The organism is Pseudomonas parakoreensis (genome assembly GCF_021602155.1).
In the GTDB taxonomy this organism is placed as follows: domain Bacteria; phylum Pseudomonadota; class Gammaproteobacteria; order Pseudomonadales; family Pseudomonadaceae; genus Aquipseudomonas; species Aquipseudomonas parakoreensis.
Genome location: NZ_BQHY01000010.1, coordinates 171482 through 283613 on the forward strand (window position 1 = coordinate 171482; position 112132 = coordinate 283613).

At 59.7% G+C, this 112132-nt stretch carries 117 protein-coding genes and 3 pseudogenes (2 of these 120 cut by a window edge); 70 read left to right on the forward strand and 50 right to left on the reverse strand.

What is annotated here, in order from left to right; translation table 11 throughout:
- The 6 genes in view from L6D63_RS17465 to L6D63_RS17490 are tightly spaced (each overlapping or abutting the next) and all read left to right on the forward strand, a layout consistent with a single transcriptional unit that may run on beyond the window.
- Positions 1-616 carry the 3' portion of a monovalent cation/H+ antiporter subunit A gene (locus L6D63_RS17465; protein ID WP_047294961.1) on the forward strand. The gene continues 2303 nt to the left of window position 1, outside the view, so 616 of the gene's 2919 nt are visible here — the last part of the coding sequence; the start codon falls outside the window, past its left edge; the stop codon is at positions 614-616.
- Positions 616-960 carry a Na+/H+ antiporter subunit C gene (locus tag L6D63_RS17470; RefSeq protein WP_003225953.1) on the forward strand — a complete coding sequence of 115 codons (345 nt, stop codon included), beginning with the start codon at positions 616-618 and terminating at the stop codon, positions 958-960. The genes L6D63_RS17465 and L6D63_RS17470 overlap by 1 nt, the downstream gene beginning before the upstream one ends.
- A complete protein-coding gene (locus L6D63_RS17475; protein WP_131670198.1) occupies positions 957-2636 on the forward strand; it encodes a monovalent cation/H+ antiporter subunit D in 1680 nt (559 codons plus the stop codon). Before L6D63_RS17470 ends, L6D63_RS17475 begins: the two co-directional genes overlap by 4 nt.
- Positions 2633-3121: a Na+/H+ antiporter subunit E gene (locus tag L6D63_RS17480; protein ID WP_047294965.1), complete on the forward strand. Its 489-nt coding sequence runs from the start codon at positions 2633-2635 to the stop codon at positions 3119-3121. The genes L6D63_RS17475 and L6D63_RS17480 overlap by 4 nt, the downstream gene beginning before the upstream one ends.
- Complete coding sequence (locus L6D63_RS17485; protein WP_003225959.1) at positions 3118-3396, forward strand: K+/H+ antiporter subunit F; 279 nt, start codon at positions 3118-3120, stop codon at positions 3394-3396. Before L6D63_RS17480 ends, L6D63_RS17485 begins: the two co-directional genes overlap by 4 nt.
- A complete protein-coding gene (locus tag L6D63_RS17490) occupies positions 3393-3755 on the forward strand; it encodes a Na+/H+ antiporter subunit G (protein WP_047294967.1) in 363 nt (120 codons plus the stop codon). The genes L6D63_RS17485 and L6D63_RS17490 overlap by 4 nt, the downstream gene beginning before the upstream one ends.
- A 146-nt stretch (positions 3756-3901) precedes the next feature.
- Here L6D63_RS17490 and L6D63_RS17495 read toward each other — a convergent pair whose 3' ends face one another.
- A complete protein-coding gene (locus tag L6D63_RS17495; RefSeq protein WP_047294968.1) occupies positions 3902-4342 on the reverse strand; it encodes a DUF3995 domain-containing protein in 441 nt (146 codons plus the stop codon).
- Positions 4343-4436: 94 nt separating this feature from the next.
- Between L6D63_RS17495 and L6D63_RS17500 the strand changes: the two genes are divergently transcribed.
- Both L6D63_RS17500 and L6D63_RS17505 read left to right on the forward strand, forming a co-directional pair.
- Positions 4437-4826, forward strand: coding sequence for a DUF2946 domain-containing protein (locus tag L6D63_RS17500; protein ID WP_131670197.1), 390 nt, complete (start codon positions 4437-4439; stop codon positions 4824-4826).
- A gap of 92 nt (positions 4827-4918) precedes the next feature.
- Positions 4919-7051 (forward strand): TonB-dependent receptor, encoded by a 2133-nt coding sequence (locus L6D63_RS17505; RefSeq protein ID WP_131670196.1) that lies wholly within the window; start codon positions 4919-4921, stop codon positions 7049-7051.
- Between the two features lie 110 nt (positions 7052-7161).
- Here L6D63_RS17505 and L6D63_RS17510 read toward each other — a convergent pair whose 3' ends face one another.
- The 3 genes from L6D63_RS17510 to L6D63_RS17520 form a co-directional block, all read right to left on the reverse strand.
- The gene (locus L6D63_RS17510; protein ID WP_131670195.1) at positions 7162-8175 is read right to left on the reverse strand and encodes an ABC transporter substrate-binding protein; all 1014 of its coding nucleotides are present in this window, start codon (positions 8173-8175) and stop codon (positions 7162-7164) included.
- A 128-nt stretch (positions 8176-8303) separates the two neighbouring features.
- Positions 8304-8501, reverse strand: coding sequence for a hypothetical protein (locus L6D63_RS17515; RefSeq protein WP_041063058.1), 198 nt, complete (start codon positions 8499-8501; stop codon positions 8304-8306).
- A gap of 8 nt (positions 8502-8509) precedes the next feature.
- On the reverse strand, positions 8510-8980 hold the full coding sequence (locus L6D63_RS17520) for a hypothetical protein (protein WP_131670194.1): 471 nt from the start codon (positions 8978-8980) through the stop codon (positions 8510-8512).
- A 399-nt stretch (positions 8981-9379) separates the two neighbouring features.
- Here L6D63_RS17520 and L6D63_RS17525 point away from each other — a divergent pair, with 399 nt between their 5' ends.
- Both L6D63_RS17525 and L6D63_RS17530 read left to right on the forward strand, forming a co-directional pair.
- The gene (locus L6D63_RS17525; protein ID WP_121184898.1) at positions 9380-9655 is read left to right on the forward strand and encodes a hypothetical protein; all 276 of its coding nucleotides are present in this window, start codon (positions 9380-9382) and stop codon (positions 9653-9655) included.
- 46 nt (positions 9656-9701) lie between these two features.
- Positions 9702-9938 carry a DUF2789 family protein gene (locus L6D63_RS17530; RefSeq protein ID WP_121184896.1) on the forward strand — a complete coding sequence of 79 codons (237 nt, stop codon included), beginning with the start codon at positions 9702-9704 and terminating at the stop codon, positions 9936-9938.
- A 6-nt stretch (positions 9939-9944) separates the two neighbouring features.
- On the opposite strand, the gene L6D63_RS17535 is transcribed toward L6D63_RS17530, so the two are convergent.
- From L6D63_RS17535 to L6D63_RS17545, 3 genes are all read right to left on the reverse strand, one after another.
- Entirely contained in the window at positions 9945-10145 is a 201-nt protein-coding gene (locus L6D63_RS17535; protein WP_007966907.1) for a hypothetical protein, read from the reverse strand.
- A 112-nt stretch (positions 10146-10257) separates the two neighbouring features.
- Positions 10258-11862: a methyl-accepting chemotaxis protein gene (locus L6D63_RS17540; protein WP_131670193.1), complete on the reverse strand. Its 1605-nt coding sequence runs from the start codon at positions 11860-11862 to the stop codon at positions 10258-10260.
- Between the two features lie 225 nt (positions 11863-12087).
- A complete protein-coding gene (locus tag L6D63_RS17545) occupies positions 12088-12492 on the reverse strand; it encodes a TraR/DksA family transcriptional regulator (protein ID WP_003225981.1) in 405 nt (134 codons plus the stop codon).
- Positions 12493-13031: 539 nt separating this feature from the next.
- Between L6D63_RS17545 and L6D63_RS17550 the strand changes: the two genes are divergently transcribed.
- From L6D63_RS17550 to L6D63_RS17560, 3 genes are all read left to right on the forward strand, one after another.
- Positions 13032-13940: a MurR/RpiR family transcriptional regulator gene (locus L6D63_RS17550; protein ID WP_047294982.1), complete on the forward strand. Its 909-nt coding sequence runs from the start codon at positions 13032-13034 to the stop codon at positions 13938-13940.
- A gap of 61 nt (positions 13941-14001) precedes the next feature.
- A complete protein-coding gene (locus tag L6D63_RS17555) occupies positions 14002-14607 on the forward strand; it encodes a glutathione S-transferase (protein WP_131670192.1) in 606 nt (201 codons plus the stop codon).
- A 2-nt stretch (positions 14608-14609) separates the two neighbouring features.
- Positions 14610-15716, forward strand: a complete 1107-nt coding sequence (locus L6D63_RS17560) for a DNA alkylation repair protein (protein ID WP_236170363.1) — start codon at positions 14610-14612, stop codon at positions 15714-15716.
- Between the two features lie 686 nt (positions 15717-16402).
- Here L6D63_RS17560 and L6D63_RS28630 read toward each other — a convergent pair.
- Positions 16403-16531 carry a hypothetical protein gene (locus L6D63_RS28630; RefSeq protein ID WP_256214295.1) on the reverse strand — a complete coding sequence of 43 codons (129 nt, stop codon included), beginning with the start codon at positions 16529-16531 and terminating at the stop codon, positions 16403-16405.
- Between the two features lie 103 nt (positions 16532-16634).
- Positions 16635-17387, reverse strand: a complete 753-nt coding sequence (locus L6D63_RS17565; protein ID WP_236170364.1) for an ImmA/IrrE family metallo-endopeptidase — start codon at positions 17385-17387, stop codon at positions 16635-16637.
- A 377-nt stretch (positions 17388-17764) separates the two neighbouring features.
- On the opposite strand from L6D63_RS17565, the gene L6D63_RS17570 reads away from it, so the two are divergent.
- Positions 17765-20059, forward strand: a complete 2295-nt coding sequence (locus L6D63_RS17570) for an AAA family ATPase (protein ID WP_131670190.1) — start codon at positions 17765-17767, stop codon at positions 20057-20059.
- Complete coding sequence (locus tag L6D63_RS17575; RefSeq protein WP_027612953.1) at positions 20056-21900, forward strand: UvrD-helicase domain-containing protein; 1845 nt, start codon at positions 20056-20058, stop codon at positions 21898-21900. Before L6D63_RS17570 ends, L6D63_RS17575 begins: the two co-directional genes overlap by 4 nt.
- 189 nt (positions 21901-22089) lie before the next feature.
- Here L6D63_RS17575 and L6D63_RS17580 read toward each other — a convergent pair whose 3' ends face one another.
- The 4 genes from L6D63_RS17580 to L6D63_RS17595 all read right to left on the reverse strand — a co-directional run bounded on the left by L6D63_RS17580 (position 22090) and on the right by L6D63_RS17595 (position 25456).
- Complete coding sequence (locus L6D63_RS17580) at positions 22090-22746, reverse strand: DUF2931 family protein (RefSeq protein WP_131670189.1); 657 nt, start codon at positions 22744-22746, stop codon at positions 22090-22092.
- Positions 22747-22756: 10 nt separating this feature from the next.
- Positions 22757-23413, reverse strand: coding sequence for a DUF2931 family protein (locus tag L6D63_RS17585; RefSeq protein ID WP_131670188.1), 657 nt, complete (start codon positions 23411-23413; stop codon positions 22757-22759).
- Positions 23413-24954, reverse strand: a complete 1542-nt coding sequence (locus L6D63_RS17590) for a phospholipase effector Tle1 domain-containing protein (protein WP_131670187.1) — start codon at positions 24952-24954, stop codon at positions 23413-23415. The genes L6D63_RS17585 and L6D63_RS17590 overlap by 1 nt, the downstream gene beginning before the upstream one ends.
- A gap of 139 nt (positions 24955-25093) precedes the next feature.
- Entirely contained in the window at positions 25094-25456 is a 363-nt protein-coding gene (locus L6D63_RS17595; RefSeq protein ID WP_131670186.1) for a DUF6124 family protein, read from the reverse strand.
- 507 nt (positions 25457-25963) lie between these two features.
- Between L6D63_RS17595 and L6D63_RS17600 the strand changes: the two genes are divergently transcribed.
- On the forward strand, positions 25964-26503 hold the full coding sequence (locus L6D63_RS17600; RefSeq protein ID WP_095666895.1) for a thioesterase family protein: 540 nt from the start codon (positions 25964-25966) through the stop codon (positions 26501-26503).
- Positions 26504-26742: 239 nt separating this feature from the next.
- On the opposite strand, the gene L6D63_RS17605 is transcribed toward L6D63_RS17600, so the two are convergent.
- Both L6D63_RS17605 and L6D63_RS17615 read right to left on the reverse strand, forming a co-directional pair.
- Positions 26743-27222 (reverse strand): GNAT family N-acetyltransferase, encoded by a 480-nt coding sequence (locus L6D63_RS17605; RefSeq protein ID WP_131670185.1) that lies wholly within the window; start codon positions 27220-27222, stop codon positions 26743-26745.
- Positions 27223-27464: 242 nt separating this feature from the next.
- Complete coding sequence (locus L6D63_RS17615; protein WP_095666897.1) at positions 27465-28013, reverse strand: cytochrome b; 549 nt, start codon at positions 28011-28013, stop codon at positions 27465-27467.
- 207 nt (positions 28014-28220) lie between these two features.
- Here L6D63_RS17615 and L6D63_RS17620 point away from each other — a divergent pair, with 207 nt between their 5' ends.
- From L6D63_RS17620 to L6D63_RS17650, 7 genes are read left to right on the forward strand one after another with little or no spacing between them, the layout of a single operon-like run.
- The gene (locus L6D63_RS17620; RefSeq protein ID WP_131670184.1) at positions 28221-28898 is read left to right on the forward strand and encodes a thermostable hemolysin; all 678 of its coding nucleotides are present in this window, start codon (positions 28221-28223) and stop codon (positions 28896-28898) included.
- Positions 28888-30369, forward strand: coding sequence for an AMP-binding protein (locus tag L6D63_RS17625; protein ID WP_131670183.1), 1482 nt, complete (start codon positions 28888-28890; stop codon positions 30367-30369). The genes L6D63_RS17620 and L6D63_RS17625 overlap by 11 nt, the downstream gene beginning before the upstream one ends.
- Positions 30366-31040, forward strand: a complete 675-nt coding sequence (locus L6D63_RS17630) for an iron-containing redox enzyme family protein (protein WP_047295011.1) — start codon at positions 30366-30368, stop codon at positions 31038-31040. The genes L6D63_RS17625 and L6D63_RS17630 overlap by 4 nt, the downstream gene beginning before the upstream one ends.
- On the forward strand, positions 31027-31836 hold the full coding sequence (locus tag L6D63_RS17635) for an SDR family oxidoreductase (RefSeq protein WP_131670182.1): 810 nt from the start codon (positions 31027-31029) through the stop codon (positions 31834-31836). The genes L6D63_RS17630 and L6D63_RS17635 overlap by 14 nt, the downstream gene beginning before the upstream one ends.
- Positions 31833-32477, forward strand: a complete 645-nt coding sequence (locus tag L6D63_RS17640; protein WP_131670181.1) for a tetratricopeptide repeat protein — start codon at positions 31833-31835, stop codon at positions 32475-32477. The genes L6D63_RS17635 and L6D63_RS17640 overlap by 4 nt, the downstream gene beginning before the upstream one ends.
- An 11-nt stretch (positions 32478-32488) precedes the next feature.
- On the forward strand, positions 32489-33151 hold the full coding sequence (locus L6D63_RS17645) for a response regulator (protein WP_047295015.1): 663 nt from the start codon (positions 32489-32491) through the stop codon (positions 33149-33151).
- Positions 33148-34524: an ATP-binding protein gene (locus L6D63_RS17650; protein ID WP_131670180.1), complete on the forward strand. Its 1377-nt coding sequence runs from the start codon at positions 33148-33150 to the stop codon at positions 34522-34524. The genes L6D63_RS17645 and L6D63_RS17650 overlap by 4 nt, the downstream gene beginning before the upstream one ends.
- Here the strand turns inward: L6D63_RS17650 and L6D63_RS17655 are convergent.
- The 6 genes from L6D63_RS17655 to L6D63_RS17680 all read right to left on the reverse strand — a co-directional run bounded on the left by L6D63_RS17655 (position 34513) and on the right by L6D63_RS17680 (position 38864).
- Positions 34513-35091: a LysE family translocator gene (locus L6D63_RS17655; RefSeq protein ID WP_047295018.1), complete on the reverse strand. Its 579-nt coding sequence runs from the start codon at positions 35089-35091 to the stop codon at positions 34513-34515. The genes L6D63_RS17650 and L6D63_RS17655 overlap by 12 nt on opposite strands.
- A 68-nt stretch (positions 35092-35159) precedes the next feature.
- Positions 35160-35999, reverse strand: coding sequence for a helix-turn-helix domain-containing protein (locus L6D63_RS17660; RefSeq protein ID WP_095666904.1), 840 nt, complete (start codon positions 35997-35999; stop codon positions 35160-35162).
- A 102-nt stretch (positions 36000-36101) separates the two neighbouring features.
- The gene (arsH, locus tag L6D63_RS17665; RefSeq protein ID WP_131670179.1) at positions 36102-36800 is read right to left on the reverse strand and encodes an arsenical resistance protein ArsH; all 699 of its coding nucleotides are present in this window, start codon (positions 36798-36800) and stop codon (positions 36102-36104) included.
- A gap of 12 nt (positions 36801-36812) precedes the next feature.
- On the reverse strand, positions 36813-37283 hold the full coding sequence (locus L6D63_RS17670) for an arsenate reductase ArsC (RefSeq protein WP_131670178.1): 471 nt from the start codon (positions 37281-37283) through the stop codon (positions 36813-36815).
- Positions 37284-37309: 26 nt separating this feature from the next.
- Positions 37310-37657 (reverse strand): metalloregulator ArsR/SmtB family transcription factor, encoded by a 348-nt coding sequence (locus L6D63_RS17675; protein ID WP_041062977.1) that lies wholly within the window; start codon positions 37655-37657, stop codon positions 37310-37312.
- A gap of 265 nt (positions 37658-37922) precedes the next feature.
- The gene (locus L6D63_RS17680) at positions 37923-38864 is read right to left on the reverse strand and encodes a hypothetical protein (protein ID WP_131670177.1); all 942 of its coding nucleotides are present in this window, start codon (positions 38862-38864) and stop codon (positions 37923-37925) included.
- Between the two features lie 306 nt (positions 38865-39170).
- On the opposite strand from L6D63_RS17680, the gene L6D63_RS17685 reads away from it, so the two are divergent.
- Positions 39171-39854, forward strand: coding sequence for a response regulator transcription factor (locus tag L6D63_RS17685; RefSeq protein WP_003223938.1), 684 nt, complete (start codon positions 39171-39173; stop codon positions 39852-39854).
- Positions 39832-41226 carry a sensor histidine kinase gene (locus tag L6D63_RS17690; protein ID WP_047295030.1) on the forward strand — a complete coding sequence of 465 codons (1395 nt, stop codon included), beginning with the start codon at positions 39832-39834 and terminating at the stop codon, positions 41224-41226. Before L6D63_RS17685 ends, L6D63_RS17690 begins: the two co-directional genes overlap by 23 nt.
- Before the next feature lie 198 nt (positions 41227-41424).
- Here the strand turns inward: L6D63_RS17690 and L6D63_RS17695 are convergent, their stop codons facing one another.
- Positions 41425-42222, reverse strand: a complete 798-nt coding sequence (locus L6D63_RS17695; RefSeq protein WP_047295032.1) for an SDR family NAD(P)-dependent oxidoreductase — start codon at positions 42220-42222, stop codon at positions 41425-41427.
- Positions 42223-42398: 176 nt separating this feature from the next.
- Between L6D63_RS17695 and L6D63_RS17700 the strand changes: the two genes are divergently transcribed.
- Positions 42399-43058, forward strand: coding sequence for a methyltransferase family protein (locus L6D63_RS17700; RefSeq protein WP_131670176.1), 660 nt, complete (start codon positions 42399-42401; stop codon positions 43056-43058).
- A 102-nt stretch (positions 43059-43160) separates the two neighbouring features.
- On the opposite strand, the gene L6D63_RS17705 is transcribed toward L6D63_RS17700, so the two are convergent.
- Both L6D63_RS17705 and L6D63_RS17710 read right to left on the reverse strand, forming a co-directional pair.
- Positions 43161-43829 carry an HAD-IA family hydrolase gene (locus tag L6D63_RS17705; RefSeq protein ID WP_131670175.1) on the reverse strand — a complete coding sequence of 223 codons (669 nt, stop codon included), beginning with the start codon at positions 43827-43829 and terminating at the stop codon, positions 43161-43163.
- Positions 43830-43907: 78 nt separating this feature from the next.
- Entirely contained in the window at positions 43908-44321 is a 414-nt protein-coding gene (locus L6D63_RS17710; RefSeq protein WP_041062997.1) for a response regulator, read from the reverse strand.
- 199 nt (positions 44322-44520) lie between these two features.
- On the opposite strand from L6D63_RS17710, the gene L6D63_RS17715 reads away from it, so the two are divergent.
- Positions 44521-45462, forward strand: coding sequence for a class I SAM-dependent methyltransferase (locus L6D63_RS17715; RefSeq protein ID WP_131670174.1), 942 nt, complete (start codon positions 44521-44523; stop codon positions 45460-45462).
- 132 nt (positions 45463-45594) lie between these two features.
- Here L6D63_RS17715 and L6D63_RS17720 read toward each other — a convergent pair whose 3' ends face one another.
- A complete protein-coding gene (locus L6D63_RS17720) occupies positions 45595-46374 on the reverse strand; it encodes a helix-turn-helix transcriptional regulator (RefSeq protein ID WP_095666912.1) in 780 nt (259 codons plus the stop codon).
- 111 nt (positions 46375-46485) lie between these two features.
- On the opposite strand from L6D63_RS17720, the gene L6D63_RS17725 reads away from it, so the two are divergent.
- Together L6D63_RS17725 and L6D63_RS17730 are read left to right on the forward strand one after the other, a co-directional pair.
- Positions 46486-47601: a polyamine ABC transporter substrate-binding protein gene (locus tag L6D63_RS17725; protein ID WP_131670173.1), complete on the forward strand. Its 1116-nt coding sequence runs from the start codon at positions 46486-46488 to the stop codon at positions 47599-47601.
- A gap of 163 nt (positions 47602-47764) precedes the next feature.
- Positions 47765-48883, forward strand: coding sequence for a DmpA family aminopeptidase (locus L6D63_RS17730; RefSeq protein ID WP_131670171.1), 1119 nt, complete (start codon positions 47765-47767; stop codon positions 48881-48883).
- A 362-nt stretch (positions 48884-49245) separates the two neighbouring features.
- On the opposite strand, the gene L6D63_RS17735 is transcribed toward L6D63_RS17730, so the two are convergent.
- Entirely contained in the window at positions 49246-49932 is a 687-nt protein-coding gene (locus L6D63_RS17735) for a GNAT family N-acetyltransferase (protein ID WP_131670170.1), read from the reverse strand.
- A 256-nt stretch (positions 49933-50188) separates the two neighbouring features.
- On the opposite strand from L6D63_RS17735, the gene L6D63_RS17740 reads away from it, so the two are divergent.
- Positions 50189-50512 carry a YXWGXW repeat-containing protein gene (locus tag L6D63_RS17740; protein WP_041074788.1) on the forward strand — a complete coding sequence of 108 codons (324 nt, stop codon included), beginning with the start codon at positions 50189-50191 and terminating at the stop codon, positions 50510-50512.
- 41 nt (positions 50513-50553) lie between these two features.
- Positions 50554-50766, forward strand: coding sequence for a YXWGXW repeat-containing protein (locus tag L6D63_RS17745; protein WP_047295049.1), 213 nt, complete (start codon positions 50554-50556; stop codon positions 50764-50766).
- 15 nt (positions 50767-50781) lie between these two features.
- On the opposite strand, the gene L6D63_RS17750 is transcribed toward L6D63_RS17745, so the two are convergent.
- Positions 50782-51342: a YceI family protein gene (locus L6D63_RS17750; RefSeq protein WP_131670169.1), complete on the reverse strand. Its 561-nt coding sequence runs from the start codon at positions 51340-51342 to the stop codon at positions 50782-50784.
- Between the two features lie 98 nt (positions 51343-51440).
- A complete protein-coding gene (locus L6D63_RS17755; protein WP_095666918.1) occupies positions 51441-52799 on the reverse strand; it encodes an MATE family efflux transporter in 1359 nt (452 codons plus the stop codon).
- Positions 52800-52924: 125 nt separating this feature from the next.
- On the opposite strand from L6D63_RS17755, the gene L6D63_RS17760 reads away from it, so the two are divergent.
- Together L6D63_RS17760 and L6D63_RS17765 are read left to right on the forward strand one after the other, a co-directional pair.
- Positions 52925-53494: a chorismate mutase gene (locus tag L6D63_RS17760; RefSeq protein ID WP_131670168.1), complete on the forward strand. Its 570-nt coding sequence runs from the start codon at positions 52925-52927 to the stop codon at positions 53492-53494.
- 124 nt (positions 53495-53618) lie between these two features.
- Entirely contained in the window at positions 53619-54098 is a 480-nt protein-coding gene (locus L6D63_RS17765; protein WP_131670167.1) for a phage infection protein, read from the forward strand.
- 71 nt (positions 54099-54169) lie between these two features.
- Here the strand turns inward: L6D63_RS17765 and L6D63_RS17770 are convergent.
- Positions 54170-54514: pseudogene (locus tag L6D63_RS17770) on the reverse strand (hypothetical protein).
- A gap of 181 nt (positions 54515-54695) precedes the next feature.
- On the opposite strand from L6D63_RS17770, the gene L6D63_RS17775 reads away from it, so the two are divergent.
- Positions 54696-57641 (forward strand): hypothetical protein, encoded by a 2946-nt coding sequence (locus L6D63_RS17775; protein WP_131670166.1) that lies wholly within the window; start codon positions 54696-54698, stop codon positions 57639-57641.
- A 312-nt stretch (positions 57642-57953) separates the two neighbouring features.
- On the opposite strand, the gene L6D63_RS17780 is transcribed toward L6D63_RS17775, so the two are convergent.
- Positions 57954-58349 carry a c-type cytochrome gene (locus tag L6D63_RS17780; protein ID WP_131670165.1) on the reverse strand — a complete coding sequence of 132 codons (396 nt, stop codon included), beginning with the start codon at positions 58347-58349 and terminating at the stop codon, positions 57954-57956.
- A gap of 161 nt (positions 58350-58510) precedes the next feature.
- Entirely contained in the window at positions 58511-59842 is a 1332-nt protein-coding gene (locus L6D63_RS17785; protein ID WP_095666923.1) for an aminotransferase-like domain-containing protein, read from the reverse strand.
- A 90-nt stretch (positions 59843-59932) separates the two neighbouring features.
- Here L6D63_RS17785 and L6D63_RS17790 point away from each other — a divergent pair, with 90 nt between their 5' ends.
- On the forward strand, positions 59933-60826 hold the full coding sequence (locus L6D63_RS17790; protein ID WP_131670164.1) for a DMT family transporter: 894 nt from the start codon (positions 59933-59935) through the stop codon (positions 60824-60826).
- Between the two features lie 3 nt (positions 60827-60829).
- Here L6D63_RS17790 and L6D63_RS17795 read toward each other — a convergent pair whose 3' ends face one another.
- On the reverse strand, positions 60830-61645 hold the full coding sequence (locus tag L6D63_RS17795) for an AraC family transcriptional regulator (RefSeq protein ID WP_047295062.1): 816 nt from the start codon (positions 61643-61645) through the stop codon (positions 60830-60832).
- A 131-nt stretch (positions 61646-61776) separates the two neighbouring features.
- On the opposite strand from L6D63_RS17795, the gene L6D63_RS17800 reads away from it, so the two are divergent.
- A complete protein-coding gene (locus tag L6D63_RS17800; RefSeq protein WP_131670163.1) occupies positions 61777-62292 on the forward strand; it encodes a carboxymuconolactone decarboxylase family protein in 516 nt (171 codons plus the stop codon).
- Between the two features lie 105 nt (positions 62293-62397).
- Here L6D63_RS17800 and L6D63_RS17805 read toward each other — a convergent pair whose 3' ends face one another.
- Entirely contained in the window at positions 62398-63843 is a 1446-nt protein-coding gene (locus tag L6D63_RS17805) for a SulP family inorganic anion transporter (RefSeq protein ID WP_131670162.1), read from the reverse strand.
- Positions 63844-64000: 157 nt separating this feature from the next.
- Between L6D63_RS17805 and L6D63_RS17810 the strand changes: the two genes are divergently transcribed.
- From L6D63_RS17810 to L6D63_RS17825, 4 genes are all read left to right on the forward strand, one after another.
- Positions 64001-64306, forward strand: a complete 306-nt coding sequence (locus L6D63_RS17810) for a DUF7693 family protein (RefSeq protein WP_047295068.1) — start codon at positions 64001-64003, stop codon at positions 64304-64306.
- 105 nt (positions 64307-64411) lie between these two features.
- Complete coding sequence (locus tag L6D63_RS17815; protein ID WP_047295070.1) at positions 64412-65128, forward strand: hypothetical protein; 717 nt, start codon at positions 64412-64414, stop codon at positions 65126-65128.
- Positions 65129-65208: 80 nt separating this feature from the next.
- Positions 65209-65544, forward strand: a complete 336-nt coding sequence (locus L6D63_RS17820; RefSeq protein WP_131670161.1) for a hypothetical protein — start codon at positions 65209-65211, stop codon at positions 65542-65544.
- A 92-nt stretch (positions 65545-65636) separates the two neighbouring features.
- Positions 65637-66182: a hypothetical protein gene (locus tag L6D63_RS17825; RefSeq protein ID WP_131670160.1), complete on the forward strand. Its 546-nt coding sequence runs from the start codon at positions 65637-65639 to the stop codon at positions 66180-66182.
- Between the two features lie 41 nt (positions 66183-66223).
- Here L6D63_RS17825 and L6D63_RS17830 read toward each other — a convergent pair whose 3' ends face one another.
- Positions 66224-66859, reverse strand: a complete 636-nt coding sequence (locus L6D63_RS17830) for a hypothetical protein (RefSeq protein ID WP_047295074.1) — start codon at positions 66857-66859, stop codon at positions 66224-66226.
- Positions 66860-67100: 241 nt separating this feature from the next.
- Here L6D63_RS17830 and L6D63_RS17835 point away from each other — a divergent pair, with 241 nt between their 5' ends.
- Entirely contained in the window at positions 67101-67742 is a 642-nt protein-coding gene (locus L6D63_RS17835; protein WP_131670159.1) for a TetR/AcrR family transcriptional regulator, read from the forward strand.
- Positions 67743-68028: 286 nt separating this feature from the next.
- Here L6D63_RS17835 and L6D63_RS17840 read toward each other — a convergent pair whose 3' ends face one another.
- Both L6D63_RS17840 and ggt read right to left on the reverse strand, forming a co-directional pair.
- Positions 68029-68562, reverse strand: coding sequence for a cysteine hydrolase family protein (locus tag L6D63_RS17840; protein WP_047295077.1), 534 nt, complete (start codon positions 68560-68562; stop codon positions 68029-68031).
- A gap of 66 nt (positions 68563-68628) precedes the next feature.
- Positions 68629-70356, reverse strand: a complete 1728-nt coding sequence (ggt, locus tag L6D63_RS17845; protein WP_121184813.1) for a gamma-glutamyltransferase — start codon at positions 70354-70356, stop codon at positions 68629-68631.
- 150 nt (positions 70357-70506) lie between these two features.
- On the opposite strand from ggt, the gene L6D63_RS17850 reads away from it, so the two are divergent.
- Positions 70507-71022, forward strand: a complete 516-nt coding sequence (locus L6D63_RS17850) for a methylated-DNA--[protein]-cysteine S-methyltransferase (RefSeq protein ID WP_131670158.1) — start codon at positions 70507-70509, stop codon at positions 71020-71022.
- A gap of 83 nt (positions 71023-71105) precedes the next feature.
- On the opposite strand, the gene L6D63_RS17855 is transcribed toward L6D63_RS17850, so the two are convergent.
- The 4 genes and pseudogenes from L6D63_RS17855 to L6D63_RS17870 all read right to left on the reverse strand — a co-directional run bounded on the left by L6D63_RS17855 (position 71106) and on the right by L6D63_RS17870 (position 74183).
- Complete coding sequence (locus L6D63_RS17855; protein WP_131670157.1) at positions 71106-71693, reverse strand: NUDIX domain-containing protein; 588 nt, start codon at positions 71691-71693, stop codon at positions 71106-71108.
- 131 nt (positions 71694-71824) lie between these two features.
- Positions 71825-72847, reverse strand: a pseudogene (locus L6D63_RS17860) (chitinase); the annotation flags it as partial.
- 40 nt (positions 72848-72887) lie between these two features.
- Positions 72888-73523: a lytic polysaccharide monooxygenase auxiliary activity family 9 protein gene (locus L6D63_RS17865; RefSeq protein ID WP_047295087.1), complete on the reverse strand. Its 636-nt coding sequence runs from the start codon at positions 73521-73523 to the stop codon at positions 72888-72890.
- A 222-nt stretch (positions 73524-73745) separates the two neighbouring features.
- Positions 73746-74183 (reverse strand): hemerythrin domain-containing protein, encoded by a 438-nt coding sequence (locus tag L6D63_RS17870; protein ID WP_041074240.1) that lies wholly within the window; start codon positions 74181-74183, stop codon positions 73746-73748.
- A 147-nt stretch (positions 74184-74330) separates the two neighbouring features.
- Between L6D63_RS17870 and L6D63_RS17875 the strand changes: the two genes are divergently transcribed.
- Positions 74331-74756 carry a GNAT family N-acetyltransferase gene (locus L6D63_RS17875; protein WP_131670155.1) on the forward strand — a complete coding sequence of 142 codons (426 nt, stop codon included), beginning with the start codon at positions 74331-74333 and terminating at the stop codon, positions 74754-74756.
- Positions 74757-74849: 93 nt separating this feature from the next.
- On the opposite strand, the gene L6D63_RS17880 is transcribed toward L6D63_RS17875, so the two are convergent.
- Positions 74850-75200 carry a hypothetical protein gene (locus L6D63_RS17880; RefSeq protein ID WP_131670154.1) on the reverse strand — a complete coding sequence of 117 codons (351 nt, stop codon included), beginning with the start codon at positions 75198-75200 and terminating at the stop codon, positions 74850-74852.
- 134 nt (positions 75201-75334) lie between these two features.
- Between L6D63_RS17880 and L6D63_RS17885 the strand changes: the two genes are divergently transcribed.
- From L6D63_RS17885 to L6D63_RS17920, 8 genes are all read left to right on the forward strand, one after another.
- On the forward strand, positions 75335-75664 hold the full coding sequence (locus L6D63_RS17885) for a DUF6388 family protein (protein ID WP_121184805.1): 330 nt from the start codon (positions 75335-75337) through the stop codon (positions 75662-75664).
- A 25-nt stretch (positions 75665-75689) separates the two neighbouring features.
- A complete protein-coding gene (locus L6D63_RS17890) occupies positions 75690-76394 on the forward strand; it encodes a YoaK family protein (RefSeq protein ID WP_041074232.1) in 705 nt (234 codons plus the stop codon).
- 235 nt (positions 76395-76629) lie between these two features.
- A complete protein-coding gene (gene tusD / locus L6D63_RS17895; RefSeq protein ID WP_041074269.1) occupies positions 76630-77022 on the forward strand; it encodes a sulfurtransferase complex subunit TusD in 393 nt (130 codons plus the stop codon).
- 1 nt (position 77023) lies between these two features.
- Positions 77024-77380, forward strand: a complete 357-nt coding sequence (gene tusC, locus L6D63_RS17900; RefSeq protein WP_047295096.1) for a sulfurtransferase complex subunit TusC — start codon at positions 77024-77026, stop codon at positions 77378-77380.
- On the forward strand, positions 77380-77673 hold the full coding sequence (gene tusB, locus L6D63_RS17905; RefSeq protein ID WP_047295098.1) for a sulfurtransferase complex subunit TusB: 294 nt from the start codon (positions 77380-77382) through the stop codon (positions 77671-77673). Before tusC ends, tusB begins: the two co-directional genes overlap by 1 nt.
- Positions 77670-78005: a TusE/DsrC/DsvC family sulfur relay protein gene (locus tag L6D63_RS17910; protein WP_131670153.1), complete on the forward strand. Its 336-nt coding sequence runs from the start codon at positions 77670-77672 to the stop codon at positions 78003-78005. The genes tusB and L6D63_RS17910 overlap by 4 nt, the downstream gene beginning before the upstream one ends.
- Positions 78002-79003: a glycosyl transferase family protein gene (locus L6D63_RS17915; RefSeq protein ID WP_131670152.1), complete on the forward strand. Its 1002-nt coding sequence runs from the start codon at positions 78002-78004 to the stop codon at positions 79001-79003. Before L6D63_RS17910 ends, L6D63_RS17915 begins: the two co-directional genes overlap by 4 nt.
- Positions 79004-79094: 91 nt before the next feature.
- A complete protein-coding gene (locus tag L6D63_RS17920; protein ID WP_131670151.1) occupies positions 79095-80096 on the forward strand; it encodes a glutathione S-transferase family protein in 1002 nt (333 codons plus the stop codon).
- A gap of 94 nt (positions 80097-80190) precedes the next feature.
- Here L6D63_RS17920 and cysG read toward each other — a convergent pair whose 3' ends face one another.
- The 6 genes from cysG to L6D63_RS17950 form a co-directional block, all read right to left on the reverse strand.
- Positions 80191-81585: a siroheme synthase CysG gene (gene cysG, locus L6D63_RS17925; RefSeq protein ID WP_121184795.1), complete on the reverse strand. Its 1395-nt coding sequence runs from the start codon at positions 81583-81585 to the stop codon at positions 80191-80193.
- Positions 81586-82866 carry a serine--tRNA ligase gene (serS, locus tag L6D63_RS17930; protein ID WP_003223852.1) on the reverse strand — a complete coding sequence of 427 codons (1281 nt, stop codon included), beginning with the start codon at positions 82864-82866 and terminating at the stop codon, positions 81586-81588.
- Between the two features lie 15 nt (positions 82867-82881).
- On the reverse strand, positions 82882-83256 hold the full coding sequence (crcB, locus tag L6D63_RS17935; RefSeq protein ID WP_041074221.1) for a fluoride efflux transporter CrcB: 375 nt from the start codon (positions 83254-83256) through the stop codon (positions 82882-82884).
- On the reverse strand, positions 83256-84578 hold the full coding sequence (locus tag L6D63_RS17940) for a replication-associated recombination protein A (RefSeq protein WP_003223849.1): 1323 nt from the start codon (positions 84576-84578) through the stop codon (positions 83256-83258). Before L6D63_RS17940 ends, crcB begins: the two co-directional genes overlap by 1 nt.
- Positions 84579-84779: 201 nt before the next feature.
- Complete coding sequence (gene lolA / locus L6D63_RS17945; RefSeq protein WP_041074219.1) at positions 84780-85400, reverse strand: outer membrane lipoprotein periplasmic chaperone LolA; 621 nt, start codon at positions 85398-85400, stop codon at positions 84780-84782.
- A gap of 66 nt (positions 85401-85466) precedes the next feature.
- Positions 85467-87875, reverse strand: a complete 2409-nt coding sequence (locus L6D63_RS17950; protein ID WP_095666941.1) for a DNA translocase FtsK — start codon at positions 87873-87875, stop codon at positions 85467-85469.
- A gap of 309 nt (positions 87876-88184) precedes the next feature.
- Here L6D63_RS17950 and L6D63_RS17955 point away from each other — a divergent pair.
- From L6D63_RS17955 to infA, 4 genes and pseudogenes are all read left to right on the forward strand, one after another.
- A pseudogene (locus tag L6D63_RS17955) lies at positions 88185-88691 on the forward strand (FAD-dependent oxidoreductase); the annotation flags it as partial.
- Between the two features lie 89 nt (positions 88692-88780).
- The gene (gene aat / locus L6D63_RS17960) at positions 88781-89461 is read left to right on the forward strand and encodes a leucyl/phenylalanyl-tRNA--protein transferase (RefSeq protein WP_047295111.1); all 681 of its coding nucleotides are present in this window, start codon (positions 88781-88783) and stop codon (positions 89459-89461) included.
- 57 nt (positions 89462-89518) lie between these two features.
- Complete coding sequence (locus tag L6D63_RS17965) at positions 89519-90226, forward strand: arginyltransferase (protein WP_041074211.1); 708 nt, start codon at positions 89519-89521, stop codon at positions 90224-90226.
- Between the two features lie 112 nt (positions 90227-90338).
- Positions 90339-90557, forward strand: a complete 219-nt coding sequence (infA, locus tag L6D63_RS17970; RefSeq protein ID WP_002553999.1) for a translation initiation factor IF-1 — start codon at positions 90339-90341, stop codon at positions 90555-90557.
- Between the two features lie 950 nt (positions 90558-91507).
- On the opposite strand, the gene clpA is transcribed toward infA, so the two are convergent.
- Complete coding sequence (gene clpA / locus L6D63_RS17975) at positions 91508-93778, reverse strand: ATP-dependent Clp protease ATP-binding subunit ClpA (RefSeq protein ID WP_095666943.1); 2271 nt, start codon at positions 93776-93778, stop codon at positions 91508-91510.
- A 30-nt stretch (positions 93779-93808) separates the two neighbouring features.
- Positions 93809-94192 carry an ATP-dependent Clp protease adapter ClpS gene (gene clpS, locus L6D63_RS17980; protein WP_011334948.1) on the reverse strand — a complete coding sequence of 128 codons (384 nt, stop codon included), beginning with the start codon at positions 94190-94192 and terminating at the stop codon, positions 93809-93811.
- Between the two features lie 224 nt (positions 94193-94416).
- Here clpS and L6D63_RS17985 point away from each other — a divergent pair, with 224 nt between their 5' ends.
- Complete coding sequence (locus L6D63_RS17985) at positions 94417-94698, forward strand: cold shock domain-containing protein (RefSeq protein WP_047292037.1); 282 nt, start codon at positions 94417-94419, stop codon at positions 94696-94698.
- Between the two features lie 79 nt (positions 94699-94777).
- On the opposite strand, the gene icd is transcribed toward L6D63_RS17985, so the two are convergent.
- Positions 94778-96034, reverse strand: a complete 1257-nt coding sequence (gene icd / locus L6D63_RS17990) for an NADP-dependent isocitrate dehydrogenase (RefSeq protein WP_131670149.1) — start codon at positions 96032-96034, stop codon at positions 94778-94780.
- Between the two features lie 480 nt (positions 96035-96514).
- Between icd and L6D63_RS17995 the strand changes: the two genes are divergently transcribed.
- From L6D63_RS17995 to nuoF, 14 genes are all read left to right on the forward strand, one after another.
- Positions 96515-98740, forward strand: coding sequence for an NADP-dependent isocitrate dehydrogenase (locus L6D63_RS17995; RefSeq protein ID WP_131670148.1), 2226 nt, complete (start codon positions 96515-96517; stop codon positions 98738-98740).
- A gap of 196 nt (positions 98741-98936) precedes the next feature.
- On the forward strand, positions 98937-99383 hold the full coding sequence (locus L6D63_RS18000; RefSeq protein WP_041073236.1) for an NUDIX hydrolase: 447 nt from the start codon (positions 98937-98939) through the stop codon (positions 99381-99383).
- A gap of 59 nt (positions 99384-99442) precedes the next feature.
- Positions 99443-100567, forward strand: coding sequence for a tRNA 2-thiouridine(34) synthase MnmA (gene mnmA, locus L6D63_RS18005; protein WP_003223826.1), 1125 nt, complete (start codon positions 99443-99445; stop codon positions 100565-100567).
- Entirely contained in the window at positions 100564-101187 is a 624-nt protein-coding gene (hflD, locus tag L6D63_RS18010; RefSeq protein WP_003223824.1) for a high frequency lysogenization protein HflD, read from the forward strand. The genes mnmA and hflD overlap by 4 nt, the downstream gene beginning before the upstream one ends.
- 127 nt (positions 101188-101314) lie before the next feature.
- Positions 101315-102685: an adenylosuccinate lyase gene (gene purB, locus L6D63_RS18015; RefSeq protein ID WP_047291732.1), complete on the forward strand. Its 1371-nt coding sequence runs from the start codon at positions 101315-101317 to the stop codon at positions 102683-102685.
- 86 nt (positions 102686-102771) lie between these two features.
- Positions 102772-103944: a ribosomal protein uL16 3-hydroxylase gene (locus L6D63_RS18020; RefSeq protein ID WP_041073232.1), complete on the forward strand. Its 1173-nt coding sequence runs from the start codon at positions 102772-102774 to the stop codon at positions 103942-103944.
- Complete coding sequence (locus L6D63_RS18025; RefSeq protein ID WP_003223818.1) at positions 103937-104362, forward strand: GNAT family N-acetyltransferase; 426 nt, start codon at positions 103937-103939, stop codon at positions 104360-104362. The genes L6D63_RS18020 and L6D63_RS18025 overlap by 8 nt, the downstream gene beginning before the upstream one ends.
- A 278-nt stretch (positions 104363-104640) precedes the next feature.
- On the forward strand, positions 104641-105402 hold the full coding sequence (locus L6D63_RS18030; protein WP_131670147.1) for a secretin N-terminal domain-containing protein: 762 nt from the start codon (positions 104641-104643) through the stop codon (positions 105400-105402).
- Between the two features lie 473 nt (positions 105403-105875).
- Positions 105876-107201, forward strand: coding sequence for an isocitrate lyase (gene aceA / locus L6D63_RS18035; RefSeq protein WP_041073228.1), 1326 nt, complete (start codon positions 105876-105878; stop codon positions 107199-107201).
- A 740-nt stretch (positions 107202-107941) separates the two neighbouring features.
- A complete protein-coding gene (locus L6D63_RS18040; RefSeq protein ID WP_003223812.1) occupies positions 107942-108355 on the forward strand; it encodes an NADH-quinone oxidoreductase subunit A in 414 nt (137 codons plus the stop codon).
- Between the two features lie 10 nt (positions 108356-108365).
- Positions 108366-109040, forward strand: coding sequence for a NuoB/complex I 20 kDa subunit family protein (locus L6D63_RS18045; protein ID WP_003223809.1), 675 nt, complete (start codon positions 108366-108368; stop codon positions 109038-109040).
- 69 nt (positions 109041-109109) lie between these two features.
- A complete protein-coding gene (nuoC, locus tag L6D63_RS18050) occupies positions 109110-110894 on the forward strand; it encodes an NADH-quinone oxidoreductase subunit C/D (RefSeq protein WP_041073225.1) in 1785 nt (594 codons plus the stop codon).
- A 2-nt stretch (positions 110895-110896) separates the two neighbouring features.
- Entirely contained in the window at positions 110897-111394 is a 498-nt protein-coding gene (gene nuoE / locus L6D63_RS18055) for an NADH-quinone oxidoreductase subunit NuoE (RefSeq protein ID WP_003223804.1), read from the forward strand.
- A protein-coding gene (nuoF, locus tag L6D63_RS18060) for an NADH-quinone oxidoreductase subunit NuoF (protein ID WP_127651032.1) crosses the window boundary here: on the forward strand, positions 111391-112132 show its 5' portion. Its footprint extends 614 nt past the window's final position; 742 of the gene's 1356 nt are visible here — the first part of the coding sequence; it begins with the start codon at positions 111391-111393; its stop codon lies beyond the right edge, outside the window. The genes nuoE and nuoF overlap by 4 nt, the downstream gene beginning before the upstream one ends.

Consider the following 112132-nt stretch of genomic DNA (forward strand, 5'->3'; position numbering starts at 1 on the left):
CGTGGCGTTGACCGTGTTCGCCCTGCTCCGGCGTTTCCGCCCGCCGAAAGAAAGCCTGCAACTACCGGCCCAGCAACGCCTGCTCGCGCCGGACGTGGTCACCGATCTGGTCAACCCGCGCAGCGCCAGCGATACCGCGCTCGGCTTCATGATGGTGCCGGCGGTGCTGGTGCGCCTGTTGCTGCCGATTGCGCTGGTGGTGTCGTGCTATCTGTTCATGCGCGGCCACAACCAGCCGGGCGGCGGTTTCGTTGCCGGGCTGGTGATGTCGGTGGCGTTCATCCTGCAATACATGGTCGCCGGGACGCAGTGGGTCGAGGCGCAAATGAGCCTGCGACCGCTGCGCTGGATGGGCACCGGGCTGCTGTTCGCCACCGCCACCGGTCTCGGCGCGATGGCGGTCGGTTATCCGTTCCTGACCACCCACACCTGGCATTTCGCCTTGCCGCTGCTGGGCGACATCCATATTGCCAGCGCGCTGTTCTTTGACATCGGCGTGTACGCCGTGGTCGTGGGCTCGACGCTGCTGATCCTCACCGCTCTCGCCCACCAATCGGTGCGTGGTCACAAAACCGCGTCGCTGCCCAAGTCCGTCGCCAGCAAAGGAGCCGTCTGATGGAAGAAGTCATCGCAATCGCCATCGGCGTCCTCGCCGCATCCGGCGTGTGGCTGGTGCTACGGCCACGGACGTTCCAGGTGGTCATGGGCCTGTGCCTGTTGTCCTACGCGGTCAACCTGTTCATCTTCAGCATGGGCAGCCTGTTCATCGGTAAAGAGCCGGTGATCAAGGACGGCGTGACCCAGGACTTGCTGCATTACACCGATCCGCTGCCGCAGGCGCTGGTGCTGACTGCAATCGTCATCAGCTTTGCCATGACCGCCCTGTTCCTGGTGGTGTTGCTGGCATCGCGGGGCCTGACCGGCACTGACCACGTCGACGGCCGGGAGCCCAAGGAATGATGGCGATGACTCACCTGATCGCCGCACCGATCCTGCTGCCGCTGCTGACCGCCGCCATCATGCTGATGCTCGGCGAGAAGCACCGGCCGCTGAAGGCGAAAATCAACCTGTTCTCCAGCCTCGTCGGCCTGTTCATTTCGGTGATGCTGCTGCAATGGACGCAAACCACCGGGGTGCCCGGCTCCATCGGCGTGTACCTGCCGGGCAACTGGCAGGCGCCGTTCGGCATCGTGCTGGTGGTCGATCGCCTGTCGGCATTGATGCTGGTGCTGACCGGGATCATCGGCGTCAGCGCCCTGCTGTTCGCCATGGCGCGCTGGGACGGCGCGGGCTCGAGCTTCCACGCGTTGTTCCAGATTCAGCTGATGGGCCTGTACGGCGCCTTCCTCACCGCCGACCTGTTCAACCTGTTCGTGTTCTTCGAAGTGCTGCTAGCGGCCTCTTATGGCCTGTTGCTGCACGGCTCGGGTCGGGCGCGGGTATCGTCGGGCCTGCATTACATCTCGATCAACCTCCTGGCCTCGTCGCTGTTCCTGATTGGCGCGGCGCTGATCTACGGCGTCACCGGCACCCTAAACATGGCCGATCTGGCGCTGAAGATCCCGCTGGTGCCGGAAGCCGACCGTGGCTTGCTGCACGCCGGCGCGGGGATTCTTGCAGTTGCATTCCTGGCCAAGGCCGGCATGTGGCCACTGAACTTCTGGCTGGTGCCGGCCTACTCCTCGGCCAGCGCACCGGTCGCGGCGATGTTCGCGATCATGACCAAGGTCGGCGTCTACACCCTGCTGCGCCTGTGGACGCTGCTGTTCTCCGGCCAGGCCGGGGCATCGGCGTTCTTCGGTGGCGACTGGCTGATCTACGGCGGCATGGCGACCATCGCCTGCGCCGCGCTGGCGATTCTGGCTGCGCAACGCCTGGAGCGCATGGCCAGCCTGAGCATTTTGGTGTCGGCGGGGATTCTGCTGTCGGCGGTGGGTTTCGCCCAGCCGAACCTGATCGGCGCGGCGCTGTTCTATCTGGTCAGCTCGACCCTGGCCCTGAGTGCGCTGTTCCTGCTGGCGGAGTTGATCGAGCGTTCGCGTTCGGCCAACGAAATCCCGCTGGAGGATGAAAGCGAACTGCTGCCGCGTCCGCAGGAATCCCTGCAACCGCCCAAGGGCATCAACCTCGATGACGAGCAGAAAGCCGTGGTCGGCCAGGTCATTCCGTGGACCATGGCGTTTCTCGGCCTGAGCTTCATTGCCTGCGCCCTGCTGATCATCGGCATGCCGCCGCTGTCCGGGTTCATCGGCAAACTCAGTCTGATCGGTGCGCTGCTCAATCCACTGGGGCTGGGCGATGAAGCGCCGATTTCCAACGCGTCCTGGGCGTTGCTGGCGCTGCTGATCCTCTCCGGGCTGGCCTCTCTGATGGCGTTCGCGCGCATGGGTGTCCAGCGCTTCTGGACGCCGGAAGAGCGCCCTTCACCGCTGCTGCGCAAACTCGAATGTGCGCCGGTTTTCCTGTTGCTGGGGCTGAGCATCGCCCTGACCTTCAAGGCCGAACCGCTGCTGCGCTATACCCAGGCCACCGCCGACGCGCTGAACAACCCGCAGCAATACGTGATGGCCGTGCTCGGCACCCGCGCCGTACCAAGTCCGGAAGCCAAAGCCGCGATGCTGGAGGTGCAGCCATGAAGCGCGTGTTCCCGGCTCCGCTGCTGTCACTGGCTTTATGGGTTTTGTGGCTGACACTCAACCTCTCCGTCAGCCCGGGCAACCTGCTGCTCGGCGCGATACTCGGGTTCGCCGCACCATTGATGATGCGCAAGCTGCGCCCGAAACAGGTGCGCATTCGCCGCCCGCTGACAATTTTGCGCCTGTTCGTGATGGTCGGTCGTGACGTGATCCTCTCCAACCTGATCGTCGCCTGGGGCGTGCTCAACGCGGGTCGCCGACCGCCACGCTCGCGCTTCGTCAAAGTGCCGCTGGACCTGCGCGACGCCAACGGTCTGGCCGCGCTGGCGATGATCTGCACCGTGGTGCCGGGCACCGTGTGGTCGGAGCTGGCGCTGGATCGCAGCATTCTGCTGCTGCACGTCTGGGATCTGGATGACGAGGCGCACTTCATCCACCACTTCAAGACTGCCTACGAGCAGCCGTTGATGGAGATTTTCGAATGAGCCCGTTGCTGTCGAACGCGATTCTGCTGACGCTGTTCCTGTTCTCGCTGGCGATGGTCCTGACCCTGATCCGCCTGTTCAAGGGGCCGTCGGCGCAGGATCGAGTCCTGGCACTGGATTATCTGTACATCGTCGCCATGCTGATGATGCTGACGCTGGGCATTCGTTATTCCAGTGACACTTACTTCGAGGCAGCGCTGCTGATCGCGCTGTTCGGCTTCGTCGGTTCATTTGCCCTGGCGAAATTCCTGCTGCGTGGCGAGGTGATCGAATGACTGCGCAATTGTCGTTGTGGGTCGAGATTCCGGTGGCGATTCTACTGGTGCTCAGCGGGGTGTTTGCGCTGCTTGGCGCAGCCGGCTTGCTGCGCATGAAGGATTACTTCCAGCGCATGCATCCACCGGCGCTGGCCTCGACGTTGGGCGCGTGGTGCGTGGCGCTGGCGTCTATCATCTGCTTTTCGGCACTCAAGTCCGGGCCGGTGATGCATGCCTGGCTGATTCCGATCCTGCTGGCGATTACGGTGCCGGTGACCACGTTGCTGCTGGCGCGGGCGGCGTTGTTCCGCAAGCGCATGGCCGGGGATGATGTGCCGGCTGAGGTGAGCAGTCGCAGGACCGAGAGTGGTAGTTAATTCGGCGGTGTCTGGGGCAGGCCTCTTCGCGGGCAAGCCCGCTCCCACAGTGATTGTGGGTGTTCACAAGTAATGGATTCCATCCAAAACCCTGTGGGAGCGGGCTTGCCCGCGAAGAGGCCGGTACTGCCAACACATGAGCCGAGTCAGACCCAAGCCACCGCCAACAATCCCGCCCCCAGCAACAGACACAGCGGTGAATACACCCAGGTATCCAGCCGCGCAAATCGCGACCCCTTCACTTCCTTGAAAAAACCCACCAGATGCGAATCGCCGATCGCCCGGGCAAACATCAGTAACGCAATCGCACTGATCACCCACTGCAGCGCCTTGTGATGCACCGGCGGCATGCCCCAGCCGACCCGCATGCACACTAGCGCGGCGATCACCAATAAGGCTGCCGCCACCAACAGGGTGATCCAGCCAGACGGTTTGAATGCCGGTCGCACCGTCGCCACCAGTCCTTGCACCGGCACTTGCGGTACCGCCGCCACCGCCGCCCATTGCCCACCCAGCGCCCAGTACACGTGTACCAGGGCGATTGCCGCAAATATCGTCACCAGCCATTGAGCCAACACAAAGGTCATGGTCGAGAATCCTTTCTGGGGATTTGAACAAAACATCCTAGTCGGCATTTTTTGAAGTGCACGACCGATCGGCGGTACGGTAAAGTGCCGCCCCATGAAATTCACCCGTTCCGATCGCTCACTGCTGGCCTGGATGCTCTATTGCTGCGTCCTGTTCAACGTGTTCGCCTGCAGCATCGGTCACGGGCAAATGGTCGGGATGCAGCTCAACGGCATCGGCGGGCAATTCTGTACGGTCGACCCGGCCACCCAAGCGCCGCTGAGCAGCAATCCCAGCGAAGAACCATTGCCGACCCTGTCCAAGGCGTTCGGCTGTCCGCTGTGCTCGGTCGGCGGCGGCATGGGCCCGGCATTCAACTCCAGCCTGACCCTCGCGGTGCTGCCCGAGCTCCACAGCCCGCCGCTGGCGCCCATCGTCAGCGCCGACCTCCCTGCCCGCTTCACCTGGCCCTCGGCCAACCCTCGCGCCCCGCCGCTCGCCTGAGTGTCTTTGCCTTTTTGATTTGTCAGCCCACTGCGCCAACGCGCGGCGTTCGCCTGTGCGCTGATTCCCAGACAAGCATTCAGGATTCATCGATGAAACACATTCCTCTGCTGGCCAGCCTGTGCGGCTGCCTGTCCCTTAACGCCTGGGCGCAATCCACTGTGGATCTGGCGCCGATCACCATCGACGGCGAATCCACCAGCGAACCGGGCCTGAGCCTCGATCAATCCAGCGGCATGGCTTCGCGTCTCGGCTTGAGCGTGCGCGACACACCTGCGTCAGTGGCCGTCGCCAACCGCAACGACATCGAACGGCACGGCGCGCAGAACTTCCAGGACGCCGCCAACACCCTGCCCGGGGTCAATGCCAGTGCGCCGCCTGGCTTTGGCGGATTCGTCTCCTACCGTGGTTTCACCAGCAGCCAGATCACCCAGATGTTCAATGGCATCAACGTCTCCGGCGGTCTCGCCCGACCGGTGGATTCATGGATCTATGACCGAGTCGAACTGGTGGGCGGTCCTTCATCGCTGATCAACGGCGCAGGCTCGGTCGGCGGCTCGCTGAACTACGTGACCAAACTGGCGACCCGCGAAGAACAAGCGGTCGAAGGCCGCGTCAGCTACGGCAGCTACGACACCACCGAAACCGCGTTCGGCCTCAACCATGCGCTGACTGAACCGAGCGCCGACGTGCAGCACTATGCGCGCCTCGATGTCAGCCACAACACCAGCAACGGCTACATTGATCGCCAGGAACGCGATGCCTGGAGCGTGGCGTTCTCGTTGCTCAGCGACCTTACGCCGGACCTGTCGCACACCCTGGCCCTGGAATATCAGGACGAACACGAAGACAGCCCGTACTGGGGCACGCCGGTGCTCAACCCCAACGCCGGCGAGTTGAAGATCGACAAACACAACCGCTTCAACAACTACAACGTCGAGGACGGGCGCTACGAACAGCGCACGATCTGGGTGCGCTCGATTATCGACTACCGGGTCAACGACAGCACCACCCTGCGCAACACGCTGTATCACCTCGACAGCCAGCGCGACTACCGCAACCTCGAAACCTATCAGTACAACGCCGACAACAGCGCGGTAAACCGTTCCACTGCCTATCAGGTGCGGCATCAGGGTGAGCAGAACGGCAACCAATTCGAACTGCGCCACGACAACAGGTTTTTCGGTCTCGACACGACGTGGTCCGGTGGTTTCGAGTACAAGGTCAACCAGACCACCAACTCGCCGCTGAATATCAAAGGCGCGAGCACCGTCGATCCGAACAACTACCGCCCGGGGCATTTCTACGATATTCCCGGCACCAACCCGGCGCTGATCAGCGACAAGACCAACGAAGTCACGACCAAAGCGCTATTCGCGGAAAACCGTCTGGCCCTGACCGACAAACTGGCGCTGCTCACCGGCCTGCGCTACGACGACATCGACCTCGACGTGACCAACCATCGCACGGTGACGGCCACCAATCCCAAGCACCTCAAACGCAGCTGGGAGCCGGTCACCGGGCGCGTTGGCCTGACCTATCAGTTCATCCCGTCGGCCAACGTCTACGTGCAATACAGCACCGCCGCCGAACAACCGAACGGCACGCAGGACTTCGATGTTTCAACCGGTAAACAGTGGGAAATCGGCAGCAAGTTCGACTACCTCAATGGCCGTGGCTCGGCGACGGTTGCCGCGTACACCATCGAACGCAAAGACTTCGCTGTAACTGATCCGCTGGACCCAACCAGCAGCATCCCGGTCGGTCAGCAAACCTCGAAAGGCATCGAGATCGCCAGTTCCCTGCGGATTACCGACAAGCTGTTGGCCGAAGGCAACTTCGCCTGGGTCGATGCGCAGTACGATGACTTCACCGAAAAGAACGCCTCCGGCGTGGTGGTGTCGCGCAAGGGCAACACACCGACCAACGTCCCGGATCGGGTCGGCAATCTGTGGCTGACTTATGATTTTTCGCCGCAATGGCAAGGAGGGGTCGATGCGCGGTATGTGGCGTCGGTGTATGCGGACACGGCGAACACCATGACCGTGCCGTCGTACACACTGTTCGGCAGCTTCCTCAGCTATAAGGTCGACTCGCACACCACCGTTACCGGCCGGGTGCGTAACCTGACCAATGAGGTGTATGCCGAGTTTGCGCATGTGTCGCCGGCTTACTATCTGGGTACGCCGCGCACCTTTGAATTGGCGGTGCAAACCAGGTTCTGAACTTAACCGGATCCCTTGTAGGAGCTGCCCAAGGCTGCGATCTTTTGACTTTGATTTTTTAAGATCAAGATCAAAAGATCGCAGCCTGCGGCAGCTCCTACAGAGAGCGATTACAAACTGGCGGAGACCTTCTCCGCCACATCCTTCGGCACCCACCCCTGCCACACCTCCGGATGCGCCTTCATGAACGCTTCTGCCGCCTGGCGCGGCGCAGTGTGCTTCTCGCTCATCTCGGCCAACGCCTTGTTCAATGGCTCGATCGGGAAATCCACCTTGCTGAAGAATGCCGCGATCTGCGGATACTGTTTCTGGAACGGCGTAGACACGCCAATCGACAGTTTCGAGGCCAGCGAACGCGTCGGTTTCGGATTGGGGTTATCGGCATCGGTCAGGGTCTTCCACGCTTCGGCATCAAACGGTGGTTCTTCCAGCTGCACCAGTTTGAATTTGCCCAGCAACGGTGTCGGCGACCAGTAATAGAACAGCACCGGTTTGCCCCGGCGGATCGAAGAACTGATCTCGGCATCCAGCGCCGCACCCGACCCACTGCGGAAGTTGGTGTAGTCATCCTGCAGGCCATAAGCGCTCAGCTTCTGCTTGTTCACCACTTCCGAGGTCCAGCCGATCGGGCTGTTGAGAAAACGGCCCTTGCTCGGGTTTTCCGGATCCTTGAACACGTCCTTGTATTGCTTCAGGTCACTGACGCTGCGCAGATTTGGCGCCAGCGGCTTGATACCCTTGGCCGGATCACCCTTGATCACGTACTCCGGCACCCACCAGCCTTCGGTAGCACCCTTGACCGTATCACCGAGACTGGCGACCTTGCCCTCCGCCTCGGCCTTGACCCACACCGGACTGCGCCCGGCCCACTCCTCGCCAATGACCTGAATGTCATTGTTGGCCAGCGCCGTTTCCAGGGTGATGGTGGTGCCCGGCAACGTATCCGTCGGCAAGCCATAACCTTTCTCGACGATGATCCGCAGAACATCGGTGATCAGGCTGCCGCTTTCCCAGTTCAGGTCGGCAAAATGGATGGGCGTTTGCGCCGCCGTCACCGGTTGCGCCGATGTCAGCACACCAAACGTGACCATGCTGGCGGCCAGTAGCCGTCGAAATCCTTTCATGCTTTTGCACCTCGTGCTGTTCACAGCAGTAGCAGGATGGCCTGGCAGAAGACCGCAAGCCTCTGAATACTCAGTCAACTGACTGTAGCCGAGGTTCCTGCTTTTTCCGGGACCCTATCCCGACGAGGTTACGTTTCAGACTTTTCCTGCAAGCTTTGCAGCTCGCGTCTGACCATGCTGGCGTATTCCGCAGGCCGCAACGTGTAGATCTGCGCAGCCACCCAGTTCAACCACGCGCCTTGCATCCCGGCTTTGGCGTTGAACAACCGCAAAGCCTCTTCACGTGCTCGGTCGAGGTGCCGGGAATGGAAGTCAGCGCGACTCAAATCGCCAGTCACTCGCCGGCCTTGAACGTGACCAACTCGCCCTTGCGCCACTTCGCGGCTTTGCCGGTGACCGCTTTCAGGGTTTTGGTCAGGCCTTCCTGCAATTGCTGATGCGCGGCAAACACCGTCACCACGCTGTGGCCTTCCTTGAACAGGATCGCGTGCCCCTCCGCTGTATCGACAAAAGCGTAATCGCCCAGGCCGTACACCGTCAGTTTGATTTCACGAAAGCGGATGTCCATCTTGCCGCCTTCACGGCTGGGCAGCACGGCCGCGCTGAAATGATCGCCGACCTTGAGCTTTAGCCCCGGTTTGTCATCGACCACCAATGCACTTTCGGTGTCGATCTCGGCCACGTAAATACCTTCGGCGTTCTGTTCGGTGATGTAAACAAAACGCGATTGAAACAGCTTGACCAGCTTTGCACGCAAATCACCCAACACGAACAAAGCATGCATATCGAGATTACTGACTGCCAAGGAAACATCCCCACATCTGAAAAGTACCTGCGCAAAACGCGCACGGCAAAAAAACGGCCAGGCCGATGCTGTTACCGATTGACTTCAGTACACCTGAAACAAGCGGAGCGCCCATACATCACAAGTTCGCAAGACTACTGGAAAGTCAGGCGAGAAACTTGCCTCGACGTTCGCCAGGCTTTGAAGGAAAAATCTTCATTGAAGCGCAACGAAGACGGACTACAAACCTTAGGGAAAAAGCTGACGAAAAAAAGCCCTTTTCCGACATATCGCCGGTAAAAAATTGCTTTAGATAGGCACCTGTCGCCAACAGACACTGGCGATTCTAGAGCAGCGATGCTCCTTCCGACTACCCGAACCGACCTGTAACCGTCGGCTATCTCATGAAAAGGACTTCATATGTGCACTCTGACTCACTTTGCCCAGCCTTCCAACCCGGGTATCGATACGCCATTCGTACTGCAAGGCACCGATTTGGCTGAACTGGCGGAGCACGGACCAGGCAATCACAGACCTCGATTTCAGGTAGTTCCGGCGGGCAACGCGTTCTTTCATATCAAAGAATCATCCACCGGTCGTGTAAGAGGTTTCCGCGAAGATCATAACGAAGCGTGCGCTCTTGCCCGCTCGCTTGAATCACGAATCGAACTCTTGTCCAACGGCCGCCTCAGATAAAGAGCGAGCGACAGCGCCATTCCGGCCTACGCAAAAGGAGTAAACGATGGAACTGCCAGCCTATGATCTGAAAACCTTGTTCGACCAACTGGGCCTGCCTTCGGAAAACGGGGCAATCGACGATTTCATCGAGGCGCATCCGCTGGACGCCAACACCAAGTTGATTGATGCCGAGTTCTGGACGCCGCAACAGGCGCAACTTCTGAAAGAGTGGTTGCGCGCCGACGGCGAAGAAGCGGTGCTGGTCGATGAGTTGAACGTACGCCTGCACGACGGACGTTAATAAATGTCAGTGCAAGCTGTCGCCAGGCTCGGCCATCAGTTGCGCGAGCCAGGCAGCCTTGCACTCCTCCGCTTCGTCGCGACTGGCGAACGCAGTGCCGCGCCGCTCACCGTTGAGCAGCACCACCCAGCAGACACTCTGGCCCATCGCGCGCAATCCGGCGGGCACACCACTGCCAATCATCACCGCGACATCGACTCTGCACATACTGACCTCTCGACTTCATTAGCTACCTAACTAACGGCCATGTTAATGACTTCGTCGCGGAGGAAACAGCAATGCCCGTGCACAGATTCATTGCGCGAGCGGTAACAATCGATCAGCGCGGACTCTCCGGTTTATAACCCAGGCGCAGACCGCCCCAATGCCGGCCCTTGACCATGATCGGTACCGACAGGTCATGCATCAGCTCGCCGGTATCGCGGGTGTACGTCTGCAGTAGCACCGCTTGCTGATGACTGCCGCAGCGAATCCCGGTGCGGTCAGCGAACTTGCGCTTGGTGCGGTTGCCCACCGCATCGACCTGCTCGTCACCGGTCAAAGGCTGACTGAACGCCAGGTTATGCGTCGGCACATAACCCTGTTGCGTGCAGGCGATGGCGAACACCAACCCCTCATGACGCGGCAGCAGCGGCTCCTGAATCGCCGGCAGCACCTGATCGGTGTAACGGTCGAAACGGGTCTGATACTTCGCCGGTTGCGTCCCGGGAATCGGCTGATATTGACGGTCGAACAAATCCTCAAGGCTGATCCGCCCCTGCTCGACATCCGCCTCGAACCGCGCCGCAATCTGACTCGCGCCCTCACGCGCCAGGTCATAGACGCGCTGGTGATAGTCATCCAGACCGACTTCGGCCAGGCGCTCGCTGATGGTTTCCGCCTGGCCTTCCATCTGCACGGCGGCCTCGGCCAGGCGCCGGGTCTGTTGATCGCTGATCGCCAGATCGCTGCGCATCTGTTCGATGGCCTTGAACAGGCTGTCGAGCTGCTCGCGATTGGTTTCCGCACCCCGGGCGATTTCGCCGACCTGACCTTCCACGCCGGCGGCCAACCGGGCGATGTTGTCCAGATGCTGGCCGGTGTTCTCGACCTGCTCGACGCCGGTCTGCAGATCGCTGGACAGCTCGCGGATCTGCTCCACCACTTGCGCGGTGCGCTGCTGAATGTCGGCGACCATCTCCCCGACTTCGCCCGTCGCCGACGCCGTGCGCGCCGCCAGACCGCGCACCTCATCCGCCACCACCGCAAAACCCCGGCCATGCTCGCCGGCCCGCGCCGCTTCAATCGCCGCGTTCAAGGCCAGCAGATTGGTCTGGCTGGCGATGGACTGAATCACCAGCGTCACCCGTTGAATGTCATCGCTGCGCAGGCTCAGGGCTTCGATCAACTCTCGGCTGGCGTTGGCGCGTTGACTGAGTTGATGCATGCGCGCAATCGAATCCACCAGTTCGGTGCGCCCCGCCGCGCTGCTGTGATGCGCTTCGCTGGCGGCGTCCAGCGCTTCACGGCTGAGCTGCGAGGTGGCGTGTTCGGTGGCGATCATCACTTCGGCGTTGCTGACAATCTGCGCCGCCGCGTCGAGTTGCGATTCCAGTTTGCTCGCCAGTTGCTTGACGGAAAACGCCACACCGGCGGCTGACAGCGCGTTATGACTGGTGGTGTAGGAAAGGTCACGAGTGAGTTCGGAAATCGCGTTACCGGCATCGACAGGCGCAACATCGGGGATGGCCCGCGAGCGCAGGCGCGGCAGCCAGACTATCAGCACCGCCAGCGGCAGGCCGATGTACAGCGAGCCTCCACCCAGCGTCATGCCGGCAAGCAACAGCATCAGGGCGATGCTTTGCAGGGTCGGAGCGATCCAGCGGTTTTTCGGCAACAGCACTGGTGCGGGCAAAGCCCCAACCAGAGATCCATCTCTCGTCATTTCAACACCCCACGCATGTTCTCATTGTTGTGACTGCATTAAACGCCACTAGAACGCCATTATCCATGGTCCGTTAGTCGTGGAGTCTGCAGCAGGTCAATGGAACGGTGCGCAAGATATCGCAGACGAGTAAAAGCAAAGATCGCAGCCCCGTCAGCTCGTGTAGGAGCTGCCGAAGGCTGCGATCTTTTGCAGGCGCCCCCGATTCAGGGGGCAGCCATGGAATCAGGCCTGACGCTGGTGCTTGTCGATCTGCTCGTGACGCTCTTGAGCTTCGATGCAGTATTTGGTGGTCGGGCTGATCAGCAGGCGTTTCAGGCCGATGGCCTCGCCGCTGTCGTCGCACCAGCCAAAACTGTCTTCCTTGATGCGCTCAAGGGCTTGTTCCAGTTGCGGCAGCATGCGCTGGTCGCGATCGATCGCGTTCACCAGCCAGGTGCGCTCTTCTTCAACCGAAGCCGCGTCCGCCGGGTCGGCCGGAGTGTCCAGGCTTTCGATGGCGATACGGTTTTGCTCAATGCGCTCATGGGTTTCGACTTTCATGTTCTGCAACAGCTCAGTGAAGAAAGCGTGTTGCTCGGCATTCATGTAGTCATCTGCCGGCATGGCCAGCAACTTGTCCTTTGTCATTGATATCTCTATAAAAAAACGTGCATTAAGGCGAAATAGGGAGCGTTCCGGCGAACCGTGTCCGGTCGACGAAAAGGCATCGTTTATTGCAAACGCCACCCGGCACTCAATTTACGAAGGGGCGGCAGTCTAAGGCCCGTTTGAGGCCTCAGCAACTGTAAATACCGGGAATTTGTCCGACAAGCCCTGTAAACAGCTCTGACACAGGCGTCATGGCGGTCATCGGAGTGCGTTTATAGCAAGAAATTCAGTCCAACGGCTGTATATAGAAGACAAACGGCTAACCGAGCGGCAGTTGGTCGCATTTTTTTCAGCCATGCCGCCCGCGCAGTGCATCGTTTCAGCTGCGCAGACGCCGGAAATCTCCCCTGCCAATTCCCCGCACCCCGCCTATCATCAGGCACACCGTAAATCACTGTGGCGAGGGAGCTTGCTCCCGCTGGGTCGCGAAGCGGCCCCCAACTTTGGGCCTGCTGCGCAGTCCAGCGGGAGCGGGCTCCCTCGCCACAGTGTGATTTGATCAGCCTGAAGGAAGACTTATGCCCCGCCCCGATCTGCCGGCCAACGACGAGCCTGCCCTCGCCAGCCCCCCGATCAATGCCGAGCGTCTGCTGCAACTGATCACCGACGAATACGACACCCTGCCGCGCCAACTCAAACGCATCGCCAGCTACATGAGCCAGCAAAGCGAGCGGATCATGGTCGATCGCATCAGCGACATCGCCCGCGAATGCGAGGTGCATCCCTCCGCCATCGTGCGCTTCTCACAGCGCTTCGGCTTCAGTGGCTTCAGCGAAATGCAGGCGCTGTTCCGTGCCGCCTACACCCACAAAGCCTCGCCGGTGCACAACTACCAGCAACGCATCCGCAGCATGATCGCCAACCAGTCGCAGCAGGCCAGCGACGGCGACCTCGCCCGCGAATGCATCGACGCCACCCGCTCCGGCATCGAACGCCTGGGCCGCGAACTCGACGACGTCGCGTTCGAAAAAGCCGTCGACCTGATCGTCAACGCCGACAACATCTATGTGGTCGGCGTGCGTCGCTCCTTCGCCGTCGCCGACTACCTCGTTTACAACTTGCAACACACTCACAAGCGCATTCACCTGGTTTCCGGGCTGGGCGGCAGTTATCGCGAACAGATGCGCAGCGTGCGTAGCGGTGATTTGGTCATCGCCATCAGCTTCACCCCGTACGCCAAGGAAACCCAACACTGCCTGCGCTACGCCCGCCAGCAACAGGCCAACACCCTGATCCTCACCGACAGCCACCTCTCGCCCTTGGCCAAAAACGCCAACAGCCTGCTGCTGGTGAATGAAGGCAGCGCATTGGCGTTCCGTTCGCTGAGTGCGACCTTGTGTTTGTGTCAGGCGTTGTTCGTGGCGGTGGCGTATCGGCTGGAATTGAATGTGGATGAGATTCACGAGCAGGCCGGTTTTGACGACTGACATTTGCCTCAGGCTCGGCTAGGTTATGCCTTCCCACCGGTTCGACTTGAAGGAACGCGTCATGAAACTGATCGGCATGCTGGACTCCCCTTACGTGCGCCGCGTGGCGATCTCCGCCAAACGCCTCGGCATCGACCTCGAACATGAATCGGTCTCGGTGTTCCGCCACTTCGAACAATTCCAGCAGATCAACCCGGTGGTCAAAGCGCCCACGCTGATCCTCGATGACGGCGTGGTCCTGATGGACTCCACCCTCATCCTCGACTACCTCGAAGCCGCCAGCGGCAAAAGCCTGCTGCCGAGCGACCTCAAACAACGCGCCCACGCCCTGCGCCTGATCGGCCTCAGCCTCGCCGCCTGCGAAAAAGCCGTGCAGCTCTACTACGAACGCAACCTGCGCCCGGCGGATATTCAATACCAACCGTGGGTCGAACGCGTCGAAGGCCAACTCGCCGCCGCGTTCACTGCCCTCGAACAGGAACTGGAAAAAACCGGCCTGCCCACCGACGGCACCCTGACCCAGGCCGGCATCAGCCTCGCCGTCGCCTGGAGCTTCACCGGCCTCGTCGTCCCCGACCAGATCGACGCTCGCCGCTACCCGCACATCGCCCAATACACCGCGTACGCCGAAACCCTCGAAGCGTTCGTCAGCACCCCGATGACCTGACCATGAGCAGCACCGACACCGCCGCCCCGGCGTTAAAGGAAATCTTCAACGCCGAACGCCTGCAACACATCGCCAGCGAAATGAGCGCCGTGTACCCGGCGTTCAAGGCCAAGGCGTTTCTCCAGCATGCCAGCCAAGGGTTGGCGGAATTGTCGGTGATGCAACGCATGGCCCGCGTCAGCGAAAGCCTGCACGCCGTGCTGCCACTGGACTACGAAGATTCCCTCGACGTCCTGCGCGAACTCGCCCCCCGCCTCAACAGCGGATTCGTCAGCATGTGCCTGCCGCACTACGTCGCCAGCTACGGCGGCCACGCCTTCGATACCTCGATGCAAGCGCTGAAATACTTCACCACCTTCGGCTCCTCCGAATTCGCCATCCGCCACTTCCTGCGCAGCGACCTCGAACGCTCGCTGGAACTCATGCACGACTGGACCCAAGACCAAAACCACCACGTCCGCCGCCTCGCCAGCGAAGGCACCCGCCCTCGCCTGCCCTGGTCATTCCGCCTGGAAGCCGTGCAAGCCAACCCGCAACTGACCGCCGGCATCCTCGATCGGTTAAAGGCAGACGAGAGTCTGTACGTGCGCAAGTCCGTGGCGAACCATCTGAATGACGTGACCAAAGAGCATCCGGAATGGGTGCTGGACACGATTGAAGGCTGGCCACCGGAGAACAAACACACGGCATGGATTGCCAAGCATGCGCTGCGCAGCTTGATCAAACAGGGAGATTTGCGCGCGCTGACGGTGATTGGTGCGGGTGCGAAGGCTGAGGTTAAGTTGCTGGATGTGCGGGTTGAACCGGCGGTGGTTCGGTTGGGGGAAGCGATTACGTTGTCGTTTACGGTGAAGTCGACGGTGGCGCATGAACAGCGCTTGGTGATTGATTATGCGATTGACTATGTGAAGGCGAATGGCGGGGTTTCGGGGAAGGTTTTCAAGTTGAAGACGGTGGTGTTGGCGGGGTTTGGGGAAGTGGTTGTGGGGAGGCGGCAGGTGCTTAAGGATTTTACGACGCGGAAGCATTTTGTGGGGCGGCATGGGGTTAGGGTTTTGGTGAATGGGGAGGTTTTGGGGGGGGCTGCGTTCAACATCGTTGCTGATTGATACTGCTAATGGATTCCGTTGATATGACGGGACTTGGACTGATAGGAAGTTACGGATGGGGCTGCTTTCGGCCAGAAGCGGCCGTCTGTGAGCCGCAGCTTTCGGCCAGAAACAGACTTTTCAACGCTAGAATTAAGCGGATGGTAACTCGTCCAACTGGATGAATGATTAGGGCGCATTCCAGTCAATTGTGATGTCACCTGTGTTAACGAAGAGAGCGACCTCCGCAATCGAAAACTGGATGCCTCCCATTGCGGTCACTGAATGCCAGTAGCTGTATTGCCAAATTTCTGGCGGTACGTAGACGCAGCTTCCATGAGCACACGCAAAATATTTTCCCGTCTGAATATATCTGTTGAGCGCATCGCCCCCAAAGATACTAGCTGACCGCTACGAAGGTGAAAAAGTTGAGCAAGGCAAGCACTAACGTGGGTACAAAACCCACCGTGCTCGATTCGACAAACTATCGAAGGTGAGATGCGATTTCATGAGACCGAATTACTGAACACACGAACCCTTGGGTCCGGTTATACGACCCTGATTGCGTCCAAAAACCTAGACGCCCCCCCTATACTGGTTGGAACTTATCTTCTCTTGAGACTGGGACTGCTTTTTTCTGAGAAATAAATCATTCTCCTTTTTCAATGACAAAAGCTACCATTACAGTAGCTTCTGCCAGCGACAACTTATTTTTTTGAAGATTTGCTAGGTTTCAAGTCGGGATTGTTTCCTTGCGTGTCTTTATTATCACGACGACGCTTGTCAACTTCACCGGTTGATTTAGCGATTGGTTTTGGGCCTGGTTTAAGCGCCATATGCTTTCTCCTTAACGTTGATATTGATTGTGGTTTTTGCACTTATCAATTTCTCATAAAATAAATTTCCCCTTTGCCCTCCTACCAAGGTTGATTCTTAATTCTATGGCCAGCGCACCAAATTCAATTCCTTGATTCGAACCGCCATGGCACTGTCAGATACTCTGAATTGCTGAGCCAATGAATTGATTGCCTTGCCGTTGAATCTGGTACAGCGAGCCAAAGCTATTTCTCGGTCGAGTGAATTTTGCGAGGCATAAAGAAGGGAATTTGGATCGTTAGCGTTCAGGTGAAAACAACTGACGTCGTTAAAATGAAACTGCCCCTTGCATCCAAACTGGCTTTCAAACTGAGCAATCACAAGCTTAGGGGGCATAAGGAAACACGCTGCGAAATAATCCGCTTCGCGCTCAATCAGAGGTTTGGTCGATAGTGAGTGATAGCCGCCTATCGGCCGGTCCCTATGCATAATTTCTTGCTCATGAAGCAGGAAATGGCCTATCTCATGAGCAGCTGTGAAACGGCGTTCATGTAACGGGAATTCGGTAGAGATTGCGATTTTTCCAGAGCGCCGATCAAATATCCCAGCTGCTTGGAATTTCTGACCTTGTGGAGCAAATCTTGTAGAACCAAGGGTCGGGAACTCCAGATACGTCAGTCCCAACAGTGAAGCCGCAACTGCGGGATCTAGCATGCTTAATAGTGGAGGTTGTCCGCCGGGCCACAGAGTTTCCTTGTGTGCCCAAAGGCCTTCGTGAACCCAATGCGCTGCTTCTTGGATGTATTCTCGATCCATTTCGCCACCACCACATATTGTGCCATAACAAAAAATAACCACAATATGTATGATATTCAACCATCTCGCCGTCAGATTTGGATCCAGCTGACGAACGGCGTTGAGTAGGTCAAGCTCATGAGCAAACCACTATGCAGACGGTTTCAGGGATCGAGCCTTCCGGAAATAATCAAAATGGCCGCGGATTTATTTTTTCGCTGATTTTGGTATTGGGAGTGGATTGGTTGAGTGGGTGGAGCCGGGGCCGGTGAGTTAAAGCGTAGGTTGGGAAGCCTCTGAAACCGGATACGGGCAAGTTTCCACAAGTCCGCTTTCGGCCAATATCAGTCGTTCTGGGCTGCAAAAATGAACCTGTCTCCGTCTTCTCTCTTGATTGTTGTAGGCACCTAGCTACATTGATAGCAAATTGATATTCCTCAGGCTTTCAAGGACGACCCATGCGCATCCAGCACGTAGAGATATCGAACTTCCGAAAGCTGCTTTCTGTGCGAATTGACTTCGCTAACGAGACCACACTGCTCGTAGGTGCAAACAACAGCGGAAAATCCTCCGCCATGCTGGCACTAAGAAGATTTTTGGTTTCGAAGGCTTCTGCTTTTCGGCTCCAGGATCTGACTCTTTGTCATCTAGCCAAGCTGGACGAAATTGGGAAGGAGTGGGAAAACCCGCCAGCAGACTTTGAAATTCCTGCAGCCAAGGACTGGGCCGACTGGCTCCCCAGTCTGGATATCTGGGTCTCGGCAGATCAAGGAGAGTTCCACTTCATCCGCGATCTCATTCCCAGCTTTGAGTGGCGCGGGGGGCTTGTGGGAATGCGCTTTCTGCTTGAACCAGATGATATGAATACGTTGTACACGGACTATCGCAAGGAGCGCGCGAGGGTTGCAGAGCTTGAGGACGCTCTAGGGAAGGAAGACCCGCCTGGTAGCCCGCTGACACTATGGCCGCAGAGCCTTCATGATTATTTGAACCGTCGACTGGGAGATAAATTCAAGATTCGGTGGTACCGCCTAGATCCAAAACAACTTGAGAAACCTGACAAGTCGACTCGAATGGCGCAAATGCAGCAACTGAGCCCTACTGCCCTGCCCTTGGAAAGTAATCCTCTCAGCGGATTAATTCGAGTACATGAAATTAATGCACAACGGGGATTCGGCGACCATTCGGACGACAATCAAAGCGATAGCACTAGACCCAGTGGCGCTCGAAAACTCTCGGAACAGCTCAGATCCTATTACTCCCGACACCTTGATCCAGGTGACAGCCCCGATATCTCAGATCTCGAAGCTTTGCGGGCGATAGAAGCAGCCCAGTCGGCATTCGATACGAAACTTGGTAGCAGCTTCGAACCCGCTATTAGAGAGGTCGAGGGATTGGGCTACCCAGGCCGAAATGACCCACGTATCAAAGTCGCAAGTCGCTTGGCAACAACTGACGGCATGAACCATGAAGCGGCCGTGCTGTTTGAGTTGGATTCAATCCAGGGCGCCCCTGGAGCACCTCCACTTCACTTGCCAGAGACCGCTAACGGATTGGGATATCAAAACCTGATATCCATGATTTTCCGGCTGATGAGCTTCAGGGACGAATGGCTGAGAAAAACCAGGGCCGCCAGCACGGAAGTAATAGACCGCGTCGAGCCCATCCACCTCGTACTTATTGAAGAGCCTGAAGCCCATCTTCATGTTCAAGTGCAACAAGTGTTCGTGCGGCACGCCTACCAAGTTCTTTGTCGAGACGCTTTGCTTGAACGCTACCCAAATCTGAAAACTCAGCTTTTGGTGAGCACGCACTCCAGCCATGTAACACATGAAGTGGAGTACCAGAACCTTAGGTATTTCAGGCGACTCCCAGCTGGGATGTATGACATTGGTGTACCGGTGTCGACGGTTTCTAATCTCTCTAACGTGTTCGGCGAGGGAACAAAGACGAAGGAGTTCGTAACCAGGTATCTGCGGGCACAGCATGCGGACATATTCTTCGCTGATGCCGTCATCATGGTAGAGGGTTCAGCAGAGCGAATGATGCTGCCGCATTTTTTGCGAAATAAGTTTCCATTCCTTGACCGCTGCTACATCACAACCCTCGATATCGGTGGCAGCCACGCGCACCGGCTAAGGCCTTTAATTGACGCCCTGGGCATCCTCACGCTGGTTATTACAGACCTCGATGCAGGGCTAAACAAAGCTGCAGTACCGGTGCAAAGAAACGCAGATCAGATTACGAACAATCCGACATTGCGGAGCTGGATGAAGCTGATGCATCTGGGCAGCACAGTGGATGAGCTTCTTGAGCTGCCAGCGAACAAAAAAGAGCACCAAATCGACGACCTATACTCGGTACGCGTTGCCTATCAAACTCCTATTTCCACTCACCTTCCCGCTACTGGTGAAGCAATACAAGTTCTTCCAAATACCTTTGAAGACAGCTTTGTGCTTAGCAACGTCCGTCACTTTGCGGAAAAAACAGGGAGCACTGGTCTGATGAAAGCTTTCTTCAAAGTTTTAAATGAATCGCAAACATCTGAAGGCGTCGGGAAAGGGCTTTTCAACGAACTACGCGAAGGAAAGAAGGCAGAGTTTGTCCTGCTCGTGTTGGGGGATAAAAACTTTTCCAACCTCGAAATCCCCGTATATATCAGTGACGGCCTCAACTGGCTTGAGTCCAAATTGCGAAGCAAACAAAAAGAGCTGCTGGTAATTCCGCCCGAGGGCGCGGAGGTGACGCCATGAGCGAAGCAGCTGCTGCAGATGCCGACACAATTATGCAGGCTTGCCTGAATCTGGCAGACCCAAAGAGTTTTTTTCTTTACGCAGGTGCTGGCTCAGGAAAAACCTATTCACTCGTCGAGGCTATCCGCGAACTCAAAAGTCGCGAGCGAGAACGCCTGACGTTCGAAGGCCGGCGCATTGCGGTGATCACTTACACAAACGCAGCCTGCGACGAGATTCTTCGGAGGTTAGAATTTGACCCACTAGTGGAAGTCTCGACTATTCACGCGTTCGCATGGTGCTTAATCCAAGGATTCGACAACGAGATCAGAGAGTGGCTAAGGATCAAACTTCCCAAAGACATCGAAAAGATCGAGGGTGAGCTAGCACGCTCGAGAGGCGACAACAAAACCTCTCGAGCAAACAGACGGAAGCTACAAAGCAAGATACGCAGACTTGAGAATCTCGACGAGATTACGAAGTTCATCTACAGCCCCACTGGCGACAACAGAGAGCGACAAGCACTCAATCACGATGAAGTCATCAAGTTAACTGCGGCATTCGTTTCTGAACGCCCGTTGCTGGATGTTCTCGTAGACCGTTACCCAGTTGTATTGATCGACGAAAGTCAGGATACCCACGCTCCAGTAATGGAGGCTTTTCTGAAAGTCCAGCAATTGGCGAAGACTCGCTTCTGCTTGGGGCTACTGGGCGACACTATGCAACAGATTTACGGCCATGGAGTAACGCGCCTTGATAAAGCGATACCGGGTGACTGGCTGAAACCTGAAAAGATCGTTAATCGCCGCTGCCCTCGTAGGGTTGTAGAACTTATCAACGTGATTCGAAGCACTGCAGACACTCATCAGCAGACCCCCATGCCTGATGCCATTGAAGGTTTAGTGCGCATGTACTGCATTAGCGAAAGCCAACAGGCACCGAATCTTGAGGAAGGAATCGCTCATTCAATGGCTGCACTCACCGGCGACGGAGAATGGGCTACCGGCCCTGAAGGCCGGAAGACCTTGATCCTCGAACATAAGATGGCTGGACGGCGAATGGGGTTCGAGAAATTGTTCACGCCCTTACATGCGGTTGAGCACCTTCAAACAGGCTTGCTGGATGGAACCCTCCCTGCACTTCGCGTTTTCAGCGAAGGCGTTCTTCCCATCCTCAACGCTAAAAATGATCACTTCCTCCTGCTTGAAGCCGTACGCTCTCGTTCTCCCTTGCTGAGCAAGGAAGTTATGCAATCAACAGGAGATCAATCGGCCCATATGCAGCGCGTGGAGAACGCGACACGAGCTCTGCTCTCTCTTTACGAAAGAAGCGATCCAACACTGAGCGAGGTCGCAACGCTTCTGCTGCAAACCCAACTGCTTGATGTCCCTGAAAATCTGGTTGGGGCAATGGTGTTAGGAGCTCCTGGTGAGGCTCCAGATCCTGAAGATACGAACGCGATGACCAACTACGCATACCAGCAATTTCTGGAGCGTCCATTTTCGGAGCTGGCAGCCTTTGCGAGTTATGCGGATGGCCTTTCAGCCTACGGCACACATCAAGGAGTGAAGGGGCTGGAGTTTCCACGAGTCATGGTCGTCATCAACGATGAGGAGGCAGGCGGCTTCTTATTCAGCTACGACAAACTGCTGGGTGTAAAAGAACCAACAAAGACTGACCGGGACAACGAGCGTGACGGCAAGGACAACGCACTAGCACGTACGCGTAGGCTGCTTTACGTGACATGTAGTCGGGCTGAAAAGAGCCTGGCGATTGTCGTATACACACCCCAGCCTGCACTCGCCAAGCAAAACGTTGTTGCTGCTGGCTGGCTTAAGGAGAGCGAGGTCGAAATCCTGTGAGACCTTCTTCTTAGGATTGAATCGCCCGAGTTGCGTAGACGCTCCCGGGTCTCACAGCGAGGCTATATGAGCGAGCCACTTTGTCTGAGCAGGCCTTCCGCCAAGGTCTGCTTTTGGCTGTGGATTCAACCGGTCGACGCAGCAATGACTCGACATAAGGACAGGCAGGAGAAGTCTTCTTGCTGCCTTCTACCAACTCCCGTACGGAATGCCGAATCTCTCGATATACCGCTTGGACTTTTCACTGACAGGATACGCATAGCGCCCTTGGTTCTTACCTTGACTAGGCCCCAGCGGTTCCACCTCTGCCTGTGCTCTGGCGACTTTGACAGGATGGTGGCATGAGTCTCGAACCCAAACTTGCACGACACCACCGGGCGCCAAGCCCAAGTAGAGAGACGCGTTATAGCGCCCCTTTTGTTCAGGTTTTTTAGCGCAGCGCTGATTGACGGACTCAAGCATGAGTTGTCTGGCTTCCTCTGGGATATCTACCCAGGCCTTGTACGTTTGCGGTTCAACAATGGACTGCCAACGGACATAGATCCTTTTGGGAAGATCAGCACCTACAACAGCTTTTCCGTTGCTTCCCACGCCGTGCCAACCTTGAGCAGATGCTGTTCCATCCTCTGGCTGCCCGCCGGAGGCGGATCCACCTCCTGTACGCAGGAATACTCTGCCTTTAATGTCTTCGACCGAAGTGTCCTCAACCCAGACTTTCATGTAGTTGGGCTCGGTAAAGCCTAGTTCCCACCAAGGAGATTTGGGGTCGTTTTTGGCTGATAGCGGATCACTTGAATCACAGCCGCTAATCAACAGGGCAAAAAGTATCGTTGGAAATCTTTTCATCGGACGACGGTTACCAACTCCCGTACGGAATGCCGTACTTATCGATATACCGCTTAGCCTTTTCGCTCACAGGATAAGCATATTGACCGCCGTTCTTGCCCAACTCAGGCCCCAGCGGCTCCAACTCAGCCTGAGCGCGAGCGACTTTAACTGGGCGTCGGCAAAGATCTCTTACCCACACTTGCACCACCCCACCCGGTGCGAGTCCCAAATAGACCGAGGCCATGAAGCGTGCCGTTTTCTCGGGAGTCTCCGGGCAACGCTGATGGGTAGACGTCACCATCACCTGTCTGGCCTCCTCAGGAATATCTACCCAAGCCCGGTAGGTTTTTTGTTCCGGTATCGATTGCCAGCGGACGAAGATGCGCTTGGGTAACCCTGCCCCGATAACCGGTTTGCCTGTACCTCCGACACCAATCCAACCGCGTGCAGACTCCTTGTCATTATTCGGTTCTGCACCGCTCGCGTTCCCTCCCCCGGCACGTAGGAAAGTTTTACCGTCGATGTCCTCCACGGAGCTGTCTTCAACCCACACGTTCATGAAGTTGGGTTTGATAAATGCCAGTTCCCACCAAGGGTACTTAGGATCGTTTTCTCCGGAGTTGGAGCTTGTTGCGTTACATCCGGTGAAGGCCAAAATGCTCAACAGAGCTACGAGTATTCTCATTACCAAAGCTTCCAATCAGCTACGTGAGGATGCTGCACGCGAATGCCATCCTCCGTGGGTGCGTTGATGTAAACAGCTCGCAAACCGCTGCCGTCCCGCCTGCCTTGGGGGTGGTTCCAGTTGGCAGAGGTGTGGATGTATTTCAGTTTCAGCAATTGCTCGTCATCGGGAGAGGTGGCGTAGTCGCCGGCGACGAATCTGTCACAGATCGATTGCAGCTCTTGGGGAACGGCATACTCCGTACGCCCAGGTATATCGGTGAAAGGAACGCCTTTCTCCTTGGTCAACTGATACATCACTCTCAAATAAACCGTGGAAAGTTTACCGCTGACCGGGCGTTTGAGTTGCAATCCCGCGTACACGCGTTTTTGCTTGGGTCCGAACCGATCTTGCGGGTCGGGCGGCAATGCGAGCGCCGCTGGCGTTACGACTTCCAGCATGTGTGCAGGCCAGCCGTTGGCTATCCACTGACTTTTTACTTGAACGGCATCTTGGTAGATCGAAGTCGTTTTGACATCCGTGTTGCTCCATACATCAAGTGTTTGCATGGGACTGATCAAAACACATTCTTCGACCTCATCGAGGTAGCTGCCTCCGATGTCCGAGTGGACGCCAGGACATGTGTATTCGGGATAGTCAGGTTTGACTCTGCTGAGTGCGAAGTTAGCCCGACATTCGTCACGGGCCACCAAATGAACGACATCTTTGAAGAAACGTCGATCAAGGTACAGTTTTACGCCGGGAGCGATTGGGCTCGACACTCTGCCCAAATTCGTGAAGCCAGCGATTGACGCTACCGTATCGAACAGGCCGATAAACCCCATGTTGATGCTACTACCGTACTGATCAACAAATGTACGACTGAAGTTGTTGGCGTAAGTCGTCAATGAGTCCCTTAACGGCCCCTGCTTGCCTCTTACAATTTCATTTGCAAAATGGCGAGCGGCGGCTGCACCTCGACTGAAACCGAAAGTGTCAAAGGTGATTGACGCAATTTCACTGTTCGGATTTTCCTGAAGGGCATCCTCGATGATTTGCTTGATGAAAGTAAACGAAGTCTGAACACGCCCCACAACCCCCGTCTCTCCCCGCCCAGTGCCTTGGCTGACGACGCTGTCCTTCTCGCTGGATCGAGTACCAATGCCTTCAATATAAACGGGTCGGGAGACCTGTTTTATCGAACCCTCTCCTTCTGCAATCGGAGCTTCGTAATACAGGTCGGCAAGTTTTTTTATATTGGTCGCGCCAGCGCCATAGCTACTGTCCGGATCCCTCATATAGGGCTGACAGCTAGCAGGAATATCCTGCGGCGCAATCGGATGCTGCGCACCGCAAAGCAACCCTGCTGCCGTGTTGTTCGCATTGTTACCAGTACCATCAAAGAAAACCCCAATCCTCAACGCAATGCCGATTTTTTCAGGCTCGCGCGCAGGCTCTTTCCCGTGCTTCTCATACTCTGCCCAACGCTGGGCATGAATGTCGACGGGTTTGGCTTCTTCGTAGCGGTAGTTTTTCGGGGGGTTGGGAACGTAGCCACTCAATCCTTGATTCCTTGTTCTGATCCTTGAAGAACGGGCCGAAGGGTGACAGCCGAGGCTTGGGGGCGCAAGGCGTGGCTCTGTGCCAGCTCGATTGAAATTGCTGGGTGCGACGAGGGTTTGGGCTCGTCGCACGGGGTGGTCAGTGGGCGATTTCGACGTTGTCGAGGGCCTGGTTTACGGCGAGTTCGCCGAGCATGACGACCTGGGCGATGCCCAGTGCGGTTTTGCGGTGGGAGGTGTCGAGTGTGGCGGCGAAGTTGTTGAGCATTTCGCTGGCGGAGCCGAGGGTTTCGCTGGCGTTGGCGAGCAGGGATTCAGTGTCGCACTTCGGGTTGGCGAGGTACATGGGTTCGGGTTTGTAGGGGCTGGCCATGATTTGGGTGGCCGGGGACAGGTAATGGTCGAGGGCGCGTTCGGCGGCTTCGTGGAGTTTTCTGGAATCGAGGGATTCGTAGGGGGATGCGAGGTCGGTTTCTGGCGGGTTGGGTGTTGGTTTGATCATGGTGAAGCTCCTACGTCAAAAAAGGGAGCCATCACTCTCGCTACCAAACGAGGGTGGCGGCCATGCGCAGGTTGGTAGACCGGGACGTAGAAAACCGGCGCGCCCGAAGACGCCCTGTGCATGACCACCATAAAGCCGTGTCGAACAGACACTGCAAATCATGATGCTTATGCAATCTACGAGAACTCAGGGCTACCAAACCCGATCACTGTTTTTCAGTGACCGACAGACGATAGAACCCGCGCTCTAGACGCACAAGCCGGCGGATTCTGGCGTACTCGTAGGCGATGGCGCAAGGCGTTGTAGGGCTTCGGTGGTAACCGCAGGCTTCATATAAACATCCCGATTATTTCCTGTTTATTCACCAGTTGAGCGGGCTACCGATCCAGCACCCACCCCGCAATGATCGGAATGCACTGTTCAGTCCAAAAAAGTCATTTACGCACCTACCTCGCCATCGCCCGGCTCGCTAGAGTGCAGCGCTCTTTTCAACGGGCTGACGTACTGATGAATCTGTGGTTTCGATTGCTCTGCATGCTTTTTCGCCGACCGTGGCGCAAGCCGGTCAATGCGCTGGAATCCACCGTGATCCGCATGCGCGTGTGGCCGCTGGATCTTGATTTGAATCGGCACGTTACCAATGGTCGCTACTTCACTATGGCTGACGTCGGGCGCATGGATTTTGTGTTGCGCAGTGGCGCGTTTCGGGTGGCGTTGCGCGCTAAAGCGTTGCCGATTGTTGGCGATACCTGGGGTAAATTTCGGCGTGAGCTGAAGCTGTTTGAAGCGTTTGAAATTCACAGCCGGATGCTTGGCTGGGACGATAAATGGAGCTTCATGGAGCATCGCTTCGTGAGCAAGGGACGGGTGATCGGCGTGGTGGTCATGCGTGGGCTGTTTCGGTCGGCGAAAGGCACGATGGCGCCGGGTGAGTTTGTCAGGGCGTTGGGGTTGCCTGAACAGTCGCCGGAGATGCCGGCGTGGTTGACGTCGTGGTCGGCGAGTTGCGATCTGATGAGTCGTCAGCTCAGGGGTGAGGAGGTTTGAGTCATCGGTTGCCTGGATGATCGTGTTTATGGATGCAGCACGGTGTCGTTTGGGCTGGCGTCTTCGCGAGCAAGCTCGCTCCCACAGGTTCGCGGTCAGGCTGGGGAACTCGTTTTGACTGGGCTGGCGTCTTCGCGAGCAGGCTCGCTCCCACAGGTTTCGGATCAGACTTGCGAAGGCGTTTGGCCGGGCTGGCGCCATCGCGGGCGAGCCCGGCTCCCAGAGGGATTGGGGGATGGCTATTGTCGGTGGCGGGTCATGTTGATCAGGGCTGCGCGTCTGCCGCCAGGTGCCGGGCGTTCTTCGATGGAGAACGGCACGAAGCCGAGTTTCGGGTAGAGCAGCAACCCTGCGGTGTTTTCGTTGAAGCAGGACAGCTGCACTTCCCTGGCCTGATACTTTTCAAAGCCGACTGCAGTCATGGTTTCGACGATGTAGCGCGCGACGCCCTGGCCACGGGCGTAAGGCGCGACGATGACGTTGCCGATGCAGCAGACGCCGCCGTGTTCGGCACGGTAGAAATTGGCGAAACCGACGAACTCACCGTTGGCCAGAAACGCCGTGGAGTCGAAGCGTTGGCTGATCGCGGTGTGCATTTGTTCTTTCGTCAGCGGGTACTGCGCTTTCGGGAACATGAAGTACAACTCTTGAACGCCCTGCGGAAAGCCGCACAGGGTTTTGACGTCGTCGGCCGTCACTGGCCGGTGGGTAAAGTTCATGGCTGCCCTGCCCCTTATTGTCGGTGTTGCCAAGGTGATGCGCGCCCGGCGCGTTGGCATGCCATAGCGTGGACGCGAAGTACGATTGCGGCAACTTTCCCGTCCTGCCAGACGCCACAAAAACCTGTGGGAGCGAGCTTGCTCGCGAAGGCAGTGTGTCAGTCAGCGATGATGCCGGCTGACACGACGCCTTCGCGAGCAAGCTCGCTCCCACAGGGATTGGGGGTTGAAGGAGGTCTGGATTATTCGGTGCGACCCGGCAACATCCGCACCAGCGTGTTATCCCGCACCCAGTAGTGGTGAAACAGCCCCGCCGCCGCGTGCAAGCCGATCAGCCAGTAGCCGGCGCTGCCCAGCGTTTCATGCCAGTACTTGAGTTGTTTGGCGAAGTCCGGGTCGATGGCGACCGGTGCCGGGACGTGGAAGCCGAAGTACGGGAACGGTTTGTCGGCCGCGGCGAGCATCAGCCAGGCGAGGATCGGGGTGGCGATCATCAGCACGTACAGCGCCAGGTGCATCAGGTGCGAGATGCCGGTCTGCCAGGCTGGCGGCTTGGGGGTGATCGGCGGGCGTGGGGTCAGACGGCCGAGCAGGCGCACCCAGACCAGCACGAAAATGCTCGCGCCGAACAGGCCATGGAAGCCCATCAGCAGGCCGCGCGCTTCGCTGCCCTTGGGCATGAAGCCTTTGATTTCGACGCAGGCGTAGACGCCGACGAACAGCGCCAGCATCAGCCAGTGCAACGTAATTGACAGTTTTCCATAACGGGTGACGGCGGTGTCGCGGGTCATAAGAAGCGCCTCGTGATTGTCGTGAGCGACGGTCGATTCGTTCGACAGTCTCGATCCGGTTGCAGGGCGAACCGACGGTGCCACCCTGCCCTTGCAGTCTTAAGACAATCTGAAGATTGCCCGTTGATTAACCTTTTTTCACCTTCAGACTTCGTTAAGAAATGCCTCCGATACTGCGCTCAAACCATTGAGGGAGGCGCTCTGCCCATGCCCGATTACCACTGGAACATTCCCCTGCCCCTGCGTTTCGGCCAGGCCGAAACGCCGCAGATGACGTTGACCGGCGCCCTGCCCGACGACGCGCTGCGAGAGACTTTCGAAGCCTTCATCCAGCAGCGTTTTCGCAAGGCCCACGGCGCCGACATTCGACACTTTATGCCCGAGCTGTTCGGCATGCACAACGGCGACGGTGCGCTGTGTGCGGTGGCCGGGGTGCGTCGTGCACATCAAGAGCCGCTGTTTCTCGAGCGCTATCTGGATGAACCGATCGAACCCTTGATCAGTGCGGCGGCGGATCGTCCGGTTGAGCGTAGCGCCATCGTCGAAGTCGGCAACCTCGCTGCCAGCGACACCGGCAGCGCACGCTTGAGCATCATCGCCATCACCTATCTGTTGGCCATGGGCGGCCTGGAATGGGTGACCTTCACCGGCAACATCGGGCTGGTCAACAGCTTCCATCGGCTCGGTCTGAAGCCAGTGACATTATGCGCCGCCGACCCGGAACGCCTGGGTGACGAGCGTCAACACTGGGGCAGTTATTACGAAAGCAAGCCGTGGGTGCACGTCGGCAACATCCGCGCCGGCTTCGTCCATTTGCGTAATAGCGGCCTGTTCACTCGATTGGGCCTGCCGACTTCGATTGAAGGAGCTTGCCATGTCGCTTGAACTGCAACGCTTCCAGGAAACCCTGCGCGAACATGCCCGGCGCAATGACAACAGCACCGCACTGTGGGGCGATACGCTGAAACTTGATTACGCCACGGTGTATGCCGAGGTGCTGTATCGCCAGGAGCGCCTGCGCGATGAACCGGCGCAAGTCGTCGCCCTGGCGCTGGATAACGGCGTCGACGCGATGCTGTGGGATCTGGCCGTGCTGTTCGAGGGCTTGACCTGCGTGACGCTGCCGCCGTTTTTCAGTCCTGCGCAACGGGCGCATTGTCTGGAACAGAGCCAGGCCGAACGGGTGATTGCCGAACCGGAGCTGGCGGCCGAGCTGCTCGCCGCCGGCTATGAACAGCGCGGCGAGTTCTGGTGCCGCACCTTCAGCGGCCCGAGCCGGATGCCGGCCGGCACCGCCAAACTGACCTTCACCTCCGGCACCACCGGCACACCGAAAGGCGTGTGCCTGAGCGCCGACAGCTTGCTGCGTGTGGCGCGGGAGCTGGATCACGCGAGCAAACCCACCGATCCACAGCATCATCTGGCGTTGCTGCCACTGGCGATTCTGCTGGAAAACCTCGGCTGCTACGCCGCGCTGTATGCCGGTGCGACGCTGAGCCTGCCAAGCCAGAAAACCCTGGGCATTCAGGGCGCCAGCGGCGTCGATGTACCGCACCTGTTGGGCTACCTGGCCGGTCGTGCGCCGGAGAGTCTGATTCTGGTGCCGCAACTGTTGCTGATGCTGGTCAGTGCTGCCGAACAGAAAGCCTTCGATCCGCAAAAACTGCGCTTCGCCGCCGTCGGCGGTGCCCGGGTCTCGGAAGATCTGCTGCACCGCGCGCAGCGTGTCGGCCTGCCGGTGTTCGAGGGCTACGGCTTGTCCGAATGCGCCTCAGTGGTGTGCCTCAATCGCCCCGGCGCGCGGCGTCCGGGCAGTGTCGGCCAGCCGCTGCCGCACGTTGAAGTGCGCCTGGCCGAAGACGGCGAAGTGCTGATCAAGGGCTCGACCCTGCTCGGTTATCTAGGGGACGCGCCGTACGCCGATGAGTGGTGGCCCAGTGGCGATCTGGGCGAGTTCGACCCCGAAGGTTTTCTCTACCTCAAGGGTCGCAAGAAGCACCAGTTCGTCACCAGTTTCGGGCGCAACGTCAACCCGGAATGGGTCGAGTCGGAACTGACCCAGCGCCGCCACATCGCCCAGGCCTTCGTCTATGGCGAGGCCTTGCCGCGCAACCACGCCCTGCTCTGGCCGCACCGTGCCGATTGCAGCGACGCGGAGCTGGCCGCCGCAGTCGCCGAAGCCAATGAAGCCTTGCCCGATTACGCCCAGGTGCATGGCTGGACGCGCCTGGCGCAACCGTTCACCGCCGCCAATGGCTTGCTCACCGCCAACGGTCGGCCGCGCCGCGAGGCGATTGCCGCGCTGTACCACGCCCAATTGACTGAATCCGCTGTTTCCGAGGAGTCCGCATCATGAGTTTTTTCGACACCCTGCAAGAAGCCACGCATCAGGAACGCCACGAGCTGTTCAATCTGCCGATCATTCTTGACGCCCTGCAAGGCAAGGTCAGCCTGGAAAGCTATCGGGCGTTTCTCGCGCAGGCGTACTACCACGTGCGTCACACCGTGCCGTTGATGATGGCCTGCGGCGCGCGTCTGCCGACACGTCTGGAATGGCTGCGCAAAGCGGTGGCCGAGTACATCGAAGACGAATACGGCCATGAACACTGGGTCCTCAACGACATCGCCGCGTGTGGCGGTGACCGCGATGCGGTCCGCGACGGCCAGCCCTCACTGCCGATTGAGCTGATGGTGAGTTTTCTCTACGACTTGATCGCCCGGGGCAATCCGGTGGGCCTGTTCGGCATGGTCAACGTGCTTGAAGGCACCAGCATCGCCCTGGCCACGCATGCGGCGGGGAGCATTCGCGAGCGTCTGGCACTGCCGGACACCGCGTTCAGCTACCTCAGCTCGCACGGTTCGCTGGACATCGAGCACATGCAGACTTATCGCCGCTTGATGAATCAACTGGAAGATCCCGAAGACCAAGCGGCCGTGATTCACGCCTCGAAAGTCGTCTATCGCCTGTACACCGACATGTTCCGTGGCCTGCCGCGTGACGCGGAGACTCAACATGCAGCTGCGTGACGCGCGGGTGGTGTTGACCGGTGCCAGTGGCGGCATCGGCGTGGCGATTACCGAGGTCTTGTGCGCCGCCGGCGCCCAGGTACTGGCGGTGGCGCGGCATGAGCAGGCGCTGACGCCGTTGCTTGAGCGCTATCCAAATTCGCTGTGCTGGGTCGCCGCCGACCTGACCTTCCTCAGTGACCGGCGCAAGGTGCTGGCTGCTGCCGAAGCCATCGGCGGCATCAACCTGCTGATCAACGCGGCCGGGGTCAATCACTTCGCCATGCTCGAACAGCTCGACGACAGCGACATCAACGCGATGCTCGCGGTAAACATCAGCGCGCCGATGTGCCTGACCAAATTGCTGCTGCCGCTGCTCAAACAGGCCGACAGCGCGATGGTGGTCAACGTCGGTTCCACTTACGGCTCGATCGGCTACCCAGGCTACGCCAGTTATTGCGCGACCAAGTTCGCCCTGCGCGGATTTTCCGAAGCGCTGCGCCGCGAGCTGGCCGACACTCGGGTCAACGTGCTGTATGTCGCGCCCCGGGCCACGCGCACGTCGATGAACAGTGCGGCGGCGCAAGCCTTGAACGATGCCCTCAAGTCCAGCGTCGATGACCCGCAAACCGTCGCCTCGGCGGTGATCCACGCGATTGCCGGCGACCGCCGCGACTTGTACCTGGGCTGGCCGGAGCGCTTTTTCGTGCGCCTCAACAACCTGCTGCCGCACCTGGTGGATCGAGGCTTGCGCAAGCAACTGCCGCTGATCCGCCGCCTCAGTGAAAAAACCGACAACGAGTCCCTGAAACCATGAAAAAACTTAGCGCATGCCTGTTGTTCGCCGTCCTCAGCCAAAGCGTCTGGGCACTGGAACCGGCCGATCAGCAGCGTCTGAACGGCATCCAGCAGAGTTGGGCGCACATCCAGTATGAAGTGGCGGAAAAGCAACGCGCCGCCGCGTTCGAGCAGTTGTCGTCCGAAGCCACTGCCTTCACTGCACAGCGCCCGGCGGTGGCCGAAGCGTGGATCTGGAAAGGCATCGTCACCAGCAGTTGGGCCGGCGCTCAGGGCGGGCTCGGTGCCTTGGGCAAGGCCAAAGACGCCAAGGCCGATCTGGAAAAAGCCCTGACGCTCGACCCCAAGGCCCTGCAAGGTTCGGCCTATACCAGCCTGGCGGCGCTGTATGATCGCGTCCCGGGCTGGCCGATCGGTTTCGGCGACAGCGACAAGGCCGAGCAACTGCTCAAGCAAGCGCTGCAACTGAATCCGGATGGCATCGACAGCCTGTACTTCTGGGGTGATCACCTCTACCGTCAGAAGCGCTACGCTGAAGCCAAGGCTGCGCTGCTCAAAGCTCAGCAGGCTGCACCGCGCCCGGGCCGGGAAACCGCTGACGCCGGGCGTCGCAAAGAGATCGCTGCGCTGCTGGTGGACGTGAACAAGAAACTCGACTGACAGGAGTCCGCGTGCGTTTATTACTGATTGAGGATGACGTGGCCCTCGGTGAAGGCATTCATCAGGCCTTGGGCCGTGAGGGCTACACCGTCGACTGGTTGAAGGATGGCAGCAGCGCGTTGCATGCGCTGCTCAGTGAAACCTTTGACGTGGCGGTGCTCGATCTGGGCCTGCCGCGCATGGACGGCCTCGAAGTGCTGCGCCGCCTGCGCGACAGCGGTTCGAACCTGCCGGTGCTGATACTCACCGCCCGCGATGCCACCGAAGACCGCATCGCCGGGCTGGATGCCGGCGCTGACGACTATCTGGTCAAACCGTTCGACCTCGCCGAACTCAAGGCACGCCTGCGCGCTCTGTTGCGGCGCAGTGCGGGCCGCGCTCAGGCGCTGATCGAGCACGCCGGGATCAGCCTCAACCCCGGCACCCAGCAGGTCAGCTATCAGGGCCAACCCGTGGCGCTGACGCCCAAGGAATATCAGTTGCTGCATGAATTGCTCTCGCCGCCCGGCCGGGTGATGACCCGCGATCAACTGATCCAGCTGCTTTACGGCTGGAACGAGGAAGCGGAAAGCAACACCCTGGAAGTGCACATCCATCACCTGCGCAAAAAATTCTCCACCGACCTGATCCGCACCATTCGCGGTGTGGGGTATTTGGTGGAGGAACGTCGATGACCTCGATTCGTCGCCGCACGCTGACGCTGATCATCGGCCTCTTGCTCGCCGGTCTTGCCGTGCTCAGCGTGTTCAACGTGCACGACAGCAACCACGAAATCGCCGAAGTCTACGACGCGCAATTGGCGCAAAACGCTCGGCTGCTGCAGGGCGTGATGCGCATGCCGCTGGCGAGCCAGGAACACTCGCAGTTGTATCAGGCGTTCAATCAGGCGCTCGGCGAAGCCAAGCCGCGCGTCGACGGTCACCCTTACGAAAGCAAGATCGCCTTCCAGGTCTGGAACCCGAAAAACGAAGTCCTGGTGCACACCGCCAGTGCGCCGTCGTTCACCGCGCCGCCGACGCGACCGGGTTTCAGTGATGTGGTGGACTTGAACGGTCGCCACTGGCGCGCCTTCATGCTCGAAGACCCGCAAAACGGGCTGCGCATCTGGGTTGGCGAACGCGACGATGTGCGGGCCGATCTGGTCGACCGCATCGTGCGCCATACGCTGTGGCCGAACGTGCTGGGCAGTCTGATCCTCGCGGCGATGGTCTGGCTGGCCATCGGCTGGGGCCTCAAGCCGCTGGCGAACATGGCCGCGACCCTGCGTGCCCGCCACAGCGGCTCGCTGGAACCGTTGCAACTGACGCCCCTGCCCAGCGAACTGGAACCGATGCAGGCGGCGCTCAACCGCATGCTCGCGCAGATCCAGGAAGTGCTTGGCCGTGAACGGCGCTTCATCGCCGATGCCGCTCACGAGATGCGTACACCGCTGGCGGTGCTGCGGGTGCATGCGCAAAACCTGCTGGAGGCCGGCACCGAACAGGAGCGCCGCGAGTCGTTGCAGTTCCTGATTTCCGGGGTTGATCGCGCCAGTCGCCTGGTCAATCAATTGCTGACCATGGCGCGCCTGGAACCGAAATCCAACCCGCCGCCGCTGCAACGCATCGACGTCAGCGAAACCGTGCGCAACAGCCTGGTACAACTCACGCCGTGGCTGCTGAGCAAGCATCTCGAACTGGCCTTCGAAGACAGCGCACAAGCGTTGCACGTCATGGCCAGCACCGCCGCCATCGACATCGCCCTGAGCAACCTGATCACCAACGCCGCCAACTTCTCCCCGGAGAACGGGGTGATCACCGTCAAGCTGAGCGAGGCCGATGGCTGGTGCCTTTTGAGCGTCGAAGATCAGGGCCCGGGCATCGACGAAGCCGATCGGGCACGGTTGTTCGAACGCTTTTACAGTCGCGGCAACGCCAACGGTGCAGGCCTGGGGCTGACCATCGTCAACACCATCGCATTGCGCCTGGGCGGACGGATTACCCTGGTCAACCGGGCCGAGGGCGGCTTGTGCGCAACGTTGTCAGTGCCGATCAGCTCAGGCGTGTAGCAACGCAGCGGCGGATGAGACGACCAGCAGCACCGCCAGAATCCGGTTCAGCCACTGCAACTGCGCCGGATTACTCAGCCAACGCGCTGCACCGCGACCGAGCAACGCCCACAGCGCCAGACACGGCAACGACACCAGAAAGAACGCCAGGCACAACGCGTTCAAGCCCTGCCCTTGTGCGGTAAACACGCTGATCACGGCAATCGCCATCATCCACGACTTGGGGTTGACCCATTGCAACAGCGCGGCGCCGAGCAGGCCCAGTTCGGGTTTCTCTTCGCCGGCGGCGGGGTCGATGGCGGTGGCCGGCGCGCTGAAGATCTGCCACGCCAACCAGAGCATCCAGCCCATTCCCAGCGCACTGATCACCGGGCGCACGCCGGGCAGCATCAAGGTGCTGGCTCCCGCACCGGCCACCCACACCAGCGACGCAGCACCCGCTCCCGCGCCGAGGATGATCGGCAGGCACGGCCGCCAGCCACGTCGGGCACTGGTGCTGAGCACAATCAGATTGGTCGGCCCCGGAGTAACCGAGGCCACGAAGGCAAAGAGAATGAACGCAAGCATGGCACGGCCCTGTAGAAAGTCAGGGCCTACTCTGACGGCTGCGCAGGGCTGCGGTCTTGAACGTTTGTTCAGCGCCGAGAGGTGCCGATGGCGCGTTGCTGATAGGCGCCCGGCGTGATGCCGTAAGCGCGTACGAACCAGCGGCCCAGATGGCTTTGGTCGGCGAATCCGAGGCGACTGGCGACGTCCACAGGCTGTATGCCGGCAGCGAGCATCTGCCGGCCCCGGCTGAGACGCAACTGGATCAGCCACGCGTGCGGCGCGAGCCCATAGGCTGCCTTGAAGGCGCGGGTCAGGCGAAAGCGGTCGGTGCCGCAGACCTCGGCCAGGGTTTGCAGGCTGATGTCCTGTTCGTGAAAGGCCACCAGATAATCGCGCGCCTGACGAGCGATCAAAGGCGCGCGGTTGGCAGCGGTCGGTTGCGGTCGGCGATACAGATGAATCGCCAATCGTTCGAGCAAGGCGTCCAGCGCCACCTCGCGCACCATGCGCACGTCCTGTTGATGCAACGCATTGAACGCAAACAAGGTGGCGCGGGCCAGCTCGGGATCATCGTTGAGCACACTGCCGATGCCCGGCAAGCCGCTGCCATAACTGCCCAGATGCAAACCGTCCAGCGCCTGTTCCAGCCATGCCGGTTGCAGGTACAGCATGCGATAAGTGAAGCCGTCCGGGCTCGGCGCGTCGCCGTCATGGATGTCCCCGGGTTCGAGCATGAAGACTTTGCCCGGGGTACTGTCGTGCCGCGCCCGACGGCTGTTGAAGCGCTGCACGCCTTGCTCGGTGAAACCGATCAGGTAGGTCTCATGCCAGTGCGGATCGTAGGCGTGCGCATGCCCGGCGAAATGCGCGTGCAGGGTTTCGATGCCGGTTTCCCGGTCGTGGGCAAGGTCGATCCAGTTACTCATGGCTTGAATACGCTAATGGGCTGGCGCCAGTAATCCACAAATGCCTCGGAACGGCTAGAACGTTTGTGCACTGCCCGACCGATGAAGGCGTGTCGCGGCGCTTCAGATTGAGCGCTGATTGACCCGGGCCATCAGTTGCTCGGCGCTTTCCTTGCGTTCGGAATAGCGATCCACCAGAAAATCCTGGCGGTCGCGCAGCAGCACGGTGAACTTCACCAGCTCCTCCATCACATCGACCACGCGATCATAGAACGGCGAAGGTTTCATCCGCCCCGCCTCGTCGAATTCGGTAAAAGCCTTGGGCACCGAAGACTGATTGGGGATGGTGAACATGCGCATCCAGCGCCCCAGCACACGCAGCTGATTGACCACATTGAACGACTGCGAACCGCCGCAGACCTGCATCACCGCGAGGGTTTTGCCCTGGGTCGGACGCACCGCGCCGAGTTCCAGCGGGATCCAGTCGATCTGCGCCTTGAACACCGCCGACATCGCGCCGTGGCGTTCCGGCGAACACCACACCTGGCCTTCCGACCAGAGCACCAGTTCGCGCAGTTCCTGCACTTTGGGATGATCGACCGGAGCGTCGTCCGGCAACGGCAAACCGGACGGATTGAAGATGCGCGTTTCAGCACCGAAGTGCTCCAGCAAGCGTGCGGCCTCCTCCACCAGCAGACGGCTGAAGGAGCGTTCGCGGGTCGAGCCGTAGAGCAGCAGGATGCGCGGTTTGTGTTCGTGCGAAGGTGGCGTGTTGCGGCCTTCGAACAGCGTGTGATCAAGATTGGGCAGGTGCTTTGACATATGTCCTCCGGCTCAAAGGGAGCCGATGCGATCCAGTTCACGCTGAAGCTCAACGCGGCTGAGTGTTTGGAAAGGAAGACCGAGGAAGGTTTTGCAGCGGCGCTCGATGATCGCCAGCGTGGCACGGAACGCCGCATCCACGGCCGCCTCATCACCGGCCACCTCGGAGGGATCCTCCAGCCCCCAATGGCATTTGATTGCCGGGCCGAAGTACACCGGGCAGGTTTCGCCCGCCGCCTTGTCGCAAACGGTGATGACGATGTCCGGCGGGTTGTCGGCAAACGCGTCGTTGCCCTTGCTGTACAAACCATCGATAGCGATACCGGCCTGTTGCAGCGTCGTCAGGCTGCGCGGCAGCACCTGGCCCTTGGGAAAACTGCCGGCGCTCACCGCCTCGAAGCCCTCCTGCGCCAGATGATTGAACATGGCTTCGGAAAGGATGCTGCGGCAACTGTTGGCCGTGCACATGAACAGGACACGCATGGGTAGCTCCCGGGGATAGTTGAAGTTCAGCAGCACGCAGTTTCGCGGGCAGGACGGCCATCCATGTTGTGCAGGCGACAGGCGTTGTCCTTGAGCCAATCGGTGTTGGCCTTGGCCGTGACGTTGAGGACCTGCCGGACCCAGTCCGGCAGGTCCGGGTTGAGCCGGTAATAGACCCATTGGCCCTGACGCCGATCAAGCAACAACCCATTGCTGCGCAATTGCGCGAGATGGCGGCTGATTTTCGGCTGGCTGTCGTCGAGGGCGCACATCAGCTCGCAGACACACAGCTCACCCTGCTCGGCAATCAGCAAGGTGGCGCGCACGCGGGTTTCGTCGGCCAGGCTTTTGAACAGTTCGGTGGGCGTGAGCATGGGGTGGACTCGAACATATGGAAAACCGAATATACGGATATCCATATATTATTCAACCCCGAATTTCAGCAACAACGATGAGTCCTGGGAGAGCGTGCGTGGACGCAGAAAGCAAAAAGCCGCTTTCACCGTGAAGTGAAAGCGGCTGAGGCAAAGGCCTCAATAGAGCAACAGGATCAGTGCACGAACAGGGCGATCAGGATAATGATCGGGATTGGCACACCGAGGAAAAACAGTAGTAGAGAGCGCATGGTGATTCTCCTTGTTAACGGACTGGCGGCAGCGTGGTGGTGGCGGTGTAAGTCTCGACTTCAACGTACTCGACTGCATCCCGACGACGGCCGCCGAAGGTGGCTGCCAGGCTGGCGAAGAACGCACCGGCCAACAGCGCAATGAACATCCACAGCGACGTCCAGGCAGCAACCTTGGCAGCGGTGTCAGCCGCCTGTTGGGCTTTGACCTTGGCATCGGCTATGGCTTTTTGAGTGCGCGCGTAAACCTCGTCGACCCGCTTCTCGGCGTCGGCCTGACTCAGGTTGGTCCGCTGTGCGACCAGCTGCGCGAGGTAGGTGCGGTCTTCAGGGCTGAGTTGGCCGTTGGCCAGGCTCTGGGCGAAGATCCGGGTCACCGCACCATGCGCGGCGTCATCGCTGACGAACGCAGGACGGTCATCGCGAAACAGGCTGTCGACAAAGTAACCGTATTGATCACTGCTGGTGTTTGCTGCAGCGGTACCGGCCGCCTGAGTCGCGGCAGCGGCTGCGCCTCCGGCGACACTGGCACCGGCCTGCACACCGCCGCTGATGACACTGCTCACCGAGCCGACAACCAGCACAGCGGTGACCAGCGTCGCCACACACCAGGCGAGGAAGCCATGGGCGGTATCACGGAAATACACTTCATCTCCGTGCATGTTGGCCCACTTCACCCGCAGGCGGCCGGCGATATAGCCACCCAGACCGGAGGCAATAATCTGCGTCGCCGCCAGCCAGACAATCGTGGAAATCCCCAGGCTCTTGGCGCTGACGCCCTCCCCGGCCCAAGGTGAAACGGCAGAGAATCCCAGACCGAAGCCAAGCAGCACCAGAATCATCGACAGTGCTGCAGCCGCCGCCGCGCCCGCGAAGATCGCGCCCCAGGACACGCCTGACACGTTGCTCGACTCTCCTTCGAAGGCCGGATAAAACCCATCAGAGGATCTATTCATTGTTGTAGTGCTCCAGGCATGAAAAATGGTGTTACAACTCGTCAGCAGATGAATTGCAGCGACCGTGCCAGTCGACACCTTTAAATAAATCTATATTTTTCAACGACTTAAAAAGACTGAACTTCTCTGCTCATTGCAATTTGCAACAATGCACGCAAAGCAGCGGGTTTTCTGCATTGACGGCAAAACAGCCGGGCACCCGAATCTGCGTTTGTGACAGGCTATACATGAAAGTTAATTTAAAGCGCGACGGAAAATACTTGGCAAAATGCTGCCATCCCGTTTGAACCGATCAAGGCCTGCTCTATGACTCGTATTTTGACCATCGAAGACGACGCCGTGACTGCCCGTGAAATCGTTGCCGAACTCAGCAGCCACGGCCTGGAAGTGGATTGGGTCGACAATGGCCGCGAAGGTCTGGACCGTGCGGTCAGTGGTAACTACGACCTGATTACCCTCGACCGCATGCTGCCGGAACTCGACGGCCTGGCCATCGTCACCACCCTGCGCACCATGGGCGTGGCCACGCCGATTCTGATGATCAGCGCGCTCTCCGATGTCGATGAGCGTGTGCGCGGCTTGCGGGCTGGCGGCGATGATTACCTGACCAAGCCGTTCGCCACCGACGAAATGGCCGCGCGCGTGGAAGTGCTGCTGCGCCGCCAGAACAGTGTCGCCACCCAGGCCACCACATTGCAGGTGGCCGACCTCGAACTGGATCTGATCAGCCACGAAGCACGCCGCGCCGAGCAGGTGCTGACGCTGCTGCCGACCGAATACAAGTTGCTGGAATTCCTCATGCGCAACAGTGGCCAGATCCTGTCGCGGATGATGATTTTCGAAGAAGTCTGGGGTTATCACTTCGACCCGGGCACCAACCTGATCGACGTGCACATCGGTCGTCTGCGCAAGAAGATCGACGCGGCGGGCAATGTTCCGCTGATTCGCACGGTACGGGGCTCGGGTTATGTCATTGCCGAACCCGTCTGACGGCTGGCGCTCCTCCAGCAGCCGTCTGCTGGCGCTGTACAGTTCGCTGTTCGTGGCCTGGAGCGCGATCCTCATGGGGGTCATGTACTTCGAAGTCTCCAGCTACCTCGATAACCTTGCCAAGCATTCGCTGATGCAACGTCAGCATCTGTTTTCGCACTTTCGCGGTGAACAACTGGAAGAAGCGCTCGCCGCCAGCATGACCTTCGACATCCGCGGTATCGACGCCTACGGCCTGTTCGACGCCCAGGGCGTGTACCTCGGAGGTGCCTTGCAGCAACTGCCCGAAGGCCTGCCGCTGGACGGCAAGATTCATACGCTGGATGACTGCGCCGATTCCGATGACCCGACCCTGCCCGCCGACAGCTGCGACGCGGTGGCGACCCAGACCCGCGATGGCCGCTGGCTGGTGTTGCTGCGCGATAACGGTTCGTTGTTCGCAGTGACACGGATCATTCTGCATGCCTTGTTCTGGGGTGTGTCACTGACGATCCTGCCGGGGATTGCCGGTTGGCATTTGTTGCGCCGTCGGCCGCTGCGGCGCATCCGCGCGATTCAGGACAGCGCCCAGGCCATTGTCGCCGGCGACCTGACTCACCGTTTGCCGCTGTCCAACCGCCGCGACGAACTGGACATGCTCGCCGCCATCGTCAACGCCATGCTCGATCGCATCGAACGGCTGATGCACGAAGTCAAAGGCGTGTGCGACAACATCGCCCATGACTTGCGCACGCCACTGACACGCCTGCGCGCGCAGTTGTATCGCATGCAACAACAGGCCGGCGAAGGTTCGCCCGCAGCGGCGCAACTGGATCTGGTGCTGGCTGAGGCCGATACGCTGATGGCGCGGTTTCGCGGCTTGCTGCGGATTTCCGAACTGGAAGATCGTCAACGGCGCTCAGGATTTGTCGAGCTCGATCCGGTGCAATTGCTGGAGGAACTGCATGAGTTTTACCTGCCACTGGCCGAAGAAGGCGAACTGCTGTTCGTCCTCAACATGCCGGAAACCCTGCCGCCCCTCAATGGCGACCGCGCGTTGTTGTTCGAGGCGCTGGCCAATCTGTTGAGCAACTCGATCAAGTTCACCCCGGCGGGTGGCACGGTGATTTTGCGCGGCGTGAATGACAACGGGCATACACGGATCGAAGTCCACGATTCCGGACCGGGGATTCCCGAAGCCGAGCGTGAGGCGGTGTTCCAGCGTTTCTATCGCGCCGAAGGCGGGCAACCGCAGAGCGGCTTTGGCCTGGGCCTGTCGATTGTCGCGGCGATTGTCAGCCTGCATGGCTTCAATCTTGAGGTGGGCAGCAGTGAACTGGGGGGCGCGAAGCTGGTGCTGGATTGCCGGCAGAGTTTGATCTCACAGTCCTGAATTTGCGCCGATCTTTCAAACTGATACATCCCCTGTGGGAGCTGGCTTGCCAGCGATGGCGGCGGTCCAGTCAATATCTATTCGACTGAAACACCGTCATCGCTGGCAAGCCAGCTCCCACCGTTTTTTGTGTTGGATGATCAAGCCGGGTAATTGGCCCGCAGCGCCTCAAGGCCAGCCTGATAGAGGCCGTTGAACTCAGATCGCCATACTGTCGACTACACCGCCATCCACGCGCAAGGCCGCGCCCGTGGTGGCGGAGGAAAACGGCGAGGCAATGTACGTGACCAGATGCGCCACCTCGGCAACGTCAGCCACCCGCTGGATGATCGAGGTCGGCCGCGCCCGGCGGACGAAAGCGTCGGCTTCATCGCGCAGGTTGCGACCGGACTCGGCCGCAGCGTCCTTGAGCATGTGCTCCACGCCGCCGGTAAAGGTCGGCCCCGGCAGGATCGCATTGACCGTCACGCCTGTGCCGGCCAGACGCTTGGCCAAGCCATGGGACACCGCGAGGTTGGCGCTTTTGGTCACGCCATAGTTGAGCATGTCGGCCGGGGTGGCCACACCGGATTCCGAAGACAGGAAAATGATCCGCCCCCAACCCTGCTCGACCATCGCCGGCGCGTAATGGCGCGCCAGGCGCACGCCGGAAATCACGTTGACCTCATAGAAGCGCGTCCACTCGCTGTCCGGGGTGTCGAAGAAATCCACGGCGTCGAAGATCCCCAGGTTGTTCACCAGAATGTCTGTACGCGGTTCAGCGGCGAAGAGTTTTTCCGCGCCTTCGGCGGTGCCCAGATCCGCCGTCAGACCCCGCAATTGCGCACCCGGCACCTGCTGCCGAATGCTCGCCAGCGCTTGCTCGACCTTGGCCGCTTCACGCCCGATGACCACCACCGTGGCGCCGGCTTCGGCCAGCGACTGGCTGATGCCCAGACCAATGCCACCCGTGCTGCCGCTGACGATGGCCAGTTTTCCACTCAAGTCGATTTTCATGGGTTCACCTCTTCGATAGGCAATACACGGACGAATAGAAGGAATGGATCAGCGTAGACGCGATGTCGGCCGTATGAAGACGTGGCCGACCAAAGACCGGTCGCGAACGATCCGACGCTTTCGCGGGTTGAGCGGCGTTCTACACTGAAAGGGTCAGCTGCTTTTTAGAGAACACCATGAAAATGTCTGCGCAAATGACCGTGGTCGCGGTGCTGGCCACCCTTGCCTATCTGGGGCTGGCGGTGTGGGGCATCGGCGGGCCGGCGGTGTTCTTCTCGCAGGGGGCGCTGGTGCTGGTGGCGCTGGCCACAGTATTGATGGTGCTGGCGTCGCTGTTCACCGATGTGAACATGAGCTCGGGCGAGCGCGAGGACCGGGCCAACCGCTGGGTGATTCCGGCGTTCGGCGTCATCGGTCTGCTCAGCGGTTTTCTGCCGGCGTACTGCGATCGCATCGACTTCTGGACTTTCGGCGCTGAAGGCGTGCGCTGGCTCGGCGCGCTGCTGTTTATCGTCGGTGGCACGCTACGGCTGTGGCCGGTGTTTGTGCTGGGTCGACGGTTCAGCGGTCTGGTGGCGATTCAGCCGGGGCATCGGTTGGTCACCGACGGCATTTACACGCGCCTGCGCAACCCGAGCTACCTGGGGTTGGTGATCAATGCCGTGGGCTGGGAGCTGGCGTTTCGTTCCAGTGTCGGGTTGATTCTGGCGGCGCTGACATTGATTCCGTTGATCGCGCGTATCCACTCGGAAGAAGCCTTGCTGCGCGGGCAGTTTGGTGCGGAGTACGAGGCTTATTGCGCACGTAGCTGGCGCTTGTTACCGGGCGTCTACTGACCCTGTAGGAGCTGCCGCAGGCTGCGATCTTTTGACCTTGCTTTTGAAAATCAAAGGCAAAAGATCGCAGCCTGCGGCAGCTCCTACAGAGATTGTGTTGCGTCAGGTCTTCTGCAGGTGCAGTTGGCCTTGGCTGTTGGCGGTGACGCTCAGCGACTCATAACTGTCGATCGTCCCGTGGCGGGTGTCGAGCGGATGCTGGTGCGTTGTGGTGATGATCATCAGCGCCGCTCCGGCCGCTTCAGCAGCCTGGATGCCGACGGTGGCGTCTTCGAAAATCAGGCAATCGGCGGGATCAAGCCCCAGACGCTGCGCGGCCAGACGATAACCCGCCGGATCGGGCTTGCCTGCCGTCACATCCTCAGCGGTAATCATTACCGCAGGCTCGGCAATCCCCGCCGCCGCCATGCGGCGCAACGCCAGATCCCGAGGCGCCGAGGTCACCATGGCCCAACGCTGCGCAGGCAGGCTGTCGAGAAACGCCGCGGCCCCGGGAATCTGCACAATCCCTTCGACATCATCGATTTCCGCCTGCGCGATGAACGCCGCTTGCGCCTCGGCATCAACCCCCGGCAGGTTCAGCCGGCGGATGGTGTCGATGGCGCGGGCGCCATGGATGGTCGGCAGAAACGTTTCGACATCCACGCCGTGGCGCTCGGCCCACGCCGCCCAGACGCGCTCGGCAGCGGCAATGGAATTGAGGACGGTGCCGTCCATGTCGAACAGGAACGCGCCGAACGCGCGATCGAAGACGTTATCGTGAGCAGACAAAAGGTCGCATCCTTTGACAGAACTGGGCGGATTGGCCGGGCAATGTAGCATTTTTGCCCGGCGATTCGACCCGAAGACTCAGTGCAGACGCGCGGCTTTGGACTTGAACGCGCTGTCGACACAATCGAGCAACTGGCCGATGGCCCAGGGCTTTTTGATGAACGCCACCGGGTGCTTGACCCCGGAGGTCTCCGGCGTTTCATAACCGGACATGACCATCACCGGTTTGTCCGGCCAGCGTTCGCCGACCAGATTGGCCAGCCCCGCGCCGTTGATTTCACCGGGCATGGTGATGTCGGTCAGCAGCAGCGCGACTTCCGGCGCGTGCGCTTCCAGATACAGCTTGGCGGCATCCGCACTGGTTTGCGGCTCGACCTTGAAACCTTCCTCCTGAAGAATTTCGCAGAGAAATTCCAGAATCAACGGGTCGTCCTCAACCACCAGAATCAACCCGCCAGGAAGGTGCGCGCTCGGCGTCGGTGTTGGACTCATGAACTGGCACTCCCTGAATTGCATTAACGACTTAGCGGCTCAAATCCGCTGCTTATCAGGTATGAGCAGCGCGCCCTGCATAAATTCATTTTTGATACAGGTCTTTTCTTAACAGTGGTCAATGACCTTGGCTGTCGGGCGTTCGTCAGGCGGCTTTTGTGGTTAAAATGCCGGCCCTTTTGCTTGCCGACCGTGACTGATGAACCCTGAAGCCCTCGCCACCCTCCGCGCCCACTTGTTGCCTGCACTGGCGGCCGCACCGAGCGAAACCCGTCGCCTGTTCCATGGTCGTGGACGTTGCTGGCCGGGGCTGGAGCAACTGACAGTGGACTGGCTGCAAGGCGTGGTGCTGGTCTCGCTGTTCAAGGAACCGGCACCGGAACAGCTCGAAGCGCTCAAGCACGTGCTGCTCGACCTCAGCACCTCGGCCGAGTGGCAGCAGTCCGGCGCCCACACCCTGCTGCTGCAACATCGCTATTTGCCGCAAAGCACCGCCGAATGGTTGCTGGGGGATGCCATCGACGAGATGAGCATCGTCGAGGACGGCTTGCAGTACCGCGTCGATCTGGGCCGCAAGCAGAACGCCGGGCTGTTTCTCGACATGCGTTACGGGCGCAACTGGGTGCGTGAACAAGCGGCGGGCAAACGCGTGCTGAACCTGTTCGCCTACACCTGCGGGTTTTCCGTGGCGGCGATCGAAGGCGGCGCCCGCCATGTGGTCAACCTCGACATGTCCCGCGCGGCCCTGAGCCGTGGTCGCGACAATCACCGCTTGAACGGGCATGACCTGAGCAAGGTGAGTTTTCTTGGTCACGACCTGTTCAAGTCCTGGGGCAAGGTGATCAACAGCGGCCCGTACGACCTGGTGATCATCGACCCGCCATCATTCCAGAAAGGCAGTTTCCTGCTGACCAAGGATTACCAGCGCGTGCTGCGTCGTTTGCCGGAATTGCTCACGGCAGACGGCACGGTGCTGGCGTGCATGAATGATCCGTCGTTGGGTTCGGGCTTTTTGATTGATGGCGTGACTCAGGAGGCGCCAAGTCTGCGCTTTGAGCAGCGGCTGGAGAATCCGCCGGAGTTTCCGGATGTCGATCCCGAGAGCGGCCTGAAGGCGCTGGTGTTCAAACGTTTCGACTGACCTGACACCCCGCCAACACCGCTGATCCCTGTGGGAGCTGGCTTGCCAGCGATGGCGGTGTTTCTGGTAACGAGGATGTCAGCTGTGCCACCCTCATCGCTGGCAAGCCAGCTCCCACAGGGGTTTGGTGGGTCAGGAAGTGGGTGGGCGCAACACCAGCGCAAACAGTTCACCATGCCCGTTCACGTTGAGCTTGTGATAGAGATTGCGCCGATGAACCTTCACCGTCTCCGGCGAAATCCCCATCTGCTGGGCGATGGCCTTGCTGGAGAACCCTTGCAGAATCAGCCGCGCGGTGTCGACTTCGCGCAGGGTCAGACGCGCGTCGAAGCGATCAAGCAGCGTCGCCAGATCCCCCGCCACCGGCTCGGTGCCGGTCCCTTGCGGCGGCAATAGCTGCACGTGACGGCGCATCGCAGCGAGCACCCAGTCGCGCACGCACAACAGACGGCCCTGCTCGACCAGATCGAAAGCCGTCGAGCGCCCCAGCGACAGGCCCAGTACACCGCCCTCGACGTTGATCATGAACTGCAACTCGTCCTCACCGACCACCGAGCGAAAGTAGCTCTGGTAATACTCGCTATGCAGAAACTGATCCGGCGCCACCGAAGCCAGGCTGTGCAGGCCGTCGGCGATGCCGGTCGAGGCGGTTTGGTAGAACGGATCAAGCAGGTACATCCCGGCGCTATAGCTGGCCAGCTCTTCCTGCTCGTCGGCGCGGCCCTTGCTGTCGAAGTCGATCAGCAACTGCGGCGCCTGCCCCGCCTTCATCAGCGCCACCAACGCGTTGTCCAGCGGTACCAGCAGCCGCAGCGTGTCCACCAGCGCACGCCAGAAAGCGTCCTGGCCGACGGCGGCAAACACCCGCGCCAGACTTTGATGCACCGGCAACTCCTGCAACAACGCGTCCACGCACTACCCCTTTTGTGTAACCCATGATGGGAATGGGTCAGGCGCGCCTGCCCCGATAGGCTGAGTACTCCTGTCAATCACCGGCCTGCCGCAGGCCAGGAGTGCCGCATCATGCGTTGTCGTCGTGGCTATATCAACCGGGGCATCAACCTTGGCCTGCTCGCCTGTCTGGGCGTCACATTCGCTGCCAGTGCCGCCGACGCACCGAGCGTGCACGTCTACAACTGGTACGACTACATCGGCCCCACGACCCTGGCTGATTTCAAGCGCGACAGCGGTATTCAGCCGGTTTACGACACCTTCGACAGTGCCGAAGTGCTCGAAGGCAAACTGTTGACCAGCCGCAGCGGTTACGACGTGGTGGTGGCGAGCAACTTCAGCCTGCCGACGCTAATCAAGGCCGGCGCCCTCGCCCCGCTGCCGCGCGATCAACTGCCGGGCTGGAAGAATCTGGACAGCGATCTGCTGAGCAAACTGGCCAACAACGACCCCGGCAATCAATACGCCGTGCCTTATCTGTGGGGCACCAACGGCATCGGCTACAACGTCGACAAGGTGCGCGCCGCGCTCGGCGACAAGGCGCCGCTGGATTCCTGGGATCTGGTATTCAAGGAAGAGAACCTCGCCAGGCTTGGTCAGTGCGGGGTGGCGATGCTCGACTCGCCATCGGAAATGCTCCCGGTGGCCCTGCACTACATCGGGTTGCCGCCCAACAGCACCAATCCCGAGGATTATCAGAAAGCCGAAGCGCTGCTGCTCAAGTTGCGCCCGCACATTGCCTACTTCAACTCGTCGAAATTCATCAGTGACCTGTCCAACGGCAACATCTGCGTGGCGGTGGGCTGGTCCGGGGCAATGCTCGAAGCCAAGACCAACGCCGAGCAGGCCAACAACGGTGTGAAGATCGCCTACAGCCTGCCCAAGGAAGGCGCGCCGGTGTGGTTCGACACGCTGGTGCTGCTCAAGGATGCGCCGAACCGCACTCAGGGCCTGGCGTTCATCGACTACCTGCTGCGCCCGGAAGTGATCGCGCCGGTCAGTGATCACCTGTCGTACCCCAACGGCAACCGCGCCGCGACCCCGCTGGTGGCCGCAGCCACGCGGGATAACCCGGCGGTGTATCCGTCGGCGGCGGCGATGGCCACGTTGTACACCCTGGAGCCGCTGCCCAAAGCCACCGAACGCGTGCGCACGCGGGTGTGGAGCAAGGTCAAGAACGGCCAGTAACCCAACCCATTTCCCCTGTGGGAGCGAGCTTGCTCGCGAATGCGTCGGGTCAGTCAACATCTCCTTTGAATGACACACCGCCTTCGCGGACAAGCCACGCTCCCACAGGGTTTTGTGTTCAGCCCCACTCATTCATTTCTGCCTTGTTATAGAGAGACAACCCATGAAACCCCGTGCCCGTGACCTCAACATCCGCATCGGCCAACTGCAACCCGGCCCGCTCAACGCCATCACCGATGTCCCCGGCGTGCGCGTCGGCCACAGTAACGTGCGTGGCTGCAGCGACGCCGGACGCGACATCTGCACCGGCGTCACCGTGATCGAACCGCGCCGTGGCTCAAGCAACCAGCAACCGTGTTTTGCCGGGGTGCATGTGCTTAATGGCAACGGCGATGCCACCGGCCTTGAGTGGATTCGCGAGGCCGGGCTGCTGACCAGTCCCATCGCCTTCACCAACACCCACAGCCTCGGCGTGGTGCGCGATGCACTGATTGCGCTGGACCGCCAACAGCAACCGGACGACGGGCGCCTCTACTGGAACATGCCGGTGGTGCTGGAAACCTTCGATGGCTTGCTCAACGACATCAACGGTTTTCACGTCAAGCCCGAACATGTCGCCGAGGCGCTGAATTGCGCGCATGCCGGTGCCGTTGAAGAAGGCGCTGTCGGTGGCGGCAGCGGCATGATCTGCCATGAATTCAAGGGTGGGATCGGCAGCGCCTCACGGCGTTTGAGCAGCGCTCAGGGCGGCTGGACGGTGGGTGCGATCGTGCAGGCCAACCACGGCATTCGCAGCGAGTTGCGGGTCGACGGTTATCCGGTGGGCCGCTACATGGAGCAGGTCGATTCGCCGTTCCTGCGTGCCTCGCTGCCGCATCCAGGCATGGGTTCGATCGTGGTCTGCCTGGCCACTGACGCACCGCTGCTGCCGCATCAATGTACGCGTCTGGCACAGCGCGCCAGCCTCGGCCTGGCCCGCAGCGGCGGTGGCAACGAGGACCACAGCGGCGACATCTTCATCGCCTTCGCCACCGGCAACGAACAGGTGCCGCCTGCTGCCTACGAGGGCAAAGGTGCGCCGACCTGCGACGGCTTGCGCATGGTCAACAACGACCACATCAGCGAGCTGTTCCTGGCCGCCACCGAAGCGGTCGAAGAAGCGATCATCAACGCCCTGCTCGCCAGCGAGAGCACCGAGGGCAACGGGCATGCAGTGCCGGGGCTGGACAAGGAAACACTGCTCGCCGCACTGGCCAAGGCCGGCTGGCCCGGATCACGCTAACGCTACAAAAACCTGTAGGAGCTGCGGCACGCTGCGATCTTTTGACCTTGCTTTCAAAAAATCAAAAGATCGCAGCGTGCCGCAGCTCCTACAGAGGGAGTCAGCGGTGCTCAACGACCACGTCATCATCCGCTTCGCGCTATATCAGGATTTCGACACGCGGTACTTGAGTCAGCCCCCGCGCGTTCCCATGATGAAGGTACACAGGCGCTTCACTCCTGAGCGCCTGCGTAGGGATCGGGTGTTCTGAACCCCAAATCAAGCCTGTTCCCTGTTTCATGCGCAGCTTGAGCCTCATGGGCTCTACTTCTCCCCATCAAAGAGCCTTGAGGCTCTTTTTTTGTCCGTTTTTTGCCGCTGACTCAGTGCAACGTCAGCCGCTGGCGCACGAATTCTTCAGTGTGCCGGGTGACCTGATCGAGATGCCGGTCGCGCTGTTTTTCGGCATCGAGCATCGCGCGCTTGCCGTTTTTCTGCAGCAGGTAGGTGTGGATCTGCTGCACTTCCAGCGAGCGGTAGATCGGTGTGGTGTCGATAAAACCGCGCAGGCCGTTGCTGCGGTAATGCCGGGTGCTCATCAGCACCTGGGTTTCGCGAGCGCCGATCACCTCGAACCCCAGCGCTTCGAAATACGGCACCTTGCCGACACTGCAGGTCAGTTCGGCATGCGGGTAACGGCTGACCATCTCGCCGATCATCGCCCGCGCCACACCCTGACGCCGATAGCCTTCGCGCACGGCCATGTAGGCGACGCTGCACGCTTCCCAGTCGCCCTGCACCGGCAAGTACAAAAGGAAACCGGTGACCTGCTCCGGATCATCCTCAGCCGTCGCCACCAACAACTCAACCTCGGTGCCCTTCTCGCCGTTCAGCGCCTCCAGATACAGATGCACCTCATAGCCGACCGCGTACTGATAGACGTTGTACAGCAGGTTGCTCGGGCCAAGACCGACCGCACTGATGTCGGTCAGGTAATCGACCACCAGTTGCAGAATCTGGCTGTTGACGCTTTCGGGGCATGGGGATTTGTAGTGGGTGATGCGTGGCATGACGGGTGAACTCCGGCGAAAAACCGCGCCATCATACCCTGTCCCGACGCCTGCTCTGTGTAGGAGCTGCCAAGGGCTGCGATCTTTTGGCTTTATAGAAGCAAGATCAAAAGATCGCAGCCTGCGGCAGCTCCTACAGGAAAGTGGTGGTTGAGCTGAAGAAAATTTCATCTGCCGCACAGCGGATCTTTTGCCGATTTGGCGTCCAATTCTTCAGCTGCGTTCACTTTTTTCACGCAGGCCTTGAGGAGTTGTCATGAGCGTGTTGCGTTCACTGTTCAAATGGCGAAAGACCCTGCTGCTGGTGCCGATGACGCTGGCGGCGCTGGCCAGTGCGCCAGCGTTTGCCCAGCAGGTGGTGATCGTCCAGCAAGCCCCACCGCCGATGCGCATGGAAGTGATGCCCGGCGCGCGTCCCGGGTATGTCTGGGATCAGGGCCACTGGCGCTGGGAAGGACGCGGTTACGTGTGGATGCCCGGCCATTGGCAACCGGTGCGTCATGGTGCGCACTGGCGACCGGGGCACTGGCAGGCACGCGGGCCGAACTGGTTCTGGGTTGAAGGGCGCTGGGTGCGCTGATTAGCCGTCGACCTGCACACTTCTTCTATAAGGAACAGCCCATGTCCAGAAGCATTAAAGCCTTGCTCGCCACCGCACTGGTGGCGATCACCCTGTCCGGTTGCGTCGTCGAACCGGTCCGTCCGCACCGGCCACCGCCGCCAGTGGAAGTGGTGCCGGTGATGCCTGCGCCGGGCTATCACTGGGTCGCCGGTCATTACCGCTGGGGTGGCCATGAATGGCGCTGGGTGCCGGGACACTGGCGCGCCTATTAACCGCAACGGCTGGCGTCACTGCTGTGGCGCCACCACCTTGAAGGAAATGGCAATGTCGTTGGACACGACGGTATCCGCCCACTCCCCCGCACCAAGTCCGAATTCGCTGCGTTTGAGCACCAGCTCGCCGTCGAAAATGCCGATCGCGCTGTCCGGCTTCAGCTCGACCGGCACTTGCACCTCGCGGGTAATGCCTTTGACGGTAAGCAGACCTGCGACCAGATAGCGGTTGTTCGCCACGCGGGTAAAACGGCTGGATACGAACACCGCCTCAGGAAAGCGCTGGGTGTCGAACCACGCCGGTTTCACCAGCTCGTTATTGGCGTCGTCGCTGCCGGCATTGATACTGGCCAGGTCGATGTGCAGCGTAGTGTGGGCGTTGGCGAGGTTGTCGCTGTCGAACTGCAGCGTCGCGTCGAACTTGCCGAAGGTGCCATAGACCTGGTCGCCGAATTGCTTGTAAATGAAGCTGATCTTGCTGGCGGTAGTGTTAACGCGATTGTATTCAGCGGCCTGCGCGCAGGTCATGACGCACAGGCCGGTAAACAGTGCCACAGCGGTGAATCGGGCACGCATGGGATTCTCCGGACAGGGCAAACCTTCGAGGCCTCGATTGACTTAAGCAAACAACCGGCAGTTGTGCCATGTCATCTGTCCGCCGGTGTGGCTCAGGCTCAGACCAGCCGCTCGATCTTCTGATGCTGCCAGACCAGTTTGTAATACAGGGTCTGCAATACCAGCATGCCCAGATAGGCCACCGGAAACGCCATCCACACCCCTTGCAAACCGTACTGCCCGTCCAGCCAGTAAGCCGCCGGCAGCTGCACGCCGACCACGCAGACAATGGCGATTGCCACCGGCACCAGCACCGTGCCGCTGGCACGCATGATGCCGCCGATGATCGCCTGGAAACCGAACACCAGCAGGCTCCACAACATGATATGCAGCAAGTGCTCGGCCATGGCCCGGGTCGAGTCTTCGGTCAGGAACAACCCCAGCAGCCAGTGCGACAACAGGTAGCCGAGCACAATCAGGCCACCGGTCAGGCACACGTTGATCAACAGCCCGGTGCGCAGGATCGCGGCCAGGCGCTGCAGGTGCCCGGCGCCGATGGCCTGGGCGCCAAGGATCGAGGCGGTGATGGCAATCGACAGCGCCGGAAACTGCACGTAGTTGACGATCTGCGTCACCGCGCCATACGCCGCCGTCGCCTGCGAGCCGTGCTGGTTGACCAGCGTCAGAATCACCAGCTCCGACAACGACAGCACGATCATCTGCACCCCGGTCGGCAGGCCGATGCGCAGCACTTTGCCCAGAATCGCCCCGTCCAGCCGCAGCGCGCCGAAGAACTCGCGGTCCGGTGCCAGCGGGTGTCCCTTGCGAATCAGACTCCAGGCCAGCCACGCCATCGCCGTCAGCGTACCGGCCAGACCGGCGAACGCCGCACTCTGAATCCCCAGTTGCGGCAGACCCAGCCACCCGCGAATGAATGCCGGAGTCAGTGCCAGACCGACGACGGTTGACAGCAACAGCGCCAGCATCGGCGACAACGTGTCGCTCACCCCGCGCAACAACTGAGTGAACAGCACGTACACCAGCACAAAAGGCAAGGTCCACATCATCACTCGGGCATACGCCACCGCGTCGTCCAGCACATCCGCCGGGGTCCCCAGCCCCTGCAAGGCCTGACGTGCGAACACACTGCCCAGCACCGCCGCCAGCAAACCGATCAACACGCCCAGCAACAAGGTTGCCCCGGCGATCGCCTTGACCATGTGCGCCTCACGCGCGCCCCACGCCTGCCCGATCAACACCCCGGCACCGGCACCCAACCCGATCACCAGTGCGATGAAGAAAAAGACGATCGGAAACATCCCCGATACCGCCGCCAGCGCCTGCGTACCGAGCATCTGCCCGATGTAGATGCTGTTGACCGTGCCCGACATCGATTGCAAAAAGTTGGACAACACCATCGGTGCGAGGAACAACAGGTAGGTTTGCCAGAGGGGTTTGCTGGTGGCGGGGGTTTGCATTGAGGGTCCGTCTCGGGGTGGGAGATGCGGTGGATATTACGCTAGATGCGCGGGTTAAAGTCGGTCGACATCGGGTCGGCTCAAGGCTTAAATGGCGGCACACTCATTCTGGATCGCGCCCTGCCATGCCCCTCCTGCGAAATGCTCTGACCTGCTCATTGCTGGCCCTTGTCAGCCACTCCGTCGCTGCCGCCCAGGCCCCTGCTCCGCTGGATTCGTTGCGCCCGTTGCTGACAACCCTGAACGAACGCCTGAACATCGGCGACCTCGTGGCCCTGACCAAATGGGACAGCGGCAAGCCGATTCAGGACAGCCCGCGCGAGGCCCAGGTCATTGCCAGTGCCCGCACGCTGGCCAGCGAACACAAGCTCGATCCCGAGGACGTGGCCCAGTTGATCGCCGCACAAATGGAAGCCAACAAACTGGTGCAATACGGTTTGCTGGCGCAATGGCAAGCGACAGGCCGCGCACCGGACACGCCACGACCGGATCTGGCAAAACAGATTCGCCCGCAACTGGACGAACTGCAAAACCGCCTGCTGCGTCAGTACGCCGATTTCGCGCCGTATCGCCGCGACCCGAATTGCCCGGTCTGGCTGGCGAAGGCACGCCAGGGTCTGACCCACGACGCACTGCATGAACTGGCCCTGACCCGTGCCACCGGGGAGCTGTGCATTCGGGCGCCGAAGCTTTAAATCAGGGGTTCCGGCATACATCGCTGGCGTCGATAGTCACCATCACGTCAATGAAGTTCTCATAAAAAATCCGCGGCGTAACATCAGCTCCATACCAACCCAATACACCCCGGAGCACACGATCATGAAACGCCAAACCATCCTCGGCATCGCTTTCTCAGTACTCGCAGTTAACGCTTTTGCAGCAGCCCCTGTTCACCAAATGGTCGCTGAAGGCGGCTCGGACAAGTTGATCGAAAGCCGTCTGGCTGAAGGTGGCTCTGATCGTTTGCTGGAACGTCGTGTCGCTGAAGGTGGCGCGGATCGTCTGCTGGAACGCCGTGTAGCCGAAGGTGGTTCGGATCGTTTGCTGGAACGCCGTGTAGCCGAAGGTGGTTCGGATCGTCTGCAGGAACGCCGTGTAGCCGAAGGTGGTTCGGACCGTCTGCAGGAACGCCGCGTGGCTGAAGGTGGCTCGGATCGCTTGCTGGAACGTCGCGTTGCCGAAGGTGGCGCGGATCGCTTGCTGGAACGTCGCGTTGCCGAAGGTGGCGCGGATCGCTTGCTGGAACGTCGTGTCGCTGAAGGTGGCGCGGATCGGCTGATCGAGCGTCGCGTTGCTTGAGTCGATGTCTCTTCGCACAAACCATGAAAAAGCCCGGCCTGATCAGCCGGGCTTTTGCGTTCAACCGCTGCTTATTGAGCATTTTTCAGCTTGACCACATCACCGGAAATTCTGGTGGTGTAACCGGTCAGCACCCACGCCCAGAATCAGTTTTCCTGAGCCTGGGTGTTGATCATGGCGTCACCGCCCTTGGCCTTGATCGCCGCTGTCTGCGCACGAACGAAGCGGCGGTTCTGTTGAATCGGGATCACGCCGAACAGCAGCAGGCAGGTGGCCGTGGCTTCGCTGTGACCAATCACGGTGTATTGGCTGCTGTCGTATTGTTTGATGTTCATCGGGGTGCCGGTGCAACCCGCCAGAACCCGACATGACCCTGGCGGCAGAGTCGATCGAGCGCGGGCTGCTGATCGTTCCATTCGGCGAGCCAGAGGGCTGCCGCAGGCTGAGATCTTTTGCTTTGGGAAATCCAGGCCTGCCATTCGTCGCAAACCCGCCCTCACCTGTCAGATCTGACAGTAGGCAGCCAGCCCCCGCCAGCGCTTTAATCCCTCGGGCCACTCCCTCAGCACCCAGCCATATTGAACAGGTGACGCGCCCATGACCAGCCAATTGACGAGCAATGCTTCCAGTCAGCAGATCACTGTCTTTCCACCGGATCGCGGTATCGGCGTTCTGGCCGTGTACCCGCCGTATCCGGTGGGTTTCAAGCCGCAGAAGGACGGGGCGCTGGGGATCAACATCCACATGGTGCAGGGCGACCGCGACGGTCTGCTGGTGTATATCCTGGCCTATATCGAGATGGCCGTAGGCGACGATATCAGAGTGTTTATCGAAAACACGCGATCACCGGTCGCGCAATTTTCGGTTACCGCTGCGCACTTCGATGACCAAGGCAACGCCAAGAACATCCCGTTCCACATTTCGGCTGCCGACATGCAGTCCCGCTTTCTGCCGCTGCAAATCCAGAGCAAGGACTTGTGGTTCGAAGTCAAGCGCTTCAGCAAAAATACCGAAGAGTCCCCGCACATACCGCTGCTCTACAAATACCCCGCGCCAGGCGAGGCCGATACCGATGGTGGCAAACCCTTCAACCAGGGCCTGAAATTGCCCGTGGCTTCCGAGGGTTTCGTCGATCAGACGGTGATCGATGACGGAATGTTCGTAACCGTCATGCAGTATTTCAACCAGCACATCGGTGATGTAGTGGTCCTGGCCTTCGGCTCGCTGCTGCTGGAAACCACGGTTACCGCGTTGGGCGATGTGATGTTCGAACTGACCCCGGATCAACTGGCCACCCTCGCTCCCACCAACACTCTGATGGTGCGCTGGGAAGTGTTCGATGTGGTGGAAAATGCCAGCGGCTGGTCGGACTCGCTGGTGCTGCCGTTCAAACCGGGCATTGTGCTGTTGGCCGCACCGATCTTCGAACAGGCGGACATCGACAACATCCTGCATCACGATCAACTGGACGGTGGCACTGCCGGTATCCTCGTCACCGGCGTATTTGCCGCCAATGACCGCATCGAACTGACCCTGCAAGGCGTCACTCAGGGCGGCGAAACCGTAAACCACACCTACAACCGGACCCTGAGCGCCGCCACGCGCACCGTCGATTTTCCGGTCGAGAATGAAAAAATCCGCAACCTGATCGGCGGGGCTCTGCACGCGTCCTATCAGTTGATTCGGGCCGGCAAGAGCCAATTTTCCAAACCGGCGGACGTCACCGTCAGCGGCGTGACCCAACCGCTTGGCCTGCCGCTCGTCGCACCGCTGGTGGACGGCAAACTGCCGGTGGACACCGCCGAAGCCACCGTACAGCTGGCCGAATATTGGCCGCTGCAGACCGGGGCCACCGTCGAAGCCCATTGGCAGACCACCGACAAGGACGGCGTCGCAGCGCTGTACGTTTTCCGCCTGATCGTCAGCGACCCGTCCCAACCGGTCATCTTCAAGGTGCCGGCCAAATACATCGCCCCCTTCCCGGACACCCCGCTGGTGGTGCAATGCACCGTGGCCAATCCCGGGCAGACGCGGGTGTTTTCCGAGTTGCTGCAATTGCGCATCAGCGAACAGGCCGTGGTGCCGCTGGACCCGCCGACACTGGTCAAACCGGCGCTCACGCCGATTGATGTGCTGGCTTATCCGGACGGGGTGACAGTACGTATCGAATACGTCGGTGCAATCAAGGATGACCGGGCGCGATTGGTAGAGGTCAAGCCGCCTGCAGGATCACCCGCCTTTCCTCTGGCGGAGTTCAACAGCAACAAGCGGGTAAATACGGTATTGACCCAGGCTTTTCTCGCGGTGCGCCAGGGCAGAACAATCGAGATGCGCTGGAACCTCAACCGTAATGGAGGACAAGCGGGCAAGTCGTTGCCGCTGGCATTGAAAATTCAAGCGATCCCCCCGCAAGACTCACGGCTGCCGACACCACAAATTCGCCAGGGTGCGGAGCTCGACATCAATAAGTTACAGACCAGTGATCGCCTGACCGTCACTACCTGGCCCGGCGAGGCAACCGGACAGCGCCTGTGGCTTCGCTATGACGGAGTAACCAGGACGGGTCCCGCCGAACCCTACAATGATCTGGTGAATGAGCCTCATACTGGTACTTCCGGCCTGAACCGAGCACTCCCGCTGGAGTGGCTCAAATCCCTGAAGCACGACAGTGAACTGAAAATCAGCTTTTGGGTGAATCTGGCCGGCGACGCAGACTTTGCCACAGCAATATTGTTCCCGGTGCGAACATACCTGATCAAATCACTCTCTCTGACCGCACCAAAATTGCTCGACTTACCCGGTGCAACCCTCAATTTCGATGATATTGCCGATAGCGGTGCACGTATCGAAGTTCCGATCTATACCGGAATGTCCCCCGGGCAGTCCGTCAAGGTCGAGTTGGCCGGTGCGGGAGGTCATTACACGACTGCATCCACGAATGTCGATACCATCAAGCCCCTGATTTTTCTGGTTCCCCGATCAACATTCATTGCCAATGCCGCCCGGACAGTGGCAATCACCTATCTGGTCTCGTCCTCCAGTGAGCAGAATCAGCCACTGCGGTCGCCAAGCCTTGATCTGAATATTCTTGCCGACACCTGGCGCGACTCCATCACCGATTTCAATGGTAATGCCGGGAACTGGGCATTAGGACCGGCCTCAAGAACTGCAAGAATTCTCAGTGATCACTACGAAAACCTGACCTATGACGCTGGGGGAAACTCAGGAGTCATGCTAAGCCAGACATTTCAATTCAAGGCCGCGAGAACCTACCAGTTCAGCTACTACGTAGCCAATGTCAGTCCGCAACCTGACAACGTTCCACCGGTGATCAGCGTCAGCACCTCCAGCGGAATGCCGATTCTTGGCGCATTCACGGTACCGAGAACGGGCACCTTTTTTCAGCAGGTGGCCAATTTTCGAGTACCCGTCAGTGGTGCCTACACGATTTACATGCTTAATCACGAGGATCGCGGAGGCTACGGCGGAGCCCGAGGCGGCAATGACTTTATCCTGGATGCCATCCACGTACGACGGCTGTGAACAGTTCGCCAGAGTCATAAGGGGACGGGCTTATTATTTTGGCGCCTGGTTCGGACACTAAAAAATCGCCGCCTGCGGCAGCTCCTGCAGGGGGATACCGATACCTCTGCAGGAGATGCCGCAGGCTGCGATTTTTTGCTTTTGGGGATTCATCGTTTATATGTGTTTAACGTTCATTCCTGCAGCCCGTAACACCTTGCACTGGTGGAACTGGCGCTGGGCAGGCTTGAACTGCTCGGCGCCACAACTTCCTGACCTGAACCCGCACCCATGAAGCTCATCGGCCGTGCGCCCGGGGCAGGCCGACGGGCTCTATTGTTTTTCTGCTGAAAAGCTTTGCAGATACGCCAGCAAATTATCGATCTTCTCCTCGTCACTCAGCCCCCAGAAAATCATTCGTGTGCCCGGCACCACGCCTTTTGGATCTTTCAGATACGCGGTCAGCGTTTCGCGATCCCAGGTCTTACCGGAGTTTTTCATCGCCTCGGAATACACGTAATTGGCCGAGGTCCCGGCCGGTCGGCCAATGATGCCGTTGAGTTGCGGGCCGAAACCCGGGCGCGCGTCCGGGCCAACCTGATGGCAGCCGCCGCACAGGCGCGGGAAGATCTTTTCGCCGGCGGCGGGATCGCCTGATGCGTGGGTGGTTGAGCTGAACAACACGGCGGTTGCGGCCAGGGCAAGAAGAAATGAAGCGGTGTTTTTCATCGGGCAATCCAAAACGGTGTGATGCAGTCGAGGCAAGGCTAACATTTTGTGGCGAGGTAACTTGCTCCCGCTGGGTTGCGTAGCGACCCCAATATGGGCCTGCGCTGCAGGCCAGCGGGAGCAAGCTCCCTCGCCACAGGTGTATTTCACAGTCAGTATTTTTACAGATAAGCGCCGATGACCTTTCTGACGGTAATCAATGCCTGGCGCAGGACGTCCATGGACACCGACCCCAACGCCAACCGGATCGCATGCGGCACATGTGCCGACACGGCGAACGGCTCGGCCGTGGTGACCGAAATCTGCTGGTGCACCAACTCCACCACAATCTGATCGGCACGCACGTCTGCCGGCAACGGCAACCACAAAAAGTAAGACGACGGATGACCGATGCACGTCAGCCCTTGCAACAACTCGGCGGCCAGCGCTTGCCGGGCCTTGGCATCGTCGCGCTTTTGTTGCTCCAGCAGGGTGACGGTGCCGTCGTCGAGCCAGCCGCAAGCCATCGCGGTCATCACGCCGGGGGTGTTCCAGGTGGTGGCGCGGATGATGCGTTCCAGCGCCGGCACGTTGCGCAGGGGGGCGGCAATAAAACCGACGCGGAGGCCGGTGGCGATATTCTTGGAAAGTCCCGAGACGTACACCGTGCGCTCCGGCGCCAGATCAATCAGGGTACGCGGTGGGTTATCCACCAGAAAGGCGTAGGCCGCGTCTTCGATGAGAATCAGATCATGCCGCCGGGCGAGCGCGACCAATTGCTCGCGCTGCTCGATCGGCGTCACCCAACCCAACGGATTGTGCAGCGTCGGCATGCTGTACACGGCGCGTACCGAACGGCTGCGGCACAGCTTGTCGAGCGCCGTCAGGTCCGGTCCGTGGTCACCGGCCGGGATGGCCACCACTTCCAGATGCAACGCTTCGGCCAGCACCTTGAAGCCGGAATAGGTCAGCGCATCGGCGGCAATGACGTCGCCGGGTTTGAGCAAGGCCATCAGCGTCACCGCCAACCCCTGCTGGGCTCCGTTGACGATCAGCACTTGCCCGGCATCGGCCTGCACCCCGCGATCCTGCAGATGCCGCGCCACCGAGGCACGCTCATGCTGTCGTCCGGCGTGGGGTTGATAGCGCAGCAAGGCTTCCAGATCGCCCGACAGCGCCAATTGACGTAACGCCGTGCGCAACAGATCCGCCTGACCGGGCAGAGACGGGTAATTGAAGTTGAGATCGATCATGCCGACTGCCACGTCCTTCTGATCGATCCCCTGCCCCGGCGACAAAGAGGTTTCACGGACAAACGTCCCGCGCCCGGTCTCGCCGCTGACCAGCCCCATGGCCTCAAGTTCGGCGTACACCCGCGATGCGGTGACCAGTGCCAGGCCTTCACGGGCTGCCAGTTCGCGGTGGGTCGGCAGGCGCGTTCCCGGTGCCAGATGCCCGCAACGAATATCCGCTGCATAAGCGTCAACGAGGGTCTTGTAGCGTGAGCGCGGCATAGCGGATGTATCCATGACAATTATTTGATTGTGCTGATTCTCGGCTTCAGGATCACTCGAAAGCAACCCTACCTTTGAGCGTGACCCTGTATGGAACGGACTTCGAACCCGGTTAACCCGGCCCTGGAAAAAACCAGCGGCTGGATCAACGGTTTTATCGGCGTGGTGATCTTCAGCGGATCGTTACCGGCCACGCGCCTGGCGGTACTGGAATTTGATCCGGTGTTTCTTACCGTGGCCCGCGCGGCCATTGCCGGCGTGTTGGCAGCAGCGCTGTTGTGGCTGTTTCGCGAACGGCGTCCGGCACGAGATCAGTGGTGGCCGTTGTTGATTGTGGCGTTGGGCGTGGTGCTGGGTTTCCCCTTGCTGACGGCATTGGCGCTGCAACACGTGACGTCGGCGCATTCGATTGTGTTTGTGGGATTGCTGCCCTTGGCGACGGCGATTTTTGGCGTGCTGCGTGGCGGCGAGCATCCGCGACCGGTGTTCTGGGTGTTCTCGATTCTCGGCAGTGTCTTGGTCGTTGGCTTCGCCTTGTCACAGGGGCTGACCGCCTCGCCCACCGGTGATCTGCTGATGCTCGCGGCGATTCTGGCCTGTGGTCTGGGTTACGCCGAAGGCGCCAAACTGTCGCGCGTGCTCGGCGGCTGGCAGGTGATCTGCTGGGCGTTGGTGTTGTCGCTACCGGTGATGGCGTTGCTCAGCCTGTGGCTGGCCCCCGCCTCGTTCAGTCACATCAGCCTGTCGGCCTGGCTGTGCCTGTCGTATGTGGCGCTGTTCAGCATGCTGATCGGGTTCGTTTTCTGGTATCGCGGCCTGGCCCAGGGCGGGATTGCGGCAGTGGGACAACTGCAATTGCTGCAGCCGTTTTTCGGTCTGGCGCTGGCGGCGACGTTGCTGCATGAACAGGTCAGCCTGGGGATGCTGACGGTGACGCTGGGAGTGATTCTGTGTGTGGCCGGGGCAAAGAAATTCGCCCGATAATCCTCAGACGCCAGCCTTCCACTCCCGCGGGCTGAGCCCGGTCTTGCGGCGAAACGCTCGAGCCAGTGCCGAAGGACTTTCATAACCGACCTCTTGCGCGATCAGCGCAATTGGCCGTCCCTCGCGCAGACGCTTCTGCGCCAGACTGATCCGCCAGCTCAGCAGATAGTCAGCTGGCGACTGCCCGACGACGCGGTGGAACTGCTCGGCGAATCCGGCTCTGGACAGATGGGCGGCAGTCGCCAGGTCCGCCACACGCCAGGGTCTGGCCGGTTGCTCATGCATCAGGGTCAAGGCGCGAGACAAGCGCGGATCCGCGAGCCCGGCCATCAGGCCGGGTGGCTGGACACGGCTGCTGATGAGGTGGCGCAACAGCAGGATCACCAGCAATTCAAACAAACGATCCATCACCGCCACGCGCCCGCAATGACCTTCAAAGGCTTCTCTGAACAGCCATTCCAGCGTGTTGCCCAACTCCGGGATTTCGCTGAGTCTGAGCAGCAGATAATCCGGCAGTGCCGCCGCCAGCGCATTGCCGGAACCTCCGTCAAACGTCAGCGTGGCGCAGACCAGCTGTGCGCCCATGGCCTCATCGGCGGACATCCGATGAGTGCAGGGTCGCGGGAAGAAAATCAGTGAAGGTTCGACAATACGAACCTCACGTTGATTGCCCGCTTTCAGCAACAACTCGCCGGCCTGTAATAGATGCACATGCCCGACCGGTTCGCCCTCATGCAGGCCGACGCCGCAAAACGTGCCACTGTGAAAGGTGCCGGCACTCACACCGAAATGGCTGAGCAGCGTTGAAAGACGATCCATGGGCGACTCCCGATGCATATCTGGACGATCTGTTGCATATCCTCGACGATCTGCGGCCAAAGCGCCAGCCGTGCGCCATAACATGGCCTCCATCCCCGGTGCACTTCGTACCGGACTTCAGGAGAATCACCATGAGCCGCATCCCTGCAATCAGCCTTGAAAACGCCACCGACGCCAGCCGCCCGACCCTGGAAGGTGTGAAGAAAAAAATCGGCTTCCTGCCCAATGTCTTTACCACGCTGGCCAAAGCCCCGGTGGCCCTGGAAGCCTACGTGCAAGCTTCGGCGATCCTCGGCAAGACTTCGTTGAGCGCCAAGGAAAAAGAAGCGGTGTATCTCGCCACATCACAGGTCAACGGCTGCGATTATTGCCTGGCCGCGCACAGCCTGTTTGCCAGCAAGGCCGGGCTCTCGGCGCAGGACATCGGTGCCGCGCGTCACGGTGAATTGAATGCCTATGCCGCTCTCGCCCAACAGTTGACGCATAGCCGCGGCCACTTGAGCGACGAGCAGATCGCCGCCGCCCGCGCTGCCGGCATTGACGACAGCAAGATTATCGAAGTGATTGCCTTGGTGGCTGTGCAGTCGCTGACCAACTACCTGAACAACGCGGCCTTGACCGACATCGACTTCCCGGCCATTGATTGAACGCGAAAAAAACGAGAGCGGGCTTGCTCGCGAAAGCGCTGAATCAATCAACCAGTGTGTTGAATGACACTGCGCCTTCGCGAGCAAGCCCGCTCTCACAATTGATCAATGATGTTCGACGCCCGCGCGTTTGAGCAGTTTCTTGCAGCGCTCGGACAGATGAAACACCTGCAATTCCTTGCCGGCCTTGGCGTAACGCTCGCGCAAGGTCTTCAGCGCGGCAATCGCCGAATAGTCAACGAAGCTCAAATGCCGGCAATCCAGCGTCACCCGGGCCGGGTCATTGGCCGGGTCGAACTGGTTGAGAAACGGCGTGGTCGAGGCGAAAAACAGCGTGCCATGCAGGCGATAGAGTTTGCTGCCGTCGGTTTCCAGATGTTCATCGGCGTACAACTCGCGGGCCTGCTGCCAGGCGAAATTCAGCGCGGCGATGATGATCCCGCAGAGCACGGCAGTGGCCAGATCGGTGAACACGGTGATGCTGGTCACGGCGATGATCACCAGCACATCGTTGAGCGGCACTTTGTTCAACACCCGCAACGAGGCCCAGGCGAAAGTCTGCTGTGACACCACGAACATCACGCCCACCAGCGCCGCCAGCGGAATACGCTCGATCAGCGGCGACAGAAACAGGATGAACAGCAGAATCAACACACCCGCGACCACCCCGGACAAACGCCCACGGCCGCCGGAGCTGAGGTTGATCACGGTCTGGCCGATCATCGCGCAACCGCCCATACCACCGAACGCGCCCGAGACCATATTCGCCGCCCCCAGCGCGACACATTCGCGATCCGGGTAGCCACGGGTTTCGGTGATTTCGTCAGTGAGGTTGAGGGTCAGCAGGGTTTCCAGCAGACCGACCAGCGCCATCAGAATCGCGTACGGAGCGATGATGCGCAGGGTCTCCAGGCTCCATGGGATGTCCGGCAAGGCGAAAGTCGGCAGACCGCCGGCGATGTGCGCCATGTCGCCGAGGGTGCGCGTCGGCAGGCCGAACAGGTAGACCAGCAGGCCCACACCGAGGATCGCCACCAATGCCGGCGGCACCGCGCGGGTCAGGCGCGGCAGTATGTAGACGATGGCCATGGTCAGCAGCACCAGCCCGGTCATCAGGTACAGCGGCGTGCCGCTGAGCCAGTGTTCACCGTTCTTGAAATGCTCCAGTTGCGCCAGGGCAATGATGATCGCCAGGCCATTGACGAAACCGAGCATCACCGGATGCGGCACCATGCGCACCAGTTTGCCCAGGCGCAACAAGCCGAACGCCATCATGATCAGGCCACCGAGCAACACGGTCGCCAACAGGTATTGCACGCCGTGCTGCACCACCAGCGCGACGATCACCACCGCCATCGAACCCGCCGCACCGGAGACCATTCCCGGCCGGCCGCCGAACAACGCGGTCAACGTGCAAATGAAAAAGGCGCCGTACAGGCCCATCAGTGGATTGAGATGCGCCACCAGCGCGAACGCAATGCATTCGGGCAACAAGGCAAACGAGGTGGTGAGTCCGGCCAGGACATCGGCGCGCAGACGTTTTGGTTTCATGGCTTACCTGACTGAGCGGCCAGCGAGCGTGGCCGCGGATGTTCGCGAAAAGGAGGGTTGCGGATGTTACGGAAATGTCCGGGCTCGGGCCAGTGATCGCTGACACCCGACGAAGCGACCTTTATGCTGGCGCGTCCTGCATCCACCGAGTACGACCATGACTGCATTGCTGACCGCCCGCGACGTTTGCCAGCGCTTGCGCGAGGCTGCGCTGGGACGTCTATCGCTGACTCATGTTGACGGGCCACTCACTGCCAATCACATATGGCTGGATCTTGAAGGCTGGAAGCTACAGGTCGAATTTGATGGTCAGCGTCTGCATCATTGCAAACAGTGCCGCTGTCCGGATGGCAAAGAATGGGTGTTCGGCAGCTCGCAGTTTTTCGGTACCGACCCGATCAGCCTGTTAAGTACTTGGGAGCTGGCTCAAATCGAAGTTCGTTTGGCGACCAGTGCCCAATAAACAATACGCTGACGCTCTACTCTTTTCGATGGCCGTCGCCGCTGCATTTTTTCCTGGCAATGACACTGGCATAATGCCAACTCGCCATCATTCATGGATCTGAAAATGTCTACTCAGGAACAATGGTATCCACCTAAAGCAAATTGGCTGGGCAACGCTTTTGGCTGCCCACCGTTCGACGTTGTCAATCAGATGCTTTACCAAGCGGTTAAGGACAATCCAGACAATGACGAGCCGGCGCAAATCATCGGAAAACTGATGCTGATCGGTCGAACTTATTCGGCATCGGTCGAGCGCCGGAAAACCAATGGCACTGCAAAAGACGAACGCCAGGCGCTGGATGTGATTATCGAGGCGGCCCATGCCATTGCTCAGTCCGATGTTCATGACCTGCTGGCGAAAATTCCTCGACCGGCTGTGCTTTCCTTGCGCAACATCGACCAGGCGACAGCGATCCATGCCCAATTGTGCAAAGCATTGAGCGCTGCCAATAAACGGGAAAACAGCAGCCTGGCGTCCAAATACTTGCACTTCCACCGCCCGAATTTTTTTCCGATAGTCGATTCACTCGCCCGATTGAGCTGGTCATGGGTCATGGACGCTCGGGGGGAAAGCTATCGGGGTTATACGACATTCGGCAAAGTTGCGCGTTATGGCGAGTGGTGCAAGAAAGTACTCAATCTACAGAATGATATGAAAGCGCAATTCGCGCATGACGTGTCTCTGCGCCAAGTCGACAACTACCTGCTTTCCATCATGTCGCTGGACGGTAAAGGAGGCTGGGGATTACCGGTTTTGATCAATCAGGTACGGGCTGATTGACGCCGGGCAGCGCCTGTCGTTATCCGACCTTGACTCTCCAGGTATCAACCTGTCGCGCTTTTTCTTTTAGAGGTGATCAATTGCCAACCATCATGACCTGTGGCCATGCGTCCAGACGAACCGAATTCAGCTACAGAGGCAATGCCCGCACAGGTATTACCCTGGAGTTTGAATCAGGCGAGGTAACTATCAGCAGTGCAGTCATCAATGCCATAACACTGAACTTTCACGGTCAGCGAGTTCGCGGTGGTTTCGACATGACCAATACTCCTCCCCACAGTGTGGGATCGTTTCTGGAGAGTAACTGGCCGGCCCTTACACCGCGTCATGCGTCATTTCTTTGCGCTGTGCTGGATCACGAAGGGGTGGCGCGTTGCCATCTGGTGGGCAACGCAGTATGGGTGGATTTCATCTAGCAGATGAACGCAAACGGCGGCCCTTTTGATGTTGATCAATGATGGCACTCTGCCCATAATCCGCCCCCTTATTCCTCACGCAAGGAAACGCCGTGAAAAAATCTCTGTTGTTGATCCCGATGCTGGCCGTGCTGCTGCAAGGTTGTGGCATGACCATGACCCGCTATGAGCCGAACTTCGAAAACGTTCAAAAGCTCAAGCAGACCCCGCCGCTGCAGGCGATCAGCAATCCTCAGGTAACTGCCGAGTCCGGTGAAGGTTCGCTTACAGTGCGGGCCAATCCGGTGCGCTCGCCGTCCGGCAGCATCCCGGCGCATATCCAGGACGCGATCACCGAAGAACTGCGCAAGGCCGGCCTGCTTGATCCGCAGGCTCAGCGTCAGTTGAAAGTGCTGGTGGTGAAGAACAACCTGTCGGCCGGCATGGGCACAGGCGATGGTCAAATCGCGGCACGCTTCACTCTGCTCAATGGCCAGAATGTGGTCTACGACGCAACCAAGAATGTCAGCAGCCAGTGGAGCAGCAGCTTCTTCGGTTTCATTGCGATTCCGAATGCGGTCAACGCCTATAACCCGATGCTGCGTGATCTGTTGAAGGAACTGTACAGCGATCCTCAGTTCATCCAGGCCCTGAAGTAAGGGCAAAAAAAAGAGCCGCAATTGCGGCTCTTTTTTTGGCATCAGGCCCGCGGAGTGCGGGTCTCGAGTGCCGAGTATTTCAGGTTGTTATTGTCGATCATCTGCTTGAGCAGCGCGTTGACCTGACGGGCGAACGTGTCGTTGACCGCGGCCTTCGGGGTGTTGCCCATCAGCGGAATGAACCAAATACCGATCCAGGTACCGACCGCATCATGGTTGCTCGCGGTGGTCAGGGCCTGGCCTGTTCCGTCCACGGCTTCGAGGCTCATGGTGTACTGATCGGTGCCGTACGCGGGGATTACCCCGAGGCTGAAACCACTGATGAAGCCCAACACCATCGAACCGGCATTCGGCGGATGGTTGTACATTTTCAGACGCAGGCTGTAGTCACCCGGTTGCTTCTGGAACTCGTCCAGGGTGACGCGGCCGAACAGGCCCGAATCGCTCAGAATTTTTTGCAGCTCAGGTTTGAGCTGATCTCGCGCTTGCGGCACTTCTACGGCCGAAGTGCTTTTCGGCTCGCCCTGATAGAAGTCGAAGTCCACATACACGTTCGGTTTATTCGCGTAGCTGGCCATCGATGGCAGCTTGACCGGCGCGACTTCGTCTTTGGTGAAACTGGCACAACCACCGAGCGCAAGCACCAGGCCCAGCGCCAGGATTTTCCCGAATTGCATGTTGTCTTCCCTATGTGAACCGAGCCAAATGATAGCAATGAGCCTCCATTGCGGAGGCGGGGCGGATTCTAGAGAGAGTGCTCGCTTGAGGAAAGGCCGCTTCGGGAAATTTACACATAAATATTCGCTCAGCTCTGCCGCAAATCGAGCAGTCAGCTGGCCTCATCGCTATATAGTTTTGTATATTGCGAAGCCGAATTTTTCAGTACCTGCCCATGCCAGCCATTTACATCGTGTTCCCATGAGTGCCATCCGCGTACGCAACGAACAATTGATCCTCGCCGCCGCCAGCGAAGAGTTCGCCGCCAACGGCTTCGACGCGACCCAGACCCGTGATATCGCCGCCCGCGCCGGCGTGCCCAAGGCCAACCTGTATTACTACTTTCAGACCAAGGAAAACCTCTATTCCAAGGTTTTGCTGGGGTTCGTCGAACCGTTGCTGGAAGCCTCGGCGGCACTGCGCGAAAGCGACGACCCCATGATTGGCCTGCGCGCCTACGTTGCTGCGCGTATCCGCATCGCCCGCGAGCACCCGGCGATTGCCAAGGTGTTCAGCGGCGAGCTGCTGCTCGGTGGCCGTCAGCTACCGGACGAATGCCGCGACCTGCTGCACGCCGAAGCCCGGCGCAATGTCGACTGCCTGCGCAGCTGGATCGAGCGCGGCCTGCTGGCGCCGGTAGACCCGGAACATCTGATGCTGTTCATCTGGTCGGCGACCCGCACCTACACCAACCTGGGTTGGCAAATGGGCTGCATCACCGGGCGTGAAATCCCCCAGGATGAGGACTATGCGACAGCAGCGCGAACCATTACGCGGCTGGTGCTGGAGGGGGTCGAGGCGCCGCGGGTCGGGGCGATTCGCGGCGTGTTGTTTGCGACTTGAAGCAGGAGAGCTGCTGCGCAGCCCGGCGCGAGCAAGCTCGCTCGCCACAGAAGGTTTGCGCTGGACATGGGGATTGGTGTTTACCATCAATCATTGTAGGAGCCAGCCTGCTGGCGATTGGGTGGGTACAGCTTGCATCTTCATTAACAGATCCACCGCCATCGCTGGCAAGCCAGCTCCCACAATGATCTGTGTTGTTCAAAGACCTTGTGATCCATGCCAAACCCTGTGGGAGCTGGCTTGCCAGCGATGAGGTCAGTAAGAACAACAGAGCTATTTTCGGGCTTCAGAAAATGACCTCGGTTGCGGGTTTGACGTCAATGCGTCCGGTGGCCCCCGTCAAGTGCGCCAGATCCTTGTTGTGTTCGGCGATGATGTCTTCGGCGCTCATGTTGCCGTTGTCAAGGGTGGAATGAGCGTCTGCCACGAGGACGACGTCGTACCCCAGCTGATGGGCCTGGCGCACGGTGGCGTTGACGCAATAGTCGGTTTGCAGGCCGCAGATGATCAGGCGCTCGAAGTCTTCGCCGGGCAGCAGTTTGCCCAGCTCGGTCTGGTAGAACGAATCCGGGGTGGTTTTGCGTACGCGCAGGTCTTTGGCGGTTGTCAGCAGGCCATCGGCAAGTTGCCAGCCTTCGCCACCATGGGCCAGCGGGCTGTCCTTTTCTTCATGCTGAATCAGCACCACCGGCACGCTGGCCTTGCGCGCGCGCCTGCTGAGCTGGTTGATGGTGTCGATGACGCGGCGAATGTCGAAGCACTGATATTGGCCCGAGCAGAGAGCCTGTTGGACGTCGATGATCAGCAATGCGCTAGACATGATGGGCCTTCCTTGAGCGAACGTTGAAACCGGGGCGGAGCAGCGCCCGCCCCCTTTTTACCCCTGTCAGTAGCCTAGTGACAATCCAGTATTGCGTCGTGGATCGTTGGCACCGTAGAAGCGGTTTTTGCCCACTGGCTTACCGCCCAGCGACGGCGCGCCGACCAGGATCGCGGCGATGTGATTGGCGTCCTGCGGCCCGGCGAACTTGTGGCCCCAGCTCTCGAGGAGCTTCTTCGTATCGGGGCTGGCCGCGAAGTCTTCGAGGTTGGTTTCCTCAGGCATCCATTGCTGGTGGAAACGCGGCGCGTCCACCGCTTCCTGCAGGCCCATGCCATAGTCGATGACGTTGAGCATGGTCAGCAAGGTCGCAGTGATGATGCGGCTGCCACCCGGCGTACCGACCACCATCACCACTTTGCCGTCCTTGGTGACGATGGTCGGGCTCATCGACGACAGCGGAGTTTTGCCCGGAGCGATGGCATTGGCCTCGCCCTGCACCAGACCGTACATGTTCGGCACGCCGACCTTGGAGGTGAAGTCGTCCATTTCGTCGTTGAGGATCACCCCGGTCTTGCTCGCCATCACCCCGGCGCCGAACCAGTCGTTGAGGGTGTAGGTCACCGACACTGCGTTGCCCCACTTGTCGACGATCGAATAGTGCGTGGTGTTGTTGCCTTCATGGGGCGCGACGCCGGGTTTCAGTTCGGCGGAGATCCCGGCCTTCTGCGGCTGGATCGCGTTGCGCAGCTTGGTCGCGTAGTTCTTGTCCAGCAGATGCTCGATCGGGTTCTTCACAAAATCCGGGTCGCCCAGATAGCTGTTGCGGTCCACGTAAGCGTGGCGCATCGCTTCGATCTGGTAGTGCATGCCCTGGGCCGAATGGAAGCCCAGGTCCTTCATCGGATAGCCTTCAAGAATGTTCATGATCTCGCAGATCACCACCCCGCCGGAGCTTGGCGGTGGCGCCGACACCACGTGGTAGCCACGGTAATCGCACTCCACCGGGGCCAGTTCGCGGGTCTTGTATTTGTCGAGGTCGGCCTGAGTGATGATGCCCTTGTTGGCCTGACTGGAAGTGACAATGGCGTCGGCCACCCAGCCCTTATAGAAACCGTCAGCGCCTTTTTCCGAAATGGTGCGCAGGGTTTTCGCCAGATCCTTCTGCACCAGTTTCTGCCCGACCTGCATCGGTTCGCCGTTGTGCAGGAAGATCGAGCCGGAATCACGCAGGTCCTTCTTGAATACATCGGTGGCGTAGTCCAGCAAATCGACGTCGCCCTGCTCCAGTTCGAAACCGTCTTCCGCCAGTTTGATCGCCGGGGCGATCATGTCCTTGCGCGGTTTGGTCCCGTACTTGCTCAGCGCCAGCTCCATGCCCGACACGGTGCCGGGCACTGCCACGGCGAGGTGACCGCGGGTGCTCAGATCCGGGACGACGTTGCCGTCCTTGTCCAGGTACATGTTGGCGGTCGCCGCCAGCGGGGCTTTTTCGCGGAAGTCGAGGAAGGTCTTGCGCCCGTCCGCCAGTTGAATGGTCATGAAACCGCCACCGCCGAGGTTGCCTGCCGCGGGATACACCACCGCCAGCGCATAGCCCACAGCGACTGCCGCATCCACCGCGTTACCGCCACTTTTCAACACATCGACGCCGACATGGGAGGCCAGGTGTTGGGCAGTGACCACCATGCCGTTCTCGGCGGCAACCGGGGCCACGGAAGCGGCATGGGCCATCAGGCAGCTCAGTGCCAGTGAAGTCGCGATCAGCGTTTTGGCCAAAGGTTCGTACTTCATGAGTCGATCTCTTTTTTGTTTTTGGGTTCTGTGCAGAGCAGAAGGGAACGCTGCAAAAGCACCAAGCAGTATGGTCGCTATTGCGATTTGCGCCTCCCCGATCAGCCAGTATGCTGGACGCCTTCGCCACGCAGATCCGGAGTTCTGCCCATGCCCTACACGTTCATCACCCTGCCCTCACCGGTCGGCGAACTGAAGCTGGTTGCGAACGGCGCACGACTGGCGGCCATCCTCTGGGAAAACGACAAACCGGGCCGGGTGCGCCTTGGTCCGATGAGCGCAGCACCGGATAATCCGCTGTTGCAACGAACCGCACAGCAGCTTGAAGAATACTTTGCCGGCAAGCGTGATCGCTTCGACCTGGAGCTGGATTTTGTCGGCACCGATTTTCAGAAAAAGGTCTGGGCAGCGTTGCTGACCATTCCGTTTGGCGAAACCCGTACCTACAGTCAGATCGCCGAGCAGATCGGAAACCCGACAGCCGTGCGTGCGGTGGGAGCGGCGAATGGGCGCAATCCGATTTCGATTGTGGCGCCGTGCCATCGGGTGATTGGCGCATCGGGAAAATTGACCGGATTTGCGGGTGGGCTTGAGGCCAAAGAGCGGTTGCTCGTGCTGGAGGGTGGTAACTGGTCGGCGGTGGGCAGGACTGGGGATTTGTTTTAGCAGATCAAAAGATCGCAGCCTGCGGCAGCTCCTACACAGGTGGAGCAATGTCGGAGCTGCCGCAGGCTGCGATCTTTGCTTTCTCAGGCAAATAGGTTATTCATCGCCGCGTACTGCAACAGCATGATGGTCTTGGCATCGCAGATCTCACCACGGTGGAACGCCGCCAAGGCCTCATCGAAGCGCCATTCCAGCACGTCCAGTTCTTCGGTTTCTTCTTCGAGGCCGCCGCCCTCACTGACCCTCGATTTCGCGTCGTACTCGGCAATGAAGAAGTGCAGTTTCTCGGTCACCGAACCGGGGCTCATGTAAGCCTCGAACACCTTCTTCACGTCGTGAACGCGGTAACCGGTCTCCTCTTCGGCTTCGTCACGGATCCGCTGCTCCGGTGCCGCACCTTCCAGCAGACCTGCCGCCACTTCGATCAACAAGCCGTCGTGGCCGTTGACGAATACCGGCAAACGGAATTGGCGGGTCAGCACCACCGTGCGCTGTTCGCGGTTGAACAACAGGATCGCCGCACCATTGCCCCGGTCGTAGACTTCGCGCGTCTGCCGCTGCCAGTCGCCGTTGTTGCGCAGGTAGTCAAAGGTGATCTTCTGCAACAGGTACCAGTCGTGGGACAACACCTGAGTGTCGACGATGTTGACCCGCTCGGCTGTCTTGATCATGACGCCTGATCCTTTGTCATCGGAAAACGCCCATAGTCGATTAATCGCGCCCACAAAAAAAGCCCGGCAGCGCTACCGGGCTTCTTTACCTGCGATTAACGGGCGATGCGCGACAACGCATCATCCGTTTCCTGCGCCGCTGTTCGAGCGCTGTGAATCAGCGGTCCATAACGCCGGCTGAACTCCCAGTTGTACGGCAGGCGATCCTTGCTGACGCCGTTGTCCCAGTTCACCGACCAGGTCATCAGGCCCTTGATCGGCAGCCCCTTGATCGCCAGACGCTTGAGCGCATTGCCCACGGCGGTGCTGTCGATCACATAACCGGTGGCAGCGGCATCGACGTTGGCCGGCAGGCCGATGACGAACTTGTCCGCCGGGATTCTGGTGAAGCCCCGGGTACCGGTCACCAGACTTTCGGTCAGGTAATAGAGGAAATCCTCTTTCAGCGCGTCGTTGTTCTGCGCGATCCACGCGCCATTGCCATTATTGGCTTCCGGTACCCAGACCCCGTCGCCGCCCTGGTTGTAGAACTGCGGCGCGATGAAGTCGTAATAGCCTTCCAGCGCCTGCAGGTAACCGACGTATTTGCCGTTGGTGGTCAGGTACGGAAACTCCGGGGCCATGCTGATGATGAAATGCTTGCCTTGGCCTGCGTAGTGATCCTTGACCAGCTTCAGCGCGGCCGGCAACACGGTCTTGTTGGCAGCGAAATCAATCGCGCTCTGTTCAAGATCGATGTCCAGCCCGTCAAAGCCATAGGTTTCCACCAGACGGATGATTTCATTGGCCAACGGCTGTTCCTGGCCGCTGCGCAATTCGATGTGTGCATCGGCGCCGCCCAGGGAGATCAGTACCGCCCGCCCCTGGCTGTTGAGCACGCCGACCTGGCGCCGGAACTCGGCATCGGAGACGTTGTACGGTTTGAAGGTCGGAATCCCGCTGCCCTTCATGAACGCCACCGCAACCACGTTGTATTCCTTGGGCACCGCCTCCAGAGCGATCTCGGCAAAGCGGCCCTGACGGTAGCCGTCACTCGGGCCGGCCGGCCAGTTGTGCCAGAAACCCATGAGAATGTTCTTGCCGGCGATGCTCGGCATCAGTGAAGCCGCGTCGGCGGCCTGACTGTGCATTAACGAAAAGTCGATATTTGACATGTTCTAATCCTTCAGAACCTGTGGGTTGAGCGTTTCGCCGTTATTTGAAGTCGACGTCGAACGCCTGATAGAAGGCGTTACCGGTGTTGGCGACAATCCACATCAACACGATGACGTGACGACCCTTTTTGCTGGCCGGCAACTTCACCGAATGATTGACCTTGGCCTTCAATTCCCCCGGATAGCTGTAATACGGCACTTGAGTGTAGAAGTCTTCGGCGAAAGGCTGCGCCTCGAGTTGTGCACGGGAAATACGCTGTTTCGGATCCCAGCCATCCTTGGTGATCATCCAGCGATAGCCACGGGTAGTGTGTGGCGCGGTGTATTCCCACTTCACTTCCAGGGTCTGGCCCGGGGTGACGCTGAGCAGCGGCCAGTTGAACGGACGGTTGAGCTTTTTGCTCATTTCCTCGTCGGTGAAGTTCACACAGTCACGGGCATCGGTCTTGCCACCGCTGAGAATGTAACCGTCGGCGGGTGGTGTGACGCTGTCGCTGTCACTGCCATAGGGCGCAGGAAAAGGTCCTGCGGTCAGCGCCGGGAAGTTCTTGCCACCTTCCATTTCGTTGACCTGCCAGGCACCGAGCAATCCTTGCTCGATGGCGACCGCACCGCGGCTGGCTGGAGAGGTAACGCGACCGTGTCGCAGCTGGGTTTGAGCTTGTGGTTGATTCATGTTTTTCACTCCGTTGATTTAAAAACTCTCCTGTCCGAGGAGAGGCCTTCAAGCTAACGGAGGTGGTTTTTTTGTCCATCGGCGGTTTTGTCGCAGGCAATCGGCGTCTCTAGTGGAAAACGCCGCAAATACTGGATGAATATACAGTCAATTGCGACAACGCCCACCTGACGCATGGCTAAAGACCTACACGCCGACACAGCAAAAACCCGCATTCATCACTCACTCCAGTTGTGCCTGGTATTCCTTTTCGTATTGCCCGGCGAGCTGTTCCTTTTGCTTGTCGTCGAGCAACTTGCCGGCCATCTGGAAGAATTTCTGCTCCTCCTCCTTGAGATGGTGATGAACCTTGTCGGAAAGTTTTTTTGCAGTGGCCAGCCACGCCGGGCTGGACATCTCGGTCTCATCCAGTTCTTCCATCATCTCGTCCATTTCATGGTGTTCCGAGATGGCATGTCGACTGAGATCGACGCCGTTGTCGAACTCCATCAACGGGATATAGAAGTGGCGTTCTTCGGCGGTTTCGTGGGCCTGCAGTTCGGCCTTGAGCTGTTTGTAGGCTTCGACCCGCTCCGGGGTGTCGCCGCTGGTTTCGACCAGAGCTTTGGCGTAATTGCGCTGACGGTCGTGGCTTTCGCGAAGGGCTTCGAAAATATTCATGGGGGGTCCTCATCAACCGCGTTCGAAATGACGCTGTAGAAGCTAGACCCCGACGCAACAGCGGCGGTTCCAAAGGGATGAGCAAGGACTTGGAAAGCGCCCGCCGGGCAGGATAGGCTGCGCGTTCACCTCACAAGGAAGTTGCGCATGACGTTGCGAATCGAGCTGTCGCAGAACCCTACGGAAGAACAGCGCAAGGCTATCCTCGAGCCGTTGATTGCGTACAACGACGCCCGGACCGGGGGCTCCACGTCGGAACCGTTCGCCCTGCTGGTGCGCGATGAACAGGACGCGATACTCGGCGGTTTGTATGGCCGGGTGATTTTCCAGTGGATGTACATCGAGTTGCTTTGCGTCCCGGAACAGGGTCGCGGACAGCGCATCGGCTCGGAACTGATGGCCATGGCGGAAAATCTGGCCAAGGAAAAGCACTGCCTGGGCATCTGGCTGGACACCTTCGATTTTCAGGCGCCGGCGTTCTACAAGAAGCTGGGATTCAGCCAGTTTGGCGAGATCGTTGATTACCCGCCGGGGCATAGCCGGCATTATTTCCAGAAGCGCTTGAAGGATTGAACCTCAAGGGCCCTTCGCGAGCAGGCTCGCTTCCACAATGGAATCAGTGGGAGCGAGCCTGCTCGCGAAGACGGCAGTCGCGTCAACACACGATCAAAGACAGGTCGCCAACCCCGCCAAACGCCGCTTGGCGACAAAATCATCCTTCTGCACGTAGTAATTGAGCACCGTCCCCGACGCATTGCTGGTCACGTCGACAAACGATTCCGCCGAACGGGTATACACCGTCGAGCCGCCCTTCTTGCCCGGTTGCAGATACGCGCCGGCGTCCACGCCAAACACCGCCTCGTCCTGCCAGGCGAATTGCACGCACTGGGCCACGACTTTCTCGGGCTTGTCCGAGGTCAGAACCTTGTAAGGGGCTTTGGTGCGAGAATCGTCCATCACCGAACCCGCGCAGCCCGCCAGCACGGTCGCGGCCAGCGCTACCATCAGAATTCGCATTGCATTCGCTCATTCAGAAAAAAGCGGACTGTATCATCGCAACAGGCAAAATCGTTCTGCTTTACTGCATTTATAGCGCGACACACGCCGGCCGCTCCGGCACCCTAGGGTCATCAGCCTGACAAGGAATACACATGGCGCCCACCGACCAGCGACATGAGCAAGCCCTTAAACTGTTTCTCGACGCGCGCCCCGAATTGCGCGAAACCCTCGATCACCTCAACCCGCTGCAGGCCCAGGCCAAGGGTGAAACCTTGGCGCAGTATCGTGAAGAACGCCTGCACGAAGCCTTCGAGGCTGAGGCGGAGAATCAAGGCCTGTTCGCTTGGGAGCTGACCTTGCAGCTCACGGCGCAAACGCCCGGGGAGTACCAGGCTCAGCGCATGGAGGTGCACCGCGAAGTGGCGGAAATGGCCCACATGAGCTGGGCCGATTACTGCGATCTGTACGGGTTGGAACCTTAACCGCTGCTCAAGGATATCGTCACCGATGCTACCCTCCACTTCGACTCACCGCGCCACGTCCGGGCATTTGCATCGGCAGAAATGGCGTGGGCGTATCGGTCTGGCACTGGTGGCCAGTCTGTCCGTGCTGGCAGGCATGACCGATGCTATCGGCTTCATGGCCAGCGGCGATTTCGTTTCCTTCATGAGCGGCAACACCACGCGGCTGGCGGTGGCGATCAGTGACGGCGACCTCGGCCTGACGCTACGCCTGGTCATCCTCGTCGTCACGTTCGTGATCGGTAATGCCTTGGGCATCGTGATCGGTCGCCTCAGTGGCCGGCGCACACTGCCCTTGTTGCTGTGCATAGCCACTCTGCTGTGCTTCGCGGCCGCGTGGCCGTATGACACGCAACTGCCGGCGCTGCTGGCGGCGATCATCGCGATGGGCATGCTTAACGCGGCGGTCGAGGAAGTGAATGGTCTGCCGGTCGGCCTGACCTATGTGACCGGCGCGCTATCGCGGTTCGGCCGTGGACTCGGCCGCTGGATGCTCGGCGAACGCCGTAACGGCTGGCGGGTGCAACTGGTGCCATGGAGCGGGATGTTCATCGGCGCGATTCTCGGCGCAGTGCTGGAACATCATTTCGGGCTTCGGGCGCTGTTCGCCAGCGGCTTGCTGGCGGCGGCGCTCGGTGTGCTGTCGCTGAGCATTCCGCGGCGCTGGCAACTGGGCTATATGCCGCGCTGATCGAGGCCTCACTCCCCCCTGTAGGAGCTGTCGAGTGAAACGAGGCTGCGATCTCTTGATCTTGCTTGTAAAGATCAAGAGATCGCAGCGTGCCGCAGCTCCTACATGGATTCGCACTATGACCGATAGCAGCAGACGGACAGTTATTCCCGCGCAATCGGTGTGTGCAACTTGGGTTTCGCGGCTGCCTTCATAAAGCTTTATCATGGCCGCAGTTTTGCTGATCGAGTCCGTCATGAAGTTCGCCATTGCGCTGTTTTCCGCCGCCCATGCGCCCTCCTCGCGCCGTGCCCTGCTGTTTGCTCAGGCGGCGCTGGCTGGCGGGCATGAGATTGTCCGGTTGTTTTTCTATCAGGACGGCGTCTACAACGCCTCCGACGCGGTGGTCACCCCGCAGGACGAACTGGACCTGCCCAAACAGTGGCGTGCGTTCATCACCGAGCAACAACTGGACGGCGTGGTATGCATTGCCGCCGCCCTGCGTCGTGGCGTACTGAATGACGAAGAGGCCAGGCGTTATCAGCGTGATGCCGTTGCGGTCAGCGCGCCGTGGGAGTTGTCCGGCCTCGGCCAGTTGCACGATGCGGTGCAGGACGCCGATCGACTGATCTGTTTCGGAGGTGCGTGAGATGGCCAAATCCCTGTTGATCATCAGCCGCCAGTCGCCATGGTCCGGCCCCGGCGCCCGCGAGGCGCTGGACATCGTGCTGGCCGGCGGCGCGTTCGATCTGCCGATCGGCCTGCTGTTTCTCGATGACGGCGTACTGCAACTGGCCGCCGGACAGAACGCCAAGGCCCTGCAACAGAAAGACCTGAGCGCCAACCTGCAGGCGCTGCCGATGTTCGGTGTCGAAGAACTGTTCTACTGCACTGACAGCGCCAGCGCCCGTGGCCTGAGCACGCTGTCGCTGGACGAAGCGCAGCCGCTCGGCGCCAGCGAAATCACCGCCCTTATTGACCGTTACGACCAGGTGATCACCCTCTGATGTCGACTTTGCATGTGTTGTCTCATTCCCCGTTCGGCGACGAACGCCTGAACAGTTGCCTGCGCGTGATCGGCGCTGCCGACGCTTTGCTGTTGTCCGGTGACGCGGTGTATGCCCTGCAACCCGGCACCGCGCCATTCGCCACGCTGAACGAGCGCCGGGTCAAGCTGTTCGCCCTCGCCGAAGACCTGCAGGCCCGCGCCATCGTTGCTCCCGACTGGGCCGAGGCTATCGACTATCCAGCGTTCGTCGAACTGTCGATCCACCACGACAAGGTCAACAGCTGGCTATGAATTCGATGACTGTAGGCGCCCGCGCCATCGAACTCGACAAGGACGGCTTTCTGGTCGACCTCGATGACTGGTCCCATGACGTCGCCAGCGCCCTTGCCGCTGCCGAGGACATCGAACTGACTGCCGAACACTGGGAAATCCTCGAACTGCTGCGCAGCTTCTACGCGGAATTTCAGCTATCGCCAGCCACCCGTCCATTGATCAAATACACCGCACTCAAACTCGGCCCGGACAAAGGCAACAGCCTGCACCTGAACCGACTGTTCAAAGGCACCCCTGCCAAACTCGCCGCGAAACTGGCGGGCCTGCCCAAACCGACGAATTGCCTATGACCGACTTTCCAGCGCTGACCCTCGAAACGCCCGCCGAGCACCCGTTCGCGCAGTTCGTGCGAATCCTTGGCAAGGGCAAACGCGGCGCACGCGACCTGACCCGTGAAGAGGCCCGGGAAGCCATGGGCATGGTGCTCGACGACAAGGTCGAAGACACCCAGCTCGGAGCCTTTCTGATGCTGCTGCGGCACAAGGAAGAAAGCGCCGAGGAAATGGCCGGATTCACCGAGGCCCTGCGCGAGCGCCTGGCAGCGCCAACGCTGAATGTCGATCTGGACTGGCCGACCTATGCCGGCAAGAAGCGCCACCTGCCGTGGTACCTGCTGGCGGCCAAGTGCCTGGCGCAGAACGGCGTGCGCATCTTCATGCACGGCGGCGGCGCGCATACCGCCGGGCGTCTGTACACCGAACAGCTGCTTGGCGTGCTGGACATCCCGCTGTGCCGCACGTGGCAGCAGGTCGGCAACGCGCTGGACAACGGCGGCCTGGCGTTCATGCCGCTGATGGACTGGGCGCCGCAGTTGCAGAAGATGATCGACCTGCGCAACACCATGGGCCTGCGCTCGCCGATCCATTCGCTGGCACGGATCCTCAATCCACTACGCGCCCGTTGTGGCCTGCAAAGTATTTTTCATCCGGGCTATCAAGCGGTGCATCGCGATGCCAGCGGTCTGCTCGGCGACACGGCGATCGTGGTCAAGGGCGACGGCGGCGAGATCGAGATCAACCCGGATGCCGACAGCCATCTGTACGGCACCAAGGGCGGCGAGAGCTGGGACGAAGAATGGCCGCAACTGTCGAGCCAGCGCCACGTCAAACCGGCCTCGCTGGACGTTGAACATCTCAAAGCGGTGTGGCGTGGCGACGTGGTCGACAGCTATCCGCAAATGGCCCTGATCTCGACCATGGCCCTGGCCCTGCGTGGTCTCGGTCAAAGCCGCGAGCAAGCCTTTGAAACCGCCGAGCAATACTGGGCCGCGCGCAACAAATCGATTTAACCGATCATAGACGCCCGATCTTTGCGCTTTTTGTTCGAACTCATCGGAATAGACTCGGCTCCAACGCTTATTGGATTCAGGAGTCTTGATCATGGGTTTACTCGTCGATGGCCACTGGCAGGACAAGTGGTATGAAAGCAGCAAGGACGGCGCGTTCCAGCGCGAACAGGCGCAACGTCGCCACTGGGTCACCGCTGACGGCCAACCAGGGCCAAGCGGTGAAGGCGGTTTCGCCGCCGAAGCCGGGCGCTATCACCTCTATGTATCGCTCGCTTGCCCGTGGGCACACCGCACGTTGATCCTGCGCAAGCTCAAAGGTCTGGAAAGCCTGATCGACGTGTCCGTGGTCAGCTGGCTGATGCTGGAAAACGGCTGGACCTTCGACAAGGCCTTGGGCTCGACCGGCGACAAGCTCGATCACTTTGACTTCATGCACCAGCGCTACACCGCCGACACCCCGGACTACACCGGGCGCGTCACCGTGCCGGTGTTGTGGGACAAGAAACTCAAGCGCATTGTCAGCAACGAGTCGGCGGAAATCATCCGCATGTTCAACAGCGCCTTCGATGGCCTGACCGGTAACGTGCTGGACTTCTACCCGGCACCGTTACGTGGCGAGATCGATGCACTGAACGAGCGGATTTATCCGGCGGTGAACAACGGCGTGTATCGCGCCGGGTTCGCCACCTCGCAACACGCCTACGAAGAGGCGTTCGATCAAGTGTTTGCCGAACTGGATCATCTGGAGCGAGTGCTGGGCGCCAATCGTTACCTGACTGGCGAATACCTGACTGAAGCAGACGTGCGTCTTTTCACCACGATGATTCGCTTCGATGCGGTGTACCACGGGCACTTCAAGTGCAATCTGCGGCGAATTGCCGATTATCCGAACCTGTCGAACTGGCTGCGTGAGCTGTACCAGTGGCCGGGGATTGGCGAGACCGTGGATTTTCAGCACATCAAGAACCACTACTACGGCAGCCACAAGACCATCAATCCCACGGGGATTGTGCCGAAGGGGCCAGAGCAGGATTTCAGTGTGGCGCATGACCGGGAGCGCCTGAATGCGAAAGGGGTTTGGTTGAAGGGCTAACAGCAAAAGCAAAAGATCGCAGCCTGCGGCAGCTCCTACAGGGAACGCATTCTCATGTAGGAGCTGCCGCAGGCTGCGATCTTTTTGCTTTGACTCAAACTTGCGCCTGAGCCCCTTCGAACCACGCCAGCTTCTCGCGCAGCTGCACCACTTCACCGACGATCACCAGCGTCGGCGCATGCACTTCATGCTCCGCCACCAGGCGTGGCAGGTCCGCCAGCGTCCCGGTAAAGACCCGCTGATTGACCGTCGTGCCCTGCTGGATCAACGCTGCCGGGGTGTCCGCGCGGCGACCGTGCTTGATCAACTGCTCGCAGATCACCGGCAAGCCCACCAGGCCCATGTAGAACACCAGCGTCTGCGCCGGGGCGACGAGGTCGGCCCATGGCAGGTCGGTGGAGCCGTCTTTCAGGTGACCGGTGACGAAGCGCACCGATTGCGCGTAATCGCGATGGGTCAACGGAATCCCGGCATACGCCGCGCAACCGCTGGCCGCCGTGATCCCCGGCACCACCTGGAACGGAATGCCATGGGCCGCCAGCTCTTCGATCTCTTCACCGCCGCGACCGAAGATGAACGGGTCACCGCCCTTCAAGCGCACCACCCGTTTACCGGCCTTGGCCAGGTCCACCAGTTGCTGGTTGATCTGGTCCTGCGGAACCGCATGGTCGGAGCGACGCTTGCCGACGTAGACACGCTCGGCATCGCGACGGCACAGCTCAAGAATCGCCGGCGCGACCAAGCGGTCGTACAGCACCACGTCGGCTTGCTGCATCAAGCGCAAGGCACGGAAGGTCAGCAGGTCCGGATCGCCCGGTCCGGCGCCCACCAGATACACCTCACCGGTGGTGATGTCCGCCTCGCCATCAATCTTGGCCTGCAACAGACGCTCGGCCTCGGCGCCCTGCCCGGCCAGTTGCCGGTCGGCAATCGGGCCCTGGAACACGTCTTCCCAGAACCCGCGACGCTGCTGCACATCCGGCAACAGGTTTTTCACCTGATTGCGGAAACGTGCGGCAAGGCCGGCCAACTGGCCGTAAGTCGAAGGAATCCAGGTTTCGATCTTGGCGCGAATCAGCCGCGCCAGCACTGGCGCATCGCCGCCGCTGGACACCGCGATGATCAGCGGCGAGCGATCGACGATCGCCGGGAAGATCACGCTGCACAACTGCGGCGCGTCGACCACATTGACCGGCACGCAACGTCGATGGGCATCGCTGGAGACCTGGGCGTTGAGCGTTTCATCGTCGGTGGCGGCGATGATCAGGCCGCAACCGTCCAGATCCGCTTCCACATAACCACGCAACAGGCATTCACCACCGCTGGCAGTGACCAGTTCGCGCAGTTGCGCTTCGATTTCAGGTGCGACCACCCGCAGCAGCGCACCGGCATCGGCCAGCAGGCGGGATTTGCGCAAGGCAATTTCCCCCCCACCGACCACCAACACACGACTGCCGCGCAGGTTGTGAAACAGCGGCAGATATTTCATTTAGCCGATGACCTCAAGGCCACCCATGTACGGTTTCAGTACGTCCGGCACGCGGATCGAACCGTCGGCCTGCTGGTAGTTTTCCAGCACGGCAACCAGTGTACGACCGACCGCCAGGCCGGAACCGTTCAGGGTGTGTACCAGTTCAGGCTTGCCGGTTTCCGGGTTACGGAAACGCGCTTGCATACGGCGGGCCTGGAAGTCGCCGCAGTTGGAACACGAGGAAATTTCGCGGTACTTGTCCTGGCTCGGAATCCACACTTCCAGGTCGTAGGTCTTCACGGCGCTGAAGCCCATGTCGCCGGTGCACAGCGCCAGGGTGCGATAAGGCAGACCCAGCAGCTGCAGGACTTTTTCGGCGTTGGCGGTCAGGCCTTCCAGCGCTTCCATCGAGGTCGACGGCTCGACGATCTGGACCATCTCGACTTTGTCGAACTGGTGCTGACGGATCATCCCGCGAGTGTCACGACCCGATGCGCCGGCTTCGCTGCGGAAGCACGGGGTGTGGGCGACGAACTTGATCGGCAGCAATTTCGAATCGACGATTTCACCGGCCACGATGTTGGTCAGCGACACTTCAGCAGTCGGGATCAGGTACAGATCGGCTTCGCCTTCGCGAGCGATCTTGAACAGGTCTTCTTCGAACTTCGGCAACTGACCGGTGCCTTGCAGCGCCGGAGCCTGAACCAGATAAGGCGTGTAGGCCTCTTCGTAGCCATGCTCGTTGACATGCAGGTTGATCATGAACTGCGCCAGGGCGCGATGCAGGCGAGCAATCGGACCACGCAGCAAGGCGAAACGGGCGCCGGAGAGCTTGGCGGCGGTCTCGAAGTCCAGCCAGCCGAACTTCTCGCCCAGCGCAACGTGGTCTTTCACTTCGAAATCGAACTGCGTCGGCGTGCCCCAGCGGCGCACTTCGACGTTGTCGTCTTCGTCTTTGCCGACCGGTACCGATTCGTGCGGCAGGTTGGGGATACCCAGCAGGATCGAGTCCAGTTCGGTCTGGATCGCGTCCAGCTCGACTTTACCGGCACTCAGCTCGCCCGCCATGCGCTCGACGTCCGCCATCAGCGGCGCGATGTCTTCGCCGCGCTGCTTGGCCTGACCGATGGATTTGGAACGCGCGTTACGCTCAGCCTGCAGTGCTTCGGTGCGGGTCTGGACGGTCTTGCGCTGTTCTTCCAGCGCTTCGATGCGCGCGGTATCCAGGGCAAAGCCACGGGAAGCCAGGCGGTCCGCTACGTCCTGAAGGTTGCTACGTAACAGTTTGGAATCGAGCATGTCGGTTTCTCGTTATCAAAGTTTGGTCAAGGACAGGCCGGCCCATGTCGCGAGCAGCCCGCCGAATACGCTGATCGCCGCATAGCCCAGGGCCAGCGGCACTTGCCCGCTTTCCAGCAGGCGCACCGTATCCAGTGAAAAGGATGAAAAAGTCGTCAGCCCCCCGAGGAAGCCGACCATCAACCCGGCGCGCACCTCGATCGGCACCTCCGGGCGTATCAAAAACAGGCCGTACAACACGCCAATCAGCAGACAGCCCACGATATTAACGGCCAGCGTCGCGGTATAGAAGTGCCGCGGCCAATTGGCGTTGACCCAATTAGCGGTGGCGAAGCGCAACAGCGTGCCGGCGATTCCGCCGACGGAGACCGCAACAATCAATGGAAGCACTATTTTCTCCGCTGTCTTGGGCTTAAACGGTCGAGTTGGGCGAGGTGGTTGAGCTTCTCGCCGATCTTCAATTCCAGGCCACGGGGCACCGGTTGATAGAACGGGATCGGCTCAAGCTCTTCCGGGAAATAGTCTTCACCGGCAGCGTAGGCATCGGGCTCGTCGTGGGCGTAGCGGTATTCGTCGCCATAGCCCAATTGCTTCATCAGTTTGGTCGGCGCATTGCGCAAGTGCAGCGGCACTTCCAGCGAACCGTACTCGGCAGCCGCGCGCAGCGCGGTCTTGAAGCCCATGTACACCGCGTTGCTTTTCGGCGCACAGGCGAGATAGGTGATGGCCTGGGCCACCGCCAGTTCGCCTTCCGGGCTACCAAGACGCTCCTGCACTTCCCACGCCGCCAGGCACAGGCTCAGCGCGCGCGGATCGGCATTGCCGATGTCTTCGCTGGCCATGCGCACCACGCGTCGCGCCAGGTACAACGGATCGCAACCGCCATCGATCATCCGCGCAAACCAGTACAGCGCGCCATCGGGGTTGGAACCGCGTACCGATTTGTGCAGCGCGGAGATCTGGTCGTAGAACGCTTCGCCGCCCTTGTCGAAGCGTCGTCGGGTGTCGCCGAGCAGGCTTTGCAGCAACTCGGTGCCCATTTCGCTGTTGTCTTCGGCCAGGTCCGAAGCGTTCTCCAGCAGATTGAGCAGGCGCCGGCCATCGCCATCGGCGGCCGACAGCAGCATCTGGAAGCCCTCATCGCTGAGGGTCAGGTTGCGCTTGCCCAGGCCACGCTCTTCGGTGAGTGCGCGGTGCACCAGTTTGCGCAGTGCTGTCTCGTCGAGGCTTTTCAGCACATAGACGCGAGCCCGCGACAACAGCGCGTTGTTCAATTCAAACGAAGGGTTTTCAGTGGTGGCGCCGATGAAAATCAGCGTGCCGTCTTCAACGTAGGGCAGGAAGGCATCCTGCTGCGATTTGTTGAAGCGGTGCACTTCATCGACGAACAGAATCGTGCGCTTGCCGTACTGGCCGGCCTGCTGCTTGGCGATTTCCACCGCCTGACGGATTTCCTTGACCCCGGCGAGCACTGCCGAGACCGTTTCGAAATGTGCGTCCGAGACTTCCGCGAGCAAGCGCGCCAGGGTGGTCTTGCCCACACCCGGCGGCCCCCAGAAGATCATCGAATGCAGGGCACCCTGCTCCAGCGCCTCACGCAGAGGCTTGCCGCGAGCGAGCACGTGCTCCTGACCGACGTACTCATCCAGATTGGTCGCGCGCAAACGCGCGGCCAGCGGCTGGGCAATCGGTGCACTGCGAAACAGATCCATCACGTAGCGTTGAAACCTCTGATTGTCTGAAACCGGTTGGAATAACTGTGGACACCTGTTGGTGGCCCTGTGGTGAGGGGATTTATCCCCGATGGACTACGCAGCAGTCACCTTTTTTGGGGCTGCTTTGCAGCCCATCGGGGATAAATCCCCTCGCCACAAAAGCTCCAGGCCACAAGAACCCGACCCGGGATCCGGGGTTTATTCCTGGATAACGTCAGCACCCTTCGGGATGTCGAACTTGAACTTCGACGCCGGCACCGCTTCGTTGGCCTTGACCCCGGTGAACAGAATGTTGGTGCGCTGGCCGACGCTGTCGATCAGTTGCATGTCATTCACCAGGCCGTTGCGGAACGACAGACGCAGACTGTCGAACAGAGTGTCCTTGGTCTTTGGCTTGAGGGTGAAGTCGATCACGCCGCCCGCCTCTTTGGCACTGATCTCAAAGCTCTGGCTGATCTTCGACACGTCACCGGAGAGCAGCAGCGCCGGGGTCTGAGTCAGACGCTCGTCGAGCTTCTTGATGGTCGCCTGCTCCAGATCCGGGTCCCACAGGGTGACCTTCTTGCCGTCGGAAACCATGGTCTGCTCGTTTGGCGCTTCGGTGTGCCAGTAGAACAGGCCCGGACGCTGCAGGACCATATCACCGCGAGTTTCCTGCAACTGGGTGCCGCTGCCGTCGAGGGTCAGCTGGGAGAAGTTCGCGGTCAGGGTTTTCGATGTTTCCAGCAATTGAGTCAGACGCGCCACGTCCTTGTCATCGGCGTGGGCCGTGAGCGTGGTCAGCGCCAGTACTGGCAACAGCATGCGGATAAGACGCATGGGAGTCCTCTTGAATACTCGTTGGGAGAGCGGCGGCACATCATTGTCCCACCTCTTGCTTGACAATCAGTCGCGCACCGGGCCGGGGGCCAGAACTTCACGCGAACCGTTGGTGTTCATTGAGGTGACGACCCCGGCCATTTCCATGGCTTCGATCATGCGCGCGGCGCGGTTGTAACCGATCTTCAGCTTGCGCTGTACCGCAGAAATCGACGCCCGGCGGCTTTCCAGCACGAACTGCACGGCTTCGTCGTACAGCGCGTCGGTCTCGGCATCATCACCGTCGCCACCACCGCTGCTGCCTTCAAAGCCGCTGCCCGCCTCTTCGACACCGTTGAGGATGTCATCGTTGTATTCCGGTGCGCCACGCAGTTTCCACGCTTCCACCACGCGGTGTACTTCATCGTCGGAAACGAACGCGCCGTGTACCCGGATCGGCAGGCTGGTGCCCGGCGGCATGTAGAGCATGTCACCGTGCCCGAGCAGTTGCTCGGCGCCGCCCTGATCGATGATGGTCCGCGAGTCGATCTTGCTCGACACCTGGAACGCCATACGGGTCGGAATGTTGGCTTTGATCAGACCGGTGATCACGTCCACAGAAGGACGCTGGGTCGCGAGGATCAAGTGGATACCGGCGGCACGTGCCTTCTGCGCGATACGGGCGATCAGTTCTTCGACCTTCTTGCCGACGATCATCATCATGTCGGCGAATTCGTCGACCACCACAACGATGGTCGGCAGCTTCTGCAGCAATGGCGCTTCGTCGTGAATGCTTTCGCGCTTGTACAGCGGGTCGCTCAACGGCTCGCCGGCGTCCTGGGCTTCCTTGACCTTGGCATTGAAGCCCGAAAGGTTACGCACGCCCATCTTCGCCATCAGCTTGTATCGGCGCTCCATCTCGGCAACGCTCCAGCGCAGGGCGTTGGCGGCGTCCTTCATGTCGGTCACTACCGGGCACAGCAGGTGCGGAATGCCTTCGTAGATCGACAGCTCGAGCATTTTCGGGTCGATCATGATCAGTTTGGCGTCGTCCGGGCCGGACTTGAACAGGATCGACAGGATCATCGCGTTCACGCCCACCGACTTACCGGAACCGGTGGTACCGGCCACCAGCAGGTGCGGCATCTTGGCCAGGTCGGTGATGACCGGTTTGCCGCCAATGTCGTGGCCCAGGGCCAGAGTGACCGGCGACTTGAAGTTGTCGTACTCGGGGGTCGACAGCACTTCGGAGAAACGCACGATCTGCCGGTCTTCGTTGGGAATTTCGATACCGACCGTGGTCTTGCCCGGAATCACCTCGACCACGCGCACGCTGGTCACCGCCAGCGAACGTGCGAGGTCTTTGGCCAGGTTGGCGATGCGGCTGACCTTGACGCCAGCGGCAGGCTGGATTTCGTAACGGGTAATCACCGGGCCCGGATGGATCGAATCCACGGTGACTTCGACGCCGAACTCCTTGAGCTTGATCTCCAGCAAGTGGCCGACGGCAGCCAGGGATTCCGGCGAATAATTGAGTTGTTTCTTTTCCGCCGGATCGAGAATCGAGATCGGCGGCAAAGTACCTTCCACGGCGCTGTCGACGAACAACGGCACCTGTTTCTCTTTCTGCACGCGCTTGCTTGGCTCCGGTGCTTTGACCGGCGCCGGGGCGATGACCGGCGGCACCTGCTTCTCGCGATCCGACATGTGCTTGCTCAAGGCCTGCTCGCGCTCGATCAGGCGCTCCTTGACCTTGGCCTGTTCACGTTTGTCGGTGACGGTCGGCGCCACGACGTCGTGGACGCGGTCATCAACCTCACGCAACTGCGCGACCAGTTGCTTGCGCTCGGTACGGGCCGACCACCAGCGGTTGATCGCGCCCTGAAACAGTTCGAACAGGTCGAGGGTGATCTTGCCGGTGACGTCCATCACCTTGAACCACGACAGGTCGGTGAACACCGTCAGGCCAAACAGGAACAACGCGATGAACAGCAGCGTGCTGCCCTGGATATTCAGCGCGTTGCGCGCCAGATCACCGAGACTTTCGCCCAGCGCCCCGCCCGCACCCGCCGGCAGACCGGTGGCAGCATGAAAATGGATATGCGCCAGCGCAGCGCCGGACAGTACCAGGAACACCAGACCGATCAGGCGCCAGGAGAACAGCCAGCCGCTCCACTGCCACGGCTCGTGACGCTGACGGAAGATCTGATAGGCCTTGACCGCGAGCAGCAGCGGGAAAATATATGCGAAATAACCCAGCACCATGAACAGGATATCGGCGCTGTAGGAACCGGCCGGGCCGCCGAAGTTCTGCACGTCGTCGATCTTGCTGTTGTGGCTCCAGCCCGGATCGTCCTTGCCGTAGGTCAGCAGGGCCATCATCAGGAACAGGCACAAGGCACCGATGGCGATCAATGCACCTTCCTTGAGCCGGTAGTGCAATTGCTGGCGCCAGAGCGGAACGACTGTTTTTGGTGCTGCGGTGGATTTCTTCAAAACGCTTCTTTTCCTGCGCCCAAGGCGCGTCCATCTATTGAATGACGATAAAAAACTGCCCAATCCAGGCAGGTAAAAAAGTGAACCGGCGCATCTGAGACTACTTTTAACACTGTGCCGCAGCTTTTATAAATACAGCTATAAACACAGCGCTCTACAAATATTCTGTAACAGCCCGGCATTGTACGGGTTTGCGCGGCTGATGCCATGCTTCAAACCCCTTAGCTGAGCATAGCCAACCGCACAAATCCTGCGGTTCAATTTGAGCATGCATTGTCTTTTGTGACAAAGGCTTATGAGGTGTATTTGATGAACGCAGCGAAGCATTCACGCCTGATCATTCCTGGCTCCGGCCCTGCCGGCTACAGCGCCGCCGTATACGCCGCCCGCGCCAACCTCAAACCGGTGTTCATTACCGGCTTGCAGGCGGGTGGTCAGCTCACCACCGTCGAAGGCGACAATTGGCCCGGCGACGTCGAAGGCCTCACCGGCCCGGTACTGATGGAGCGCATGCAGAGACACGCCGAACGCTTTGCCACCGAGATCGTTTACGACCACATCCACACCGCCAAGTTGCAGCAGCGCCCGTTCGAGCTCATCGGCGACAGCGGCACTTATACCTGCGACGCCCTGATCATCGCCACCGGCGCTTCGGCGCAGTATCCGGGACTGCCCTCGGAAGAAACCGTCGCGAGCAAAGGGGGGTCGGCTCGTGCGACCTGTGACGGCTTTTTCTACCGCAATCAGGTGGCCGCCGTAGCGGACGGCGGCAACACTGCCGTCGAGGAAGCCGTGTACCTGTCGAACATTGCGAAGTATCTGGACGACATTCCTGTCATTTAACGGCACACTTTATCGCGGGCCTCGGGCCCGCACCGCCCTCCCCTTCTGCAAGCCTGGACGCCATGCTGACTTGGTTACAACGCAATTCCCTGACTTTCCCGCCCTTGGAAAAGGCCATGCGCGATCCCAATGGATTGCTGGCCGCCGGTGGCGACCTGTCCGCCGACCGCCTGGTGCAGGCTTACCGACACGGCTGTTTTCCATGGTTTTCCGAGGGCCAGCCAATCCTCTGGTGGTCGCCGGATCCGCGCACCGTTCTGTTTCCCGACGAACTGCATGTCTCGCGCAGCCTCGGCAAGCTGCTGCGCAAGCAACGCTACCAGGTGACCTTTGATCGGGATTTCGCAGCCGTGATTCGCGCCTGCGCCGCGCCCCGGGACTACGCCGACGGCACCTGGATCACCGAAGCCATGCAAGACGCCTACCTCGAACTGCACCGCCGCGGCTTCGCCCACTCGGTCGAGGTCTGGGATGAGGGACAACTGGTCGGCGGCCTGTATGGCCTGGCGATGGGTCAGCTGTTTTTTGGTGAATCGATGTTCAGCCGCGCCGACAACGCCTCCAAATATGGCTTTGCCACGCTGGTGCAGCATCTGAAAGAGGCGGGATTCGTTCTGATTGATTGCCAGATGCCGACCGATCATCTGCACAGCCTCGGCGCCCGGGCGATCCCCCGCCACGAATTCGCCAACTACCTGGCCCGCCACCTGGATCAATCCAGTCGCGCCACCTGGGTTTGCTGAGCGACTTTTGCGCGCGTGGCTTACACTTAATTCACCAGCTTATCCCGAGGGTTGATCATGACCGAGTTGGCGCGCTTGAAGTTCTATGCCACTCAGCCTCATTCCTGCAGTTATCTGCCCGAGGAGCAGGCGACGACGCTATTTCTCGACCCGAGTCAGCCCATGGATGTGCACGTCTACGCAGACCTGTCGGAAATGGGCTTTCGCCGCAGCGGCGACCATCTGTATCGGCCCCATTGCCAGAATTGCAATGCGTGCGTGCCTGCACGCATCCCGGTGGCACAGTTCAACCCCAACCGCCAGCAGAAACGCATTTTCAAGCGCAATGCCGATCTGCAGGTGCGCCCGGTGAAACCGCATTTCAGCGAAGAATATTTCGACCTGTACCAGCGCTATATCGAACAGCGACACGCCGACGGCGACATGTACCCGCCAAGCCGCGACCAGTTCTCGACCTTTCTGGTGCGCGACCTGCCTTTCTCGCGCTTCTATGAATTTCGACTCGACGGACGGTTACTCGCCGTTGCTGTGACCGATCTGCTGCCCAACGGCTTGTCGGCGGTCTACACCTTTTACGAACCTGACGAGGAGCGCCGCAGCCTGGGGCGCTTCGCGATCCTGTGGCAAATCGCCGAAAGCCAGCGCCTGGGGCTGGAAGCGGTGTATCTCGGATACTGGATCAAGAACTGCAAAAAGATGAACTACAAGACCCAATATCGCCCCATCGAATTGCTGATCAATCAGCGCTGGGTAATCCTGAACTAATCGCAAGCCCTAAACCCCTTGGCTTGAACCCCCTTTTTCGGGCACAATGCACGCCGCTTTTGCCTGGCGCAGTTGCACCGGGCCATTCATTGGACACCGAGGGCTTTACTGCATGTCGAAAGAAGACAGCTTCGAAATGGAAGGCACTGTCGTCGACACCCTGCCCAACACCATGTTTCGTGTGGAGTTGGAAAATGGGCACGTCGTAACCGCGCATATCTCCGGCAAGATGCGCAAGAACTACATTCGTATTCTTACCGGTGACAAAGTGCGCGTCGAGCTGACGCCCTATGACTTGAGCAAAGGGCGCATCACTTACCGCGCTCGCTAATCAAGTCAATACAAGACGCCCGGTTTATGCCGGGCGTTTTTGTTTGTCTGCGGTTTGGGGGATTGGGAGTTAGGGTTGGGGGTTGGGCCGGGTTTTGGGTGTATATCCGTTGCTGCGGTAACGGCCTCTTATGGTTTCGCTCTTACAGCGAGTCACCTTTTCCAAACGCCGAAAAGGTAACCCAAAAGGCTTTGCCCCGGTGTACGGCACTTCGCTGAGGCTCAGTGTTCCCTCGCTACGGTGCCCATCCGGGGGCATCGCCTACGGTTTGCTTCGCTGCACCTCCTCTCGATGTATGCGGCTTCGCCGCATGGCGCTGCGCGCCTACCCCCGGATGGACACCTCCGCTCGGCCTGCCGAAGGGGCAAAAAATCAAAAGCCAAGTCAAGATCAAAAGCCAGAGCCAGAGCCAGAGCCAGAGCCAGAGCCAGAGCCAGATCAAAAGATCGCAGCCTTCGGCAGCTCCTACAGGGGATTGGGTGTATTCAGTTAGAAATTTGGTCGGCTGTCAGGCCGCCATCGCTGGCAAGCCAGCTCCCACAAAAGTCACAGCAGACCGCACCCGCTTTTCACCACTCAACACGATGAGCGTTAGCTCGAGTACCGCTCTTGATCTGAGGGCCCGTCGGCAGGCTGAGTGGAGGGATTTATCCGGGGGTGGGAGCGCAGCGACCGTTTGGCGCAGCCAAACACAGCGAGAGGAGGTGCAGCGAAGCAAACCGTAGGCGCTGCCCCCCGGATGAATCCCGCAGCGAAGGAACCCGAGCCTAAGCGAGGGCCGAACGTCAGGGTAAAGCCCTTTGGTTACTTTGGGGCGTTTGCCAAAGTGACCCGCCGTAAGGGCGGAACCCTAAGCAGCCGTTACCGCAGCAACGGATATACACCCAAAAACATCAGACAACAAAAAGGCGCCCGAAGGCGCCTTTCGCTTTACAACAGACCAACAACCGTCAGGCCATCTCAGCCGTGGTTTCGAAGTCAAACGTCAGCTCACCATCCTTGATGTCGATGTGCACCACACCGCCATGCTCGGCCAGCTCGCCAAACAGAATCTCCTCCGCCAGCGGACGCTTGATCTTGTCCTGGATCAGACGCGCCATCGGACGTGCGCCCATCGCCGAGTCATAACCACCCGCCGCCAGCCAGCTACGCGCGGCATCAGTGACCTCAAGCAGCACACGCTTGTCTTCCAGTTGCGCCTGCAGTTCGGTAAGGAACTTGTCCACCACACTTTTGATGACCTCATGACTGAGGCGACCAAACTGGATAATGGTGTCCAGACGGTTACGGAATTCCGGCGTGAAGCTCTTCTTGATCACTTCCATCGCATCAGACGAATGATCCTGATGAGTGAAACCGATCGAAGCACGCGCTGCCGTCTCGGCACCGGCGTTGGTGGTCATGATCACGATCACATTGCGGAAATCCGCCTTGCGGCCGTTGTTGTCGGTGAGCGTGCCGTGGTCCATCACCTGCAGCAGCAGGTTGAAGACTTCCGGATGCGCCTTCTCGATTTCATCGAGCAGCAACACGCAGTGCGGTTGCTTGGTGATCGCTTCGGTCAACAGACCGCCCTGATCAAAGCCGACATAGCCCGGAGGCGCACCGATCAGACGCGATACGGTGTGACGCTCCATGTACTCGGACATGTCGAAGCGCACCAGTTCGATGCCCAGCGCCTTGGCCAGTTGCCGCGCGGCCTCGGTTTTACCGACACCGGTGGGCCCTGCGAACAGGAACGAACCGACAGGCTTGTCAGGCGACTTGAGCCCGGCACGAGACAGCTTGATCGCGGTCGACAGCGAATCGATCGCCGCGTCCTGACCAAATACCGTCAGCTTCAGGTCACGCTCCAGATTGCGCAGCAGTTCCTTGTCGGAGCTGGTGACATGTTTCGGCGGAATCCGCGCGATTTTCGCCACGATGTCTTCAACCTGTGGCACGTCAATGCGCTTCACGCGCTTGTCGGCCGGCTGCAGACGCTGGTAGGCACCCGCTTCGTCGATCACGTCGATGGCCTTGTCCGGCATGTGCCGGTCATTGATATAACGCGATGCCAGTTCAGCAGCCGCGCGCAACGACTCATCGCTGTATTCGATGTTGTGGTGCTGCTCGAAACGCCCCTTCAGGCCGCGCAGGATACCGATGGTGTCCTCCACCGACGGCTCGACGACATCGACTTTCTGGAAGCGTCGTGCCAACGCACGATCCTTCTCGAAGATGCCGCGAAATTCCTGGAACGTGGTCGAGCCGATGCAGCGGATGTCGCCAGACGACAGCAGCGGCTTGAGCAGGTTCGAGGCATCCATCACACCACCGGACGCAGCACCCGCACCGATGATGGTGTGGATCTCGTCGATGAACAGGATCGCCTGCGGACGTTTTTTCAGTTCATTGAGCAGCGCCTTGAAGCGCTTCTCGAAATCACCGCGATACTTGGTGCCCGCGAGCAGAGCACCGAGGTCGAGCGAATAGACGACGCTGTTGGCCAGCAGATCCGGCACCTGGTTGTCGACAATGCGCTTGGCCAGACCTTCGGCAATCGCGGTTTTACCCACGCCCGCCTCGCCCACCAGCAGCGGATTGTTCTTGCGTCGACGCGCAAGGATCTGCGCGACACGCTCGACTTCCGTCTCACGACCGACCAGCGGATCGATCCGCCCCTGGCGCGCAAGTTCGTTGAGATTGCTGGCATAAGCGTCCAGCGGATTGCCTGAAGAAGAAGACTCACCGCCCTCGTCGTCCTGCATATCTTGTTCACCTTCAGAGTGATCGCCATGCCCCGGCACCTTGGAGATGCCATGGGCGATATAGTTGACGACATCAATGCGCGCAACGCTCTGCTGTTTCAGCAGGAACACGGCCTGACTCTCTTGCTCACTGAAGATTGCAACCAGCACGTTGGCGCCAGTCACTTCGCGTTTGCCCGAGCTCTGTACATGAAAAACAGCACGTTGCAGTACACGCTGGAAGCCCAGGGTTGGCTGGGTTTCGCGATCTTCGTCGTGGACGGGGATCAATGGCGTGGTTGAGTCGATGAACTCCTGCAGGTCGTGCTTGAGTTTGTCGAGGTTTGCGCCGCAGGCACGCAATACGGTTGCGGCAGCCTCATTGTCCAATAGGGCCAGCAGCAGGTGTTCGACGGTCATGAATTCATGACGCTTCGAACGAGCCTCCTTGAAGGCAAGATTGAGGGTGACTTCGAGCTCGCGGTTTAACATAGCTTCACCTCATACCCAAGTGGTCGGCGATTAACCGTCCTTCTCGATTTCACAGAGTAGCGGATGCTGGCTTTCCCTGGCGTACTGGTTGACCTGCATGGCCTTTGTCTCGGCGATGTCGCGGGTAAACACTCCACATACTGCCCGTCCTTCTGTGTGAACGGCCAGCATGACCTTGGTCGCCAGCTCGCGATTCAGGTTAAAAAACACCTCGAGCACTTCGACGACGAAATCCATCGGTGTGTAGTCATCGTTGAACAAAACCACCTTGTACATCGGCGGCGCCTGTAACGCAGGCTTTGCTTCCTGAACAGCAACGCCTGCCGAATCGTCGTCGTGCTCCTGTGGAAGATCCTTCTGGAGAAGCGGGCGATCCTGATTGAATGTTAGTCGAATCTGGCTGATTGCATGCATGGAAAGAAAGGTTCGTCAGTTGTGCAAATACAGTGGTGGGGGCGGCTGTACACCTTTTCAACTCCGACTGCCCGGTCACCTTGACTATCGGGAAAACGGTGTTACAACCAATAGAGCCCACAGTGGGTAAAAAAGATCCGCGGAGTCAATCTTTTTAACGGATTCGATTGCGGATGAATTGGATGATACTCCAGCGATGGAGACTGTTGCAGAGGGATTTGAGCATGGCTGTCGGCAAGGTGAAATGGTTCAACAATGCCAAGGGGTTCGGTTTCATTAACACCGACTCCCGCGAGGGGAAGGACGAGGATGGCAAGGAGATCGATTTCTTTGCCCATTACTCCGCCATTGAAATGGACGGGTACAAAACCCTTAAAGCCGGGCAAGAAGTCAAATTCGAGATCGTGCAAGGGCCCAAAGGCCTGCACGCCACAAAAATTCAGAATGTCGAGGCCGCAAAAGATAGTGCCTCGACAGCCGCTCATCACCAATCCGTGACCAGCTGAAGCCAACCGGACACCTGCCAGAAAACAAACCGCCCGGCTCGATCACTCGAGCCGGGCGGTTTTGTTGCAACTGCCTTTCTTACATGTGCTTGACGATCGCTTCACCGAAGCCCGAAGAAGACACCAGCGTGGCGCCTTCCATCAGACGTTCGAAGTCGTAAGTCACGGTCTTGGCCTTGATGGCGCCATTGGTGCCCTTGATGATCAGGTCAGCCGCTTCGGTCCAGCCCAGATGACGCAGCATCATCTCGGCCGACAGAATCACCGAGCCCGGGTTGACCTGGTCCTTGCCGGCGTACTTCGGCGCGGTACCGTGGGTCGCCTCGAACATGGCCACGGTATCCGACAGGTTGGCACCCGGCGCAATACCGATACCGCCCACTTCAGCCGCCAGGGCATCGGAGAGGTAGTCACCGTTGAGGTTCAGCGTGGCGATCACATCGTATTCGGCCGGACGCAGCAGGATCTGCTGGAGCATGGCGTCGGCAATGGCATCCTTGACGATGACCTCACGGCCGGTTTTCGGGTTCTTGAATTTCATCCATGGGCCGCCATCGAGCAGTTCGGCGCCGAATTCTTCCTTCGCCACCTCGTAACCCCAGTCCTTGAAGGCACCTTCGGTGAATTTCATGATGTTGCCCTTGTGCACGATGGTCAGCGACTTGCGGTCGTTGTCCACCACGTATTGCAGGGCCTTGCGCACTAGGCGCTTGGTGCCTTCCTTGGAAACAGGCTTGATGCCGATACCGCAATCCTGGTCGAAACGGATCTTGGTGACGCCCATTTCTTCTTTCAGAAACTTGATGACCTTGGTGGCCTCAGGAGAGCCGGCCTTCCACTCGATGCCGGCATAGATGTCTTCGGAGTTCTCGCGAAAGATCACCATGTCGACGTCGCCAGGCTTTTTCACCGGGCTCGGCACGCCTTCGAACCACACCACAGGGCGCAGGCAGACATAGAGGTCGAGCTGCTGGCGCAGGGCCACGTTGAGGGAGCGAATGCCGCCACCGACCGGGGTGGTCAGCGGGCCCTTGATGGAGACCACGTAATCCTTGACGGCGTCCAGGGTTTCCTGGGGCAGCCAGGTATCCTGGTCATAGACGTGAGTCGCTTTTTCGCCAGCATAAACCTCCATCCAGGAAATCTTGCGCTTACCCCCGTAGGCCTTGGCCACGGCAGCATCAACCACTTTGATCATCACCGGGCTGACGTCGACGCCAATGCCGTCACCTTCAATGAAGGGGATGATCGGGTTATCAGGAACATTGAGAGAATGGTCTGCATTGACGGTGATTTTGTCGCCGACGGCTGGAACCTGAATCTTCTTGTAACCCATGCTGAACTCCATTGTTTGGATTGAACATCTGGCTTGGTTCGAGCGTAACCCAGTTAAATCAACACGCAAACCCTCTGTTCACGACGCGGGCACATCTGGTTTCGTACAAGCCTGAAAGCAAAGGGAAAAGCGCCAAACTCAAGCATTCCCGGCGACTCTACGCCCCACCCCGCCCTGCGACCTTTAGACCAATGGACGAGACCGGTTGCATATGAACCATCGGCAGATTGCCAGCTACCTATGTATAATGCCGCCCGCTGACCAAAGGGTCACGACGGCTGGCCTCTCTAGCACGAGACTTTCCGCCTGATTGGTCGGGTTGTTACCGCAGCCTGACTGCTTGACGCTCAACGATGCACCCAACATCACCGCGAAGATTCTCGACATTCGGTTCATGGATGACTTTGAACGAACGCGCTTACCCGGCGCCCCTCGAGTTTCTGCGCACGCTTTAGCAAAGAAGAGAGAGTTAATCCGAATATGCCCACCCGCTCGAAGATCATCTATACCTTCACCGACGAAGCTCCAGCCCTCGCCACCTATTCCCTGCTGCCGATCATCGAGGCTTACACCGCCTCGGCCGATATCGCCGTGGAAACCCGCGATATCTCTCTTGCAGCACGCATCCTGGCCAGCTTCCCCGAGCAACTGGGCGACAAAGCCGTAGCCGACCACCTCGCCGAACTGGGCGCCCTGGCCGTTACGCCTGAAGCCAACATCATCAAGCTGCCGAACATCAGTGCTTCGGTACCTCAGCTGCAAGCGGCAATCAAAGAGCTGCAAGCCCAGGGTTACAACCTGCCGGACTACCCGGAAACCGTGACCAACGACGCCGAAAAAGAAGCCAAGGCGCGTTACGACAAGGTCAAGGGCAGCGCCGTGAACCCGGTTCTGCGTGAAGGCAACTCCGACCGCCGTGCTCCGCTGTCGGTCAAGAACTATGCGCGCAAGCACCCGCACAAAATGGGCGCCTGGGCCAAAGACTCCAAGTCCCACGTCGCTCACATGAGCACCGGCGATTTCTACGGCAGCGAAAAAGCTGCCCTGATCGACGCCGCTGACGCTGTGAAGATCGAACTGATCGCCAAAGATGGCACCGCGACCGTCCTGAAAGAAAAAACCAGCGTTCAGGCCGGCGAGATCCTCGACTGCGCCGTGATGAGCAAAAACGCCCTGCGCGCGTTCATCGCCGCCGAAATCGACAGCGCCAAGGCGCAAGGCGTACTGCTCTCGGTGCACCTGAAAGCGACCATGATGAAGGTTTCCGACCCGATCATGTTCGGCCAGATCGTTGCCGAGTTCTATAAAGACGCCCTGACCAAGCACGCTGACGTGCTGGCCCAGATCGGCTTCAACCTGAACAACGGCATTGGCGATCTGTACGCGCGCATCAAGGCCCTGCCGGCCGAGCAGCAAGCGCAGATCGAAGCCGATATCGCCGCGGTCTACGCCGCGCGTCCGTCGCTGGCGATGGTCAACTCCGACAAGGGCATCACCAACCTGCACGTGCCGAGCGACGTCATCGTCGACGCCTCGATGCCGGCGATGATCCGTGACTCCGGCAAGATGTGGGGCACCGACGGTCAACTGCACGACACCAAGGCAGTGATCCCGGATCGTTGCTACGCCACCATCTACCAGGCCGTGATCGAAGATTGCAAAGCCAACGGTGCGTTCGATCCGACCACCATGGGCAGCGTGCCAAACGTCGGCCTGATGGCGAAGAAAGCCGAAGAGTACGGCTCGCACGACAAGACGTTCCAGATCAAGGCTGACGGCGTGGTTCGCGTCACCGACAGCAAGGGCAACCTGCTGATGGAACAGGCTGTTGAAGCCGGCGACATCTTCCGCATGTGCCAGACCAAAGACGCGCCGATTCAGGACTGGGTCAAACTGGCCGTCAACCGCGCTCGCGCCAGCAACACCCCGGCGATCTTCTGGCTGGACCCGATGCGCGCCCACGACGGCGTGGTCATCGAGAAGGTTCAGGCGTACCTGAAGGATCACGACACCAGCGGTCTGGACATCCAGATCATGGCGCCGGTCGACGCCATGAAGTACACCCTGCAGCGCACGCGCGAAGGCAAGGACACCATTTCGGTGACCGGCAACGTCCTGCGCGACTACCTGACCGACCTGTTCCCGATCATGGAACTGGGCACCAGCGCCAAGATGCTGTCGATCGTGCCGCTGATGAACGGTGGTGGCCTGTTCGAAACCGGCGCTGGCGGTTCGGCGCCGAAGCATGTGCAGCAACTGGTCGAAGAGAACTTCCTGCGCTGGGACTCGCTGGGCGAATTCCTCGCGCTGGCAGCGTCCCTCGAGCATTTGGGTGTGAACTACAACAACCCGAAAGCACTGGTTCTGTCCAAGACCCTGGATCAGGCCACTGGCCAGTTCCTCGACAACAACAAGTCGCCATCGCGCAAAGTCGGCAACATCGACAACCGCGGCAGCCACTTCTACCTGGCGCTGTACTGGGCTCAGGCCCTGGCCGCCCAGACCGAAGACGCTGCACTGCAAGCGCAGTTCGCGACGCTGGCCAAAACCCTGACCGAGAACGAGGCGACCATCGTTGCCGAACTCAACGCCGTGCAGGGCAAGCCAGTGGACATCGGTGGTTACTACCACGCCGACGCCGAGCTGATCAGCAAGGCCATGCGCCCAAGCGCAACCTTCAACGCGGCGATTGCTGCGCTGGTTTAAGGTTGTAAGGGAACATCACAAACCCCGGCCCTGTGCCGGGGTTTGTGTTTCCAAACACAACACGAAACCCTGTGGGAGCTGGCTTGCCAGCGATAGCGGTGGATCAGGCACTTTCAATGGTGAATGATAAGCCGCCATCGCTGGCAAGCCAGCTCCCACAGTGAATCGGTTAAACCTGGATATTGAGGAAGGTTTTATGGAATGGCTCCCCCACATCACCGTCGCCACCATCGTCGAAGACAATGGCCGCTTCCTGATGGTCGAAGAACACAAGGCCGGGCGTAACGTGCTGAACCAGCCCGCCGGCCATCTCGACCCGGACGAAACCCTGATTGACGCCGCCATCCGCGAAACCCTTGAGGAAACCGGCTGGGACGTCGAACCCACTGGCGTGATCGGGATTTACCTGTACACCGCGCCAAGCAACGGCGTGACTTACCAGCGCGTGTGCTTCAGCGCCAAAGCGGTGAAACACCACCCGGACTATCAACTCGACGACGGCATCGTCGGCGCCAAGTGGTTGACCCGCAGCGAATTAATCGCCCAGCGCGACAATTGGCGCAGCGAGCTGATCATCCGCTGCATCGACGACTATCTGGCCGGCCATCACTTCAGTCTGGAACTGATCCGCCCTTCTCTTTAGCCTTGAGGCCGTGAGCCTGCTAGAATCGCGTCCTTTTTCAAGACACTCATTGAATCCCTATGCGTGATCCAGCCCCTTCTGACACATCCAAGAAGCGCGTCATTGTCGGCATGTCCGGCGGCGTGGACTCTTCCGTTTCCGCTCTCCTGCTGATCGAGCAGGGTTACGAGGTGGAAGGCCTGTTCATGAAGAACTGGGAAGAAGACGACGGAACGGAATACTGCACCGCCATGGATGACCTGGCGGATGCCCAGGCCGTGTGCGACAAGATCGGCATCAAGCTGCACACCGCCAACTTTGCCGCCGAGTACTGGGACAACGTGTTCGAGCACTTCCTCGCCGAATACAAAGCCGGGCGCACGCCGAACCCGGACATCCTGTGCAACCGCGAGATCAAGTTCAAGGCATTCCTCGACTACGCCATGATGCTTGGCGCCGACCTGATCGCCACCGGCCACTATGTGCGCCGTCGCGACATCGATGGCCGCACCGAACTGCTCAAGGGCCTCGATCCGAACAAGGACCAGAGCTATTTCCTGCACGCCGTCGGCGGCGAACAGATTGCCAAGACCCTGTTCCCGGTCGGTGAACTGGAAAAGCCCGAAGTGCGTGCGATTGCCGAGAAATACGAGCTGGCGACCGCCAAGAAGAAGGATTCCACCGGAATCTGCTTCATCGGCGAACGACGCTTCAGCGATTTCCTCAAGCAATACCTGCCGGCGCAACCGGGCGAGATCAAGACCACCGAAGGCGAAGTCATCGGCCGTCACCACGGCTTGATGTACCACACCATCGGTCAGCGTCAGGGCCTGGGTATCGGCGGTCTGAAAGATGCCGGCGACGAGCCGTGGTACGTGTTGCGCAAGGATCTGGACACCAACGAGCTGATCGTCGGTCAGGGCAACAACCATCCGTGGCTGTTCTCCAGCGCCCTGCTCGCCTCGGAAATCTATTGGGTCAACCCGATCGACCTGAGCCAGCCACTGCGCCTCACTGCCAAAGTGCGTTATCGCCAGAGCGACCAGGCTTGCACCCTGGAAAAAACCGCCAGCGGCTATCGCGCCGTGTTCGACGAGCCGCAGCGCGCTGTCACCCCGGGCCAGTCCGTGGTGTTCTACGACGGTGAAATCTGCCTCGGCGGCGGCGTGATCGAAGTTGCCGAGCCGTGGAGCGGCCAGGCATGAGCCCGACTCAGGAGCAACTGACGGCGCTGGGCGGCGTGTTTCTCGCCGCCGTGCTGGTCGACCGGATCGCCAAGACCGGGCAGACCAGCGAGGCCGGCCTGAGCTGCATGCTCGGCAGCCTGCTGGTACGCGACCCGAAGGACACACTGGATGTGTACGGCGGCGACGACCTCAATCTGCGCGAAGGCTACCGTGCATTGATCGGCGCTCTTGAGCGCGACCCCAGCACCCTGCAGCGCGAGCCGCTGCGGTACGCCCTGTCGATGCTCGGCCTTGAGCGCCAATTGGCCAAACGAGACGACATGCTCGACACCATCGGCAAGCGCTTGCCGCAGATCCAGTCACAGGTCGAACATTTCGGCCCGGCCCACGAAAACGTGATCGCCGCTTGCGGTGCGCTGTATCAGGACACTTTGAGCACACTGCGCCAGCGGATTCAGGTGCATGGCGACATGCGCAACCTGCAACAACCGAGCAATGCCTCGAAAATCCGCGCCCTGCTGCTGGCCGGCATCCGTTCGGCGCGCCTGTGGCGACAGCTCGGCGGCCACCGCTGGCAGTTGGTGATCAGCCGGCGCAAGCTGCTCAAAGAGCTGTATCCGTTGATGCGCAGCGAGTAAATCGTCGCGCGATAAAAGTTTTGTAGTCTGTAGCGCGTAATACGCCGGTCAGTTGGCAACGGACCGGCGGATTTTTTCATGTATGATACGCGCCCCATTTCGTTGCCCGACTGTCCGAGAACACCCCATGCAGCTCTCTTCGCTCACTGCGGTTTCCCCTGTTGACGGCCGCTACGCCGGCAAAACCCAGGCCCTGCGCCCGATTTTCAGCGAGTACGGCCTGATCCGTGCCCGCGTCCTGGTTGAAGTGCGCTGGCTCCAGCGCCTGGCCGCCCACGCCGGTATCCCGGAAGTGCCCGCCTTCTCCGCCGAGGCCAACGCCGTTCTGAATGAACTGGCTGAAAACTTCTCGCTGGAGCACGCCGAGCGCGTCAAAGAGATCGAGCGCACCACCAACCACGACGTCAAGGCGATCGAATACCTGCTCAAAGAGCAGGCGGCCAAACTGCCGGAGCTGGCCAAGGTCAGCGAGTTCATTCACTTTGCCTGCACCAGTGAAGACATCAACAACCTGTCCCACGCCCTGATGCTGCGCGAAGGCCGTGACGACGTGATGCTGCCGCTGATGCGCCAGACTGCCAACGCCATCCGCGAACTGGCGATCCGTTTCGCCGACGTGCCGATGCTGTCGCGCACTCACGGCCAGCCGGCCTCCCCAACCACGCTGGGCAAAGAGCTGGCGAACGTGGTTTACCGCCTCGAGCGTCAGATCGCTCAAGTCGCTGCCGTGCCGCTGCTGGGCAAGATCAACGGTGCCGTGGGCAACTACAATGCGCACCTGTCGGCCTACCCGCAGATCGACTGGGAAGCCAACGCCCGCGCGTTCATCGAAGACGAGCTGGGCCTGGGCTTCAACCCGTACACCACACAGATCGAACCGCACGACTACATCGCCGAGCTGTTTGACGCCATTGCGCGCTTCAACACCATCCTGATCGACTTTGACCGTGACATCTGGGGCTACATCTCCCTGGGTTACTTCAAGCAGCGCACCATCGCCGGTGAAATCGGTTCGTCGACCATGCCGCACAAGGTCAACCCGATCGACTTCGAAAACTCCGAAGGCAACCTGGGCATCGCCAACGCACTGTTCCAGCACCTGGCGAGCAAACTGCCGATCTCCCGCTGGCAGCGCGACCTGACCGACTCCACCGTACTGCGCAACCTTGGCGTGGGCTTTGCTCACAGCGTGATTGCCTACGAAGCCAGCCTCAAAGGCATCAGCAAACTCGAGCTCAACGCCGACAAGATTGCTGCCGATCTGGACGCTTGCTGGGAAGTATTGGCCGAGCCGATCCAGACCGTGATGCGCCGCTACAACATCGAAAACCCGTACGAGAAGCTGAAAGAACTGACCCGCGGCAAGGGCATCAGCCCTGAAGCGCTGCAGACTTTCATCGACGGCCTGGACATGCCAGCCGAAGCGAAAGCCGAGCTGAAACAGCTGACCCCGGCCAACTACATCGGTAACGCTGTAGCGCAAGCCAGACGCATCTGATTCACCGCTTGACCCGTTTGAGACGCCCGGCCGCGCCGGGCGTTTTTATTCCCGTCTGAAAAATGCTTTTTTTCAATAGGTTACACATGAATCCTGATACTCCTCTTCAACTTCTGGGCGGTCTTACGGCGCGCGAATTCATGCGCGATTACTGGCAGAAAAAGCCGCTGCTGATCCGTCAGGCCATTCCTGACTTCGAAAGCCCGATCGACGCCGACGAACTGGCCGGCCTGGCCCTGGAAGAAGAGGTCGAGTCGCGCCTGGTGATCGAGCACGGCGAGCGCCCGTGGGAGCTGCGTCGCGGCCCGTTCGCCGAAGACGAATTCAGCAAACTGCCGGAAAAAGAGTGGACTTTGCTCGTTCAGGCCGTTGATCAATTCGTCCCGGAAGTCAGCGAACTGCTGGAAAACTTCCGCTTCCTGCCGAGCTGGCGCGTCGATGACGTGATGATCAGCTTCGCCGCTCCGGGTGGCAGCGTCGGTCCGCACTTCGACAACTACGACGTATTCCTGCTGCAAGGCCACGGCAAGCGCAACTGGAAGATCGGCCAGATGTGCGACTCCGAGAGCCCGCTGCTGCAACACGCGGATCTGCGCATCCTCGCCGAATTCCACGAAACCGAAGAGTGGGTGCTGGAACCGGGCGACATGCTCTACCTGCCACCGCGCCTGGCCCACTGCGGTGTCGCGGTCGACAACTGCATGACCTACTCGGTCGGTTTCCGCGCGCCGAGCGCCTCTGAAGTGTTGACCCATTTCACTGACTTCCTCAGCCAGTTCCTGACTGACGAAGAACGCTACACCGACGCCGATGCGAAACCGGTCAGCGATGATCCGCATCAGATCCAGCACGACGCACTCGGCCGCCTGAAAAGCCTGCTCGCCGAACACATGAGCGACGAACGCCTGCTGCTGACCTGGTTCGGCCAATACATGACCGAGCCGCGCTACCCGGAACTGGTGGTCGGCCCGGAAGACGTTGAAGAAGATGACTTCCTCAATGCCCTGCAGGACGGTGCGGTGCTGATCCGCAACCCGAGCGCGCGCCTGGCCTGGTCGGAAGTCGATGACGATCTGCTGCTGTTCGCCAGCGGTCAGAGCCGTTACCTGCCGGGCAAGCTGCGCGAGTTGTTGAAGATGATCTGCGCCGCCGATGCGCTGCACGTCGACAACCTCGGCGAGTGGCTGAACGACGAAGACGGTCGCGGCCTGCTGTGTGAGCTGGTCAAACAGGGCAGCCTGGGATTTGCCGATGAATAAGATTCGCGTACGTGTCGCAGACTGGCAAAAGGACAACGCCGAGATCCGGCGCATTCGTGAAACGGTGTTCATCGCCGAACAATCAGTGCCACCCGAGCTTGAATGGGACGCCGATGACGCGACCGCCGTGCATTTTCTGGCGTTCGAAGGCGACTTTCCGATCGGTACCGCCCGCCTGCTGCCCGACGGGCACATTGGCCGGGTGTCGGTACTGAAGGACTGGCGCGGGATGAAGGTGGGCGATGCGCTGATGCAAGCGGTCATCGCCGAAGCCGAAGCCCGCGGCCTGCAGCAGCAGATGCTCAGCGCGCAGGTACAGGCCACAGCGTTCTATGAGCGCCTGGGCTTCAGCCTGGTCAGTGAGGAATTCCTTGAAGCCGGGATTCCGCATGTCGATATGGTTCGGCATTCGGCTTGATCAGTAGAGCTCCTGAGACCTCCATTGATTTTGTGATCTCTGGAGATCCTGTGGTGAGGGGATTTATCCCCGATGGGTCGCGGAGCGGCCCCAAAATTTCAGGTCTGCTTCGCAGCCATCGGGGATAAATCCCCTCACCACAAAGGCCCTTGAGCGCCCACTCAAAACGCCCCGCCATTTTCGGATGCCGGGGCGTTTTGCTGTCTACGATTCAACTTGCCCCACCCCGGGCCGACAAACTGGCAATATCAAGCCTTTCGAAAGCGGAGATAACGGACATGTCCCTACGCACCCTGCTCACCACCCTGCTGCTCGGCTGCAGTTTTTCGGTGATGGCAGCCACAGAAATCGTGCCCCTCAATTACCGCACCAGTGCCGATATGCTGCCGATGGCGCAGGACTTCATCGGCAAGGACGGTCAGGTCAGCGCCTATGGCAATCAACTGATCATCAAGGCCGAGCCGGACAAGATCCAGGAACTCAAGGCGCTGATCACTCAACTCGACACTGCGCCCAAACGCCTGCTGATCACGGTCGATACCAATGAAAACAACGACCGTGGCGATGAAGGCTACTCGGTCAACGGCGCCCAGCCGAACCAGACCCGCATCATCAGCCGCAGCACCGCCAGCCGTGATGGCGGCGTGCAGCAGGTGCAAGCCACCGACGGCATGCCGGCGCTGATTCAAGTCGGTCAAAGTGTGCCGATCACCAGCAGCCAGACCAACTCCTACGGCGATTACAGCAGCCAGACGCAATACCGCAACGTCACCCAGGGTTTCTACGTGACCGCGAGCGTTACCGGCGACATCGTTCACCTGGCAATCAGTACCAACCGTGACCGCATGAGCCAGGAACGTCCCGATGTAGTGAACGTGCAAAGTACCGACACAACAGTCAGCGGACGCCTGGGCGAATGGATCACTCTCGCCGGGGTGAATCGCCAGACTCAGGCCGACAAACAGGGGCTGACCCGCAGCTACTCGACTCAAGGCCGGGATGACATGACCTTGCGGGTCAAAGTCGACTCTCTGGACTAAAGCACCGAAAACTGACTGATTAGTCGTATTAGACGAAAGATGTAGTGCTTGAAAAAAAGCACTACAAAACGTTTGACGAGCCAAAAAAGCGAAGGCATGATGGCCTCGCTCCCGCTAATCAGAGGCCCTGGCAAGGGCCTTCGAAGTGACGTCCGCACCTACCCCGCGAACCGCTTCGTGTCTGTACCGCCCACAAGGTGTGTTTGACGAGGTTGCCGACTGGAACGAAGTTGTCCCGAGGGACGGAAGCGTAATTAGGTAACCCGGCTTCACGCTGTAGAACGTATAAAGGCCCACGACGCCCGAATGCGCACGCAGTCCGCCACTACCTGCTCACTTCCCCTCGAGCCCATCGTTCATCCCGTCGCCTACCCCGCCGAACCCGACCTGACCGCCTAAGCTTCTGGTCAGCGAGCGCAGGAATTTTCCACCGCAGAACAACTTTTCATAAAGACGCGACGAGGTTTATCTCCATGGCACTGACACGCGAACAGCAAATTGCAGCCCTTGAAAAAGACTGGGCTGAAAACCCGCGCTGGAAAGGCGTGACTCGCACTTACTCCGCTGCTGACGTCGTCCGTCTGCGTGGCTCGGTTCAACCTGAGCACACCTTTGCAAAAATGGGCGCCGAGAAGCTGTGGAACCTGGTGACCCAGGGTGCCAAGCCGTCCTTCCGCCCAGAGAAAGATTTCGTCAACTGCATGGGCGCCCTCACCGGCGGCCAGGCTGTTCAGCAGGTCAAGGCCGGCATCCAGGCGATCTACCTGTCGGGCTGGCAGGTGGCTGCGGACAACAACTCCGCAGAATCGATGTACCCGGACCAGTCGCTGTACCCGGTGGACTCGGTGCCAACCGTGGTCAAGCGCATCAACAACTCGTTCCGTCGTGCCGACCAGATCCAATGGAAAGCCGGCAAGAACCCGGGTGACGAAGGCTACATCGACTACTTCGCGCCAATCGTGGCTGACGCCGAAGCCGGTTTCGGCGGCGTACTGAACGCCTACGAACTGATGAAGAGCATGATCGAAGCAGGCGCCGCCGGCGTGCACTTCGAAGACCAGCTGGCTTCCGTGAAGAAGTGCGGCCACATGGGCGGCAAGGTGCTGGTTCCTACCCAGGAAGCCGTGCAGAAGCTGACCGCTGCTCGTCTGGCTGCCGACGTTGCCGGTGTACCGACCATTATCCTGGCCCGTACCGACGCCAACGCTGCCGACCTGCTGACTTCCGACTGCGACCCGTACGACCAGCCGTTCGTGACTGGCACCCGTACCCAGGAAGGTTTCTACAAGGTTCGCGCCGGTCTGGACCAGGCCATCGCCCGTGGCCTGGCCTACGCACCGTACGCCGACCTGATCTGGTGCGAAACCGCCAAGCCGGACCTGGAAGAAGCCCGTCGCTTCGCCGAAGCGATCAAAAAGGAATACCCGGACCAGATCCTGTCGTACAACTGCTCGCCTTCCTTCAACTGGAAGAAAAACCTGGACGACGCAACCATCGCCAAGTTCCAGCGCGAACTGTCCGCCATGGGCTACAAGCACCAGTTCATTACCCTGGCCGGCATTCACAACATGTGGCACAGCATGTTCAACCTGGCGCACGACTACGCCCGCAACGACATGACTGCCTACGTGAAGCTGCAGGAGCAGGAATTCGCTGACGCCGCCAAGGGTTACACCTTCGTGGCTCACCAGCAGGAAGTGGGCACCGGCTACTTCGACGACATGACCACCGTAATCCAGGGCGGCACGTCCTCGGTCACCGCGCTGACCGGTTCGACCGAAGAAGAACAGTTCCACTGATTCGGCTTCGCTGAGCAAACGGCCTTTGCGGATCGTATAAAAAGCTAACCGCAAAGCCGCAAGACTGACGCCCCGACTGGTTCGGGGCGTTTTTTTGCCCGCAGAATTCCACCGCCCTGCAGGAACTGCCGCAGGCTGCGATCTTTTGATCTTGTCTTTAAAAAGCAAAGTCAAAAGATCGCAGCCTTCGGCAGCTCCTACAAAGGGTAGATCCTGCAACGACCCTTGTGGGAGCGAGCCTGCTCGCGAAAGCGTAGTGTCGCCTGCACATGCGGCGACTGACCCACCGCATTCGCGAGCAGGCTCATTCCACACGTTTCGTCTTCAGCCCCCGAGACAAAACATTGACCCAGAGCGGTATAGACGACACAAAAATCAGCTAAAACGCTCGCCACCGCTACTTGCAGTAACAGGCATATAAGACAACTTTCTGTTTACTGCACCGCTAAACAGTTACAAAACCAGTGCAAACGATATCAATTATCATTTAGCAGCAACTATGTTCGTTACATTTCCCACAAAACATAATTCGCCAAAACCTGGCTAATGCCCGCACTGCAAGGGCTACAGGGCACCGGAGGTACGCTATGTCCTTATTCCAATAAATAATTTCGCTATAGGAATTTTACTTGCCGGGTGTTTAGCCATAAAATCAGCGCGATTGATTGCTGCGACATATCGTCACTGCCTATTTCTTTATCAAGCTCAGAGACCTTTGCTCTCTGTTAAGGATTACCAGCATGCCCGAAGCGACAGGACTCATGGCCCACAACTGGGGCTTTGCCATTTTCCTTCTGGGTGTCGTCGGCCTGTGCGCCTTCATGCTTGGCGTCTCCAGCCTCCTCGGGTCAAAAGCCTGGGGCCGCAGCAAAAACGAACCGTTCGAGTCCGGCATGCTACCTACAGGTGGCGCCCGCTTGCGGCTCTCAGCCAAATTCTATCTGGTCGCGATGCTGTTCGTGATCTTCGATATCGAAGCCCTCTTTCTCTTTGCATGGTCTGTGTCCGTCCGCGAAAGCGGCTGGACCGGATTCGTCGAAGCTCTCGTTTTCATAGCAATTCTGTTGGCAGGTCTTGTCTACCTGTTCCGAGTGGGCGCCCTTGACTGGGCTCCGGAAGCTCGTCGCAAGCGGCAGGCGAAGCTGAAACAATGAGGCTTTGGCAATGCAATACAATCTCACCAGAATCGACCCCGATGCTCCTAACGAGCAGTATCCGATCGGCGAACGGGAAACCGTTTCCGATCCGTTAGAGGATCAAGTCCACAAAAACATTTTCATGGGCAAGCTCGAAGACGTGCTGAGTGGCGCGGTCAACTGGGGGCGTAAAAACTCCCTGTGGCCGTACAACTTCGGCCTTTCGTGCTGCTACGTGGAAATGACCACCGCCTTCACGGCGCCCCACGACATCGCGCGCTTTGGCGCCGAAGTTATCCGGGCATCACCGCGTCAGGCCGACTTCATGGTTATCGCCGGTACCTGCTTCATCAAGATGGCGCCGATCATTCAGCGTCTCTACGAGCAGATGCTCGAACCGAAGTGGGTGATCTCCATGGGTTCGTGCGCCAACTCCGGTGGCATGTACGACATCTACTCCGTGGTTCAAGGGGTGGACAAGTTCCTGCCCGTGGACGTCTACGTACCTGGCTGCCCGCCTCGTCCGGAAGCATTCCTTCAAGGCTTGATGCTGTTGCAGGAATCGATCGGACAGGAGCGTCGTCCGCTTTCCTGGGTCGTTGGCGACCAAGGCGTCTATCGCGCCGACATGCCTTCGCAGAAGGAACAGCGCCGCGAACAGCGAATCGCAGTCACCAACCTGCGCAGCCCTGACGAAGTCTGATCCAGTCTGTTTCAAAGAAACGAGAAGCTGGCTTCATTCTTTACGTTGACCGAAAGCGAAAAAATAACCATGACTACAGGCAGCGCTCTGTACATCCCGCCTTATAAGGCAGACGACCAGGATGTGGTCGTCGAATTGAACAACCGTTTTGGCGCCGAAGCGTTCACCGCTCAGTCGACCCGCACCGGCATGCCGGTGCTGTGGGTGGCGCGCGCCAGACTCGTCGAAGTCCTGACCTTCCTGCGCAACCTGCCCAAGCCGTACGTCATGCTCTATGACCTGCACGGCGTGGACGAGCGTCTGCGCACCAAGCGTCAGGGGCTGCCATCGGGCGCCGACTTCACCGTGTTCTATCACCTCATGTCGCTTGAGCGTAATAGTGACGTGATGATCAAAGTCGCCTTGTCCGAAAGCGACCTGAGCTTGCCGACCGTCACCAGCATCTGGCCGAACGCCAACTGGTACGAGCGTGAAGTCTGGGACATGTACGGCATCGACTTCAAAGGCCACCCGCACCTGTCGCGCATCATGATGCCGCCGACCTGGGAAGGTCACCCGCTGCGCAAGGACTTCCCGGCGCGCGCCACCGAATTCGATCCGTTCAGCCTCAACCTCGCCAAGCAACAGCTTGAGGAAGAAGCCGCGCGCTTCCGTCCTGAAGACTGGGGCATGAAGCGTTCCGGGGCCAACGAGGACTACATGTTCCTCAACCTGGGTCCGAACCACCCTTCTGCGCACGGTGCGTTCCGCATCATTCTGCAGCTGGACGGTGAAGAGATCGTCGACTGCGTGCCGGACATCGGTTACCACCACCGTGGCGCCGAGAAGATGGCCGAGCGTCAGTCCTGGCACAGCTTCATCCCGTACACCGACCGTATCGACTACCTCGGCGGGGTGATGAACAACCTGCCGTACGTGCTCTCGGTCGAAAAGCTGGCCGGCATCAAGGTGCCAGAGAAGGTCGACGTCATCCGCATCATGATGGCCGAGTTCTTCCGGATCACCAGCCACCTGCTGTTCCTCGGTACCTACATCCAGGACGTCGGCGCCATGACTCCGGTATTCTTCACCTTCACCGACCGCCAGAAGGCGTACACGGTGATCGAAGCCATCACCGGTTTCCGTCTGCACCCAGCCTGGTACCGCATCGGCGGCGTCGCCCACGACCTGCCACGCGGCTGGGAAAAACTGGTGAAAGACTTCGTTGAATGGCTGCCAAAGCGCCTCGACGAATACACCAAGGCCGCCCTGCAGAACAGCATTCTCAAGGGTCGTACCATCGGCGTTGCCCAGTACAACACCAAAGAGGCGCTGGAATGGGGCGTCACCGGTGCCGGCCTGCGTTCCACCGGTTGCGACTTCGACCTGCGTAAAGCGCGTCCATACTCCGGCTACGAGAACTTCGAGTTCGAAGTGCCGCTGGCTGCCAACGGCGATGCCTACGACCGCTGCATGGTGCGCGTCGAAGAGATGCGCCAGAGCGTCAAGATCATCGATCAGTGCCTGCGCAACATGCCGGAAGGCCCGTACAAGGCGGATCACCCGCTGACCACGCCGCCACCGAAAGAGCGCACGCTGCAGCACATCGAAACCCTGATCACGCACTTCCTGCAGGTTTCGTGGGGCCCGGTCATGCCGGCCAACGAATCCTTCCAGATGATCGAAGCGACCAAGGGCATCAACAGTTATTACCTGACGAGCGACGGCGGCACCATGAGCTACCGTACCCGGATCCGTACTCCGAGCTTCGCGCATCTGCAACAGATCCCTTCGGTGATCAAAGGCAGCATGGTCGCGGACTTGATTGCGTACCTGGGTAGTATCGACTTCGTTATGGCCGACGTGGACCGCTAAGCATGAACAGCACGCTTATCCAGACAGACCGTTTCACCTTGAGTGAAACCGAGCGCTCGGCCATCGAGCACGAGCTGCATCACTACGAAGACCCGCGCGCGGCGTCGATCGAAGCCCTGAAGATCGTTCAGAAGGAACGCGGCTGGGTGCCGGATGGCGCCCTGTACGCGATCGGCGAGATCCTCGGCATCCCGGCCAGCGACGTTGAAGGCGTGGCGACGTTCTATAGCCAGATCTTCCGTCAGCCGGTCGGCCGCCACATCATTCGCGTTTGCGACAGCATGGTCTGCTACATCGGCGGCCACGAGTCGGTGGTCAGCGAGATCCAGAACAATCTGGGCATCGGCCTGGGTCAGACCACCGCCGACGGTCGTTTCACCCTGCTGCCGGTCTGCTGCCTCGGCAACTGCGACAAGGCACCGGCGCTGATGATCGACGACGACACCTTTGGCGACGTGCAGCCTGCCGGCGTGGCCAAACTGCTCGAGGGCTACGTATGACCCTGACATCTTTCGGTCCTGCCAACCGCATCAAGCGTTCGGCCGAGACTCACCCGCTGACCTGGCGCCTGCGTGATGACGGCGAGGCCGTGTGGCTCGACGAATACCAGGCCAAGAACGGTTACGCCGCCGCGCGCAAAGCCTTCGCCGACATGGCCCAGGACGACATCGTCCAGACCGTGAAAGACGCCGGCCTCAAAGGTCGCGGCGGTGCAGGCTTCCCCACTGGCGTGAAGTGGGGCCTGATGCCCAAGGACGAATCCATCAACATCCGCTACCTGCTGTGCAACGCGGACGAGATGGAGCCGAACACCTGGAAAGACCGCATGCTGATGGAGCAACTGCCCCATCTGCTGATCGAAGGCATGCTGATCAGTGCCCGCGCACTGAAAACCTACCGTGGCTACATCTTCCTGCGTGGCGAGTACACCACCGCCGCCAAGCACCTGAACCGTGCCGTGGAAGAAGCCAAGGCTGCAGGCCTGCTGGGCAAGAACATCCTGGGCAGCGGCTTCGATTTCGAACTGTTCGTCCACACCGGCGCCGGGCGTTACATCTGCGGTGAAGAAACCGCACTGATCAACTCCCTCGAAGGCCGCCGCGCCAACCCGCGCTCCAAGCCGCCCTTCCCTGCCGCTGTCGGCGTGTGGGGCAAGCCGACCTGCGTGAACAACGTCGAAACCCTGTGCAACGTGCCGGCGATCATTGCCGACGGCGTTGACTGGTACAAATCGTTGG

Bases quoted from the DNA above. Each gene is read 5' to 3' on its own strand.
- L6D63_RS17470 (WP_003225953.1), top strand. From the start codon at position 616: ATGGAAGAAGTCATCGCAATCGCCATCGGCGTCCTCGCCGCATCCGGC.
- L6D63_RS17475 (WP_131670198.1), top strand. From the start codon at position 957: ATGATGGCGATGACTCACCTGATCGCCGCACCGATCCTGCTGCCGCTG.
- L6D63_RS17480 (WP_047294965.1), top strand. From the start codon at position 2,633: ATGAAGCGCGTGTTCCCGGCTCCGCTGCTGTCACTGGCTTTATGGGTT.
- L6D63_RS17485 (WP_003225959.1), top strand. From the start codon at position 3,118: ATGAGCCCGTTGCTGTCGAACGCGATTCTGCTGACGCTGTTCCTGTTC.
- L6D63_RS17490 (WP_047294967.1), top strand. From the start codon at position 3,393: ATGACTGCGCAATTGTCGTTGTGGGTCGAGATTCCGGTGGCGATTCTA.
- L6D63_RS17495 (WP_047294968.1), bottom strand. From the start codon at position 4,342: ATGACCTTTGTGTTGGCTCAATGGCTGGTGACGATATTTGCGGCAATC.
- L6D63_RS17500 (WP_131670197.1), top strand. From the start codon at position 4,437: ATGAAATTCACCCGTTCCGATCGCTCACTGCTGGCCTGGATGCTCTAT.
- L6D63_RS17505 (WP_131670196.1), top strand. From the start codon at position 4,919: ATGAAACACATTCCTCTGCTGGCCAGCCTGTGCGGCTGCCTGTCCCTT.
- L6D63_RS17510 (WP_131670195.1), bottom strand. From the start codon at position 8,175: ATGAAAGGATTTCGACGGCTACTGGCCGCCAGCATGGTCACGTTTGGT.
- L6D63_RS17525 (WP_121184898.1), top strand. From the start codon at position 9,380: ATGTGCACTCTGACTCACTTTGCCCAGCCTTCCAACCCGGGTATCGAT.
- L6D63_RS17530 (WP_121184896.1), top strand. From the start codon at position 9,702: ATGGAACTGCCAGCCTATGATCTGAAAACCTTGTTCGACCAACTGGGC.
- L6D63_RS17535 (WP_007966907.1), bottom strand. From the start codon at position 10,145: ATGTGCAGAGTCGATGTCGCGGTGATGATTGGCAGTGGTGTGCCCGCC.
- L6D63_RS17540 (WP_131670193.1), bottom strand. From the start codon at position 11,862: ATGACGAGAGATGGATCTCTGGTTGGGGCTTTGCCCGCACCAGTGCTG.
- L6D63_RS17545 (WP_003225981.1), bottom strand. From the start codon at position 12,492: ATGACAAAGGACAAGTTGCTGGCCATGCCGGCAGATGACTACATGAAT.
- L6D63_RS17550 (WP_047294982.1), top strand. From the start codon at position 13,032: ATGCCCCGCCCCGATCTGCCGGCCAACGACGAGCCTGCCCTCGCCAGC.
- L6D63_RS17555 (WP_131670192.1), top strand. From the start codon at position 14,002: ATGAAACTGATCGGCATGCTGGACTCCCCTTACGTGCGCCGCGTGGCG.
- L6D63_RS17560 (WP_236170363.1), top strand. From the start codon at position 14,610: ATGAGCAGCACCGACACCGCCGCCCCGGCGTTAAAGGAAATCTTCAAC.
- L6D63_RS28630 (WP_256214295.1), bottom strand. From the start codon at position 16,531: ATGGCGCTTAAACCAGGCCCAAAACCAATCGCTAAATCAACCGGTGAA.
- L6D63_RS17570 (WP_131670190.1), top strand. From the start codon at position 17,765: ATGCGCATCCAGCACGTAGAGATATCGAACTTCCGAAAGCTGCTTTCT.
- L6D63_RS17575 (WP_027612953.1), top strand. From the start codon at position 20,056: ATGAGCGAAGCAGCTGCTGCAGATGCCGACACAATTATGCAGGCTTGC.
- L6D63_RS17580 (WP_131670189.1), bottom strand. From the start codon at position 22,746: ATGAAAAGATTTCCAACGATACTTTTTGCCCTGTTGATTAGCGGCTGT.
- L6D63_RS17585 (WP_131670188.1), bottom strand. From the start codon at position 23,413: ATGAGAATACTCGTAGCTCTGTTGAGCATTTTGGCCTTCACCGGATGT.
- L6D63_RS17595 (WP_131670186.1), bottom strand. From the start codon at position 25,456: ATGATCAAACCAACACCCAACCCGCCAGAAACCGACCTCGCATCCCCC.
- L6D63_RS17600 (WP_095666895.1), top strand. From the start codon at position 25,964: ATGAATCTGTGGTTTCGATTGCTCTGCATGCTTTTTCGCCGACCGTGG.
- L6D63_RS17605 (WP_131670185.1), bottom strand. From the start codon at position 27,222: ATGAACTTTACCCACCGGCCAGTGACGGCCGACGACGTCAAAACCCTG.
- L6D63_RS17615 (WP_095666897.1), bottom strand. From the start codon at position 28,013: ATGACCCGCGACACCGCCGTCACCCGTTATGGAAAACTGTCAATTACG.
- L6D63_RS17620 (WP_131670184.1), top strand. From the start codon at position 28,221: ATGCCCGATTACCACTGGAACATTCCCCTGCCCCTGCGTTTCGGCCAG.
- L6D63_RS17625 (WP_131670183.1), top strand. From the start codon at position 28,888: ATGTCGCTTGAACTGCAACGCTTCCAGGAAACCCTGCGCGAACATGCC.
- L6D63_RS17630 (WP_047295011.1), top strand. From the start codon at position 30,366: ATGAGTTTTTTCGACACCCTGCAAGAAGCCACGCATCAGGAACGCCAC.
- L6D63_RS17635 (WP_131670182.1), top strand. From the start codon at position 31,027: ATGCAGCTGCGTGACGCGCGGGTGGTGTTGACCGGTGCCAGTGGCGGC.
- L6D63_RS17640 (WP_131670181.1), top strand. From the start codon at position 31,833: ATGAAAAAACTTAGCGCATGCCTGTTGTTCGCCGTCCTCAGCCAAAGC.
- L6D63_RS17650 (WP_131670180.1), top strand. From the start codon at position 33,148: ATGACCTCGATTCGTCGCCGCACGCTGACGCTGATCATCGGCCTCTTG.
- L6D63_RS17655 (WP_047295018.1), bottom strand. From the start codon at position 35,091: ATGCTTGCGTTCATTCTCTTTGCCTTCGTGGCCTCGGTTACTCCGGGG.
- L6D63_RS17660 (WP_095666904.1), bottom strand. From the start codon at position 35,999: ATGAGTAACTGGATCGACCTTGCCCACGACCGGGAAACCGGCATCGAA.
- arsH (WP_131670179.1), bottom strand. From the start codon at position 36,800: ATGTCAAAGCACCTGCCCAATCTTGATCACACGCTGTTCGAAGGCCGC.
- L6D63_RS17670 (WP_131670178.1), bottom strand. From the start codon at position 37,283: ATGCGTGTCCTGTTCATGTGCACGGCCAACAGTTGCCGCAGCATCCTT.
- L6D63_RS17675 (WP_041062977.1), bottom strand. From the start codon at position 37,657: ATGCTCACGCCCACCGAACTGTTCAAAAGCCTGGCCGACGAAACCCGC.
- L6D63_RS17680 (WP_131670177.1), bottom strand. From the start codon at position 38,864: ATGAATAGATCCTCTGATGGGTTTTATCCGGCCTTCGAAGGAGAGTCG.
- L6D63_RS17685 (WP_003223938.1), top strand. From the start codon at position 39,171: ATGACTCGTATTTTGACCATCGAAGACGACGCCGTGACTGCCCGTGAA.
- L6D63_RS17690 (WP_047295030.1), top strand. From the start codon at position 39,832: ATGTCATTGCCGAACCCGTCTGACGGCTGGCGCTCCTCCAGCAGCCGT.
- L6D63_RS17695 (WP_047295032.1), bottom strand. From the start codon at position 42,222: ATGAAAATCGACTTGAGTGGAAAACTGGCCATCGTCAGCGGCAGCACG.
- L6D63_RS17700 (WP_131670176.1), top strand. From the start codon at position 42,399: ATGAAAATGTCTGCGCAAATGACCGTGGTCGCGGTGCTGGCCACCCTT.
- L6D63_RS17710 (WP_041062997.1), bottom strand. From the start codon at position 44,321: ATGAGTCCAACACCGACGCCGAGCGCGCACCTTCCTGGCGGGTTGATT.
- L6D63_RS17715 (WP_131670174.1), top strand. From the start codon at position 44,521: ATGAACCCTGAAGCCCTCGCCACCCTCCGCGCCCACTTGTTGCCTGCA.
- L6D63_RS17725 (WP_131670173.1), top strand. From the start codon at position 46,486: ATGCGTTGTCGTCGTGGCTATATCAACCGGGGCATCAACCTTGGCCTG.
- L6D63_RS17730 (WP_131670171.1), top strand. From the start codon at position 47,765: ATGAAACCCCGTGCCCGTGACCTCAACATCCGCATCGGCCAACTGCAA.
- L6D63_RS17735 (WP_131670170.1), bottom strand. From the start codon at position 49,932: ATGCCACGCATCACCCACTACAAATCCCCATGCCCCGAAAGCGTCAAC.
- L6D63_RS17740 (WP_041074788.1), top strand. From the start codon at position 50,189: ATGAGCGTGTTGCGTTCACTGTTCAAATGGCGAAAGACCCTGCTGCTG.
- L6D63_RS17745 (WP_047295049.1), top strand. From the start codon at position 50,554: ATGTCCAGAAGCATTAAAGCCTTGCTCGCCACCGCACTGGTGGCGATC.
- L6D63_RS17750 (WP_131670169.1), bottom strand. From the start codon at position 51,342: ATGCGTGCCCGATTCACCGCTGTGGCACTGTTTACCGGCCTGTGCGTC.
- L6D63_RS17755 (WP_095666918.1), bottom strand. From the start codon at position 52,799: ATGCAAACCCCCGCCACCAGCAAACCCCTCTGGCAAACCTACCTGTTG.
- L6D63_RS17760 (WP_131670168.1), top strand. From the start codon at position 52,925: ATGCCCCTCCTGCGAAATGCTCTGACCTGCTCATTGCTGGCCCTTGTC.
- L6D63_RS17765 (WP_131670167.1), top strand. From the start codon at position 53,619: ATGAAACGCCAAACCATCCTCGGCATCGCTTTCTCAGTACTCGCAGTT.
- L6D63_RS17775 (WP_131670166.1), top strand. From the start codon at position 54,696: ATGACCAGCCAATTGACGAGCAATGCTTCCAGTCAGCAGATCACTGTC.
- L6D63_RS17780 (WP_131670165.1), bottom strand. From the start codon at position 58,349: ATGAAAAACACCGCTTCATTTCTTCTTGCCCTGGCCGCAACCGCCGTG.
- L6D63_RS17785 (WP_095666923.1), bottom strand. From the start codon at position 59,842: ATGCCGCGCTCACGCTACAAGACCCTCGTTGACGCTTATGCAGCGGAT.
- L6D63_RS17790 (WP_131670164.1), top strand. From the start codon at position 59,933: ATGGAACGGACTTCGAACCCGGTTAACCCGGCCCTGGAAAAAACCAGC.
- L6D63_RS17795 (WP_047295062.1), bottom strand. From the start codon at position 61,645: ATGGATCGTCTTTCAACGCTGCTCAGCCATTTCGGTGTGAGTGCCGGC.
- L6D63_RS17800 (WP_131670163.1), top strand. From the start codon at position 61,777: ATGAGCCGCATCCCTGCAATCAGCCTTGAAAACGCCACCGACGCCAGC.
- L6D63_RS17805 (WP_131670162.1), bottom strand. From the start codon at position 63,843: ATGAAACCAAAACGTCTGCGCGCCGATGTCCTGGCCGGACTCACCACC.
- L6D63_RS17810 (WP_047295068.1), top strand. From the start codon at position 64,001: ATGACTGCATTGCTGACCGCCCGCGACGTTTGCCAGCGCTTGCGCGAG.
- L6D63_RS17815 (WP_047295070.1), top strand. From the start codon at position 64,412: ATGTCTACTCAGGAACAATGGTATCCACCTAAAGCAAATTGGCTGGGC.
- L6D63_RS17830 (WP_047295074.1), bottom strand. From the start codon at position 66,859: ATGCAATTCGGGAAAATCCTGGCGCTGGGCCTGGTGCTTGCGCTCGGT.
- L6D63_RS17835 (WP_131670159.1), top strand. From the start codon at position 67,101: ATGAGTGCCATCCGCGTACGCAACGAACAATTGATCCTCGCCGCCGCC.
- L6D63_RS17840 (WP_047295077.1), bottom strand. From the start codon at position 68,562: ATGTCTAGCGCATTGCTGATCATCGACGTCCAACAGGCTCTCTGCTCG.
- ggt (WP_121184813.1), bottom strand. From the start codon at position 70,356: ATGAAGTACGAACCTTTGGCCAAAACGCTGATCGCGACTTCACTGGCA.
- L6D63_RS17850 (WP_131670158.1), top strand. From the start codon at position 70,507: ATGCCCTACACGTTCATCACCCTGCCCTCACCGGTCGGCGAACTGAAG.
- L6D63_RS17855 (WP_131670157.1), bottom strand. From the start codon at position 71,693: ATGATCAAGACAGCCGAGCGGGTCAACATCGTCGACACTCAGGTGTTG.
- L6D63_RS17865 (WP_047295087.1), bottom strand. From the start codon at position 73,523: ATGAATCAACCACAAGCTCAAACCCAGCTGCGACACGGTCGCGTTACC.
- L6D63_RS17870 (WP_041074240.1), bottom strand. From the start codon at position 74,183: ATGAATATTTTCGAAGCCCTTCGCGAAAGCCACGACCGTCAGCGCAAT.
- L6D63_RS17875 (WP_131670155.1), top strand. From the start codon at position 74,331: ATGACGTTGCGAATCGAGCTGTCGCAGAACCCTACGGAAGAACAGCGC.
- L6D63_RS17880 (WP_131670154.1), bottom strand. From the start codon at position 75,200: ATGCGAATTCTGATGGTAGCGCTGGCCGCGACCGTGCTGGCGGGCTGC.
- L6D63_RS17885 (WP_121184805.1), top strand. From the start codon at position 75,335: ATGGCGCCCACCGACCAGCGACATGAGCAAGCCCTTAAACTGTTTCTC.
- L6D63_RS17890 (WP_041074232.1), top strand. From the start codon at position 75,690: ATGCTACCCTCCACTTCGACTCACCGCGCCACGTCCGGGCATTTGCAT.
- tusD (WP_041074269.1), top strand. From the start codon at position 76,630: ATGAAGTTCGCCATTGCGCTGTTTTCCGCCGCCCATGCGCCCTCCTCG.
- tusC (WP_047295096.1), top strand. From the start codon at position 77,024: ATGGCCAAATCCCTGTTGATCATCAGCCGCCAGTCGCCATGGTCCGGC.
- tusB (WP_047295098.1), top strand. From the start codon at position 77,380: ATGTCGACTTTGCATGTGTTGTCTCATTCCCCGTTCGGCGACGAACGC.
- L6D63_RS17910 (WP_131670153.1), top strand. From the start codon at position 77,670: ATGAATTCGATGACTGTAGGCGCCCGCGCCATCGAACTCGACAAGGAC.
- L6D63_RS17915 (WP_131670152.1), top strand. From the start codon at position 78,002: ATGACCGACTTTCCAGCGCTGACCCTCGAAACGCCCGCCGAGCACCCG.
- L6D63_RS17920 (WP_131670151.1), top strand. From the start codon at position 79,095: ATGGGTTTACTCGTCGATGGCCACTGGCAGGACAAGTGGTATGAAAGC.
- cysG (WP_121184795.1), bottom strand. From the start codon at position 81,585: ATGAAATATCTGCCGCTGTTTCACAACCTGCGCGGCAGTCGTGTGTTG.
- serS (WP_003223852.1), bottom strand. From the start codon at position 82,866: ATGCTCGATTCCAAACTGTTACGTAGCAACCTTCAGGACGTAGCGGAC.
- L6D63_RS17940 (WP_003223849.1), bottom strand. From the start codon at position 84,578: ATGGATCTGTTTCGCAGTGCACCGATTGCCCAGCCGCTGGCCGCGCGT.
- lolA (WP_041074219.1), bottom strand. From the start codon at position 85,400: ATGCGTCTTATCCGCATGCTGTTGCCAGTACTGGCGCTGACCACGCTC.
- aat (WP_047295111.1), top strand. From the start codon at position 88,781: ATGCTGACTTGGTTACAACGCAATTCCCTGACTTTCCCGCCCTTGGAA.
- L6D63_RS17965 (WP_041074211.1), top strand. From the start codon at position 89,519: ATGACCGAGTTGGCGCGCTTGAAGTTCTATGCCACTCAGCCTCATTCC.
- infA (WP_002553999.1), top strand. From the start codon at position 90,339: ATGTCGAAAGAAGACAGCTTCGAAATGGAAGGCACTGTCGTCGACACC.
- clpA (WP_095666943.1), bottom strand. From the start codon at position 93,778: ATGTTAAACCGCGAGCTCGAAGTCACCCTCAATCTTGCCTTCAAGGAG.
- clpS (WP_011334948.1), bottom strand. From the start codon at position 94,192: ATGCATGCAATCAGCCAGATTCGACTAACATTCAATCAGGATCGCCCG.
- L6D63_RS17985 (WP_047292037.1), top strand. From the start codon at position 94,417: ATGGCTGTCGGCAAGGTGAAATGGTTCAACAATGCCAAGGGGTTCGGT.
- icd (WP_131670149.1), bottom strand. From the start codon at position 96,034: ATGGGTTACAAGAAGATTCAGGTTCCAGCCGTCGGCGACAAAATCACC.
- L6D63_RS17995 (WP_131670148.1), top strand. From the start codon at position 96,515: ATGCCCACCCGCTCGAAGATCATCTATACCTTCACCGACGAAGCTCCA.
- L6D63_RS18000 (WP_041073236.1), top strand. From the start codon at position 98,937: ATGGAATGGCTCCCCCACATCACCGTCGCCACCATCGTCGAAGACAAT.
- mnmA (WP_003223826.1), top strand. From the start codon at position 99,443: ATGCGTGATCCAGCCCCTTCTGACACATCCAAGAAGCGCGTCATTGTC.
- hflD (WP_003223824.1), top strand. From the start codon at position 100,564: ATGAGCCCGACTCAGGAGCAACTGACGGCGCTGGGCGGCGTGTTTCTC.
- purB (WP_047291732.1), top strand. From the start codon at position 101,315: ATGCAGCTCTCTTCGCTCACTGCGGTTTCCCCTGTTGACGGCCGCTAC.
- L6D63_RS18020 (WP_041073232.1), top strand. From the start codon at position 102,772: ATGAATCCTGATACTCCTCTTCAACTTCTGGGCGGTCTTACGGCGCGC.
- L6D63_RS18025 (WP_003223818.1), top strand. From the start codon at position 103,937: ATGAATAAGATTCGCGTACGTGTCGCAGACTGGCAAAAGGACAACGCC.
- L6D63_RS18030 (WP_131670147.1), top strand. From the start codon at position 104,641: ATGTCCCTACGCACCCTGCTCACCACCCTGCTGCTCGGCTGCAGTTTT.
- aceA (WP_041073228.1), top strand. From the start codon at position 105,876: ATGGCACTGACACGCGAACAGCAAATTGCAGCCCTTGAAAAAGACTGG.
- L6D63_RS18040 (WP_003223812.1), top strand. From the start codon at position 107,942: ATGCCCGAAGCGACAGGACTCATGGCCCACAACTGGGGCTTTGCCATT.
- L6D63_RS18045 (WP_003223809.1), top strand. From the start codon at position 108,366: ATGCAATACAATCTCACCAGAATCGACCCCGATGCTCCTAACGAGCAG.
- nuoC (WP_041073225.1), top strand. From the start codon at position 109,110: ATGACTACAGGCAGCGCTCTGTACATCCCGCCTTATAAGGCAGACGAC.
- nuoE (WP_003223804.1), top strand. From the start codon at position 110,897: ATGAACAGCACGCTTATCCAGACAGACCGTTTCACCTTGAGTGAAACC.